Origin of the sequence: Flagellimonas sp., from assembly GCF_965215805.1 — a bacterium.
In the GTDB taxonomy this organism is placed as follows: Bacteria; Bacteroidota; Bacteroidia; order Flavobacteriales; family Flavobacteriaceae; genus Flagellimonas.
The window spans coordinates 2,715,172-2,830,514 of sequence record NZ_OZ244124.1 but is presented as its reverse complement, the minus strand read 5'-3'; the positions used below and the strand labels follow the sequence as shown (position 1 = coordinate 2,830,514).

General features: G+C 42.4%; 93 protein-coding genes, 3 tRNA genes and 1 other RNA gene (2 of these 97 only partly in view). 37 read left to right on the top strand and 60 right to left on the bottom strand.

The genetic code is table 11. The annotated features are described in order from the left end of the window. The 15 genes from ACOOE0_RS12530 to ACOOE0_RS12460 all read right to left on the bottom strand — a co-directional run. On the bottom strand, positions 1-1,136 hold the 5' portion of the coding sequence (locus tag ACOOE0_RS12530) for a M14 family metallopeptidase (RefSeq protein ID WP_420399245.1). It extends 34 nt beyond the left edge of the window; only the first 1,136 of its 1,170 coding nucleotides appear in the window; it begins with the start codon at positions 1,134-1,136; its stop codon lies off the left edge, out of view. Between the two features lie 120 nt (positions 1,137-1,256). After that, on the bottom strand, positions 1,257-2,645 hold the full coding sequence (locus tag ACOOE0_RS12525) for a SusD/RagB family nutrient-binding outer membrane lipoprotein (protein ID WP_420399244.1): 1,389 nt from the start codon (positions 2,643-2,645) through the stop codon (positions 1,257-1,259). Positions 2,646-2,656: 11 nt separating this feature from the next. Next, positions 2,657-6,253 carry a SusC/RagA family TonB-linked outer membrane protein gene (locus ACOOE0_RS12520; RefSeq protein ID WP_420399243.1) on the bottom strand — a complete coding sequence of 1,199 codons (3,597 nt, stop codon included), beginning with the start codon at positions 6,251-6,253 and terminating at the stop codon, positions 2,657-2,659. 81 nt (positions 6,254-6,334) lie between these two features. Further along, complete coding sequence (locus ACOOE0_RS12515) at positions 6,335-7,546, bottom strand: FecR family protein (protein WP_420399242.1); 1,212 nt, start codon at positions 7,544-7,546, stop codon at positions 6,335-6,337. 136 nt (positions 7,547-7,682) lie between these two features. Beyond that, the gene (locus ACOOE0_RS12510; protein WP_420399241.1) at positions 7,683-8,288 is read right to left on the bottom strand and encodes an RNA polymerase sigma factor; all 606 of its coding nucleotides are present in this window, start codon (positions 8,286-8,288) and stop codon (positions 7,683-7,685) included. 326 nt (positions 8,289-8,614) lie between these two features. Continuing rightward, positions 8,615-8,688: transfer RNA gene (locus ACOOE0_RS12505), tRNA-Arg, on the bottom strand. 295 nt (positions 8,689-8,983) lie between these two features. Continuing rightward, positions 8,984-10,249 carry an NRAMP family divalent metal transporter gene (locus ACOOE0_RS12500; protein WP_420399240.1) on the bottom strand — a complete coding sequence of 422 codons (1,266 nt, stop codon included), beginning with the start codon at positions 10,247-10,249 and terminating at the stop codon, positions 8,984-8,986. 107 nt (positions 10,250-10,356) lie between these two features. Continuing rightward, complete coding sequence (locus ACOOE0_RS12495) at positions 10,357-11,112, bottom strand: SDR family NAD(P)-dependent oxidoreductase (RefSeq protein ID WP_420399239.1); 756 nt, start codon at positions 11,110-11,112, stop codon at positions 10,357-10,359. 7 nt (positions 11,113-11,119) lie between these two features. Next, entirely contained in the window at positions 11,120-11,881 is a 762-nt protein-coding gene (locus ACOOE0_RS12490; protein ID WP_420399238.1) for an SDR family NAD(P)-dependent oxidoreductase, read from the bottom strand. A 24-nt stretch (positions 11,882-11,905) separates the two neighbouring features. Further along, entirely contained in the window at positions 11,906-13,183 is a 1,278-nt protein-coding gene (locus ACOOE0_RS12485; protein WP_420399237.1) for an MFS transporter, read from the bottom strand. 219 nt (positions 13,184-13,402) lie between these two features. After that, positions 13,403-14,104: a FadR/GntR family transcriptional regulator gene (locus ACOOE0_RS12480; protein WP_420399236.1), complete on the bottom strand. Its 702-nt coding sequence runs from the start codon at positions 14,102-14,104 to the stop codon at positions 13,403-13,405. 207 nt (positions 14,105-14,311) lie between these two features. Continuing rightward, the gene (locus ACOOE0_RS12475) at positions 14,312-15,652 is read right to left on the bottom strand and encodes a RagB/SusD family nutrient uptake outer membrane protein (RefSeq protein WP_420399235.1); all 1,341 of its coding nucleotides are present in this window, start codon (positions 15,650-15,652) and stop codon (positions 14,312-14,314) included. A 10-nt stretch (positions 15,653-15,662) separates the two neighbouring features. After that, positions 15,663-18,836 (bottom strand): SusC/RagA family TonB-linked outer membrane protein, encoded by a 3,174-nt coding sequence (locus tag ACOOE0_RS12470; protein ID WP_420399234.1) that lies wholly within the window; start codon positions 18,834-18,836, stop codon positions 15,663-15,665. 349 nt (positions 18,837-19,185) lie between these two features. Then, a complete protein-coding gene (locus tag ACOOE0_RS12465) occupies positions 19,186-19,533 on the bottom strand; it encodes a cupin domain-containing protein (protein ID WP_420399233.1) in 348 nt (115 codons plus the stop codon). Between the two features lie 58 nt (positions 19,534-19,591). Next, entirely contained in the window at positions 19,592-21,646 is a 2,055-nt protein-coding gene (locus ACOOE0_RS12460) for a polysaccharide lyase family 7 protein (protein ID WP_420399232.1), read from the bottom strand. A 122-nt stretch (positions 21,647-21,768) separates the two neighbouring features. Here ACOOE0_RS12460 and ACOOE0_RS12455 point away from each other — a divergent pair, with 122 nt between their 5' ends. Continuing rightward, positions 21,769-22,485: a ribonuclease activity regulator RraA gene (locus tag ACOOE0_RS12455; protein WP_420399231.1), complete on the top strand. Its 717-nt coding sequence runs from the start codon at positions 21,769-21,771 to the stop codon at positions 22,483-22,485. Positions 22,486-22,548: 63 nt separating this feature from the next. On the opposite strand, the gene ACOOE0_RS12450 is transcribed toward ACOOE0_RS12455, so the two are convergent. The 7 genes from ACOOE0_RS12450 to ACOOE0_RS12420 form a co-directional block, all read right to left on the bottom strand. Next, positions 22,549-26,553 (bottom strand): hybrid sensor histidine kinase/response regulator transcription factor, encoded by a 4,005-nt coding sequence (locus tag ACOOE0_RS12450; RefSeq protein ID WP_420399230.1) that lies wholly within the window; start codon positions 26,551-26,553, stop codon positions 22,549-22,551. 28 nt (positions 26,554-26,581) lie between these two features. Further along, positions 26,582-28,582: a metallophosphoesterase gene (locus tag ACOOE0_RS12445; RefSeq protein ID WP_420399229.1), complete on the bottom strand. Its 2,001-nt coding sequence runs from the start codon at positions 28,580-28,582 to the stop codon at positions 26,582-26,584. 80 nt (positions 28,583-28,662) lie between these two features. After that, positions 28,663-30,999: a GH92 family glycosyl hydrolase gene (locus tag ACOOE0_RS12440; RefSeq protein ID WP_420399228.1), complete on the bottom strand. Its 2,337-nt coding sequence runs from the start codon at positions 30,997-30,999 to the stop codon at positions 28,663-28,665. Positions 31,000-31,055: 56 nt separating this feature from the next. Then, positions 31,056-32,684 carry a glycoside hydrolase family 28 protein gene (locus ACOOE0_RS12435; RefSeq protein ID WP_420399227.1) on the bottom strand — a complete coding sequence of 543 codons (1,629 nt, stop codon included), beginning with the start codon at positions 32,682-32,684 and terminating at the stop codon, positions 31,056-31,058. A 10-nt stretch (positions 32,685-32,694) separates the two neighbouring features. Then, on the bottom strand, positions 32,695-34,758 hold the full coding sequence (locus tag ACOOE0_RS12430; RefSeq protein ID WP_420399226.1) for a glycoside hydrolase domain-containing protein: 2,064 nt from the start codon (positions 34,756-34,758) through the stop codon (positions 32,695-32,697). 182 nt (positions 34,759-34,940) lie between these two features. Next, on the bottom strand, positions 34,941-36,608 hold the full coding sequence (locus tag ACOOE0_RS12425) for a RagB/SusD family nutrient uptake outer membrane protein (protein ID WP_420399225.1): 1,668 nt from the start codon (positions 36,606-36,608) through the stop codon (positions 34,941-34,943). A gap of 18 nt (positions 36,609-36,626) precedes the next feature. Continuing rightward, positions 36,627-39,689, bottom strand: a complete 3,063-nt coding sequence (locus ACOOE0_RS12420; protein ID WP_420399224.1) for a SusC/RagA family TonB-linked outer membrane protein — start codon at positions 39,687-39,689, stop codon at positions 36,627-36,629. Positions 39,690-40,029: 340 nt separating this feature from the next. On the opposite strand from ACOOE0_RS12420, the gene ACOOE0_RS12415 reads away from it, so the two are divergent. Next, a complete protein-coding gene (locus ACOOE0_RS12415; RefSeq protein WP_420399223.1) occupies positions 40,030-41,802 on the top strand; it encodes an arylsulfatase in 1,773 nt (590 codons plus the stop codon). A gap of 61 nt (positions 41,803-41,863) precedes the next feature. Here ACOOE0_RS12415 and ACOOE0_RS12410 read toward each other — a convergent pair. The 3 genes from ACOOE0_RS12410 to ACOOE0_RS12400 all read right to left on the bottom strand — a co-directional run bounded on the left by ACOOE0_RS12410 (position 41,864) and on the right by ACOOE0_RS12400 (position 44,314). Further along, a tRNA-Pro gene (locus ACOOE0_RS12410) sits at positions 41,864-41,941 on the bottom strand. A 138-nt stretch (positions 41,942-42,079) separates the two neighbouring features. Then, a tRNA-Ser gene (locus tag ACOOE0_RS12405) sits at positions 42,080-42,163 on the bottom strand. Positions 42,164-42,277: 114 nt separating this feature from the next. Beyond that, positions 42,278-44,314: an HD family phosphohydrolase gene (locus ACOOE0_RS12400; RefSeq protein WP_420399222.1), complete on the bottom strand. Its 2,037-nt coding sequence runs from the start codon at positions 44,312-44,314 to the stop codon at positions 42,278-42,280. A gap of 112 nt (positions 44,315-44,426) precedes the next feature. Here ACOOE0_RS12400 and ACOOE0_RS12395 point away from each other — a divergent pair, with 112 nt between their 5' ends. Together ACOOE0_RS12395 and ACOOE0_RS12390 are read left to right on the top strand one after the other, a co-directional pair. After that, positions 44,427-45,602: an acetyl-CoA C-acyltransferase gene (locus ACOOE0_RS12395; protein WP_420399221.1), complete on the top strand. Its 1,176-nt coding sequence runs from the start codon at positions 44,427-44,429 to the stop codon at positions 45,600-45,602. Between the two features lie 21 nt (positions 45,603-45,623). Further along, positions 45,624-46,373 carry an NlpC/P60 family protein gene (locus tag ACOOE0_RS12390; RefSeq protein WP_420399220.1) on the top strand — a complete coding sequence of 250 codons (750 nt, stop codon included), beginning with the start codon at positions 45,624-45,626 and terminating at the stop codon, positions 46,371-46,373. 50 nt (positions 46,374-46,423) lie between these two features. Here ACOOE0_RS12390 and ACOOE0_RS12385 read toward each other — a convergent pair whose 3' ends face one another. Both ACOOE0_RS12385 and gyrA read right to left on the bottom strand, forming a co-directional pair. After that, positions 46,424-47,686: a tetratricopeptide repeat protein gene (locus ACOOE0_RS12385; protein ID WP_420399219.1), complete on the bottom strand. Its 1,263-nt coding sequence runs from the start codon at positions 47,684-47,686 to the stop codon at positions 46,424-46,426. A 26-nt stretch (positions 47,687-47,712) separates the two neighbouring features. Then, the gene (gene gyrA, locus ACOOE0_RS12380; protein ID WP_420399218.1) at positions 47,713-50,244 is read right to left on the bottom strand and encodes a DNA gyrase subunit A; all 2,532 of its coding nucleotides are present in this window, start codon (positions 50,242-50,244) and stop codon (positions 47,713-47,715) included. Between the two features lie 261 nt (positions 50,245-50,505). On the opposite strand from gyrA, the gene ACOOE0_RS12375 reads away from it, so the two are divergent. Then, positions 50,506-53,061: an ATP-dependent Clp protease ATP-binding subunit gene (locus ACOOE0_RS12375; RefSeq protein WP_420399217.1), complete on the top strand. Its 2,556-nt coding sequence runs from the start codon at positions 50,506-50,508 to the stop codon at positions 53,059-53,061. A gap of 155 nt (positions 53,062-53,216) precedes the next feature. After that, complete coding sequence (locus tag ACOOE0_RS12370; protein ID WP_420399216.1) at positions 53,217-53,636, top strand: STAS/SEC14 domain-containing protein; 420 nt, start codon at positions 53,217-53,219, stop codon at positions 53,634-53,636. Here ACOOE0_RS12370 and ACOOE0_RS12365 read toward each other — a convergent pair. Next, positions 53,633-55,168, bottom strand: coding sequence for an NAD(P)H-hydrate dehydratase (locus ACOOE0_RS12365; protein ID WP_420399215.1), 1,536 nt, complete (start codon positions 55,166-55,168; stop codon positions 53,633-53,635). The two genes, ACOOE0_RS12370 and ACOOE0_RS12365, sit on opposite strands and share 4 nt — an antisense overlap. Positions 55,169-55,193: 25 nt before the next feature. On the opposite strand from ACOOE0_RS12365, the gene ACOOE0_RS12360 reads away from it, so the two are divergent. The 8 genes from ACOOE0_RS12360 to ACOOE0_RS12325 all read left to right on the top strand — a co-directional run bounded on the left by ACOOE0_RS12360 (position 55,194) and on the right by ACOOE0_RS12325 (position 63,889). Next, the gene (locus ACOOE0_RS12360) at positions 55,194-55,358 is read left to right on the top strand and encodes a hypothetical protein (RefSeq protein ID WP_420399214.1); all 165 of its coding nucleotides are present in this window, start codon (positions 55,194-55,196) and stop codon (positions 55,356-55,358) included. A 60-nt stretch (positions 55,359-55,418) separates the two neighbouring features. Then, a complete protein-coding gene (gene thrA / locus ACOOE0_RS12355; protein WP_420399213.1) occupies positions 55,419-57,863 on the top strand; it encodes a bifunctional aspartate kinase/homoserine dehydrogenase I in 2,445 nt (814 codons plus the stop codon). A 1-nt stretch (position 57,864) separates the two neighbouring features. Next, on the top strand, positions 57,865-58,785 hold the full coding sequence (locus ACOOE0_RS12350; protein ID WP_420399212.1) for a homoserine kinase: 921 nt from the start codon (positions 57,865-57,867) through the stop codon (positions 58,783-58,785). A 6-nt stretch (positions 58,786-58,791) separates the two neighbouring features. Then, positions 58,792-60,087 (top strand): threonine synthase, encoded by a 1,296-nt coding sequence (gene thrC, locus ACOOE0_RS12345; RefSeq protein ID WP_420399211.1) that lies wholly within the window; start codon positions 58,792-58,794, stop codon positions 60,085-60,087. Between the two features lie 101 nt (positions 60,088-60,188). Continuing rightward, on the top strand, positions 60,189-61,274 hold the full coding sequence (gene gcvT / locus ACOOE0_RS12340; protein ID WP_420399210.1) for a glycine cleavage system aminomethyltransferase GcvT: 1,086 nt from the start codon (positions 60,189-60,191) through the stop codon (positions 61,272-61,274). Then, positions 61,274-62,188 (top strand): glutaminase, encoded by a 915-nt coding sequence (locus ACOOE0_RS12335; protein ID WP_420399209.1) that lies wholly within the window; start codon positions 61,274-61,276, stop codon positions 62,186-62,188. The genes gcvT and ACOOE0_RS12335 overlap by 1 nt, the downstream gene beginning before the upstream one ends. 3 nt (positions 62,189-62,191) lie before the next feature. Further along, the gene (locus ACOOE0_RS12330) at positions 62,192-63,013 is read left to right on the top strand and encodes a sugar nucleotide-binding protein (RefSeq protein ID WP_420399208.1); all 822 of its coding nucleotides are present in this window, start codon (positions 62,192-62,194) and stop codon (positions 63,011-63,013) included. Between the two features lie 438 nt (positions 63,014-63,451). Next, complete coding sequence (locus ACOOE0_RS12325) at positions 63,452-63,889, top strand: hypothetical protein (protein WP_420399207.1); 438 nt, start codon at positions 63,452-63,454, stop codon at positions 63,887-63,889. Between the two features lie 157 nt (positions 63,890-64,046). On the opposite strand, the gene ACOOE0_RS12320 is transcribed toward ACOOE0_RS12325, so the two are convergent. Continuing rightward, entirely contained in the window at positions 64,047-64,481 is a 435-nt protein-coding gene (locus ACOOE0_RS12320; protein WP_420399206.1) for a cupin domain-containing protein, read from the bottom strand. Positions 64,482-64,553: 72 nt separating this feature from the next. Between ACOOE0_RS12320 and ACOOE0_RS12315 the strand changes: the two genes are divergently transcribed. Together ACOOE0_RS12315 and ACOOE0_RS12310 are read left to right on the top strand one after the other, a co-directional pair. Continuing rightward, on the top strand, positions 64,554-65,147 hold the full coding sequence (locus tag ACOOE0_RS12315; protein ID WP_420399205.1) for a TetR/AcrR family transcriptional regulator: 594 nt from the start codon (positions 64,554-64,556) through the stop codon (positions 65,145-65,147). A gap of 30 nt (positions 65,148-65,177) precedes the next feature. After that, a complete protein-coding gene (locus ACOOE0_RS12310; RefSeq protein ID WP_420399204.1) occupies positions 65,178-65,543 on the top strand; it encodes a DUF2200 domain-containing protein in 366 nt (121 codons plus the stop codon). A 19-nt stretch (positions 65,544-65,562) separates the two neighbouring features. Here ACOOE0_RS12310 and ACOOE0_RS12305 read toward each other — a convergent pair whose 3' ends face one another. The 4 genes from ACOOE0_RS12305 to ACOOE0_RS12290 all read right to left on the bottom strand — a co-directional run bounded on the left by ACOOE0_RS12305 (position 65,563) and on the right by ACOOE0_RS12290 (position 71,848). Continuing rightward, the gene (locus ACOOE0_RS12305; protein WP_420399203.1) at positions 65,563-68,526 is read right to left on the bottom strand and encodes a response regulator; all 2,964 of its coding nucleotides are present in this window, start codon (positions 68,524-68,526) and stop codon (positions 65,563-65,565) included. Between the two features lie 63 nt (positions 68,527-68,589). After that, positions 68,590-69,639 carry a hypothetical protein gene (locus ACOOE0_RS12300; protein WP_420399202.1) on the bottom strand — a complete coding sequence of 350 codons (1,050 nt, stop codon included), beginning with the start codon at positions 69,637-69,639 and terminating at the stop codon, positions 68,590-68,592. Positions 69,640-69,648: 9 nt separating this feature from the next. Further along, on the bottom strand, positions 69,649-71,232 hold the full coding sequence (locus ACOOE0_RS12295; RefSeq protein WP_420399201.1) for a hypothetical protein: 1,584 nt from the start codon (positions 71,230-71,232) through the stop codon (positions 69,649-69,651). Between the two features lie 19 nt (positions 71,233-71,251). Next, the gene (locus ACOOE0_RS12290) at positions 71,252-71,848 is read right to left on the bottom strand and encodes a hypothetical protein (protein WP_420399200.1); all 597 of its coding nucleotides are present in this window, start codon (positions 71,846-71,848) and stop codon (positions 71,252-71,254) included. Positions 71,849-72,068: 220 nt separating this feature from the next. Here ACOOE0_RS12290 and ACOOE0_RS12285 point away from each other — a divergent pair, with 220 nt between their 5' ends. The 4 genes from ACOOE0_RS12285 to ACOOE0_RS12270 all read left to right on the top strand — a co-directional run bounded on the left by ACOOE0_RS12285 (position 72,069) and on the right by ACOOE0_RS12270 (position 74,260). After that, entirely contained in the window at positions 72,069-72,356 is a 288-nt protein-coding gene (locus tag ACOOE0_RS12285) for a 4a-hydroxytetrahydrobiopterin dehydratase (RefSeq protein WP_420399199.1), read from the top strand. 61 nt (positions 72,357-72,417) lie between these two features. Next, the gene (locus ACOOE0_RS12280) at positions 72,418-73,128 is read left to right on the top strand and encodes a YebC/PmpR family DNA-binding transcriptional regulator (protein WP_420399198.1); all 711 of its coding nucleotides are present in this window, start codon (positions 72,418-72,420) and stop codon (positions 73,126-73,128) included. A gap of 95 nt (positions 73,129-73,223) precedes the next feature. Next, positions 73,224-73,691 (top strand): hypothetical protein, encoded by a 468-nt coding sequence (locus ACOOE0_RS12275; protein WP_420399197.1) that lies wholly within the window; start codon positions 73,224-73,226, stop codon positions 73,689-73,691. Positions 73,692-73,768: 77 nt separating this feature from the next. Next, entirely contained in the window at positions 73,769-74,260 is a 492-nt protein-coding gene (locus tag ACOOE0_RS12270; protein WP_420399196.1) for a hypothetical protein, read from the top strand. Here the strand turns inward: ACOOE0_RS12270 and ACOOE0_RS12265 are convergent. From ACOOE0_RS12265 to ACOOE0_RS12240, 6 genes are read right to left on the bottom strand one after another with little or no spacing between them, the layout of a single operon-like run. Then, a complete protein-coding gene (locus tag ACOOE0_RS12265; protein WP_420402223.1) occupies positions 74,257-74,796 on the bottom strand; it encodes a 1-acyl-sn-glycerol-3-phosphate acyltransferase in 540 nt (179 codons plus the stop codon). The genes ACOOE0_RS12270 and ACOOE0_RS12265 overlap by 4 nt on opposite strands. Positions 74,797-74,832: 36 nt before the next feature. Next, positions 74,833-75,957, bottom strand: a complete 1,125-nt coding sequence (locus ACOOE0_RS12260; protein WP_420399195.1) for an iron-containing alcohol dehydrogenase family protein — start codon at positions 75,955-75,957, stop codon at positions 74,833-74,835. Further along, a complete protein-coding gene (locus tag ACOOE0_RS12255; protein WP_420399194.1) occupies positions 75,957-76,661 on the bottom strand; it encodes an HAD family hydrolase in 705 nt (234 codons plus the stop codon). The genes ACOOE0_RS12260 and ACOOE0_RS12255 overlap by 1 nt, the downstream gene beginning before the upstream one ends. Then, the gene (gene kdsB, locus ACOOE0_RS12250; RefSeq protein ID WP_420402222.1) at positions 76,652-77,365 is read right to left on the bottom strand and encodes a 3-deoxy-manno-octulosonate cytidylyltransferase; all 714 of its coding nucleotides are present in this window, start codon (positions 77,363-77,365) and stop codon (positions 76,652-76,654) included. The genes ACOOE0_RS12255 and kdsB overlap by 10 nt, the downstream gene beginning before the upstream one ends. A gap of 36 nt (positions 77,366-77,401) precedes the next feature. Next, on the bottom strand, positions 77,402-77,968 hold the full coding sequence (locus tag ACOOE0_RS12245; RefSeq protein ID WP_420399193.1) for a DUF4126 domain-containing protein: 567 nt from the start codon (positions 77,966-77,968) through the stop codon (positions 77,402-77,404). A gap of 30 nt (positions 77,969-77,998) precedes the next feature. Beyond that, positions 77,999-79,432 carry an ATP-dependent DNA helicase gene (locus ACOOE0_RS12240; RefSeq protein ID WP_420399192.1) on the bottom strand — a complete coding sequence of 478 codons (1,434 nt, stop codon included), beginning with the start codon at positions 79,430-79,432 and terminating at the stop codon, positions 77,999-78,001. Between the two features lie 107 nt (positions 79,433-79,539). Here ACOOE0_RS12240 and ACOOE0_RS12235 point away from each other — a divergent pair, with 107 nt between their 5' ends. The 3 genes from ACOOE0_RS12235 to ACOOE0_RS12225 are packed head-to-tail and all read left to right on the top strand — an operon-like array spanning position 79,540 to position 81,636. Further along, positions 79,540-80,274, top strand: a complete 735-nt coding sequence (locus tag ACOOE0_RS12235) for a hypothetical protein (protein ID WP_420399191.1) — start codon at positions 79,540-79,542, stop codon at positions 80,272-80,274. Further along, on the top strand, positions 80,255-81,088 hold the full coding sequence (locus ACOOE0_RS12230) for a DUF3822 family protein (RefSeq protein WP_420399190.1): 834 nt from the start codon (positions 80,255-80,257) through the stop codon (positions 81,086-81,088). Before ACOOE0_RS12235 ends, ACOOE0_RS12230 begins: the two co-directional genes overlap by 20 nt. Further along, entirely contained in the window at positions 81,088-81,636 is a 549-nt protein-coding gene (locus tag ACOOE0_RS12225) for an RsmD family RNA methyltransferase (protein ID WP_420399189.1), read from the top strand. The genes ACOOE0_RS12230 and ACOOE0_RS12225 overlap by 1 nt, the downstream gene beginning before the upstream one ends. Before the next feature lie 27 nt (positions 81,637-81,663). Here the strand turns inward: ACOOE0_RS12225 and rnpB are convergent. After that, positions 81,664-81,961, bottom strand: an RNA gene (gene rnpB / locus ACOOE0_RS12220) — RNase P RNA component class A. A gap of 108 nt (positions 81,962-82,069) precedes the next feature. On the opposite strand from rnpB, the gene ACOOE0_RS12215 reads away from it, so the two are divergent. Both ACOOE0_RS12215 and ACOOE0_RS12210 read left to right on the top strand, forming a co-directional pair. After that, positions 82,070-83,800 (top strand): DNA polymerase III subunit gamma/tau, encoded by a 1,731-nt coding sequence (locus ACOOE0_RS12215; RefSeq protein WP_420399188.1) that lies wholly within the window; start codon positions 82,070-82,072, stop codon positions 83,798-83,800. Positions 83,801-83,857: 57 nt separating this feature from the next. Further along, on the top strand, positions 83,858-84,439 hold the full coding sequence (locus ACOOE0_RS12210; protein ID WP_420399187.1) for a tRNA-(ms[2]io[6]A)-hydroxylase: 582 nt from the start codon (positions 83,858-83,860) through the stop codon (positions 84,437-84,439). Here ACOOE0_RS12210 and ACOOE0_RS12205 read toward each other — a convergent pair. The 10 genes from ACOOE0_RS12205 to rpsA form a co-directional block, all read right to left on the bottom strand. Next, positions 84,436-85,323 carry a Ppx/GppA phosphatase family protein gene (locus ACOOE0_RS12205; RefSeq protein ID WP_420399186.1) on the bottom strand — a complete coding sequence of 296 codons (888 nt, stop codon included), beginning with the start codon at positions 85,321-85,323 and terminating at the stop codon, positions 84,436-84,438. The genes ACOOE0_RS12210 and ACOOE0_RS12205 overlap by 4 nt on opposite strands. 10 nt (positions 85,324-85,333) lie before the next feature. Then, positions 85,334-87,409: a polyphosphate kinase 1 gene (gene ppk1 / locus ACOOE0_RS12200; protein WP_420399185.1), complete on the bottom strand. Its 2,076-nt coding sequence runs from the start codon at positions 87,407-87,409 to the stop codon at positions 85,334-85,336. Positions 87,410-87,412: 3 nt separating this feature from the next. Continuing rightward, entirely contained in the window at positions 87,413-87,898 is a 486-nt protein-coding gene (locus ACOOE0_RS12195) for a SixA phosphatase family protein (RefSeq protein WP_420399184.1), read from the bottom strand. 10 nt (positions 87,899-87,908) lie between these two features. After that, positions 87,909-88,556 (bottom strand): pyridoxamine 5'-phosphate oxidase, encoded by a 648-nt coding sequence (pdxH, locus tag ACOOE0_RS12190; protein WP_420399183.1) that lies wholly within the window; start codon positions 88,554-88,556, stop codon positions 87,909-87,911. A gap of 62 nt (positions 88,557-88,618) precedes the next feature. After that, positions 88,619-89,524, bottom strand: coding sequence for a ribonuclease Z (locus ACOOE0_RS12185; protein ID WP_420399182.1), 906 nt, complete (start codon positions 89,522-89,524; stop codon positions 88,619-88,621). Positions 89,525-89,601: 77 nt separating this feature from the next. Further along, positions 89,602-89,913, bottom strand: a complete 312-nt coding sequence (locus tag ACOOE0_RS12180; RefSeq protein WP_420402221.1) for a four helix bundle protein — start codon at positions 89,911-89,913, stop codon at positions 89,602-89,604. A gap of 83 nt (positions 89,914-89,996) precedes the next feature. Then, entirely contained in the window at positions 89,997-90,329 is a 333-nt protein-coding gene (locus tag ACOOE0_RS12175; RefSeq protein ID WP_420399181.1) for a ribonuclease Z, read from the bottom strand. A gap of 4 nt (positions 90,330-90,333) precedes the next feature. Further along, positions 90,334-91,257 carry an aspartate carbamoyltransferase catalytic subunit gene (locus ACOOE0_RS12170; RefSeq protein WP_420399180.1) on the bottom strand — a complete coding sequence of 308 codons (924 nt, stop codon included), beginning with the start codon at positions 91,255-91,257 and terminating at the stop codon, positions 90,334-90,336. 6 nt (positions 91,258-91,263) lie between these two features. Continuing rightward, on the bottom strand, positions 91,264-91,803 hold the full coding sequence (gene pyrR / locus ACOOE0_RS12165) for a bifunctional pyr operon transcriptional regulator/uracil phosphoribosyltransferase PyrR (protein WP_420399179.1): 540 nt from the start codon (positions 91,801-91,803) through the stop codon (positions 91,264-91,266). A 115-nt stretch (positions 91,804-91,918) separates the two neighbouring features. Beyond that, the gene (gene rpsA, locus ACOOE0_RS12160; RefSeq protein ID WP_420399178.1) at positions 91,919-93,757 is read right to left on the bottom strand and encodes a 30S ribosomal protein S1; all 1,839 of its coding nucleotides are present in this window, start codon (positions 93,755-93,757) and stop codon (positions 91,919-91,921) included. Between the two features lie 267 nt (positions 93,758-94,024). On the opposite strand from rpsA, the gene ACOOE0_RS12155 reads away from it, so the two are divergent. Beyond that, entirely contained in the window at positions 94,025-94,405 is a 381-nt protein-coding gene (locus ACOOE0_RS12155) for a LysM peptidoglycan-binding domain-containing protein (protein ID WP_420399177.1), read from the top strand. Between the two features lie 240 nt (positions 94,406-94,645). Here ACOOE0_RS12155 and cmk read toward each other — a convergent pair whose 3' ends face one another. Together cmk and lon are read right to left on the bottom strand one after the other, a co-directional pair. Further along, a complete protein-coding gene (gene cmk, locus ACOOE0_RS12150) occupies positions 94,646-95,338 on the bottom strand; it encodes a (d)CMP kinase (RefSeq protein WP_420399176.1) in 693 nt (230 codons plus the stop codon). 48 nt (positions 95,339-95,386) lie between these two features. Beyond that, positions 95,387-97,837 carry an endopeptidase La gene (lon, locus tag ACOOE0_RS12145; protein WP_420399175.1) on the bottom strand — a complete coding sequence of 817 codons (2,451 nt, stop codon included), beginning with the start codon at positions 97,835-97,837 and terminating at the stop codon, positions 95,387-95,389. 346 nt (positions 97,838-98,183) lie between these two features. On the opposite strand from lon, the gene ACOOE0_RS12140 reads away from it, so the two are divergent. From ACOOE0_RS12140 to ACOOE0_RS12125, 4 genes are read left to right on the top strand one after another with little or no spacing between them, the layout of a single operon-like run. Then, positions 98,184-98,741, top strand: coding sequence for an RNA polymerase sigma factor (locus ACOOE0_RS12140; RefSeq protein WP_420399174.1), 558 nt, complete (start codon positions 98,184-98,186; stop codon positions 98,739-98,741). Positions 98,742-98,743: 2 nt separating this feature from the next. Further along, on the top strand, positions 98,744-99,304 hold the full coding sequence (locus ACOOE0_RS12135) for a hypothetical protein (protein WP_420399173.1): 561 nt from the start codon (positions 98,744-98,746) through the stop codon (positions 99,302-99,304). Next, on the top strand, positions 99,285-100,376 hold the full coding sequence (locus ACOOE0_RS12130; protein ID WP_420402220.1) for a hypothetical protein: 1,092 nt from the start codon (positions 99,285-99,287) through the stop codon (positions 100,374-100,376). Before ACOOE0_RS12135 ends, ACOOE0_RS12130 begins: the two co-directional genes overlap by 20 nt. A 30-nt stretch (positions 100,377-100,406) precedes the next feature. Then, positions 100,407-101,132 (top strand): head GIN domain-containing protein, encoded by a 726-nt coding sequence (locus ACOOE0_RS12125; protein WP_420399172.1) that lies wholly within the window; start codon positions 100,407-100,409, stop codon positions 101,130-101,132. A gap of 143 nt (positions 101,133-101,275) precedes the next feature. Here ACOOE0_RS12125 and ACOOE0_RS12120 read toward each other — a convergent pair whose 3' ends face one another. The 4 genes from ACOOE0_RS12120 to glgB form a co-directional block, all read right to left on the bottom strand. Beyond that, positions 101,276-102,601 carry an MFS transporter gene (locus tag ACOOE0_RS12120; protein WP_420399171.1) on the bottom strand — a complete coding sequence of 442 codons (1,326 nt, stop codon included), beginning with the start codon at positions 102,599-102,601 and terminating at the stop codon, positions 101,276-101,278. Between the two features lie 96 nt (positions 102,602-102,697). After that, on the bottom strand, positions 102,698-103,507 hold the full coding sequence (locus ACOOE0_RS12115; protein WP_420399170.1) for a M48 family metallopeptidase: 810 nt from the start codon (positions 103,505-103,507) through the stop codon (positions 102,698-102,700). A gap of 39 nt (positions 103,508-103,546) precedes the next feature. Further along, positions 103,547-105,946 (bottom strand): glycoside hydrolase family 31 protein, encoded by a 2,400-nt coding sequence (locus ACOOE0_RS12110; RefSeq protein ID WP_420399169.1) that lies wholly within the window; start codon positions 105,944-105,946, stop codon positions 103,547-103,549. A gap of 98 nt (positions 105,947-106,044) precedes the next feature. After that, positions 106,045-107,940 (bottom strand): 1,4-alpha-glucan branching protein GlgB, encoded by a 1,896-nt coding sequence (gene glgB / locus ACOOE0_RS12105; RefSeq protein ID WP_420399168.1) that lies wholly within the window; start codon positions 107,938-107,940, stop codon positions 106,045-106,047. Positions 107,941-108,098: 158 nt separating this feature from the next. Between glgB and ACOOE0_RS12100 the strand changes: the two genes are divergently transcribed. The 6 genes from ACOOE0_RS12100 to ACOOE0_RS12075 all read left to right on the top strand — a co-directional run bounded on the left by ACOOE0_RS12100 (position 108,099) and on the right by ACOOE0_RS12075 (position 112,138). Beyond that, positions 108,099-108,686, top strand: coding sequence for a collagen-like protein (locus ACOOE0_RS12100; RefSeq protein ID WP_420399167.1), 588 nt, complete (start codon positions 108,099-108,101; stop codon positions 108,684-108,686). Between the two features lie 103 nt (positions 108,687-108,789). Then, positions 108,790-109,281 (top strand): peptide-methionine (R)-S-oxide reductase MsrB, encoded by a 492-nt coding sequence (msrB, locus tag ACOOE0_RS12095; RefSeq protein WP_420399166.1) that lies wholly within the window; start codon positions 108,790-108,792, stop codon positions 109,279-109,281. Positions 109,282-109,394: 113 nt separating this feature from the next. Next, complete coding sequence (gene msrB, locus ACOOE0_RS12090; RefSeq protein WP_420399165.1) at positions 109,395-109,805, top strand: peptide-methionine (R)-S-oxide reductase MsrB; 411 nt, start codon at positions 109,395-109,397, stop codon at positions 109,803-109,805. Then, positions 109,802-110,326 (top strand): DUF1572 family protein, encoded by a 525-nt coding sequence (locus ACOOE0_RS12085; protein WP_420399164.1) that lies wholly within the window; start codon positions 109,802-109,804, stop codon positions 110,324-110,326. The genes msrB (ACOOE0_RS12090) and ACOOE0_RS12085 overlap by 4 nt, the downstream gene beginning before the upstream one ends. Before the next feature lie 136 nt (positions 110,327-110,462). Continuing rightward, positions 110,463-111,854, top strand: a complete 1,392-nt coding sequence (gene lpdA / locus ACOOE0_RS12080; RefSeq protein ID WP_420399163.1) for a dihydrolipoyl dehydrogenase — start codon at positions 110,463-110,465, stop codon at positions 111,852-111,854. Between the two features lie 2 nt (positions 111,855-111,856). Continuing rightward, the gene (locus ACOOE0_RS12075) at positions 111,857-112,138 is read left to right on the top strand and encodes a DUF3817 domain-containing protein (protein ID WP_420399162.1); all 282 of its coding nucleotides are present in this window, start codon (positions 111,857-111,859) and stop codon (positions 112,136-112,138) included. Between the two features lie 56 nt (positions 112,139-112,194). Here ACOOE0_RS12075 and aroQ read toward each other — a convergent pair whose 3' ends face one another. The 3 genes from aroQ to ACOOE0_RS12060 form a co-directional block, all read right to left on the bottom strand. Next, positions 112,195-112,608 (bottom strand): type II 3-dehydroquinate dehydratase, encoded by a 414-nt coding sequence (gene aroQ / locus ACOOE0_RS12070; protein WP_420399161.1) that lies wholly within the window; start codon positions 112,606-112,608, stop codon positions 112,195-112,197. A 76-nt stretch (positions 112,609-112,684) separates the two neighbouring features. After that, positions 112,685-113,149 (bottom strand): hypothetical protein, encoded by a 465-nt coding sequence (locus tag ACOOE0_RS12065; RefSeq protein WP_420399160.1) that lies wholly within the window; start codon positions 113,147-113,149, stop codon positions 112,685-112,687. A gap of 122 nt (positions 113,150-113,271) precedes the next feature. Beyond that, positions 113,272-113,763 carry a hypothetical protein gene (locus ACOOE0_RS12060; protein ID WP_420399159.1) on the bottom strand — a complete coding sequence of 164 codons (492 nt, stop codon included), beginning with the start codon at positions 113,761-113,763 and terminating at the stop codon, positions 113,272-113,274. Between the two features lie 219 nt (positions 113,764-113,982). Here ACOOE0_RS12060 and xerD point away from each other — a divergent pair, with 219 nt between their 5' ends. Continuing rightward, positions 113,983-114,906: a site-specific tyrosine recombinase XerD gene (gene xerD, locus ACOOE0_RS12055; protein WP_420399158.1), complete on the top strand. Its 924-nt coding sequence runs from the start codon at positions 113,983-113,985 to the stop codon at positions 114,904-114,906. Here the strand turns inward: xerD and ACOOE0_RS12050 are convergent. After that, a protein-coding gene (locus ACOOE0_RS12050; protein ID WP_420402219.1) for an NAD(P)/FAD-dependent oxidoreductase crosses the window boundary here: on the bottom strand, positions 114,903-115,343 show its 3' end. Its footprint extends 855 nt past the window's final position; 441 of the gene's 1,296 nt are visible here — the last part of the coding sequence; the start codon falls outside the window, past its right edge; it ends in the stop codon at positions 114,903-114,905. The two genes, xerD and ACOOE0_RS12050, sit on opposite strands and share 4 nt — an antisense overlap.

Sequence of the window (115,343 nt, the reverse complement as noted above, 5' to 3'; positions counted from 1 at the left end):
GTTAAGGTCTGCATGAGTTTTTCTGCATATACCTGACCCCTTTTTCGAATGGTATCCCTGTTGATTTCATCTCCATCTTCATAGGTAACCGACTCAGCTCCAAAGGCATTAAAAAAGTAATTGTAACAATAGGGTAATTCCTGGCTTCTTCTTCTGGCTTCCACCTTAAGGGAAGACGAAGAGTCAATTTTTTTTATCCATTCAGGAATAATCCCTGCCGTTTTTATTTCATTGATGGAATCAAGTACCAAAAGATAGGGGCCGCTATAAGAGGTATGAAAGTCCAGGGCAAAACGGATTTTTTTACCCTGTTTCACCTTATTCTCCACAAAATCCTTGACCATTTGGGTCTCTGGTTGACTAAAATCAATCCAATCCCTGTTTAAATCCACACCATTGGCGTTGTGCCTCCAATTCCCCATATCGGCACCATCTGGGTTTAACAAAGGAAAAGTGTAAATGTTGAAATTCTCCCTAAATTTTTTAGCTGTGTCAGAGCTTGAAAACAGCGTTTCGTAAAAGCTTTTGAATCCTATGGTCCCGCCAGGTATCTCTGGTGGATGCTGACGTGCCACCAGAACAATACAGTCTTCTACATCAGTTCGTTCATGAACCAAGACAAGGTTATCCTTATCCAAAACTGTTCTTCCCGCAACCAGTTGTTCAATTTCGGGATGTTCCCCAACAATTTTGTCTATCCAAGAATAAGTGTCGGCGGAAGTTTCAATTTCCTGGGCAGACACATACAACTTTTTTGAAGAAATCTCAAGGGAAAGAGTTGCAGTATGACTCAGGGTATCCACCACAAATTTGGTAGTATCCAAAGGAGTCCAATGCAATCGGTCCTGGCTTAACTTGGGCACATAGCGATGCTGATACTTCCCATAATCCAAAGTAAGTTGAATGGTCTTGTCTTCTTCCGCCTGAACTGCAAAGGCATACCAAGGGCTTTTGTTAATGGGTTCGGATTCGGGAAGAACCTTGGCAGTATAAGTATTATTGGCGATTTTTTTGATTTCGGCCAAACGAGCACTTGCAAACGAAGTGTCAAAAACCACATCGTCCGTGCTTTGTTGTTTACAGCCTATCGATACAATGACTAAGCACAGCAGTCTTAAGAGATATCTTGTCAACATTTGGATAATTTAAAATAGGCAGCAGATAAGGTTAACAGGCTGCCCATTCTTTAGTGAACAGCCTGTTTCCAGAACAACACTTAATTCAAATACTAAACTTAAACTAACTCAATGCGTTTGTTATTGATTCACTGGAGTTTTAATAAAAATGTCCGTTATATCAGGGACATTGGCTCCATTGGTATTTTCTTCCGAAAACGGATACAGGAATCTTTCCGGATGTTGCGTTCCAGTGTTAAATGGAACTCCAACTTGAATTGCCACTGCATCATTCTTGGTTCTTCGCAGATCGTTGAAACTGACCAACTCAGCAAAGAAAGAAACATAGCGTTCCTGGATGATTTCTCGCAGTAAGGCCTCGTTCCTAGACAGGGAGCCATCTACATTCTCGATACCTCCAGCATCAAAATCCGTGTCTACATAGTCATCATATATTCCTGTGCTAATGGAAAAATGCTCGCCGCTTCTCAAATTCGCCCTATGCTCGTTCAACTTGGCCAATGCGCTCGCAAAGTCATTGGACCGGATAGCCGCTTCTGCCCATGTCAATAGATTCTCTTGAAGGGATATAAGATTCATGGGTTCAGCAACCCCTGCTATTCCATTCAAGTTAATCTGGGTTCCGTCAAAGTAATAAGCAGCCCTGTCCACTTCATCCGTTTTTGCGTTATTGCGGTTAGCTGCTCCCGTCATTAATTCAATCAGATATCCTCCTTCCGTTGTTAAATCATCAGGAAAGCTACCTGTAAAAAACTGATTCAACAGATTCGTATCTCCGGTAAGTACCACAGCGGGTGGATGATATTGCATGGATTCTGATGGCAAGGATACGCCGTTCTGAGCTGCTGCAATGGCGTTGGCGTAATCGCCAACCTCTAGATATAACCGGGCTTTCAGTGTATACGCTGCCTTAATCCAACTACTTGAATCTCCACCAAAGAACAAATCTTCGGCAATTCCTCCTCCAGTGCCTGCGGTCTGCAAATCTGCAATACCCTCGTCCAACAAGGTCTGTACATTACCATATACCTGCAATTGACCATCATATATAGGGGTTGGGATATCGGCGTTTACCGCTTCGGAAAATGGAACGTCGCCAAACATACTGGCCGCTGTACCCAAGGCATGGGCTTCCAAAACCTTAGAAGCACCAAAGAAAAAGTCTTTGTTGGTAACCGGGATACCGCTGCGCAACTCCCTTGCCTGTTGCACTACTCCCACATAAATATTGAACCAAGGGGTATCCGAGTTGGTATTTCCATATTGGTATTCTTGAATGGGAGCAAATCTCCCGCTTCCCACAAAATTTCCGGTCCATACCCCGGCTGCCCAATTCAGATACCCCAACTGTGCCGTTATATCGGCCAATTGCATTCCAGTAAATAAGCTCTGCCCATCCACACTGCTAATGGTGTTTGGGTCATTGTCATTTATATCATCAACTATGTCTTGACAAGCAAGAAAATTGAAAAGAATTACTATAACTGTTGCTATTTTAAATAATCTCATCACGCTTTCTTTTAAAATGTTAAACTCAAGTTGAACAAATAGGACTTGGTGGATGGGTTGGTGTAGTAATCCAATCCTCTTGAGTTCCCTACCCCAGCAAAATTCTTGTCAGGGTCATTACCGATTACATCTGTCCATAGGACAAGATTCCTTCCCGTGAAGCTGAAGCTTACATCAGACAGCTTCAATTTTTCCAGTACTTTCTCCCCTAGGGAATAGGTCAATGTAATTTCCCTAAGCCGTGTCCATGTGGCATCTTGAAGCCAAAGCTCACTAAAGCCACGGTTTCCAGCGCCATTGCCACGATACCAGTTCTGTTCCAAAAGCACGGGTCCCGCACCAAAATCAAATAAATTACCTCTAACCACTTCGCCGGCGGCGTATGTGGCACCTGTAACATCATTAACACCCCCTGTAGGGATGGTTACCTTGTTTCCGGATTCCCTGCTAAATCCTCTTTGGCTATTGATCTGACGGGTCATATCATAAAAATCACCTCCTTGGGAATGCTCAAACAGCACATTCAAGGATACATTTTTGAAGCCTAGATTAAAACCTAATCCTCCCGTCCAATCGGGATTAGGGTCACCGATTACATCATATTCGGGAGTTCCCACTGGGAATCCATTGGCATCCAGTTCTATGCTTCCGTCCGCATTTCTAGGTAATTTCCCACCAAAAATGGCTCCCATTTGATACCCAACAGCCGCAACGGAATCCCCTGTTCCAAATCCAGTAAGTCGCTGTACATCTGCGCCCGCCAAACTTGTAACCTCATTTTTGTTGGTGGCAAAGTTCCCATACGGGGTTAACGTCCAATACTCACTATTTCCAAGCAAGTTTGCACTAAACTCAAATTCAAACCCTCGGTTCTTCATGGAAGCACCATTGGTATAGATGCTGGAGAAACCACTGGAAGGTGATCTATCCAAAGTCAATAGGATGTCCTCAATTTCATTGGTATAATAGGTAAAGCTGGTATTCAGCACATTATCAAAAAACCTGAACTCAAGTCCACCTTCTATTTCTGTCTTTATTTCGGGTTTTAGGTTGGCATTACCCAATCTGTTATCCAATCTAAATCCACCACCATGGTTGGTTGATGATAGGTTACCAAAAATTCCGTTGCTATAGGTGAAATCACCTTCATAGTTGGTAGAACTCCTGTAAATGTCGGGTTGAATACCCACCTTACCCCAGCTTAATCGGGCTTTGGCAAAACTTATAAAGCTATCTTCCGGGAAGAAATCCGCGTTCGAAAATTGCCAAGCTGCGCTTGCTGATGGATAAAAGAACGGATCCTTGATGGTTGAGGCTGCCTCTACCGTACCCGACAAATCGATATAAAGTTGATCGTACAAACCAAAGTTGGCCGTTGCAAAACCTCTATTGGATCTTCGATGGCTGATAAAATTATCTCCTTGGATTATTCTGGAATTGTCCAGGGTATAGATCTCATCGTTTACAATAAAATCGCTCCCCACCGTGGTTTCCCTATTGAACTTCCTATCATTGATATTCCATCCCAAAATAAATGAGGAAGTAATGTCTTCATTTAGGTTGGTATCATATTTTGCAATGGCATCAAAATTTAATTCCGTTGCTCCAATACTCTCAAAAGTTAAATTACCTTCCAACCTAGGAATAAGTCCAGTTCGTGCGGAACCCCGTGGATACAAATATGTACGGTCATCGCTGTAGGTATCTACACCTCCCCTAAGTTTAATATTCAGACCATCCACAGGGAAGACATCAAGTTCTGCTGAGTAAATATGCCTGTTGACGATATTGGGCGCTTTTTGCTCGTTTGTGGTCCATAGCGGGTTGTTATAAAAAGGCCTTTCCGAAGCTCCCACAGGGTTTCTGTACGACCTATGCCGACCACTAAACTCAGCACCTGTATCACTTACGTAGGTACCTGTATAATCTTCAATATTGAAGTCCGAAATGTTCCTATAAAACCCTAGTAACAGACCAGCTGTATTCGAGTTCTGTTGAATTCTGTTGGCGCTGATTCTGGAATATTTCCCTTTCAGTTTTAGATTGATATATTCATTAAATCGGTGAGAGGCACTCAAGTTTACCGTGTGCCGCCTGTAATCATTGTTTCTAATGATACCCTCTTGATCGGTGTTTCCCAAGCTGAAGAAAATATTGCTCTTTTCATCACCACCACTAATACTGACTGATTGTTCCAGCAGCACACCTGTTCTAAAAACATGATCATGGTTTTCATCCAAAAAGGTTTCCCTGGAATTTTTCCCCCCGTGCAAATTATCTGTGGTTCCATCTGGAATGGGATAATAGGTTCTTCCGGTCTGATCGCCGATGAAGAACCCTCCAGAAGTATCAAAACTATCCTCACCTCCTGATCTTGTTGAAATCTCGTCTCCCCATCCATGTAGATAGCCATGTCTAAACCTGCCATCAAGTCCCTGGCCGTAATTGGATTGAAGCGGCGCAATGGCATTGACCTCATCCAAGGAAATCGCAGTTTTTAGGTTAACCCTAAATCCTCTCCTCCCAGATTTGGTGGTGATAATAACAACCCCGTTGGATGCCCTAGATCCCCACAAAGCTGCCGCCGATGCGCCCTTAAGAACTTGAAGTGTCTCAATGTCATTAGGATTAATGTCATTTAAACGGGATTGCTGTGATGTACCGTTTCCGGTTGCACTACTTGCACCTCCCTGCGTACTACTGTTGCTGATCGGTATCCCATCCACAATGATTAAAGGTTGGGTACTTCCAAAAATGGTGTTGGCACCACGAATTCGAATATTGGAACCAGCCCCTGGGTCGCCATTGGAACGGGTAATGTTAACCCCTGCCATTTTACCTTGTATGGCATTGGCAACGGATGTTTCCCCTGAACGTACCAAAGCTTCTGGTTTTACGCTGGAAACAGCGCTACCCAATTTATCAGTACGCACTTCAAAACCCAAAGCGGTCACCACAACTTCGTCCAAAGCTTGGGCATCCTCTTTCAGCACCACATTGACTGTGGTTTGACCATTTACGGGAACTTCTTGTGTGAGATATCCAATATAACTGACTACCAGAATGGCATTCCCATCTGGGACTTCAATGGAATAATTTCCATCAAAATCCGTGGTGGTACCATCAGTTGTTCCCTTGACCACAATACTGGCTCCTGGCAAAGGCCCTACATCATCCGTTACGGTTCCCGAGACAGCCATCTGAGGTGTCTCCTCTTTTGGATTGGATTGTGGTTGCACCACAATTTTTTTCAGCACTACCTGCCGTCCGTTGATATGATAATCTATTTGACTAGGCTTAAAATGCTGTTCCAAAGCATTGTCTATGGTTTGGTTCTTAATTTTAAAATCTCCCTTTTGCTCTTGTAAGGTTGGTATCAAATCCTCCCCATACATAAAAACAAACTCACTTTGGCCTTCAATGCTGTGGATAATATCCAATAAAGTAGCATCCTTTAGGTTGACCTTTAGCTTTGTTTTTTGTGAGTAAGCATCTGTGTAAGAATAAAGTGTGAAGAGCAATAAAAATAGTGTCAGAAACCTCATCACTTTTTTGATTTTGTCCATAAAATTGCCCACGCAATCATATGGAAACCCCTTTTTTTCCATAATTTAGTTAGTTGTTTGTTTAAACAATTCCTGTTTTTACAGGTTACCCGCCAGAGCATGGTGCGAACATGCTCTGGTTTTTTATTTGGTAATCAAATAGCCATTGATTCCATTTTTTTCAAAGTTAGCTGAGGCCGAAACGGCCAAATTTTTCATAGTTTCTTCAATTGAATCATTAAGATCCAATTTTCCCGTGAGCTTAAATTGTTGATCAATATTTTCTCCCAATTCAATGCTGATATTGTAATACGTTTCCAACCGCCTCACCACATCCTGCAAGGGTTCTCCCCTAAAAATAAGAAGTCCATTAATCCAAGAAATATAGATTTCCGTATCCACTTGCATTTGGCGCTGTACCGCTTTAGCCGACACACTCCATTCTGAAAGATCTCCCGGTTTCATTGTAGTCTTTCTACCTTTTCCGAACAACTTGCTTTTAGTCTCATTGGTTAAATAGACTTCTCCCTCGGTCAAGACTGTGGTTACCTTATCATTTTTGCTATAAGAATTCACATTGAACTTGGTTCCCACTGCTGTAACTGAAAAATCGTCGTCCTTCAACACCTTAACCGTAAAAGGTCTGCTTGCATCCGATTCCACTTCAAAGAAAGCTTCTCCATCCAGATACACTTCCCGGGAATCTCCCTTAAAGATTTTTGGAAAAACCAATCTAGATCCAGAATTTACATGAACTATGGAACCATCTGCCAGCGTTATTCTGCTGTGTTTACCATAAGGAACTATAAGTTGGTTCATTTGTAGGTCATCTGTGGTATCGCCATTTTGAATATCCAGCGTATCCTTTTTATTGATTACAAGGTTGTTGCTTCCGGAGTAGTTGATTACCGAGCGTTTTTGATCAATTGCAATCTCTTGATCATTCTCAAGAATCAATCTTGTGTCAACAGCTGAATCGACGGACACCTGAAGCAAAGACTCCATATTGGGCTTTTCCCCTTTGGTTTTACCCGTGCTCAAATAAATTACCGTTCCAATGAGAATCACAAAGACGGCAGCGTATTTTAGAAAATTAAGATATATGGGGCCTCGACGGGAATTTATGAAACCAGCCTTTACGAATAACTGATCTAAAATTTCCTGTTTTTGGTCTTGGGAAAGTTTTTCATTGGATGTTTCCAAGGTTCCGAGATACTCTTTTAAGATTCGGATTTTGGATTCCTCTTCGGGATTTTCTTTAATAAAGTTTGCCCAATATTCATCCTTTTCCGTAGTGGGATGGGCAATCCAGTCTACAAATTTTTCGTCATCAAGATATTTGGTCCAATCCTCCAAGGCTATGCTATTTATCCTATAGGGACAAAAGTTTGCACTTTGTGGACACTTTTTTTAAGATTTTTTTTAGAATTTTTTTGAAGGAAGTATTCCAATCGTTTTAAGAACCTGAATTACAGCACTTTAAAGACGAATGTTAGAACGCCCTCAGCATCGAATAAAATAGGATAATACCCTTGTAATCGTCAAAAGCCCTGCTATTTCTCAACTTTTTTACAGCTCTGTAGACTTGTTTTCTAACGGAAGAATGATCAATTTTTACAATTTCTGAAATCTCATCATAGCTCAGGCCCACGGTAAACCGTAAATACATGATTTCCTTCTGTTTTGCACTAAGCGTATCCAAGGCTTCATTGATCAAACGCTTTTTTTCCTCGTCCAATTCGGATAAAATTCTTCGGTCTTCAAAATTCTGACCCGCACTTACGCTTAGGCCTGGCTGTTCATGGAATTTTGTTTTCTTTCTTTCCTTTTTCCTTTTTTTGAAAATGGAATGCTTTAGCGCTTTGAGGATATAAAACTTGATGTTATGCGGTTCGGCAATGGCATTTCTATGTTCATAAATGTCAATAAATACTTCCTGGATACAATCTTTTACCAGCTCCCTATCCGTATCCAGTTTCAGGCCGTATGCATACATTTCATCAATACATAAGTTATACACGGATTCGAAGGCGGACTTGTCCCCTGCTTTAAATTTTGACCATAAATTTCCCTGATCCATAGATAATCCAGTGCCCATGGGAGCACTCTATTGACACTTTCCCTTAGTTGACTATAAACAAACTTAAAAAATAAAAATTAGCTTGATCTCACCTTTCTTTTGTGGGGAAAAGGTTCATATTGAAATGAGGATATCAAGCGATGGGAAAATTATCACGGCTGAATGGGACTTTGCATAATTCAAAATTAAAGTCCAAAAAATTTTTTCCGGGCTTTGGCAACTGTAGTGTGATCGCGGAAGGATTTGCTATGCACTTCCTTTACCGCTCCGCGCTGAAAACAAAAAAGTTCCATCTACAAATCCAAGCAAGCTTGATTTATACTGGAACTTCTTTCATTTATTCGTGATCGCGGAAGGATTCGAACCTTCGACCGTCTGCTTAGAAGGCAGATGCTCTATCCAGCTGAGCTACGCGACCTTGCTATTTCTTGTCGCGTGGCGAAGCTGCCAGTCCCGATTTATTTATCGGGAAGCTACACGACCTATTTTGCGGGTGCAAATATACAATTAACCACAGTTAATTTCCAATATTTTCCAGCCAAAAACAAAATAGATCTAAAAACCTTTGCTCTCCTTCTTTTCCAAAATCATCAACGAACAGCTTTTAACCAGTACTTTATTCCCCTTGATTCATAATCTCCCCATTATTTCTGAAGAAGTGGGCGTAAACTCGCTTTAACTTTTCCTAGAATAGGCCATGTCTAATGAACCTTTTAGAAATAATCGGTCAATGCCAAAATTCCATTATAAGAAATAATGAGGGAAAAGAACAATGCAGCAATTAGGCTTATATTGATCCACATACTTGTCTTGTTTCCCCGCATCAATTTGGTGTTATTGATCAGTAGCATAATTCCGATAATCACCAGAGGCAGTACAAAAACATTGAAAATTTGGGAAAGAATCTGCATCTCAACCGGGTTTGACCCAAATATGGGAACTATCAGTGCAAATAAACAAGCGAAGGCCGTAATTCGCTTGAACTGTTTGGAACTGGTATCCAATTCGCCCGATTGAAAGTCTGCTATTAAAATGGGGACGATGAGTAAAATGGGGAAAATTGAGGAAAGTCCAGCACTCAGGGTCCCAAAAAAGAACAGTGTCAATGCAAATTTACCGGCAATGGGTTCCAAGGTGTTGACCATATCCAGTACTTTGGTCACCGGTTTTCCATCATAAAAAAGAGCACCTGTTGCAACAGCCATAATAGCGGCACTAATTGCAAATACCAAGATGGCCGCTACAATGGCATCCTTTTTCTGTTCTTTAAGATTATTAACCGTCCAGCCCTTGCCTTTTACAAAGAGTGGGCGCGATAAAAAGGTTGCCGCTGCCATGGTCGTTCCTACAAATGCGGCCACCAACATTTTGCCTCCAGGTACTTCGGGAATGCTGGGAACAAGTCCGCGCACCACATCAACTGGCAATGGATAGACCATACACAGGGAAATCAGAAAAGAGAGCCCCATGATGGTAACAAAAATGACCAGGATCTTTTCAAAGAAAGAGTATTTGCCCACCAAAAGAAGGGCATACAAAATAGATGTTACCGACACAGCGATAACGATAACTACTTCATATTTGTTTTCGGAAATCTGTGGGAAGTAAATTGCGAATATCTCATAGATGATGTTGGCCGAAATACCCATGATTCCCATCAAAGAATTCCACTGACCCAAAGCAATTCCCAAGATGACGAGAATTGCCATGACCCTACCCCATTTAAGGTGTTTTTTAAACGCAAATAGGGCAGTTTCCCCTGTGATCAAGGTAAAATTGCCATACACATGAATTAGAATCCCAGAAAAAAAACAACTGAGCAAGAGCACCCATAAAAGTTGCATCCCATAGGTGCTACCTGCCACAATCATGGAGGTAACACTTCCTGTGCCAATGGTATAGCCAATGGCAAAAATACCAGGGCCGAAAGCCAGCACAAGGGCAATTAATTTCTTTAATAGGGTTTGCTTTTCAGCCATCTCACAATTTGATACTTGCCATTTAATCTGCCATCACTTAAAGTTATTCAAGTGCTTCGAGCTAATCAAAAACTAACCGCTCAATTTTCCAGATTTGCTCTTTTTTCTCAGCTAAATGCCAAGCCGCCGTTAATATCAATGTTGTTCCCCGTTATAAAAGAGGCTTCATCAGAGGCCAGATAAGCTGTTAAATCAGCAACTTCCTGGGCGCTACCTTCCCTCCGTAACGGGGTCCCTGCCGCTACTTTGGACCGAACTTCATCTTTTGTAAAGTCATCGTGGAACTTGGTTCCTATTAAGCCAGGACAAAGGGCGTTTACCCGAATTCCTTTGGGTCCAAGTTCTTTGGCCATAGCCCTGGTGAATGTACTAACCGCTCCTTTGGAAGAACTGTACAAAGCCGAGCCACCACCTCCGCCATCTCTTGCTGCCAAGGATGACAGATTAATGATGGAGCCTCCTTGACCCATTAAGGGCTCAAATGCTTGGGACACGAACACCGTGGATTTAAAATTTACATTCAAAACCAGATTGTAAAAACTTTCGTCAAATTCTTCCAATGTTTTTCTAGCAAAAAGTCCTCCAGCATTGTTCACTAGAATATCAACTTTATCCCCATAAGCTTCGACCACCTTTTTCTTTAGTTTCTCAATGTCCCCAAGATTGGAAACATCTGCTTTTACTGCAATGGATTCCTGTCCCAAAGACCGAATTTCTTCCACGGTTTCCATGGCGGCCGATTCAGAGTTGTAGTAATTCACAACCACTTTTGCGCCTTCTTTGGCAAGTTTTACTGAAATAGCCCGCCCAATATCCCTTGAGCCTCCAGTGACAACCGCTATTTTACCTTCTAATCTCTTCATTTTCAATTTATATTCCTAAACCTTGTCCACCACCAACTTGGATGGTTTCGGCTGTTAAAAATGCCGCGTCATTGCCCACCAAAAAGGAAATAACTGAGGCAACTTCCTCAGGTTCACCCAATCGCCCTAGTAAGATATTGTTTTTCCATGAAGCAAATACCTCAGGTTTGGTCGATTTGATCTGCGTATGAAATGGTGTATCAATGGTCCCTGGAGATACTGCGTTCACACGAATACCGTATTCCGCCAAATCTTTTGCCAATGCTCGTGTAATGGCGTGTACCGCTGCTTTTGATGTGCCATAAATGCCTGCGCCAGGACCTCCTGCATTCCATCCTGCAATGGACGTATAGTTGATTATTGATGGGGTTTCTCCTTTTTTAAGATACGGTATGGCCGCTCGGGAAACAAAAAATGTTGAGTCAAGATTTAATGCCATTACCCCTCTATAGAATTCTGTGGACATCTCTTCAAATCTAGACCTTCCCCCCAGACCCCCGGCATTGTTTATCAGTGCATCGATTTTTCCATATTTCGAACCAATGGCATTGATGTTGGAATTCACCGCTTCTTCGTTCGTTACGTCAAAACCAAAATATTCTGCCGTGATGCCTTCTGCTGCAAGCTCTTCTACGCGCTGTGCTCCTACTTCATCTTCTATTCCATTCAAGATTACGGTGTAACCATCCTTTCCGAGTCTTTTTGCAACTTGAAAGCCAATACCGCCTGTTGCGCCGGTTATAACAGCCACTTTTCCTTTTGATATCATTTGTAAATTTTTATTTAATGTTGGTTATATCGAATCGAGTTCGACAGGTTTTATTTTTCGTATTAAAATGTATATTGATAGTACTGCCAATGGGGCCAATACCGCTATAATTATGAATGCAGGGGTGTATGAAACTGTGGTGATTTTCGGGATAAGCCAGTTCATGATAATTACGGAAATGGCGGCTACGGTACCCGCCAGACCTGCCAATGTTCCCACAGAAGGACCTTTGAGCAAGTCGCTTGAAAGTGTCTGTATATTACCGATTGCAAATTGGAATCCAAACAAGACCAAGGCCACGATATAAATGAACGTCATTGGGTTGTTACCTTTCACAAAGAAGATAATACCCATTAACCCAAGGAAAATTAGAACGCCTCCTATTAGAATCGATATCTTTCTGGAATAATCAACAGAGTGTTTTTCCATCAGTTTACCACAGAACCAACCCCCCAAAATACTTCCTGCCATTCCCCCCAGATAGGAAATCCATATGGTTGAACCAATTTCTTCAATGCTAAAGCCAAATTTTGAGTTTAGGTACAAGGGCATCCATCCTACAAACAGCCACCAAATGGGCTCTATAAAAAATCGGGAAACCAGAACTCCCCAAGATTCTCTATAGCTAAGAATTTTTGCAAGGGAAGACCCTTTTTCTTTTTGGGTTTCCTCAGGTGATTCAATTCTATCCGAAAGAATCATCTTTTTTTCTTCTTCCGTAATCCACGGATGTTGTTCAGGTTTTGCCTTATTGATCAACAACCAAGGGAAAATCCAGACAAAACCAACCAGACCCAAGATGATAAAAGTTGAACGCCATCCAAATTGGGCGTACAAGAAGGCAATCAAAGCTGGCGCTATTACGCTACCCAAAGAAGCCCCTGCATTAAAAATTCCTTGTGCAATTGCACGTTCTTTAACGGGAAACCATTCCCCATTACTTTTCACAGCTCCGGGCCAATTTCCGGCTTCGCCAAGACCCAACATGGCCCTTACCACGGAAAGCGAAACCAAACCTCTGGCAAATGCATGAAGTACGGCAGCGGCAGACCATAGGGCAATGGAAAACACAAAACCAAAACGGGTACCAATCTGATCATAGAGCTTACCCGACAAGAATTTGCCCAATGCGTATGTGATCATAAAAACATTCAGCATAACCGCATAATCCGCTTCATCCATTCCCAAATCCTTGCCCATTTCGGGCCACATTACGCCAAATGCCGTTCGATCTATGTAGTTGATTACGGTAGCAATGCAAATCAAAGCAATCACCCACCAACGTAAGCCTTTTAATTTCATCTTTTAAAGTTTTAAGGAAGTACGACAAGAGTTTTCCCATTAGGCCAAATGATTTCAACCGAAACCAGCCCTATTCGTCCAACACTTTAGAATTTTAAACTGATATGTAATTCCCCAGATAGGTAGGAATAGATATCGTATTCTGTTTAGTTTCTTCCCTCCATATATTTTTTACCGTAAAACAAAAGCGTGCAATTTTGTTTTACCCTTATCATGATTTTAGACGTTATAACAATATTGATACAAGATTCTGAAATGGGTCTTCATTTTCTCCTTGGCCTTTTTGGGATCCTGCTCTTTTATGGCTTCATAAATGTCTTCATGTTCCTGGATCCCCTGAAAGGAAAGGTTGGCATCACATACATGGTACTTTTCAAAATTGGTTATAATCTCAGGGGTAATAATCAACATAAAGGTATTCATGCTGCTATTTTTACTAGCTTGTGCAATAGCCAAGTGAAACAATAAATCTTCCTGGACAGCGTCCTGCCCGTTGAGCACTTTTTTCTTGTACGCATCCAAAGCTTCTCTCATCTTGGCCAAATCCTCATCTGTCCGCCTCAATGCTGCCAAACGCACAGTTTTGAGTTCCAATAGAATTCGAGTTTCTACCAAGGACTTAAAATCGGGATCTTCCAGTCTTAAGATATCGGCCATCATTCCGCTCATGGCTATTTGACCAATATCTGCGATAAAGGTTCCACTCTGTGGCCTGGATTTTAGAATACCAAAAAACTCCAATTTTTGAATCACCTCCCGAACGTTGCTTCTGCTCACCCCAAACTTCTCCGAAAGCATTCTTTCCGAAGGCAACTTGTCGCCCGGTTCCAAGTTTTTATAGCTTATCAAATCACGCAATTTGGAAATGATTTCCTTCTGCACCTCTCTGTTTTCGCTCTTTGTAAGTATATCAACTCTCATAAATTATATCAATTGAAAAATTGGTTAACCAGATTGGTTTGTTAAATTTAATCAATTTGCCCAAATCAGGAAAGCTTATTTCCCGCTTTCAAAACTGATTGATTTTATCGCTTTGTTAAAACTATTGGCCAAATAAATTGGCCAATAGTTACTAAAACCAAACTAACTCAAAAATGTCACTACAAACTTTTAGTATTCAACCATATATTAATATCCCGGGTTCTGGGTAATTACCCCATCGGTTGCCAGAATCTCCGAGATTGGAATAGGAAACACATAATAGTTGGGATTTACCGCTTCTCCCATTTCCGCATCAACGGCGCCTGTCCTCACCAAATCGAACCATCTATGTCCTTCAAATGCCAATTCCAATCTTCTTTCATCCAAAATAGCCTGTCTAACCTCAGCTTGTGAAGTTACCGTTCCCGTTAAACTGGTTAACCCTGCCCTTGTTCTTATATCATCCAACAAAGGAAGTACCGTTGTGGCGGGAGAGCCATTTTCATTCAATGTTTCCGCATATAGCAGTATCACATCGGCCAATCGTATCTCTATCCAGTCATGCTCTGCACCCAATCCCCCATCTTTGGGAAATTTGATGGCAGTTGTGCCCTCTGCACTTAGGGTTACCGCCCTTCTTAAATCCGTTCCTCCCCCGCTGGCATCGCTAGCATCAAAGGCAGCAACCAAATCCGCGTCCACGGGAAAGTCCGATTTTGAATCATCTCCTACGAACCAGTTCCAAAAGTCTGAACCAAAAGTATATTCATCCACCACCGAACTTGATATTTGGGTTGCGAAAATTATCTCGGAATTTCCATCCTCGAATTCCGCACCGAAAATCTCATTAAAATTGGCTTTTAAGCTAATTCCAGCCGCAGCGGCGCCATTGACAACGGCGGCCAAATGAGGTTCTGCATTGGCGTAATCGCCCCTGGTGGCATAAACTTTTCCCAATAGGGCTTGGGCAGCAAATCTAGAAGCCCGTCCATCTTCAATTTGGGTATCCAGGGCTGCTATTGCATCATTTAAATCGGGAATGATCACGTTATTATACACATCCGCAGCGGGTTGTCTTACCAATATAGAGGTATCCGTAAGGCTGGGAGCAGACGATAGGTTTATGGTTACATCCCCAAACACTTGGACCAATTTAAAATAGGATAATGCCCTTAAGAATTTGGCCTCGCCTATTTCTGTTGCGTCGGTAGAATTTTCAATTACGTTGTTCGTACTCAATATGGACTTGTACAAAGCTGTATAGAAAGGCCCGAAAAATTGATCTTCCATGACCGTTAAATCACTATTGTATCTATCGAATGCTGGATAGGGTTCTTCGAACATGAATGCATTATCCGACCTGAACTCACCCATTATGGCCATTGGTGTAACCGTTCCAAGTTGATAGTAGTATGCGGCATTCAAAACTCCTCCAAAATCCGTCAATGAATCCGCACTGGCAATATTTGGTGGAAATTGGTCCAAGTCATTATCGCATGCTGTCAATGCCAACAATGATACCAATACTAATCTATATATAGTTTTCATTTTTTCTGTATTAAAAGTTAACATTTAAACCAAGCGTAAAGCTTCTGACAATCGGGCTTGCGCCTACTTGCACCCCGTAGGTAGTAGGGCCCAAATAACCACTATTCGTAATTTCAACACCTTCTGGGTTATAAGAGGTATAGTCATCGCCCCAGATGTACAACAAATTGGTGGCTGCACCGTACAATCTAATAGAGTTGATTCCCCATTTACCGGTGAGCTCAGGGTCAATGGTATATCCAATGGTTAGGTTTCTCAAGGCTACATAGGAAGCATCTTGAATTGTAGCATCGGTTTGGACTCTGTTTCCAATATAAAACTCGCCATTGTGATCAGCGATGCCGTCGTCGTTGGCATCAAAAGTATCCACTAACCTGCCGCTCCATTGTGACTCATAATAAAGCGGGTCAATATTGTAAACCTCGCCTCCATGGGATCCCTGAAATTGGAAGGACATATCAAAATCCTTGTATCCAAAGGAACTGTTCAACCCCCAATAAAAGTCCGGTGAGTTCTGGCCAATTTTCACCAAATCCCCGCCATCTTCCACCGTTCTGGTAGCGTCAATGACTCCATCTCCATTTTGATCCACAACATAGGATTCCCCAGTGGCATTGTTAGGATGTCTGGTTCCGTCTTCCAAGAACCTCATTTCCACATCCCCAATGGTTTCCAAGCCCCACATTTCACCAATTTCTCCGCCTACGTAGTTTCTAAACACAGGACCTCGACCGCTCTGACCGTAAATGGTTTGCGGCAATTCCGTGAGACCTCCCAAATCGGTGATTTCCGTTTCTACCGTGGCAAAATTGGCTCCAAGGTTCCAAGAAAAATTGTCGTTACTTGCGACCAAGGCACTTAATTCAAATTCAAAACCTGAGCTTCTTACATCACCGGAATTAAGCACTATAGAAGTAGTTCCCAATACTTCAGATACACTTTGATTGATCAAGATGTCTTCAATGTCCGAAGTATAGTAATCCACACCCAATCTTATACGGTTGTTTGCAAATCCTAGGTCTGCTCCGTAGTTCCGTTCTGTATTGGTTTGCCAGGTCAAATCTGGATTTGCCACATTGGAAGGGATTAGAAATCCAGTACCAAAAATAGTAGCCTGAGGTTGCAATAGACTAAGCGCATCATAGGAGCCCAAGAAAGAGGTAGTTCCCAAAGAACCGGTGCTAAATCTTGGTTTGAAAGTGCTTATCACTTCGGAAATTGGTTCCCAAAAGGCTTCATTATGTATATTCCAACCCACCGAAAGCGCTGGGAAGGTTTCATACCTTCTATTTGAGCCAAAACGGGAATCCCCATCCCTTCTCAGAGAGGCCGAGAACAGGAAGCGGTTGTCATACGCATAGTTTATTCTTCCAAAGACACTTTCCCTTACCCTACTTTCGTCTCGTTCCGTAACGGTAATGTCCGCAGGATCAAACAGGTTGAAATTTTGAATTGCCGTATCGGGAACATTTGCACCACTCAAAGCGGTCCCTTGTAGTTGGGTGGTTTGAAATTCGATACCTGCCACCGCCGATATATCATGCTTACCATATACTTGAGCAAAATTCAATGTGGTCTCGCTTAATACCGAGGTAACCTTCAAATCTGTTTGATTCATGTTGGTCTGCGAAGTACGAGCCCTGGAATCAAATCCAAGCAGTCTATGTGTATAGGTTTGGGTGTCTCTAAAATCTCCTCCCAAAACGGTTTTCACATTTAAGCCATCTATGATTTCATATTGTAAATACGAGCTGACGTTACCGAAAAAGGTCTTCTGCCAACTTTCTGTATTGTCAAGTTTTGCAGCTGGACCTGCATCACCAGATCCTCCAATACCATTATTTGCTCTACCATAATGCCAGTCTTGCGCGGCCATTCCAGGTACCAGCTCATAAATGCTACTTGCTTCGTATGTGGAACCTCTAAAGCCGTCATCAAAGGGAGCAAGTCCCAGTGCCTGCGCTTGTTGATCCAATTGTTGTACAAAAGCAATGGATTCTTCTGTGTGATAAACGGGATGGACTCCATAGGCTCTTAAGAGGTCTCTCATGTCATGACCAAGAATGTCCCTATGGGATGTGAATCCGTTGAAACTTAAACCTGTTTTAAACTTTTCGCCCAATGTGGCATCAACGTTCAAACGTGCGTTCAACCTTTCAAATCCTTCTGTTATTATAACACCTTCTGCATTTTGGTACCCCAATGATGCAAAGTAATTAACGTGTTCCGTTCCTCCGCTCACGCTAAAGTCATGGCTCATAATACTACCATTTTGAAAAAGCCAGTCTTCGGGGCTTACCGCGCCAGGCGAATTTTCGTAAGCGTTTAATCTGAATTCAACAAAATCTGGATCAATTTGGGAAAGATCCCAATTGCCTGTCGCTATTTCCCTTCTTGAGATGGCAGCCCATTCTGGACCCGATTTAAGGATGTTGTCGCGATACTTGCTAGAGAAACTGGTGAAGGCATTATAGCTAAAGCTCGCCTTTCCTTCCCTACCTTTTTTGGTTGTGATCAAAATAACCCCGTTGGCTCCCCTGGAACCATAGATTGCAGCGGAAGCAGCATCTTTTAGCACTTCCAAACTTTGAATGTCGTTAGGGTTGACTGTTGCCAAACTTCCTGAAATTGGGTAGCCATCCACAACAATTAATGGGCTTGAGTCGCCAGAAATAGAGGATGCTGCTCTCACCTGAATCTTTGGGTCCGCACCTGGTGATCCATCTTGGTTTTGGATCAGCACACCAGGTAATTTACCCGCAAGGGCGTCATCTACCCGGGTTGCTTGAATGGCTGCAACATCATCACCTCCAATTTTTGCAACCGCACCGGTGAGTTGTGACCTTTTTCTGTTTCCATAACCGACCACAACAACTTCGTCCAATAAACTTGTGTCCTCCTGCAGTACCACATTCACAGTTGTCTGATCTGTAATGGTAATGTTCTGGGTGGCATAACCGATATAGGAAAATTGTAATATCTCGCCAGATGAAACGGCAATACTATAATTGCCATCAAAATCTGTTTGCACACCTCTTGTTGTGTTCAGTACAATAATGTTAGCCCCAGGTACAGGGGTATTGTTTGCATCGGTAACCGTGCCCGTCACCGTCAAATCCTGGGCCAAAAGTTGCATGCTGACCAGCAACAGTGGAATTAGTAATAGTTTTGATTTAAAATTCATTTGTCTAGTTAGTTTCAATAATTCATGTTGATTAGTAAATTCAATCCACCTTGTGAATAGTGATCTTCGTTCTCAAATACTGGTTATCACCACTCACCACCTCATATCAAATGAATTCCGTAGTTTTGTGTTGACAAGTCACAGCAGTGTGTATTTGTTTACGTATTACTTCCCTCCAAAGAAGTGATATCTATAAAAGGATAGGCGTGCACCTATCCTTTTTTTGTTGATTTATGTTTTCATAGTTAGTGTGTTTTTTTATTGGTCTTCCAAACTGGTTAACCAATTTGGTTTACCAAATATATGTTATTTTTTCGTTAAAAAAATTAATTTCCTGATTTTAACACTTTTAGCCCATAAAGTCTTCTCGGATAGGACTAAAAACATCAATTAAGACACCTGCTTCGGTACAGACTGCACCATGCATGGCATGTGGTGGAATGTAAAAAGAGTCACCCCCTTTTAGTGTTTGGGTTTTACCATCTATGGTCACATCAAAGCTGCCACTTTCCACATAGGTTACCTGTGAGTGGTAGTGCTCGTGCATTTGACCTATAGCGCCCACTTCAAAGTGAACTTTGACAAGCATGATTTTATCATCATAGCCCATAATTTTTCTCTTCAGTCCTTCACCAACAACCTCCCAATCAAGGTCGTCTCCTTGAATAAACTCCTTGCTTGCTCCAAATGTTTTCATATAAAATTGCTCTTGATCAGTTAAAAATTTACTTTTCTGTGATGTGCTTTAGCCTCTGTTATTTTGGTGGTATTCCAGGACCAATAGTCGCAGCCCTGAACCACACTTCTGTATAACAACCGTTTTCATATTGCTTGGCTATGTCGCCACCATAGGTTTCCGCCCCAGCACACCAAACCATATTGGTTTCTGGACTTTTCCCGTTGGTTTGGTTATATGCACCTTGCTTAAAATAATTTAGTTCTCCACTGTAAGCATTATGACGCTCCGTTCCGTCTTGTCCAATGGGTACGAATAGTTTCTTGACCTGTTCGGGTAAATCTGCGCTATTCCCATATTCGGATGAGATGAGATTTTTAGTGAATGTTTTGGTCCTATGCCCTTCACTTTTAAAGGTGAGGTACATTATACCTTCATATACATTTACTTCGTAACTAAATTCTTCACCAAGTTCTATTCCGTCGTTCGGTTCAGGCGGAAACTCATCCTTACTAGGTCCTACATCAGACATATCGTTTCCCCAAACCGCCGTTGAAAAATCCCATCTTTTTGAGTTATCGTCACCTGCGGTGTTGATTTCATAATTCCAGAACACAGATCCCTTCTTATGACCTGGAAATTTCTTGTAAAATATTTTAAGCGGCTCATTTTCATGTCCTTCACCACTATGAATCTGTCCAACTACGGTGGAATAGGATGCAGCGACCCGTGCATCGCCAGAAACAGAAACCTGCATAACCTTGCAAGTGCCCGTTAGGTTACCTCCCTGCTCGGGTGTCCATTCCCTTTTTTCCTGTAACTCGGTTCTGGTATTACTGGAATTTTTTGAAGTGACGCCGGAATTGGGTGTTTTATAAACTACCCAACGTCGTGTTCCATCAATTACGGTGTAGAAAAAGTCCTTGTGCCCGTACTTGGTCAAATCATCCACATGCGTTCCATCCCCCGTCAATATTTTGAATTTATCCATAAAAGGAATGACCTCATGAGGGTAAACGGTTTTCTTGCTTAGGCCATCATTGGCTTGAAAATAACCGGCATTGGAAATGGCGTCCCCGCTGACCTCGATGCTAGCCGATTCAAACCAAACTTCTGCATAATTTCCATCTGCATATTGTTTTTCAATGTTCCCGTCATGGGTTTCAGCTCCAGAACACCATACTTTGTTCACCTTGGGATCTTTCCCATTGGTTTGGTTGTAGCAGCCCAATTTAAAAAAGAGTCCTTCCTCTGTGTAGGCATTTTTGCGCTCAACGCCATCCTGACCAATAGGTACAAACAAACGCTCCACCTGTTCTGGAAAGTCTTGTCGGTCTGCATATTCAGATAAGACAAGATTCTTGGTAAATGTTTTTGTTTCGTGTCCCTCGCTTGTGAATTTGAGGTGCATAACACCCTCTTTTATTTTCACTTCGTAACTAAATGCTTCGCCCAAAGCTATCCCATCTTTCGGTTCTGTAGGATAGCTGTTTTTATCGGTTCCGACAACGGAAAAATCATAACCCCAAATGGGATGTGAATAATCCCATCTTTTAGAGTTATCATCACCCGCTGTATTGATTTCGTAATTCCAAAAGACAGAACCCTTGGTATGACCTGGAAATTTTTTATAAAATATCTTGAGGGGCTCATTCTCATGCCCATCTGCACTATGAATTTGGCCTACAACCACCGAATAAGTTGCCGGCACTCGGGCGTCACCAGTAGTTGCCACATTCATCACTTTTAGGGTAGCATTCATCTTGGCGTCGGTCATGGGAGACCACTTTTTCAATTGTGCCAGTTCGGTTCTTGTATTGTTTGAAGTACCATGGGTATTGCCAGCATTTGGGGTTTTAAATACCACCCAATCCTTCTCATCATCTTTGACGGTATAAAAGAAATCCTCATGTTCATAGTTGGTTGCTTGGCCCACATTGGAACCATCACCCAAGATTAAATTCCAGTGTTGGAAAAACGGTATAACTTCATTTGCGCTTGTGCCCATGGCCATCTCTTCCAAATGCTCACTGGATTTTTGCGCTTTGCGCTCAACACAGCCGCTAAGTAGCAATATGACACTTATCACTGATACATTAAGGCAAAAAATTAATCTTGATGTTTTGAAGTTCATATGGGAAGAAATTGTCAGTTCATTTAAATTGGTTAACCAGATTGGTTTACCAAATATATGTATATTTGTCTTATTACCAAAAAATTGCAGAAAAAAATACCAAAACATCAATATTTCATACCATGGTCACGGATAAGTCATCAGCAATAGTCAACAAACTTAGAAAGGTAAGTACAGCCACCATTGCAACCTGTTTGTTTAAAAAAGGACTGAAAAATCAATTCATTCAAGGAGTGCAGCCTCTTAAAAAAGCGAAACCAACGATGGCTGGTACGGCGTATACCCTCAGGTACATTCCAGCACGGGAAGACCTGAATCCCATTGAGGTATTCAAAAGTCCTGAACATCCACAACGGGTTGCAGTTGAGGAGTGCCCCATGGGGTCTGTACTTGTCATTGACAGTCGAAAGGATGCACGTGCTGCTTCCGCAGGCTCCATTTTGGTAACCCGGCTTATGCAAAGAGGTGCGGAAGGCATTGTTACCGACGGAGGGTTTCGGGACTCTGCGGAAATAGCAACCTTGGATTTCCCAGCCTTCCACCAAACTCCTTCTGCGCCCACCAATTTAACACTTCACCAAGCCATTGCCGTCAATGAACCTATTGGTTGTGGAGATGTGGCCGTGTTTCCAGGGGACTTCATTGTTGGGGACGATGATGGTGTCATCGTAATACCTCACAACATTGCAGGTATAGTAGCAGAGGAATGCTTGCGAATGACCCTTTACGAAGAATTTGTAATGGAGAAAGTCAATCAGGGAAGCCCAATCATCGGACTTTATCCCCTTACCGATGAAAATCTAAAGATTGAATACGAGCAGTGGAAAAAAAGGAAATAGTTTAATCAACTCAACAAGTTTGAACAATTATTTTACAATAGCACTCCAAGAACAGCTTACATACTATTTAACCAGTTTACTTGGAGGAAATCCAAATTGCTTTTTGAAACATCTGCTGAAATAAAGTGGGTCATTAAACCCAACAAAATCAGTCACTTCTGAAACGTTGTATTTTTTGGTCTTTAGCAATTGAGCCGATTTTTTTAGTCGAACTGTGCGAATGAACTCATTCGGCGCCAAATCTGTCAACTCTTTTATTTTTCTATACAATTTGGAAGAACTCATCCCAATTTCCCTACATAGATAGGTCGTGGTCAGGTCTGGGTTGTTCAAGTTTTCGTGAACCAGATCAGTAACCTTTTTCATAAATTGCTCATCCACTGGGGAATGGGTCAAAAGGCTCACCTCACTTTCCACTTCTCCAGAAAATTTGGCCTTCAATTCCAATCGGGTTCGGATGATATTTTCTATCCTGGATTTTAGTAGCGAAGGATCAAATGGTTTAACTAGATAACCATCTGCCCCTACATCAAATCCCTTGATCTTGTCCTCACTTTCAGCAAGTGCCGTCAGCAGAATGACTGGGATATGACTTATGAACTCATCGTTTTTGAGTGCCAAGCAAAAAGCATGGCCGTCCATAACTGGCATCATAACATCGGCCACACAAAGCACAGGTTTAAGCTGACGACATAAGCTCAACCCTTTTTGGCCATTTTCCGCACTATACACTTTGTAATAATCAGACAGGTAATCCACAATATAGTTTCGGAGTTCCTCATTGTCCTCAATTACCAAGATCTTTTCTTTCAGATGGGTGCTCTGAATTATTTTTTTTGCAGATTCCACCTGGTGGGACTCTTGTTCTTTGGGCTTGGAAGCATACTCGAAAACCTCCATTTTTTTATAGTACTTGCGCGCAATAGGAAGTTCTAGAGTAAACACACTCCCCTTGGACTGCGCGCTTTCAAGATTTATGGTTCCTTTGTGTAGCTCAGTAAGGGATTTGACCAAAGCCAGCCCTATTCCAGTGCCTGTATTATTTTCTTTGCTGTTTGCAGCTTGATAAAAGCGTCCAAAAATCTTGCGCTGACTTTCTACCGGTATTCCTATTCCGTCGTCACTCACCTCCACAACCAACCAGCCTTTTGGCCCATCTTTTTTGCCAATAAAAACATCTACATGACCATAGTTGGGGGTGAACTTTAGGGCATTGGACAATAGATTGTACAGGATTTTATCGAACTTATCATGGTCTATCCACCCCAATATTTCCTCCTCTTCCGTACTTAGGTTATAATGGATTTTCTTGTTGTTCGCCAGTTGCTGGAAGGAATCGAACACATTTTGTGTGTGAAGAAGAATATTGGTTTGGGCCACCTTTAGCTTTAACTCCCCAGTTTGTGCCTTTCTAAAATCCAGAATTTGATTGACCAATCCCAACAATCGATTTGCATTTTGATGGATCAGGTTAAAACGCTTCAATTGATACTTGTTCCCATTTTCTTCGCCTTCCTCCAAAAGCTGTTTTGAAGGTCCCAAAATGAGGGTCAACGGGGTTCGCAGTTCATGGGAGATATTGGTAAAGAACCGCAGTTTTTCATTGTTCAGTTTTTCATCATGTTCCCGTTTTACCTTGACCATTAGCAGTTCCTGCTTTAAACGCAATCTATTTTTTACTTCCCTGCGGATAAAATAGGTAAGCACCGAGATAAATAAAAGCACCACAAACAAGGCCTGATAGGTTAGCCAAAATGGTGGGGAAATACTAATGTCAAATGAATTTTCTTCGCTCCAATATCCGTTACTATTGCCCGCTCTGACCTTAAAAACGTAATCGTCCGGATACAAATTGGTGTACTGCACGGTCCTTGAAGCGCTGTTGACCGCAATCCAATTTTCATCAAACCCTTCCAGTTTATACTCATATTGATTGGAACGTTCCCGCACATAGGAGGGCATGGCAAACTTGATTGAAAAATTACGGTTGTCGAAATCCAGGGTTATTTTTTTGCCATAATTCAAGTCTTCCGTGAGCAGTTTTTGACCATTGATTACAGTACCTGGCAACACATCCCTATGTGCTATTTTGAATTCGGTTATCAATGGCAAGGGTGCCCAATGGTTTTCGGACAATTCCAAGGGAGAAAAGTAAATGACCCCATTATCCCCACCCAGATAAATACGGGAATCATCATAAAACAAAAAGCCCCTTTTGTTGTATATGTTGGATCGCACCCCGTTGTTCACAAAAAAAGTCCGAAAGTCCCCTGTTTTCAAATTGTATTTGCCAATGCGGTTGTAATTCATATTCAACCACATTTGGCCCAGGGAGTCAATTCCCATATCCGTTACCCAAAGGTCTTTTAGTTCCTTGGGTGTTTCTTTGGCCAGAAATATATCCTTTTGTGGGTCGTAATAGTTGAGGCCTTGTCGGGTTGCCGCCCAAACAAGCCCATCGGGATCTACCAAAATATCTTTTATCTTGTCATTCGTCAACCCGCTGGATGCGCCGTCTTTATAGGCATAATGTTTTACTTTTCCGTGGATTTCATCGTAACGAAAAACCCCATTTTCCGTAGCAATCCAAAGTAACCCATACCTAGATCCCACAATTTTGTTGATTTCTTGGTTGCCAAGGATTTCATGAGCGATTGGGGTGGATGTATTGGTGGAAAGGTTATATTCCCATAAGCCCTCCCCTTTGGTTCCAATCAGTAACTTATTTGGTTCCCGTTGGTAGAATGAGAAAATGGGACCGTTGTCAAAATCAAGTTGCAATTCCCTGATCGTTCGGTTTCTGTGATCATAGCAATATACTTTGCCATCCCACATACCTATGTAGAAGATTTTTTGGTCAAGGGAGTAAATGCTGCCTACGCGTTCCTCTACGTCAAAAATTTTCTTGATTTCTTCCCCTTTGCTTATATAAACCCCATTAAAATGGGTGCCTATTAGGAGTTCTCCATCATAGGTTTTTCCAAAACTGCTCACCACAGGTGGAACCCGGGTAGCAAATGCACTCTCTGAAATGAGCTTGAACTGATTGCCATAAGGGTCATACTTGTCCAAACCGTTTTCTGTACCAATCCATAAAACCCCGGATTGATCAAAGAATATGGAAGAAATGTAGTTGTTGACCAATGAATTGGCATTGAGCATGTCCGGAAGATGGCGCTTGTATTTTCCTAAGGCAATATCCTCCAACGCATCACAGGTGATAATACCATTTTGGGTCCCAATCCAATATTTTTTATCAGGACCTTGTGCTATGCAACGGAAAAAATCCGGGTCTTCTTGGGCCACCAAATCAAAACTATCCCTGGTTTTATCCAACTTGCTCAGTCCTTCCTGGGATCCTGCAAAAATATCTCCCTTATCATCCTCATAAATAAAATAAACCCCAGGGTTGATATTATTGGTCTTGCTTGGATAGGGCAGCTGGTAATTCTTTAGGTTGGATAAGTTGTTGCCCGAATCAATATCAAAAGAATAGAGCCCATGCTTGAATGTTCCAATCCATATTTTCTTATCCTTGGTTTGGGTAATGGCGCGAACATGGTGAACATCCTCAATGTTTATTTTGACAAACTGATTATTGGATTGATCATAAAAACATAGGCCCTTGAACTTGGTCCCAACCCAAACGCGCTCATTATCATCAACAAACACGGCTCTTACCTTGCTTCCGCAAATTCCATTTTGGTTAGTGGAATCCGGTAAAAAAGTTTGAAAAGACCCCGTTCGTAAACAAAATCGGGTAAGCCCTTTGCTGGTGCCTATCCAAAGCTTTTGCTTTTTATCCAGTGCAAGCTTGGTGATGTCATCATCCTGAAGATAGTTGGGATTGTCCTGTTGCCCATGATAGACTTTAAAATCGTGTCCATCAAACCGGTTTACGCCCCCAAATGTCCCCAGCCATAAAAATCCATTTTTATCTTGTAATATGGACCGAACGGAATTATGGGACAGGCCATCCGCATCTCCATAATGTTCAAAGACAATGTCCTGTCCAGAAAGCCACTGGGCAATAAAAATGCTGAATATGAGCGATTTTAGTTTATACACTGTCTAATAAATCTACAATAATGCTGTTCTAATCCAAATTGTCATCAGCTTTGAAAACACCAGGATTATCCTCGTTAAGTTGCAAGACTTGGCCATTTTCCAGGTCCACCATAAAATGGTCCGAGGGTATGCCATTCAACATTTTCTGAAAAATCTGTCCCAATTTGCCCATCCATTTTTGTGGTCCTCTTCCTTCCTTGGCTTGGAATGCGCCCAAAACCATTGCATATTGTTGCAAACGGTCTTCATCAATATCGGCTAGGGCAAGTTCATCCGCATTTCGCACTCTATAAAAATCAAAGACCAAATCGAAAACTTTCCATGATTGCAATTGATCCCATGGCAAGGATTGATTCGTCTCCATGGCTATGGTCAAGACCTGGTCCAATTTATCCAAATCCAAGGTAGCATCAGGCCCAAGAATATTCGGTTTCATTTGCGAAACAGCAAACAACTCTGCTCCATTCATCGACAACAACTCGTTTGTAAATCCTTCCGGCCAGTCTCGGGGCAGAAAACGAAGTCGAACCAATTCCCTCAAATGCCATTGGGTAAAGTCCCCATATGTTTCCGAGGACAGAATATCTGAATTCCAAAGGTCTTGGGTGGAGGACGTTTTTGTCAAATAGGCATGTTCCATCCCATACAGGGGGAAAAGCTCGTCATAATTCTGCACGGAGTCCATTCTTATGGTCTCTACTTCAATTTCATTTTTAGTATTAATGCTAGCAATTTTATACGAAGGGCTATAGGCCGCTAAGGATGGTACCTGTACATTGACCAAAGTATTCCCCGACTTGGTTGTCCTAACTCCTGTATCATTGATATGCATATGTCCCCCAAAATGGATTTTAAGTCCAGCCTCGGCAAAACCCTGCGCCACAGATTCCTGAGGAACCCTATGCAATTGAAATGTATTTTTTCCGAACACTTCGCTTAACTCCGAGCTGGTATCATCATTAAAGTCAATCATGGGATAATGACTAAAAGCAATGACCATTTTACCCTGCGCTTTGGCCATGGCCATAATCTTTCTTATCCATGGAATGAGATGTTTTTTATGGGTAATCACCTGATTATACCCAATGCTTGCACTCCCATAGTGTTTAGGATTTGATGGTTCGTCCCCTGCTTCCTCTTTGGGAATGTAAACATTCCCATCCAGGGCCAATAACCAAAGCCCTTCTACTGGTTCCACCAAATAGCTTGCATCCGGTAGTTTTATCCCTGCGGATATCGTATACATTCGATTTTCCAAGATTGCGGATTCCAGTGCTTCGCTGTACGAATAACTGTCCGGGTTATATCCTGAAAAAGGCGTTTCCCAATAAAGGTCTTCCATCTTAGGGGAAAACCCTTGGTCCCTTAACTCGGCCAGAATCCCTTCATAGCCCATGTTTTGTATCTCTGCCGTTACTATGGGCGCCGGCTGCGCGGAATTATCCTGAGGAGCCAAATCCAATTGACTTACAATAGCTTGTTCCCGGCCTGCCTCGCCCAAAAAATCCAACTTGCCCGCGGGCATGGCAAATGGCCGTACGGGGTCATGATTACCGGTAATGGCAAAAAAACGGATATCGTGTTGTTTGGTATAAAAATCCAGTAGGTTCCTAACTGCCTTAACATTCATTGGCTGGCCATCGTCTGAAAAATCCCCAGGCAATACAACATAGGACACACCTCGCTTGACCGCATCGTCCAATGCAGCTTTAAACGCAAAATAATTCTCATTAAAAAGTCGGGTGGAACGGAGCTGCGCTCCCATGGTTCGTACGGTATTGAATTTTCCCGTAACCGGATTTTTGACCCCGCGATAATCCGTATCACCAAATGTTCCATAGATATCATGAAGATGCACATCGGCCATAAAGGCTATTTTTAATCCATCTGCGCGAAATCCTTCCTTTTTATTGCAAGCATGGATGCAAATAACAATAGACAGTATGCAGGCAAATCCTGTAACCGTAAGCCTATATTTATTTCCCAATATGTTTATATATTCCCTTTTCAAAACTGCTTGAAAACTCATTTATTAGAGACCATCAGGAGTATATACTGAAAACCCTAACCCGTCGTGACCTCAAATAATACAGGTTCCATCTTTCCTTACTAATTGGTCAAGGAAAATGGTCTATCCTCACTTTGGATTCCCCAGGTTGTATTAGGGGCATCCCCCATTTCAAAATCGATTACACCTCCGTTGATCATGTCAAAATGGTTGAAATAATTTTTGGAGGTTGGAATACCATTCACTTTCAATGATTGAATATATTTTTTCCCTTCGGAGGCACCAGGAGCATTAATTATAAGTTCTTTGCCATTTTCCAGGGTGATGGTAAGCTTATCAAAATGTGGCCCGGAAATCACATACTCCGGCACCGACGGCGAAACAGGATAAAACCCCATGGCCGCAAAGACATACCAAGCCGACATTTGACCTGCATCATCGTTGCCACTTAGGCCTCCCACTTCGTTGCTATATTCAGTTTTCATAATATAATCCACAAGCTCCTGGGTCTTCCAGGTCGCTCCCGAAAAGTTATATAAAAATGGAATCTGATGCCCAGGTTCATTGCCGTGCCAATATTGCCCTTTTTGGTGGAAGGAATCCAAATTCCGATTGAACCCCGATTCTCCCCCCATGAGTCCCACAAGCCCTTTCATGTCATGCGGAACGTACCAGGTATATTGATATGGTGTTCCTTCGGTGATATAAGGTTGTCTAATGTATTTATCGAATTCGTCGATAAAATTCCCATTGGCATATCTGCCCCGAACACAAGAGTCTTGAACGCTGTATACATTGTGATAGTTTTTAGCCCGTTTGGCCAAAATTTTGGCGTTCTCCGTGTCTCCCATCTTTTCAGCGGTACGGCTCAGGGCAAAATCATCGTACGCATACTCCAAGGTTCTGGACACCTGTTCGTTGTTGTGAAATGATTCCGAAACCGAGTCTTCCAAAGGCACAAAACCATACTCAAGATAGGATTCCAAAGCTCTCCTACCCTTTCCTTGCTTGTATTCCTCAAAGTCCTGGGGTATTTCAAAGGCATTTTTTAGAAGATATTTATACTGGGATGGAGTTATTTCGATGACATCCTTTACATAAGCATCAGATATCGCTGCGATGACGTGATCCCCAATCATTGCAGAAGTATACTGGTTCCAAAGCGGAAAAATGGGAAGCCACCCCCCCTGCTCCGCCTTATGAAACAAGCTGTTCATCATTTGGGCATTCGTGGAAGGCGTGAGAAGGTTAAAAAGCGGATGGGACGCCCTGTAGGTATCCCACATGGAGAAATCGGCGTAATAATCCGACCCACCTGAATTGAGCATCTCTGTTCCACCGCCAAAACTAGGATAAGAACCATCTACATCATTAAAAATCCTTGGCTGCAGATAGCTATGGTACAGTGCCGTGTAAAAGGTGGTCTTATCCGCTTCCGACTTGCCTTCCACCTTAACCCGATTGAGAAGATTCTCCCAAGTTTCCTTAAGGTTGTTCTTGGCTGTTTCAAAATCGATTTGATGGGTCTCTTCCTCCAGGTTCTTTCTGGCTTGGTCGATACTGGTAAAGGAAGTACCCACAGTCACGCCGATAGTCTCACCTTCCCTTACATCAAAACTAACATAGCCCCCAATGCCTTTGCGATTGGAAATTTCGGATACCTGTTTCGACACTCCATCCTGATCATAAACCCCGTAGTTCCTAAAACTTCTATCAAACTGCACCACAAAATACCCGCTAAAGCCAGCAGGTTCGTCCCACCCTTGATAAATACGATGCACAGGATTGTAGCCAACAATCTCCTTGGTTTCGGGGATTACCTTAACATAGCCCTGACCTTCATCGCTGTTGGGGTTCACAACCACATGGGCCTCCCCAGTTTTACCGTAGGTAAATTGAAATAGACCACTACGTTTTGTGGCGGTCATCTCAGCCTTTATATCATAATCAGTCAAGCTAACCTCATACGTATATGGGGTTGCCTTTTCATTTTTATGTAAAAATTTGGACCCTCTTTCCTCTGGAAGATATTTTAGTTTTCCAGATATGGGCATAAGGGTCATGCTGCCATAATCCTGCACGCAGGAACCACTGAGCCAATGGCTTCCCCGAAATCCTTGTATAATGGAATCTGTATAGTAGTAAGGGGCGTGACACTTGGTTTCTGTCGCCTTGGTCTGGGGCGTCCAGTTGGTCATTCCGAAGGGTACGGTTACATAGGGTGCTACCTGGGCGTTGTTTTCTTTTCCATGACCATGCTTTAAAGCACTTGCTGTTGAGGCGGGCGCGGTACCGATTAATGGGTTAACATAGGAAACAAGTCTTGTTTTCGGAGTCTTTAGCTGCTCTTGACATCCGAGAAGCGTACCGCATAACATAGTGGCCATGGCTATACCCTGACCTACCTTTATTCGTATTCCAAAAAAAATGGTTCCCATAATAAATCCCAGTTGATAAGCATATGTTCCGTATCCAAAAGTACGGTTCTATTCCACTAATCCATACTAAGTACAGTTTTGTTCAAACCAGCGTCTTGTTTTACTAGTTGGGTGTTCTTCAACACAATCTGTTTATGTGTCGCCGATGGTATGGAAACATTGCCCAAATTCAAAGAGTCCACATCATCAAAGATATAGGCAGGACGGTAATCCTTGTCATCCAAAGTCAATAGAACATTTTTAAAGGTAATCCCACTGGCATGTCTTACGTAAAATCCCCAGGCCGGCAGTTCCCCAAACATTGAAAACTCCGGATATTTTTTAATTTGTTCAGGTACTTGGTCCAATCTACCAATGGGAACATATGCCATTCCTTTCGAGGCCCTTCCCGGATAATTTATTTCCACATTTTCAATGGTTACGTCCTCCACCTTATGACCTGGTATTCCCGTTATGGACGAAGGAAATGGGTTATGGAAAAAATCCACTTCCGGCCCCCTTAGATCATAATCAATGTCCGGTCTTCCAAAAGGCACCTCAACCTTTATATCCTTTATATGTACATTCTTAACAATCCCTGGGTTCTCACCACTTCTGTGTCCCAAACGAACAAAAATGGCATTGCCAGTGTTCTTGGCCACAATGTTGGACACCTTGATATTTTCTATCACTCCCCCATCCACACTTTCTATAGCAATAGCCGAGCGAAAGGTATCGAACACCTCTATGTTCTCAATGTTCACATTTTTAAATCCGCCATGGGAAGCTGTGCCAAATTTTAGGGCACTGGCACTGCTTCTTACCGTACAATTTGCTATATATATGTTGTCGTTATAATGGTCGGGGTAGTACGATTTCAAACAAATCCCATCATCGGCGGAATCCACATCGCAATTGGTCACCTCCACATTTTTGCAATCTGTAATGTCCATTCCATCATTGTTCCAATAGGCTCTGTTGACCACTTTGAGGTTGTCCAGTTTAAGGTTTTCGCAAAGTTCAAAGGAAAGTCCCCAACACGAACCGTTGTACAGGCTTAAATCCAGAATATCAACATTCTTACAGCTGGAAAACCGAAACAACTTAGGTCTTGCGGTTTCATTGGGCCGCATTCTGCGATAGTTGTATTTGGGGTCTATGCGCTCGCCCGTATGGTGCAAACTATCAATACTTAAGGCCAATTCCCGACCTTGTCCGTCAATTTTTCCCTGACCGTAAATTTTAAAGTTATTGGCTTTGTAGGCTACCAACAGTGCCATCTGTGAATTATCATCTTTCTTGGGTGATTGCGGCCTTCCTTCCATTACAATTTCTGTGTAATGATACGGATTGGTGCTCCCTAAAAGAGTGGCGCCTTCCATAAGGTAAAGACTAACATTTGATTTCATTTCCAAGCTTCCTGTAAGATAACTTCCTTCCGGAAAAACCAAGGTTCCGCCGCCTTTTTGGGCTGCTTTTTCAATGAGTGCCTGCAAGGCGTCTGTGTTCAAAGTGTTGCCATCACCAACTGCTCCACTTTTGGTGACGTCAAATTCTTGGTCGTTTGTCTTTTTTATATATGCAATGCTTTCAACATGTTCAGAATTGGGGACTTCCGTGGCGGTAGTTTTTTTACAAGAATCGAGAAAAACTACACCTCCAAAAAGGATGATTGCTATTGTTATTGATCGAAATTTACAGCGCATAGTACTAGTTTTAATGCCAGTTGGTTTGGGGAGTATTCCCTAATTCAATTCGTAAGACTCCGCCATTGGCAATTAGGTTAAAATCGATGATGCTGGAAGTTATGGGACTACCATTCCAGCTTACATTTTGAATGAATATATTTTCGTCGGACAGTCCATTGGCCATAATTTGCAAAGGACCTCCCGCTGTTTTGATGGTTATGTTTTCAAATAGTGGTGTGGTTATCGCCAAATCCGTGCTCCCTGGGAAAACAGGATATAGACCCAATGCGGAACATACAAACCAAGCCGACATGGTCCCTGCATCATCATCCATTTCCTTTATATAGCCGTGGGGAGTCGGCATAAATATTTTGCGCGTACTTGGCGTTTCCCATTTTTTATGGGTTCCATACCAATTATTGGTTTCCTTGGTTATCAGTCGATTCACCAATTCCTGCGTTTTCCAAGGTGAATTTGTATAAGCATAGAGATAAGGTACCTGAATATCCGGTTGGTTCCCTATGTTGAATAGCTCGTTTTGGAAAAAATAATCCAGCTGCTCCTCAAACTCTTTTTTACCTCCCATAAGCTTTTGAATGCCCTTGATATCATATGGAACCAGCCAACGGTATTGCCAAAGCGTACCCTCATAAAGTCCATCTCCATGCATAACATCAGAGGATTCATCCATAGTCAAGAACTTTTCCTTCCATGTCTTTTTGTATTGATACGCTTGTTTGCGATACCTCCTAAAATCCCTTGTCTGCCCAATTTCCTTGGCTATTTGCGATAGCGCCCAGAGATCATAGGAGGATTCCAGCATATTATCCGGTGTTTCAAAAGGTAGTTGAGCCGCTTCTTCTTGAAGTTGAACATAAATGGATTTGAGGGAAAAGGGTAGCAGCCCTTTTTTATTGGCTTCTAAAAGTACAATACTGGCATGTTCTGTTCTCACCGTGATAAAAGGTTCCTCTTCTGTGGACCAGTCCGCTTTACCTTGATGGTAGAGCTTTCCTATGGAATTTACGATGTTTTTGTAATGGTCGGGATACAGCAGTGACAATAAGGGCAGTTTGGTTCTGAAGGTATCCCAGATAGACCAGCCATGATACTGGTTTCCCCTATTTGCATTATAGGTTTCCCCATCGCTTCCTTTAAAGGAACCATCGGTATCTTGAACCTGAAATGGTGTCTGTAAAATATGGTACAGATGGGTATAAAACAATGTTTTGTGTGCGTCGTTTTCGCTTTCTACATCAACAACGGATAATAAGTCAGCCCATGCCCTACGTGCTTCTTTTTTAACTTCATCAAATCGTATGTTCTTGGAAAGCTGAAGGTTTTGGAGAGCGTTTTGCGAACTCACCGTGGAAAGGGCACATCGCAGCTCAACCTCTTGATCACTTTGGGTTTTGAAGGAAAGAGAAATTTTTCCTCCCTCTTCCACTATACCGTAGTTTTCAACATTCACAGACAGGGCATAATAAAACGTATATTTTCCTTTATCGCACACGTTTGCCCCAGAAACTTCTCCAGTGATCAGTCCGTCTTCGCGAATTTGATGTTCTTCTCGATAAAATTGGGAAAGTGAACTGGTCAAATCAATGGTCAACCCCACGGTGTCATTTTCCGGAAAGGTATACCTGTGAAAAGCAATTTGACGGGATGCGGTAAGTTCAACTTGAATCCCATTTTCCAGTTGGACACTATAGTATCCTGGCTCTGCCTGCTCCGTATCTTTTTTTATGTGCTGTGGATTGGGATATGGTGAATTTAACCCAATAAAGGGCAATACCCTAAGGTTACCCCCTACTCCCCGACATCCCACTCCAGAAAAACGGGTATTGGAAAAACCGAGAATCTCATGGGCATCATAATCATATCCTGAATGTCCAAGGGGATGAGTATCAGGCGCTGGTTTTACCATGCCAAAGGGAACTGCAGCGGCGGGGTCTGTTTGACCATGATCACTCCCCGTACAAATAAAAGGGTCCACATAATCAACGTTTTGCTTTTCGGCCTCCCTAATTTCTTGCGCAGGAAGAAAGGCGGTACTAACCAATAAATAACACAACGTGATTGTAAGTTTCACCTTAAAGTAATTTATAATTGATTCATGGGTAAAATGGATTCCAAAATGGACACTCCTTACTAGATAATCGGAGCACCATTTAAATAAAGGGCAGGTGCAGTTTTGTACCTGCCCTCTTGCAAACTCAACCTAACTCAAAAAATTAACTAAGCTCAAACAACTAGAATTTTTCAGGTTGAATTCTAATATCCTGGGTTTTGTTCCAAGGATCCGTCAGACAACAATAATTCGTTGGCAGGTATGGGTCTCAACAAGTGAATGCTGCTATCAAACGCACCGTGATCCGCATTCTGGGGATTGTGAAGGTTCAATCTTTCCTGCAATTTACCTGTCCGTTTTAGCACGGCCCATCTGTTTTCCTCACCTGACAATTCCAAGGCACGTTCATCAAGAATGTTATCCAAGGTCAAGTCGGTATAAAAGGTGGTTTCACCAGTAGCCCTTTCCCGAACTACATTAAGATGTTGCAATCCCCCAGAACTGTTACCAGCTGCCAAATGGGCTTCTGCTGCAATTAGGTGGGTTTCAGCAATCCGGAAAACATAGGTGTCCCTTGATCCATTACCGGCCCCATCAATACCCACATCGTCAAACTTCTTGAAAATTGGGAAGTTGATTCGGTTAATATTGGCCGAGTATTGGTAAACTGCGCCAGGAATGTTATCCGGAACGCCAAATAGATATTGGTCAGGCTGATACACCCAGTATCGGTTCAATTTATCCGCCAATTCGGTTGCATCAAGAGCAGTCTTTGGATAATAGATAACCGTGTCACCCACCGCAATGGGATCCTCCGGTTGTCCTTCCCCAGAAGAGAAAGTGACTTCTTCGGCAGCAAACAAGACCCGATGCAAGGTAACGTCATCACGGGTATCATTTGCAGCAAACAATCCATAAAAATAGGGTGTTGGCATTAGCGAAGTACTTCTTGCGCCATAGACGCTATTTCTACCTATACCAGCATAATTTTCAATAGCATTCATCAAAAGACCATGTTTGGAATTGCTTCGGTCATTGTCATTACCACCAGACCCGAATTGCACAGCGAATAGAATCTCGTCGTTGACTTGATTATCATAATCAAATAGTTCAGCGTAACTCTGACTTCTCAAATCATAGGTTCCGATGGCTTGTTCTGCCAGCGAAGCAGCCGTGCTAAAATCAGAGGTGTCTCCAAAGGATTTATAACCCCTAGTCAAGTAAACATCTGCCAACAAGTGCTGTGCAGCCCTTCTGGAGAATCTACCTGTTTCAGGCGCATCCAACAAATTTGGAATTGCGGCCTCCAAGTCGGAAATAATCTGATCAAAAGTTTGCTCTTCGCTTGATCTGGAGTAATCTGAACGAATGGATGTGGTTTCCTCCAACTCCAAAACCAAGCCACCATAATGCTGAACCAGATTGTAGAAGGCCAATGCCCTAAGGGCTTGTGCCTGTGCAATGCCATAATCCCTGGCACCTAAATTGGAATCGCTCCAAGCTATATCGTTTTGGAACCTATTGATCGCAATATTGGCATCTGCAATTAAATTGTAATTCACCCTCCAATAGTCAACGGTGCTACCGTTATCAGAGCTCAATCCAAAATAATCATTGAAGCTATTGAATTCTTCCACTTGGGTCTGAACCGAATAGATATCCGTTCCGGAAAAGTTGATGTCATATTGCTTGTAGATATCTCTCAAATCCTCGTAGATACCCACGATCAGTTGGTCTGCATTGTCCTCCGCAATAAATGTTTCTGCGGTTACATCAGAGAAAAACTCTTCTTCCAGGTAGTCCTCACAAGACACAAAACTTGCTATCCCAACCAAAAGAAATATGTATTTAAAATTCTTAAAAGATTTCATTTCTAATTTTTTTTAGGATTATAATGATACGTTAAGGCCAAACAGAATTGTTTTGGTCATGTAAGCACTGCTATAGGAATTCTGGAATCCTGTTTCTGGATCAGGCCCTTCGTAATCCGTGAAGATGAAAGGGTTTTGAACATCCAAGGAAAGGCTTAGACTGTTTAGGTTCAATTTATCCAGCGTTTCTTTTTGAAAAGTGTAAGTAAGGCCTATGTTGCCAATCTTTACAAAGTCAAATTCCTCGTAATAATATTCACCAGGATGTGCATACGCCAGTGCTGGTCTGCTCGCATTTGGATTGTTTGGAGTCCAGTAATCCAAATCCAACTTGTTAAATTTTGCGGCATCATTCTGGTATGGGGCAAAGTTTTGGTAAAACTCGGAGTGGCCCAAGGTTCCTTGTCTGGTGTTCATCTGAACCCTAAAATCAAGGTTCTTGTAGGAGAAGGTATTGGTCATACCTCCAATCCAATCGGGTGAATTGGAACCAATAACCACCTTATCGTCATTGTTAATTACCCCATCATTGTTCTGGTCTACAAACTTGTATTGACCTGGTCTAGCTCCAAAAGTTTCAGCTTGGGTAGCCTCATTAAGTTGCCAAATGCCTTCATTTTCATAAGAAAAAATAGCATCCACAGCTTCACCAACCTGCAACACCCCGTGTCGTCCCAAGGGTACCATGTCCAAATCACCATCAATACGTAAAATTTCGTTATTGTTTTTGGCGAAATTCAGTTCGGTACGCCATCTAAAGTTATCTGTTGATATGTTCAGGGTATTCAAAACGATTTCAATACCTCGGTTTCTTACCGACCCAAAGTTTCCAACGGCATTGTCAAAGCCTGAGATATCCAACAATTCCCGGTTGAAAATACTTCCGTCCGTCTCCTTATTGTAATAGTCTATGGAAAGTCCAATTCTGTTGGAAAGAATGCCTAGATCAATACCTATGTTGGTCTCATCTGATACTTCCCAAGTCAAATCCTGATTGGACAAACCCCTAACCCGTTGGCTGTTTGCAAGTCCGTCCCCAAATAGGTATGTAGAACCATTCAAGAAGGAGAGGGAACCATAAGGACTTACGGATTCAATGTTACCGGTTCGACCGTAGCTCAATCTCAATTTAAGATTGCTCAACCAATCGGCGTTCTTGGCAAAATTCTCTTCGCTCACCCTCCAGGCAAAGGCTGCAGATGGGAAGAAATCCCATTTATTGCCCTCTGCCAATCTTGAAGCTCCATCGTAACGACCTGTTACGGTAAACAAGTATTTGTCGTGGATGGAATAGTTAAGTCTTCCTGCGAAAGAAGCCAGGTTTTCCTTCACAAAGAAACTGTTGTTGTCCCTGATGTCCAATCCAGCTCCTGTATTGAAAAAGGAAAAGTCATCCGTACTAAAGTTTCTTGTTTGAATATTGCTCCCTTCTGTTTCCCTTTGATACAGTGAGGTAATCAAAGTGGCTTTTAACTCATGACCTTGCAAAGGTTCAAAGTTCATGTCCACAATATTGTCCCATGTATAGGATACATCTGTGAAAGTGTTGTAATAGGAACGTATCCTTCCTGGGTCGTTCCTAGCGGATTTGGTAAGCAAGCCCCTGTACTCCCCAAATCTACTAGAGCTTAAGTTGGGAGAGAACTGGGTTTTTAGGTTCATCCATGGAAGTGGCTTGTACTCCAAAAAGACATTGGCTATAATATCGAATCTTTTGGTATTTACCGTCCATGCCCCTTCGCGTTCGTATAGGGGATTGATAAAACGTTGATCTTGTTCATCAGGAATAAGATCGATCAAGCCATCTTCGTCATAAGGGTTTACGGTAGGTGCCAGACGAAAGGAACTTCTAAAGAGTTCGCGACTACCTTCTTCCCTTTCGGAAAAAGCAAGATAGGTTTTAATCCCCAGGCTAAATTTGTCATTTACCTTCTTGGTCAAGGCACCAGTCAAATTATATCTTTCAAACTCCTCAATCCCTACAACACCTTCATCTTTAAGGTAACCAACGGATGCGTTGTACACCAAACCGTTTTCACCTCCGCTTACGCCAAAAGTGTGGCTGGTCTGGATTCCTGTTTCTTGAAAAAGGTCAATCCAGTCCGTATAGGCACCTTGTGCAACATTATTGCGTTCTTCATCGTCCACAAATTCAGTGGTCAAATCCGGAACAATTGCATTGTAATCATCAACAGTGGGGTTTCCAGGAAACAATTGCCCAAAATCCCTTGCTCGCACCACATCCTCCACAAAAGCTACATATTCGTCACCGTTGTAGAAATCAGGGGCATTTACAGGAGACCTTATACCAAAAGTGGCATCATAAGTAAATCTTGGAGCTCCTTCCAAACCGTTTTTGGTAGTGATAATTACTACCCCGTTGGCACCCCTAGCACCGTAAATTGCCGTTGAGGAGGCATCCTTCAACACATCAATTTGTTGAATATCTGCTGGGTTGAGCGCATTGATATTATCAAAGAAAATACCGTCCACAACATATAAAGGTTGAGACAAATCCCTTCCCGGGTCATCGTTAATACCGTCATTACCCGCATTGTTATTGGTCAAGGCCGTACTACCCCTTACCAATATGGACAAGGGTGCACCTGGTTTTGAGTTCAAGGTTCGCACGTCAACCCCGGCCAATCGACCTTGAATGGCTTGGGCCACATCTGTTTTGCGTTGTTCCACCACATCTTGGCTTCCCAAGGAAACAACAGAACCCGTTAAATCCTTCTTTGTGGTTGTACCATAACCAATAACCACAACCTCATCCAATCCGGTGGTTGATGCCACCAGTTGAATGGAATAATTGGGAGATCCGTCCAACTGAATCTCTTTGGAATCAAATCCGATATAAGAGACCACCAGTACAGCATCGCCGTCCTGAACTGATATGGTAAAGTTCCCGTCAAAATCTGTGACCACTCCATTACTTGTTCCCTTTTCCAAAATGTTCGCACCTGGCAAGGGCACGTTTTGGTCGTCATAAACCACCCCGGAAACGGCCTGTTGCGCCCACGAAATGGTTGCAGTTCCCATAAATAGGAAGAGCAGTAATACGTTTAGTTTTTTCATCATAATATTGCTTAGTTAATACAGTTGATCAAACTTAGAAGCGAAAACGATTTCGGATTATGGATATATTGACCAAAAACATGGACTAATTTTTCAATGTTGGATTTGCTTAGGTGAAGGAAGCCTCGCGTCCAGCTGTAAACCTTATATCCAATAAGTCATAGTTCCCATCTTGGAATTCCGGCTTTACCCATAACCTTTGATCATGAAAATCCAAATCGAAATAGATATTAATGAACCACAAAAGGATAGTGGATCAGCAATCAGACAAACCAAACAAAATTGCATGCAAAAGTTATTTTGGCGCAATACCAAATGAAATTATGTTGCTACCTTGTAACCGATGAATCTTGCAAAACCCTTATCCTTTTTGATTGTGGCGCTCTGCTTGGGCTGCGCGAAAGAAAACAAAGTCAAAAATGAAGTTGAAAAACCCAACATAGTTGTCATTTTAACCGATGATCAAGGTTGGGGGGATTTGAGCATTCATGGCAACACCAATCTTTCCACTCCCCATATAGATTCCCTAGCAATTGAAGGGGCGGTTTTTGATAATTTTTATGTGCAACCTGTCTGTTCCCCAACTCGCGCAGAGCTTTTAACAGGCATGTACTTTCCAAGATTGGGAGTGTACTCTACTTCTGCCGGGGGCGAACGAATGGACACATCTTTCCCCACTTTTGCAGACTTTTTCCGAAAATCTGGATATGCTACTGCCGCCTATGGTAAATGGCATAATGGAATGCAGCCACCTTACCATCCCAATAGCAGGGGCTTTGAGGACTTTTATGGTTTTTGTTCCGGTCATTGGGGAAATTATTTTAGCCCCATGTTGGAACATAATGGGGAGATTGTAAAAGGTGAGGGTTTCCTTGTGGACGATTTTGTGAACCATGGGATAGACTTTATTTCTAAGCATCAAGAACAACCTTTTCTGCTGTATCTCCCGCTGAACACTCCCCATAGTCCAATGCAGGTTCCAGATGTCTTTTGGAACAAATTTGCCAATCGGGAATTGCAAAAGAGATACCAAAATGAAAGCGAGGAAGATCTACAGTTTACCAAAGCCGCTTTGGCCATGGTGGAGAACATTGATTGGAACGTAGGTAGACTTACCTCTTATCTAAAACAAAAAGAATTGGATAAAAACACCATTGTTGTCTTTATGTCTGATAATGGACCCAACGGATGGCGGTGGAATGGTGGGCTGAGAGGCAAAAAGGGTTCCACCGATGAAGGCGGTGTGAAATCCCCTTTCTTTATCAAATGGCCCGCTGCCATAGAATCTGGACAGCATATTGAACAACTAATGGGGTCGGTGGATTTGCTGCCTACCTTGCTTGGGTTGGCCTCCCTTGAATCTCCCATAGACCGAGGCTTTGATGGTCAGGATTTCAGCGGTCTTATTAGAGGACAACGACAGCAGGTAAAGGATAGGGCAATCTTTAACCATTGGAACAATAAAACTAGTGTGCGCACCCAAAGCTATCGCTTGGATTCTGAGAATAGGTTGTACAACATCGTCTCTGATCCAGGGCAGACCACGGATATATCCCTTTCTCAATCCAAACTAAGAGACTCCTTGATAATCTTAAAAAGCAAGTGGATTGAAGAGGTGGCAAGGACGAAAAGGGATAATCAACCCTTTACCTTAGGGCATCCAGGTTTTAAACTGACCCAACTACCCGCAAGGGATGGGGAAGCCCATGGAAACATCCAACGAAGCAATAGATGGCCCAACGATTCCTTCTTTACGAATTGGAAAAGTATTCAGGATTCCATAACCTGGGATATTGAGGTATTAGAGAAAGGCACTTTTGAGGCTATCCTGTATTACACCTGTGAGGAACAAAACATTGGAGCGGAATTGGAATTGGGATTTAAAGACGCTGCTATCAAAAAAAGCGTGGATAAACCAAATTCACCACCTCTGATTGGAGCAGAAAACGACCGTTACCCCAGGATGGAATCGTATGTTAAGGACTTCATCCCCATTTCGCTAGGTGAAATTCATCTGGAACAAGGAAAAGGCACTCTTGTATTAAAGGCCACCGAAATTCCAGGCGAGGAGGTCATAGATTTCAGGTTGCTCCAATTTGTACGACTTGATGAGTAAGAGTGCTGTTTTGAAGTATTTCCAAAAACAACAAAACCCCTAGAAAAACTAGAGGTTTTAGTGGTCGGGGTGGCAGGATTCGAACCTGCGACCTCCTGCTCCCAAAGCAGGCGCGATAACCGGGCTACGCTACACCCCGAAAAATGACACAAATGTCAAAGTCCTAAATTTCAATTTCCAGAATCCAAACAGCCTTTAAAATAGACCGGGGACCAGGCGGAGTTTATACCGTGCTTGACACGGTAATACACCCCGAGGTGTTTATGTAAAAGAAAAGCGGAGAGACCGGGACTCGAACCCGGGCAGCACTTACGCGCTGACAGATTAGCAATCTGCTCCGTTACCACTCCGGCACCTCTCCTAACATTTTATTATGAACATGCACTCTGAAAATGCGGATGCAAATGTACCCTTTCATCCGTAAGATCGCAACTATTTTTTTATTTTTTTAAAGCCAACTTATTAGATTACTATTTTACTCAGGATACTCCACCCGCAGATGATAAATATTGGTCAATTTTTGCTTCAACACTTTCTTCACCATCTCAATCTCCTTAAGGGTGATGTTTGCATTCAAAAACTGGTTGGCTTGCATTTGTCCCCGTACTATTTTCTCCACAAAATCATCAATCATCATAAAAGTGGGGTTCTTTAGACTTTTGGAAGCGGCTTCCACAGCATCCGACATCATCAAAATAGCAGTTTCCTTGGAGAAGGGAATAGGTCCCGGATACCTAAAATTGGCTTCATCCACCTCTTCTTCCAATTCTTGTTGTTTTTTGAAGAAATAGAACACCAATGTGGTTCCATGATGGGTTCTTAGAAAGTCTATCACCCGATCTGGCAATTTATTTTTTCTAGCGATCTCAATGCCTTTGATTACATGGTCAATGATAATTTTTGCGCTCTCTTTTGGTGGTAAATCATCATGTGGGTTAACATTGGTAATCTGATTTTCGGTAAAATAGGTCGGGTTTTCCATTTTGCCAATATCATGGTACAAGGCTCCTACCCTAACCAACATGGCATTGGCCCCAATCTCGTTTGCAGCTGCTTCGGCCAAATTCGCAACCTGTAGCGAATGATGGAAAGTTCCTGGCGCTTTATTTGAAAGTTCCTTAAGTAATTTGGAGTTTGTATCGGAAAGTTCCAAGAGTGAGACATCCGAGATCAATCCAAAAATCTTCTCGTAGATATAAATCAGGGGTTGCGCAAAAAGTGTCAACAATCCGTTCAAGATAAATATCCCAAACAATGTCCATTCGATATTCTCTAAATTACCCTCGTGAATGGTATGGAATGCAAAATACCCAATGATGTAAATCAAGGTTATCTGTCCTACGGAAATAAAAAGATTGGCTCTCTTATAAAGCTCCGATGCGGTAAGAATGGTGACAATACCCGCAATGGTCTGTAAAAAAATGTACTCAAAGCTGTTGGGTACCACAAAACCCAAAATTAGAACCGTAAGTACATGGACAAACAACCCCAATCGTGCATCAAAAAAGTTCTTAAGTACCAAGGGAAGAATACAAAGCGGTACCACGAACACATAGCTTTCATTGTTTTTGACCATCAAGGTTGTAGCCAGCACCATCAACAAGATGTTCACGAAAATGAAGGTAACCTTATTGTTATTCTTAAAAATCTCGACCCTATACCTTTTCAGGAACAGGAAAAGCATTATGAGTACTAGGGCCACCAAAATAGTATACCCCAAGAGAATGAAATAAAAATTGGTACCCCTCCAAAGTTCCGACTCATATTCCGCTTTCAAAGAATCCAGAATTTTGAAGTTTTCAGCCTCAACCACCTCGCCTTTGGCAATGATCAATCTTCCTTCCGAAACCTCCCCTCTGGTAAACGAAATTTTGGAAAGTTCATCCTCCAATGCCCTATCAGTAAGAGCTTCGTCATACGCAACATTGGCTTCCAATGCGTTGTTTATGACCTCCATCAGATTATCGTCTCCTGCCAACTGCAATTGGGAAAGTAGCCTCGATGTCAAATTTCTGGCCTTGGCATTATCCAGATAGTTGTTGCTCATTACTGTACGAGCCTCATTGTTTTTAACCACGCGAACGGTACTGGACACAGGTAATTCTTGGAAAATGCCTAGGTCATAAACGCTGTCAATAACTTGGGAAGCCCAATTCTGGAGTGCGTTTTGCTGTCTAACTGACAAGGTACTTCCATTAAAGGATTCTTGTAGTTGCTGCGCTACTTTTTCCTTGATTCCCTCTGGAATAACAGCATCATAGGTATAATAATCCGTTTTATGGTCTCGAAGGGATTGCTGCTCTTGCGCAATTTCTTCGGTAGTTTTTTTTATTGAAAAATCAATGGGGGCATAGAGGTTTTCGTACTGCCAAGGTTTTCCCTTTTGAAATTCATACTTGAACTTACCTCCCTTAGGAAAGAAAAATACGATCAAGGCCACGGAGACCAGATAAAGAAAGTACTTGTAAGCAAGTGATTGATGCTTGTAAACGTTGTCCAAAGTTTTTCCCATTCTCCTTGCTCTTGCCTCAAAAATAGAAAATAATAATAAGAAGTTGGATCATGCTCTGCGCATGGACCTTTGCATTTAATTTTAGTATTTTCGCATCAATAAAAATACGTTTATGAATAAAGTTGTCATTGTTGCCGCTGCCCGAACACCCATTGGAAGTTTTATGGGAGCACTTTCCACTATTCCAGCCCCTAAATTAGGTGCGGTTGCCATTAAAGGAGCTCTAGATAAAATAGGTCTGAAACCCGAAATGGTCGAGGAAGTTTTGATGGGAAATGTAGTGCAGGCGGGAACGGGACAAGCACCTGCCCGACAAGCCGCTATATACGCTGGCATTCCGGATTCCGTACCCTGTACCACCGTAAATAAAGTATGTGCTTCAGGTATGAAGGCCATTATGCAGGGCGCCCAGTCCATTGCATTGGGTGAAAACTCGATTGTAGTGGCAGGTGGCATGGAAAATATGAGTTTGATTCCACACTACGCCTATATGCGCACAGGCCAAAAATTTGGGCCTGCAAGTTTTGTTGATGGGATGCAAAAGGATGGATTGGTTGATGCGTATGATCAGAATGCCATGGGAGTCTGTGCTGACGCCTGCGCAGTGGAACATGAATTTAGTCGTGAGGACCAGGATGCTTTTGCGATTCAATCTTATGAACGCTCCGCTGCTGCCTGGAAGGCGGGTAAATTTGCTGATGAAGTAGTACCCGTTGAAGTGCCACAACGAAGGGGTGAACCCATTGTGGTGCAAGAGGATGAGGAATACAAGAACGTAAAAATGGAAAAGATTCCTGCCCTTAGACCTGCATTTACCAAGGAAGGTACGGTAACCGCTGCCAATGCATCCACCATAAACGATGGGGCAGCCGCTGTGGTTCTTATGAGTGCTGAGAAGGCTGCAGAATTAAATTTGACGCCTCTTGCTACAATCAAGGCCTATGCTGATGCGGCACAGGAACCCGAATGGTTCACAACTGCTCCCGCAAAGGCGTTGCCCAAAGCTCTTGCCCGTGCTGGTGTAGGCATCGAGGATATTGACTTTTTTGAGGTAAATGAGGCCTTCTCTGTGGTAGGCCTGGCCAATATGAAACTCTTGGGCCTTGACGATTCCAAAGTAAATGTCAATGGGGGTGCGGTTTCGCTTGGTCATCCCTTGGGTTGTTCCGGTGCAAGAATCACCATTACCTTGCTGAACGTCCTGAAACAAAACAATGCCAAGCTTGGAGCAGCGGGTATTTGCAATGGTGGTGGTGGCGCCTCTGCCATTATATTGGAAAGAGCATAACATCCTCAAGAAGGCCTGCACATGCAATATGGAATCTGCCACCTCAGTATTGTTCCCATTAGGGTGAACCCTGAACATAGCACTGAAATGGTGTCCCAACTACTTTATGGGGAGCATTTCAAGGTTGTGGAAAGCAGGAAAAGGTGGAGTAAAATCCGTGTAGCTTACGATAAGTACGAAGGTTGGATTCCCAATAACCAATTCACCTTAATTTCTGAAGAAGATTATAAGGGGTTGGACAATAGTACCCCAAATTTAGCAGCGGATATTGTCTCCCATATATGTACCTCAGAGGGAATGCTGCTGCCCATTGTTATGGGTTCGGTAATTTCCGTTGCAAGTATATTGGGACACACTTTTGAGGGCCATGCCATCGAAAGTCAACAAGCAAAATCTAATCTGGTGGAAACTGGGCTCCTGTATTTGAACACCCCCTATTTATGGGGAGGCAAAACACCCTTTGGAATTGACTGTTCCGGTTTTACCCAAATGGTCTACAAAATCAACGGATATAGTTTAAAACGGGACGCTGAGCAGCAATCCCAACAAGGAGAGGCTCTCAGCTTTATTGAAGAAAGTGAGCCTGGGGATTTGGCCTTTTTTGACAATAATGAAGGTGTTATAGATCATGTGGGGATCATACTCAAGGACAACTACATCATTCACACGCATGGGCATGTGCGGATAGATCGTTTGGATCATACGGGTATTTTTAACACTGATGAAAAAAACTATACCCATAAACTCAGGGTCATAAAGAAGATCATATAAAAAAAGCCCCGACTAGGTCGGGGCTTTTTTTATGGAAGAACTTAATAAAACTACTCTCCCAATAGCTTTTTAACGCGCATAAAGTTTTCGGTGTCACCCAATGCTCCGTAGATGTTTTTCAACTGAGTCAATACACTTTGGTTATCTGGATTGGTCTTTAGGGCATCTTCCAAAATCTGGGCACCTTCCAAGAACAAATCATCCTTTTGCTTCTTAAGCTCATCGTATCTGGCGATGTCGGCTCTTGAGTTTCCTAAGGCATTCATTTCATCGATTAGACCATTACCTTCATTTACATAGGTAGTAGAAAGGTTCAACAGGGCATTGATATATCCTGGATCAACGGCCAAAGCTTTTTGATAGGCAGCTCTTGCGTCTTCCAGATTTCCTTGCTCCATGTTGATAACTCCAATATTATAAAGCAAATCGGCATTGTCAGGGGCCATTGCCGAAGCTTCAGCCATCAATTCCTTAAACTTGTCCTTGTTGCCCATAGCGTAGTATAGATTGGCTTCACCAAGTACGAGGTTCACGTCATTGGCATCAACAGCCCTAGCATCTGAATAAGCGGCCAAAGCTTTGTCATTATCACCCAACTGCTGATAGATAAGTGCAACGTTCTTTACAATTTCCGCCTTTTTGGATTCAGTTCTTTCTTCCTTTGGATCCTTGTGGGTCCCTGCTTTAACGTATAGGTTACGGGTAGTTTCATCCATAGTTTCCACTTCACCTGTCTGTACATTGACAGCGGTGTAGTTAACTCCACTTCCATCATACCCAATTTCCTTTAGTTCATTATAGTAGCTAAGTGCTTTTTCGTAATGCTGTCCGTTCACGGCACTACTCGCCGCATAGTACAGGTAAAGTGTATCGGTAGGGCTCAACTTGTAGCTCATGTACAATTTCTCGGCAGCAGCTTCAAAATTTTTGTTTCCATTATCCTCAACTGCGGCATTTACCAAATCGGCAGTGATTTGGGCCAAGTTCTGTGTAGCAACGGTAGTATATTTTTCCTTACCGCTGGCTTCTTCAACAGAAATTACCTTGTTGAAAGCATCAATTGCAGTTTGGAATGCACTGGCATCGCCTTTGTTGGCCAAATCCAAATATACATTCCCCTTAACTGCATAATATTGGGCCTGCAATCTAGCATCGGCTCCATCAATAGAAGACGAAGCAGTTTCCAAAGCGGCTTTAGCAGCTGGTGTATCTCCGCCTTTTAATGCTTTTTCAGCTGCTTTGATTTCGTTTTTCTGGGAAAAACCTATCGCTGAAACCGCAAGGGCCATTACTATTAAAATTCTAGTTTTCATTTTAATTTAATATTAGTGTTTACTGATTATTCTTTTTGATCCTCCGTATTATTATCAATTGCTGTGCCATCTTCTCCATTTACCTCAATATCAAGGATATCCGTTTCATCCATGGCATCTTCATCCTTCATTACTTTGGCCACAGCGGCAATGGAATCGTTTCCTTTCAGGTTAATGAGTCGGACTCCTTGTGTGGCCCTTCCCATAACCCTTAAATCCTCTACACTCATTCGGATGGCAATACCGGATTTGTTGATAATCATTAAATCATCGGTATCCGACACATTTTTTATGGCAACCAAACCTCCGGTTTTGTCGGTTATGGAAATCGTTTTGACTCCCTTACCTCCTCTATTGGTGGTTCTATAGTCATCTATAGTTGAACGTTTTCCGTATCCATTTTCAGAAACTACCAGAATGTCATCCTCAAAATTGTGCACCGATACCATTCCAATAACCTCATCATCTTCATTAGCCAATCTAATACCTCTCACTCCCGAAGCATTACGCCCCATAGGTCTGGTCTTGCTTTCTTCAAAACGGATGGCCTTACCGGATTTCAATCCAAGGAATATTTGGCTTGTTCCCGTAGTCAGTTTAGCTTCCAGTAGTTCATCCTCATCCCTAATGGTTATAGCATTGATACCATTTTGACGGGGCCTTGAATACTGCTCCAAGGAAGTTTTTTTAACCGTCCCCTTCTTGGTGGCCATAATCACATAATGCGAATTTACATAATCTTCATCCTTTAGATCTTGGGTACAGATAAAGGCCTTCACCTTGTCTTCGGATTCGATATTGATCAAATTCTGAATGGCCCTACCCTTGGATGTCCTACTTCCTTCCGGAATTTCGTAGACCCGCATCCAGAAACATTTTCCTTTTTGCGTAAAGAACAACATATATTGGTGGTTGGTACCCACAAAAAGGTGCTCCAAAAAGTCTTCATTTCGGGTGGAAGATGCTTTTTGTCCCACTCCCCCTCTATTTTGGGTCTTGTACTCCGTTAGCGGAGTCCTTTTGATATATCCCGCGTGGGAAATGGTAATGACCACTTGCTCATCCGGAATCATATCCTCAATGCTTAGGTCACCTCCTGCAAAATTGATTTCGGACCTTCTCTCATCGCCATACTTCTCCTTCACTTCCAGAAGTTCATCTTTGATGATCTGCATTCTTCGCTCTTTCTTGTCCAGAATGTCCTTCAAATCCTCAATGGTCTTCAACAATTCGTCGTATTCTTCACGAAGTTTATCCTGTTCCAGCCCTGTAAGTTGACGCAAACGCATCTCAACAATGGCCTTCGCTTGAACTTCGGTAAGCTTGAAGCGCTCCATCAAACTGCTACGAGCTTCATCCACATTGGATGACCCACGAATAATGGCAATCACCTCATCGATATTGTCAGATGCAATGATCAATCCTTCCAAAATATGGGCCCTATCCTCGGCTTTCTTCAGCTCAAACTTGGTCCTACGGACAACAACTTCATGCCTATGGTCTACAAAATGACCAATGATTTCCTTTAAGTTCAACAATTTTGGCCGTCCTTTGACCAAGGCAATGTTGTTCACACTAAAAGAGGACTGAAGCGCTGTATACTTGTACAGCATATTAAGCACGATATTGGGAATTGCGTCGCGCTTTAAAATGTATACGATACGCATCCCTTTTCTATCGGACTCGTCCCTGATGGCAGAAATCCCTTCAATTTTCTTGTCGTTGACAAGGTCCGCAGTCTTCTTGATCATATCAGCCTTATTGACCTGATATGGAATTTCGGTTACAATAATGCATTCCCGACCTTGAACTTCTTCAAAACTGGCCTTGGCTCGCATTACCACACGTCCGCGTCCTGTGTGGAAGGCTTCTTTTACACCATCATAACCATATATGATTCCTCCTGTTGGAAAATCCGGAGCTTTTATGTGTGTAATCAGTTCATCAATCTCAATATCCTTGTTGTCTATATAGGCAACTGTGCCATCTACCACTTCCGATAGGTTATGTGGTGGCATATTGGTAGCCATACCCACGGCTATACCAGAAGCTCCATTGACCAATAGGTTTGGGATTCGGGCTGGTAATACGGTAGGTTCCTTTAAGGAATCGTCAAAATTTAGTTGGTGGTCAACCGTATCCTTGTCAATATCTGCCAACATATCGTCGGCAATCTTACGCATTCGGGCCTCGGTATAACGCATGGCCGCTGGGCTATCCCCATCTACGGAACCAAAGTTACCCTGCCCATCGATCAACATATATCTCAAACTCCATTCTTGGGCCATCCGCACCATGGTATCGTAAACCGATGTATCTCCATGGGGGTGATATTTACCCAGAACCTCACCCACAATACGGGCCGATTTCTTATGCGCACTTGTAGATCTAACCCCTAGCTCGTGCATTCCAAAAAGTACTCTTCTATGAACAGGCTTAAGTCCGTCCCTGACATCTGGCAGGGCACGTGACACAATGACCGACATTGAGTAATCAATGTAGGCAGATTTCATCTCATCCTCAATGTTGATAGGAATTAACTTTTCTCCTTCCGCCATGCTAAAATCTTGTTGTTTTTTGTGGTTAAAATATCATGCCAATATACGCAAAATCGCACCTTTCAAAACACTTGCGGCTTACTTTATTAAAAAAATTATCAACAGCATATTTATAGACCCCGACAAGATGATAAACCTATGTTAAAGCGTTAAAAAAATGCACTTTATTTCGACTTTTACTACTAGTTTATCGAATATGGGTACGGTATTTGACTACTGTAATGATACTTTTATTAATTTTAATTGCTGAAAAGGAAGTGTATGGATGATAATTTTTCCCCAAGAGTAAAAGACGTTATAGCATATAGCAAAGAGGAAGCCCTTAGATTGGGGCATGATTTTATAGGTACAGAACATTTGATGCTAGGTCTTTTGCGCGATGGAAATGGCAAAGCCATTAACATTTTGGACGCCTTGGATGTTGACTTGGACCACTTGAGAAGAAAAGTGGAGATTCTAAGTCCGGCGAATCCCAATACCGGAACAACCCAAAAGGACAAGAAGAACCTACATTTGACAAGACAGGCAGAAAGAGCGCTTAAGACGACTTTTTTGGAAGCCAAGCTCTTCCAGAGTTCTTCCATCAACACAGCCCACTTGTTGCTGTGTATCCTTCGCAACGAAAATGACCCAACCACCAAATTGCTTCACAAGCTTAAAGTGGATTACGATAATGTCAAGGAACAGTTCAAGTCCATGATCACTAGTGATGATGACTACATGGACACTCCCCAGGCCGAATCCTTTCCAAGCGATCCTGAGGAAACTGGGGATTCCAAGGAAAGTAGCTTTGGTTCCAGTTCTTCCCAAAAGGGGAGCAAGAAATCCAAAACTCCAGTGTTGGATAATTTTGGACGTGACCTTACCCGACTTGCGGAAGAGAATAAACTGGATCCTGTTGTGGGAAGGGAAAAGGAAATTGAACGCGTATCCCAAATATTAAGTCGTAGAAAGAAGAACAATCCGTTGTTGATTGGTGAGCCCGGTGTGGGTAAAAGTGCCATTGCCGAAGGTTTGGCTTTGCGCATTATCAATAAAAAGGTTTCCAGGATACTTTATAACAAAAGGGTGGTTACCCTGGATTTGGCATCCTTGGTGGCTGGCACAAAATACCGCGGACAGTTCGAGGAGCGCATGAAGGCGGTGATGAACGAGCTTGAGAAGAACGACGACATCATCCTGTTTATTGATGAGATTCATACCATCGTAGGTGCTGGTGGTGCCACGGGAAGTTTGGATGCTTCCAACATGTTTAAACCAGCATTGGCTAGGGGCGAAATTCAATGTATTGGAGCGACCACTTTGGACGAATACCGACAGTATATAGAAAAAGATGGAGCCTTGGAACGACGTTTTCAAAAGGTGATGGTAGAACCCACTTCGGTAGAGGAAACCATAGAAATCCTGATGAACATCAAGAGCAAGTACGAGGACCATCACAACGTCAATTATACGGATGATGCCATTGTGGCCTGTGTAAAATTGACCAATAGATATATGACAGACCGCTTTTTACCGGACAAGGCCATTGATGCCCTGGACGAAGCAGGTTCGCGTGTGCATATTGTGAACATGGATGTTCCCAAACAAATTTTGGAGCTGGAAAACCAGCTTGAAGATGTCAGGGAGTTGAAGAACAGCGTGGTCAAAAAACAGAAGTACGAGGAAGCCGCCAAACTTCGTGATGATGAAAAGCGCTTGGAAAAAGAACTGGCTTCTGCCCAAGAGCGCTGGGAAGAAGAAAGCAAATTGCACAGAGAGACGGTTTCTGAGGACAACGTAGCAGATGTGGTTTCCATGATGAGCGGAATCCCTGTCAATAGAATTGCACAGACCGAAAGCAATAAGTTGGCAGAATTACCAGACTTGATCAAAGGTTTTGTTATTGGTCAGGATGAAGCAGTTGCCAAAGTGGCCAAGGCCATTCAACGTAACCGAGCTGGTCTTAAGGACCCCAATAAACCTATTGGTTCATTTATCTTTTTAGGTCAAACCGGGGTTGGTAAGACACAGTTGGCCAAAATTTTGGCCAAGGAACTTTTTGACTCTGAAGATGCCCTCATCCGAATTGATATGAGCGAGTACATGGAAAAATTCGCCATTTCAAGATTGGTGGGAGCACCTCCCGGATATGTAGGTTATGAAGAAGGTGGTCAGTTGACCGAAAAGGTTAGAAGAAAGCCCTACTCCGTTATCTTGTTGGACGAGGTGGAAAAAGCACACCCGGATGTCTTCAACATGTTGCTTCAGGTGCTTGATGACGGCTACTTGACAGATAGCCTTGGACGAAAAATTGACTTTAGGAATACCATCATAATCATGACATCCAATATTGGTGCACGCCAATTGAAGGACTTTGGACAGGGTGTAGGATTTGGTACCGCAGCCAAAAAGGCACAGGCAGATAGTCATCAAAAAAGTGTTATCGAAAATGCGCTCAAAAAGGCTTTTGCACCTGAATTTTTGAACAGAATTGACGACGTGATTGTGTTTAATCCGTTGGAAAGAGAGGATATCCACAAGATTATTGATATTGAATTGGATAAGCTTTTCAACCGAATCAAGGACATAGGGTATGATTTGAAGCTTTCCAAGAAAGCCAAGGACTACATTGCCGAAAAAGGTTTTGATAAGCAATATGGCGCACGTCCATTGAAGCGGGCCATTCAAAAGTATATTGAAGATGCCTTGGCAGAGGAAATTGTGAACTCCAAACTAGAGGAGGGAGACAGCATTTTCATGGATTTGGATGAGAAAAAAGAGGAACTCACCATCAAAATAAAGAAACAGGAAAAATCTCCTGAGGCAGAACAATAAATAGAACAAACCAAAAGAGAAAGAGCTCCGTTGTACGGGGCTCTTTTCATTTCAAATTTACCGTACACACGATATTTACGCTTTTAATCTAAATTTTTTCTAGCCATTGGGTGTTCCCCATACCTTCGTAATGAGAGACACTATAATTTTGGGGAATGAGAATTGCTTCTAATAAGAAGGCTATAATTGTACGGGAATACCAGTTGGATATCGGAACCGTGCAAGTTTTTGACAACTACATGGTCGCCACGTTTGAAGAAGGGGCCACAATGACGCTGGAACGAGCCTATCAAATCATCGGGATTTCGGAAATACACTTTAGGGATAAGGATTTTGGCTATATCAGCCTACGCAAAAACTCTTATGCCGTAGACCCTACCATCTATAATTATTTAAGAGGCATGCAAAACTTGAAGGCTTTCGCCATTGTTTCCAAAAAGGAAATTGACATGCACAATTTTAAGATAGAGAAGCTTTTCTATAAGAAGAACATGGAGTTCTTTATTGAGTATGACAACGCATTGGCCTGGGTGAAGAAAAGACTCAAAAAAAACAAGAAAAAGGATACTGCTTAAGCTCCTTTTTCTGCTTGAGACTCTGGTCTTTTAAAAAGTTCCAAATACGCTTTTCCAATATTTTCAATGATTCCCGTAGCTTTAAGGGCATCGTAACTTACCAAGGAAGCACCAATATCTCCTGCTAACCCATGCAGATAAACCCCTAGTACTGTTGCTGGGAGCGGGTTATACCCCATGGCCACCAAACCGGTTATCATTCCTGTTAGCACATCCCCGCTACCAGCAGTGGCCATTCCAGGATTTCCAGTACTGTTCACATACCCTTTTCCACCATAAAGTGTGATGGTATGTGCTCCTTTGATCACCAATACAATGTCATGCTTGGAGGCAAAAGTCTTGGCTTTATCCAATTTGTCAAAATCATCCTTCCACTCCCCTATCAAACGTTCCAGTTCTTTGGGATGAGGGGTTAAAATGGACTGCTTGGGAACGTCTTTCAACAATTTGGGGTTTTGGGACAAGATGTTCAAACCATCAGCGTCTATTACCAATGGAAAATCAACTTCTTTCAGGAATTTCCCAAAGGCTTGAACAGTCTCTTCCTTGGTTCCCATCCCCATTCCAATGCCTATGGCATTAGGCGTGAATGGGATTTTGATTTCAGAAATGTAATCATCCTCGGCATCTGTAAGTACCATGGCCTCTGGCAGGGCCGTTTGTAAAGAATGATACCCACATTCAGGTACAAAAGCAGTGGCTAAACCAGCTCCAATGCTCAAGCAAGCATTAGCTGCCATCTGAACCGCTCCAATTTTACCATAAGCCCCTCCTACAATCACCGCATGACCATAGGTCCCCTTATGGGAAAATTTAAGTCGTGGTCGGTAAATGGGTTGCACATCAAACTGGGTCATGAACTCATAGTCCACCTCTTCCTTGACCAAAAATTCAGCATCAAGACCTATGTCCAACAGCTCCCATTGATTCTGGTAGATACCGGTTTCCGGTAAAAAGAAAACCAGTTTGGGTACTTGAAAACTGAGTACGTAACTGGCCCGTATCACATGATTGGCATTCCAAGGCATCCTATCACTGGGCAATCCCGAAGGAATATCCACAGAAAGTACAAAAGCCTGGGAGGCATTGATATGCTCAATGAGTTTACCCACCCATTCACTGGGGGGCCTGTTCAAACCAATCCCAAAAATGGCATCAACAATGATATCATTGGGTGATATTTCAGGCATCACGCAATCGTCATTAAGAAATTCAGGCCAAATTTTGCGGTCTTTTAATCGCTCCAGATTCAACAAGAAATCCTTGGAGCGCTTTTCACTGTAATTGACCACATGCACCTGTATATTATAGTCCGCCTCCTTGAGCAGTCTCGCCAAGGCAATTCCATCCCCCCCATTGTTGCCAATACCGCAAAACAATTGAATAGTGACTTCAGCTCCCTGCAATCGGGAATGAATCCACTCAAAAAGTTGGGTAGCAGCCCTTTCCATTAAGGAATCACTGGGAATTTGCTGTTTTTCAATTGTGAATTTGTCAGCCTTATAGATTTGGTTCGCGGTAAAAATTTTCATTCAACAAGAAAAATTAACAATTGCTATGGATTTCGTAAAAATTTTAGAATCATTTGAGGAAGCTACCAAAAGTACTACTTTTGAACCTGATTACTGTACAATGCAATTTAAACAAACGGATATTGAACCCTTCAAGATGAACACTTCTTCATCCATCTTCGCTTTGACTACCATCACCCCTTTGGGGTAGTCTGTATATTATTTCCGTCCGTCCTTAAATTAATTTCAACATTTTACAACCACATTAATCATGAAAGTCCTAAAATTTGGTGGTACCTCAGTCGCCAATCCAGAAAATATAAACAAGGTAAAATCCATTGTCCAAAACAGTTCCAACGAAAAATTAGCGGTGGTGGTCTCCGCACTTGGAGGTATTACCGATGTGTTACTGAGCACACTGCAGCAAGCATCCGAACAGAACGATGCATACAAATCAGGCTTGGAAGAAATTGAACAACGCCATATTGAAGTCATCAAGGCATTGATTCCCGTGCAAAACCAAAGTGCCATCCTCAGTAAGGTTAAAAGTGACCTGAACATTTTGGAAACGCTCTTGGAAGGCTCCTTTCTCATTGGCGAGATAACACCCAAACTATCCGATAAAATCGTGAGCTACGGGGAATTGCTTTCCTCCTATATCATCAGTGAATTTTTTAAGGCCGAAGGCCTTGATGCTACTTTTAAAGATAGTAGGGAGTTGATCATTACCGACAATTCTTACGGAAAAGCCGTGGTCAATTTTGAAAAGACCAATGCCAACTGCAAGGAATACTTCAAAAATGACAAACATCAAATCCATATACTGCCCGGCTTTGTAGCTTCAAGCACTGATGGAAATTCCACAACCTTGGGTCGTGGGGGTTCCGACTACACGGCTGCGATTGTTGCAGCGGCCGTAGATGCTTCCTTTTTGGAGATTTGGACAGATGTCAGCGGCATGTACACGGCCAACCCCAGGTTGGTAAAACAAGCTAAATGTGTGGCCCATATTAGCTATGAAGAGGCCATGGAACTCTCCCATTTTGGAGCCAAAGTGCTTTACCCTCCCACTATACAACCTGTGTTGGGCAAGGAAATCCCTATTGTCATCAAAAATACATTTAGCCCCGACGATGAGGGTACCATGATTACCAAAAACACCAATGGAGGTGGAAAAACCGTTCGTGGTATTAGCCATGTGGGCAACATTAGTTTGTTGTCTTTGGAAGGCCCTGGCATGATTGGAATTCCAGGAATTTCCAAACGCTTTTTTGAGACGCTTTCCCTGGAGAATATCAGTGTGGTTTTGATTACCCAAGCCTCCTCAGAACATAGCATCTGCGTTGGAATAGCTGATGAAGATGTGGAACGTGCTGTGGAAGCAGTCAGTGAGGCCTTCGAATACGAAATGGCCCGAAAAAAAATCAAGCCGGTCATAGTTGAAAAGGACCTGACTATTGTTGCCCTGGTTGGCGACAATATGAAGAGCCATCAAGGATTGAGCGGAAAGATGTTCAGCACCTTGGGAAAAAACAATGTGAACATCCGAGCAATTGCCCAAGGGGCCTCGGAACGAAACATTTCTGCGGTTATCAAGAAAACCGATGTGAAAAAAGCCTTGAACTCCCTACATGAGGAATTCTTTGAAGAGAACATCAAACAGCTGAACCTCTTTGTAATGGGGGTAGGAAATGTTGGGTCCAAATTCTTAAAACAGATCCAGCAGCAACATCAATACCTGAAGGACGAACTGAGATTGAACGTCCGGGTTATCGGAATCAGTAATTCCAGGACCATGGCCTTTGATGAAAACGGGATTAATCTACAAGAATGGGAATCTGTGCTGGCCGATGGCCAAAAGGCGGACAAGGAAAAATTCTTTGACAGGGTTACCGAGCTCAACTTCCGAAATAGTGTATTCGTGGATAACACGGCGAGCGACGAAGTTGCCAACAGCTATCCGAACTATCTAAAAAATAGCATCTCTGTGGTGACCTGTAACAAGATTGCATGTTCTTCGGATTATACTTTATACAAGGAATTGAAGCAACTGGCCAAAAAATACAATGCACCATTTTTATTCGAGACCAATGTTGGGGCCGGACTCCCCATTATAGACACCTTAAAGAACCTGATTGCCTCCGGCGACAAGGTAAACAAGATACAAGCCGTACTTTCTGGGAGTTTGAATTTTGTCTTCAACAATTTCAATGACGAAGTCACTTTCCATGATATCGTAAAGCAGGCCCAAGAGGAAGGCTATACTGAACCCGACCCCACTATAGACCTGAGCGGAATTGATGTAATGCGGAAAATATTGATTTTGGCTCGTGAAAGTGGCAATCAATTGGATATTGAACAAATTGAGAACGAAGCATTTCTACCTCAAGAAAGCCTGGACACGGATTCCAACGATGCCTTTTTTGAGTCATTGAAGAAGCATGAAGATGGGTTCCAGCAGCTTTTCAAGGAAGCCAAAGATGTTGACAGCAAGCTTAAATACGTAGCCCAGTTCGAAGATGGGAAAGCCAAGGTGGGATTGCAAAAGATTCCAAAAGGACACGATTTCTATAATCTAGAGGGAAGTGACAATATTGTGCTGTTCTTTACGGAACGCTATCCCAACCAACCTATGATCATAAAAGGAGCAGGTGCCGGAGCAGATGTCACAGCTTCGGGTATCTTTGCGGATATTATCAGAATTGGAAACTTTTAGGATGGAAGAAATCAAAGTTTTTTGCCCGGCCACTATTGCCAATGTTTCCTGTGGATTTGATGTGTTGGGACTGGCCTTGGATTCCGTTGGGGACGAGATGGTTGTCCGTAAGATTCCTGAAAAAGGTATCAAAATCATCAAAATAGAAGGTCAGGATTTGCCCTTGGAAACGGAAAAGAATGTTTCTGGAGTTGCTGGATTGGCTTTATTGGAACACAGCAACTATGAGGGTGGATTCGAGATAGAGATTGACAAACGAATCAAGCCTGGAAGTGGTATTGGCAGTAGCGCCGCAAGCTCAGCAGGGGCGGTTTGGGCCATGAACGAATTGTTGGGCAAGCCATTTTCCAACTTAGAGTTGACCCAATTTGCCATGCAGGGAGAAAAATTGGCAAGCAGTGTGGCCCATGCGGATAATGTGGCTCCGGCCATTTATGGTGGCTTCACCTTAGTCCGTAGTTATGAACCCTTGGATATCGTTTCCATTCCCACTCCTGATGAGTTGTTTGCCACGGTAATTCATCCGCAAATAGAAATTAAAACATCCGATTCCCGAAAAATCCTAAAGACCAAACTCACCTTGGAAACTGGGATTCGGCAGTGGGGTAATTTAGGTGGATTGGTTGCCGGACTGTTCCAAAGCGATTACGACCTGATTGGTCGTTCCTTGGAAGATCATGTGGTAGAGCCTATTCGTTCCATTTTGATCCCTGGTTTTGATGCCATCCGCTCCAATGCACTGCAAGCAGGTGCCCTGGGTTGTGGAATTTCCGGTTCAGGCCCCTCCATTTTTGCGCTAAGTAAAGGGAAGACCATTGCTGAAAAAGTGGCCGAAACCATGCATAAAACATACAGTTCCATTGGCATCGATTTTGACATTCATGTTTCCAAAGTAAATACCCAAGGGGTAAAACCACTCTAATTTTCCATGAAGTTTTACAGTCTAAACAACCCAGAAAATCAAGCAAGTTTCAAAGAAGCCGTTATTGCTGGAATTGCGCCAGACAAAGGCCTTTATTTTCCAGAGAAGATAGAAGCTTTACCTACTGATTTTTTTGACCAAATAGAGACCTTATCCAACCATGAAATTGCTTTCCAGGCCATTCATCAGTTTGTAAAGGATGATATTGAAAATGAAACCTTACGGGAAATCATTGCCAATGTGCTTGATTTTGATTTTCCAGTGGTGGAAATCGAGGAAAATGTGGCCACTTTGGAACTTTTTCATGGCCCCACCATGGCCTTTAAGGATGTAGGTGCTCGATTTATGGCCAACTGCTTGGGCCATTTCTCCAAAGGAGAAAAAACGGAGGTAACCGTTTTGGTGGCCACTTCCGGGGATACAGGAGGTGCGGTAGCCAACGGTTTTTTGGGAGTGGATGGCGTGAATGTGGTCATCCTGTACCCTAGCGGAAAGGTATCGGACATCCAAGAACGGCAACTGACCACCTTGGGCCAGAACATCGTGGCCATGGAAGTGAACGGGGTGTTTGATGATTGCCAACGTATGGTAAAAACCGCTTTTCTGGATACCGAAATCACTGACCACAAAAAATTAACCTCGGCCAATAGCATTAATATTGCCCGCTGGTTACCTCAGTTGTTCTACTTTTTGTTTGCCTATAAACAGGCCAAATCCCAGGGAAAGGAAATTGTGTTTTCCGTGCCTTCCGGAAATTTTGGGAACATCTGTGCCGGAATGGTTGCCCAAAAACTGGGCATGCCCGTAAAGCATTTTGTAGCAGCTACCAATGCCAATAAAGTGGTCCCAAATTTCTTGAAAAATGGCGTATACGAGCCACTACCTTCTATTGCAACCATTTCCAATGCCATGGATGTGGGAGACCCCAGTAATTTTGTTCGTATAAGACATTTGTATCAAGATGAATTGAGCAGTTTGCGAAATAATCTTTCCTCCTATTCCTTTTCGGATGATACTACTAGAGAGATTATGAAAACCATCCACCAAAATTCGGGATATGTGGCAGACCCACATGGGGCCGTAGGATACTTGGGGCTAAAAGAATATCAAAAAGTCAATCCGGACACCTACGGTATCTTCTTGGAAACCGCCCATCCCGTCAAATTTTTGGATGTAGTAGAGGAAACCTTGGGCTTAACCCCAGCTATTCCTGCCCAAATTCAAAAGGTGATGGACAAGGAGAAAAAATCCATCAAAATAGATAATTACGAAGGCCTGAAATCCTATTTATTGGGCACCTAACCGACCCATCTTCCAGTTAACACCATATTGTTTAAAAGATTCGGAATTTTTAGGTGTTTCTTTCCCGAATTCGAATAAATTTACCCCGTAAACTGGACATAATGAAATCAACTGCATTAACTGAAACCCATATTGCTCTTGGTGCCAAGATGGTTCCCTTTGCAGGGTATAATATGCCCGTTTCCTACGAAGGGGTAAACGTGGAACATGAAACCGTGCGTAAGGCCGTTGGGGTCTTCGATGTTTCGCACATGGGTGAATTTTTGATAGAAGGGCCGAAGGCCTTAGAGCTTATCCAAAAAGTAAGTTCCAATGACGCTACCAAGCTTACCGTGGGCAAGGCGCAGTATAGCTGCATGCCTAACGAGACTGGAGGAGTTGTGGACGATCTGATCATCTATGGGGTAAAGGAGGAAACCTATTTATTGGTGGTCAACGCTTCCAATATTGAAAAAGATTGGAACCACATTTCAAAATATAATGAGTCCATTGGGGCAGCGATGAAAAATATCTCTGACGACTATTCCCTATTGGCCATTCAAGGACCAAAGGCTGTAGAGGCTATGCAATCGCTATCTTCCATTGACCTATCGGAAATTAAATTCTACAACTTTGTGGTAGGGGATTTTGCAGGGATTAACCACGTTATTATTTCCGCTACGGGTTACACAGGTTCAGGTGGGTTCGAAATCTACTGTAAAAACTCCGAAGTGCAACAAGTGTGGGACAAAGTCCTGGAGGCGGGATCCGATTTTGGCATCAAACCTATTGGCTTGGCCGCTAGGGATACGCTCCGATTGGAAATGGGGTATTGCCTTTACGGAAATGATATTGATGACACCACCTCTCCTTTGGAGGCTGGTTTGGGTTGGATTACCAAATTCACAAAGGATTTTGTGAACAGCGAGGCTTTGGCTGCCCAAAAAGAAGCAGGGGTCGCTCGCAAATTGATCGCTTTTGAACTTCAGGAGCGAGGTATTCCTAGACAGGGCTATGCCATTGTGGATGCAGATGGTAACGAGATTGGAAAAGTGACCTCTGGAACCATGTCTCCTTCCCTTTCCAAAGGGATTGGATTGGGATATGTGCCGAAAGAGCATTCCCAAGTGGATACCGAAATCTACATCCAAATCCGAAAGGCACAAGTAAAAGCAAGCATCGTAAAACTTCCATTTTATAAGGGATAATGATAGATTTTCAGCCCATATTAGACCAAATCCATACGAACATTCAACAATGTTCAGATAAGGGTCGGGTGGCTGACTACATCCCCGAACTTTCCAAAGTGGATGCCAATAAATTTGGCATTTCCATTTTGGACAGCAATGCCCAACAATTTTCGGTGGGTGATGCGCAGGAACGATTTTCCATCCAGAGTGTGTCCAAGGTACTTCTACTCTCCATGGCCTTTGCCAAGGTAGGCGATGCACTTTGGAAAAGGGTGGATGTGGAACCTTCGGGAGATCCCTTCAACCATCTGTCGCTTTTGGAAATGGAAAACGGAATCCCCAGAAATCCCTTGATCAATGCGGGAGCCATAGTGATCTGTGATGTATTGTTGTCCCAATTTAAAAATCCGAAGCAAGAATTTATACAATACATCCGCAATATTGCTGGTGATCCTTCCATTGATTATGATTTGGAAGTGGCGGAGTCCGAAAAAAGAACGGGGTTTAGAAATTATGCTGCGGCCAACCTCATTAAATCCTTTGGAAATTTGGAGCATGATGTAGAGGATGTCCTCGATTTCTATTTCCATTCCTGCGCCATTGCCATGAGCTGTGAACAGCTGGTGAAGGTGTTCTATATTTTTATGAATCGGGGCAATTGTCTACAAAACAATAACTATGTCAGTCTATCTCAAGTAAAGCGTATCAATGCAATTATGCTCACTTGCGGCTTTTATGACGAGGCCGGGGAATTTGCCTTTGAAGTGGGTTTACCCGGCAAGAGTGGTGTAGGTGGCGGTATCGTGGCCCTATTGCCCAACCATTTTTGTGTGGCCACCTGGTCGCCTGGACTCAATGAAAAAGGAAATTCCAAGCTGGGGATGCTGGCGTTGGAGCAATTAACAACCGAAACCGGTTTGTCAATTTTTTAGTTTTTGGATAAAAAGAAGATACTCATACTGGGAGCTAGCGGCTTTATTGGCAATGCCATTTATAAAGAGCTCTGCAACTATTTCAACACCTTTGGCACCTATTGCCACACCACCATCTATAGCGATAATGGGCAATTTCTCCGATACGATATGCGCGAGGACGATATTGTGCAACTACTGGAACACGTACAACCGGATTTTATCATATCCGCCCTTCGAGGCGAGTTTGCTGCTCAGGTACAGGCTCATGAACATATGATGGAATACCTCATCAAAAACAAGACGAAGCTCTATTTTATTTCCTCGGCCAATGTGTTTGATGCCTACAGCAAATTCCCATCCTATGAGTACGACAAAACCTTGTCTGAAAGTGTATACGGTCGGTTAAAAATCAAGATTGAGAATATGATGATGCGGTTACCCAAGGAAAAGACGGCTATCCTCAGGGTACCCATGGTCTTTGGAAACACCTCTCCACGAGTTAAGGAAATCAAAATGCATTTGGAGGCTCATGAACCCATCGAAGTATTTCCCAACCTCATTGTCAACGTCACCAACGATGACCGGCTGACCCAGCAAATCCACTACCTCATCAACAGGGACAAAACGGGCATTTTTCATTTGGGAAGCAAGGATTTGATTCAGCATGAAGAGTTTATCAAAGAAATCATTAAGAAAATGGGGAACTTCCACCCTATTTTGAAGCGGGTGTTCACGACCAACGAAGACCGATATCTGGCCGCCCTACCAAAGCATAACAAACTCCCTAAAAACCTTCGGGTCAAATACCAAGAAATCATAGACCATCATATTCCCGTTGACTAATCCTAAATTTTAAATGCTAAGTTTTAAATTGAAACCGATTCAACATTTAGAACTTAGAACTCAACATTGAAAATCAGAAATCAGACTTCAGTTATCAGACCCCTTCACCCTTCACCCTTCTCCCTTCTCCCTTAACCCAAGACCCAAGACCCAAGACCCAAGACCCAAGACCCAAGACCCAAGACTCTTAACCTAAAAAAGTTCAAGTTTAAACCCAAGTTCAATTTTCCATTTTCAATTCAACATTTAACTCTTAGAACTCAACGTCGAAAATCAGAAATCAGACTTCAGTTGTCAGACCCTTCACCCTTAACCAAAGACCAAAGTCCAAAGACCCAAGACTAAAGACTAAAGACTAAGTTTCAACTTTCCATTTCCCATTTTCAATTATCTTATCTTTAGACAGTTCCGTTTTAACCAGATAACCACCTTTGACCAATGAACACCAGAAAAATCGTTGCAATCATATTTATCGGTATTTCCCTAATCTTGGGAGTGCTTTATTATTTAGGCATTCAGATTCCAGATAGTGTTGAAGGGTATTTTGAAAAGGAATACTACAACCAGTTCGGGCCTTTGGCTATAGCGGTGGAGCTTTTGGTGGCGGGGGTCTACCTGTTCAAAAAACATCCCAAGGCCAATTTTGCGCTGGCTCTCTTCGGATTTACAGCTGTTTTGGATCCCATTTTTAATCTTGCAGGACTGTTTACCAGTATGGTGCCCATTTACGCCATGGTCCTCTTTACACTCTGCGCCGTGATTGCCCTTTGGCTATCCTTTACCAATACTTTTGAGCTGGGAAAAATTTCTTTTTTTGGTGCGTTATGGGGATTTGTTTTGGGAAATGCCGTTGAGCTTTTCTTCAATTACTGGTAATGATTTTAAATGTTGAGTTTTAAATTAAAATCCATTTAACACTTAAAATTCAAGCACAAGTTCAATTTTCCATTTTCAACTTTCAATCAAGTATTCAGCATTAAAAATTTAGAATTCAAAATTTGGAATAGGCATCCTAATAATGGAAAAAAATAATCTAAGCCTTAATCACCATATCAAAGTCCGCTGCAGTAGCAATGACTTTCCCGATGATTTCTGGAGCAACGGAGTTTTCTTGGGACTTTTCCTGTTGGGCAGGTAAGCCCATTTGCTCAAAAAACTCTCGAAATCCTTTAGGACTGTGAATGTTGATCCATTTGCATGGCGCATCGCTTTTGTTCCCGAAGGTATGTAAGGTTTTGGGGGGAATATCTACAGATTCCCCAGCCTTTACATTCCTTATTTCCCCATTGACCATGAACTCCATTTCCCCTTCCAAAATCAAAAAAGACTCTTTATACGAATTGTGTAAATGCGGCGGCGGCCCAGGTACATGAGGTGGTGTTTCGGCATACATTAGATCATAGTCCCCAGTGGTATCATGAACGGTTACCTTATGTCCCAACACCCATTTAGTGTTCGAATTTTCCATTTTATAAGACGTTTGTCTCACAAACATAGAAGATCTTTTTGGTTTTTCAAAAACTTATAAGATATTTGTCTCATGAACAAGGAATATATCCAAACGGGGCGCACCAATCAAAAACTTGAAACCAGGGATAAAATCTTGAAGAGTGCCCATTACTTCTTAAAAAAGGGAAAGAGTTTTAATCTAGAGAATGTCGCTCAAAAGTCAGGGGTATCACGGGCAACGATTTATAGGTATTATTCCAATGTGGAAATCCTTACCACAGAGGCCAGTTTGGATATCAATACCCTCGATTCTGAAGCTATTTTGGAGAATTACCAAGACAAAAGTCTTGAAGAAAAGGTCTTGGGCATCCAAGATTATTTTAATAGACTTTCCCTGGACAATGAACCCTTATTCCGTAGGTATTTAAGTGCAGTGATCGTTCCCTCCACTTCCAAATCTGTTCGTGGCGCTCGACGCATCAAGGCCCTGCATTTGGCTTTGGAAAAAGAAAACCTGCCCCTCCAAGAAAAAAAGGATTTGGCCAACCTGCTTACCCTTTTTATGGGTATAGAGCCCTTAATCGTAACCAAGGATGTGGCCGGATTGAACAACAATGAATCCCAAAGAATGCTGAAAAGGGGCATGCAATTAATTCTTAAGGGTTATCTTTCAGAGAACAAATAGATTTCCAACCCTTTAAAGGTCAACGTGAAAATGGCAACAACACCAGAACATGATCAGCGAATGGCCAACATGACCTTTACCTCCGTATACCCGCATTATTTATCCAAGGTGGAAAAGAAAGGCCGTTCCAAGGAAGAATTGCATCAGGTGATTACCTGGTTAACGGGTTATGATGAAGTTACCCTGCGGAAACACATATCGGAAAAGATCACATTTAAAGAGTTCTTTGCTCAGGCAAGCTTGAACCCCAACGCCCATTTGATCAAAGGGGTCATTTGTGGATACCGTATTGAAGATATCACCACACCCCTTACCCAACAAGTTCGCTTTTTGGACAAGTTAGTGGATGAACTTGCCAAAGGGCGTAAAATGGAGAAGATTTTGAGAGTCCCGTAGATGGTTTTATGCAACCTTCTCAATTACTTTCGACATAATCCGAAGGCGAGTGTCCAAACTCCTGCTTGAAGACCGTGGAAAAATAGGCAGGTTGGTTAAATCCTGTGGCATAGGCCACCTCTGCAATGCTACTATGTCCTTCTTCCAACAATTGAGCTGCAAGCTTTAAGCGTTGGCTTCTAATAAATTCCGTTGTGGAAAGTCCGGTTAGCGCCTTTAACTTGCGATGCAGGTGCATACGACTCAGGCCAACCTGTTCCGCAAAAGTTTGGGCATTAAACTCTGGATTGGTCAGCTCCGTATCCAATATGCGCTGAATTCGGTTCAAAAGCTCTGTGTCCACACTGGTAAGCTCAATATTCTTGGCTTTAAAAAACGGTTGGTTGCCAAATTTTTCCTGAATGGCTGTTCTGGTGGCAATCAACTTGTCGATAACCACTCTTAATTTCTCTTCCTTAAACGGCTTTACCATATAGGCGTCCGCACCTGTTTTAAGTCCTTCCAGCTCGTTTTCCTCCCCAGATTTTGCAGTCAACAATATAATTGGGATATGTGAGGTCCTTTCATCGGTCTTAAGGGTATTGCTTAATTCGATTCCATTCTTTATCGGCATCATCACATCGGAAATAATCAAGTCAGGGATAGTTTCCAATGCAATGTTCTCGCCTGCCTCGCCATTTTCCGCCTCCAATATGTTATACTCCTTTTTAAACAGAGTTTTGATAAAAAGCCTAATTTCTGAATTGTCATCCACAACCAGAAGTACAGGTAGGGAGTTTGCTTCAACATATTCGTGGTCCGTATCTGGCTCGATGCCCAAATCAGTATTGTCTCTTTTCAGACTTGACAGCACCTCTTCCTCTGCCACTATCTCTCCTTTGGAAAAGGCATTTTTTGAAACTGGCAATGTTACCTCAAATGCCACAGTTGCGTCATTGGGTTTGTATGCGCGTACCGTTCCCTTTGCAAGATTTGCCAATTCCTGAACCAACGAGAGGCCTATACCGAAACCTTGATTCATCGTATTGGTTTGGTAAAAACGGTCAAACAAGAGCGGTAGTTCTTTTTCTGACAGATCATGATTTTGGTTGATCGTGGTAATACTCAATTGCTCCCCGTGCTCAACAGCCTTAAATTCGATTTGACCTTGGTGTTGATTGTACTTAATGGCATTGGACAGGAGATTCGCAACAATTTTTTCCACCACATCCCTATCAAACCATACCTTGCCAGGGACATTAATCTGACTAATGAAAACCACATCGGTTTGTTGGGCTCTATACTGAAAAGGTTCTATCAAATGCGTCATAAAAAGTTCCATATTCCCCTTGGAGACGCGAAGCTTTCTGTTACCTGCTTCAATTTTGGACAGATCCAATATTTGATTTACAAGTTTAAGTAAACGGTCAGCATTGCGTTGGATCAATCCTAAATCTGTTTTATCATCCACAGAAAGTCCCTTTTTGGACAATTGATGTGCAACAGGGCCTGAAATCAAGGTCAAGGGTGTTCTGAATTCATGGGAAATGTTGGCAAAAAACTTGGATTTGGCCGCTTCCAGTTCCTTTAGCCTTTGATTGGTTTTTTGTTTGTTTCGAAAAAGAAAAAACAAGGTGATAAATGCCAATCCCAAAACTGAAATACTGCCAACGAACAAATTCCGTTGATTTTTGGATTTTTCTTCGGCCAGTTCCGATTGGGATGTCAGCAGTTCTATTTCTTGCTGTTGTTTGTCTGTCTGATATTTTTTGTTGAGTTCCTCAACTTCTAACTCGTTTTGGGATTCTTGTACAATGGCTTCCAATTCCATTTGGTTTTCAAGCGCCATCAAAGCATTCTTGTAATCCTTACTGTCTTTGTAAGCACCATATAGTCCTCGATAGACGTTGAGAAGCTGCATGCGCATGGACTCCTCATTACCATCCGCTTCAATGAGTTCCAAAGCTTCCTTGAAATGGGCAATGGCTTTTTGATACTGCTTTTTATGCCAATATAAATCTCCTAGGTTAATCTGGTCAGTAGCCTTACGCACTCCTGACCCAGAACTTTCTGGAATTCCAGAAGCTTTTAAAAGGTATTTTTCAGCATTTGCAAAATCATTAAATTCCAAGTAGGTTTCACCCAATCTTCCATAAATACTTCCCAGGATTCTAAAATCTCCGTAAGATTCATAATACTTCTCAGCATTAAGTAAGTGTTCAATGGCCTTTTCATTCTCCTGTATTAGGTCGTAATATGTGCCTAGGGCCAATTCACCATAGTGAACACCCTCTTCCAATCCCAATGTTTCATAGATTTCAATACTTTTTTCAATATAGGGTACTGCTTCCGGATTTCTTAGTTCAGAATAGATCATACCTATATTGGTATAGGCGGCGGCCAATGATTTGTCCATTTCATTCCGGGATGTATAAATAGAATCCAGTTTTAAATAATACGTAAGAGCTTCTGGGTATTCCGTAAGCTCAAAGTGCTGGTTTCCCAACAAGATGTATATGGAAGACAGGGTTCTCCAATCGTCAGTTTGTTTCGCATTGAACAAGGCCAACTGCGCATACTTTTTGGATAAGGAGTCGTTTCGTCGGATGTTATAAATCACTCCTATCTTCTTATAGCAGTCCGCCAAATAGGATTTATTTTGAAGCTTTTCAGCTATTTTGGAGGCCTTTTCAATATGGTAAAAAGCACTATCAATGTCGGATTTGGCAAATTGATAACGCCCACTTAGGGATTGATAGAGATACTCGCCATTCGCATAGTTGTTTTTCGCGGAAATCTCTCGAATGTTTTTTCGATAGCGGTCTGCGGAATCGGGGGAAGCATAAAGGTAGGCCACAAAAAGCTGCTCATTAATTTCTACTGATTCCTCAACATTGGTATTTCCCTTGAGCAATTGTTTCAAGGAATCAATTTCCTTTTCGGTTTGACCCCACGATATGGAAAAACCAAGGAATAGGAGGGTTATGGAAACTACATGCTTCATTTTAAGGTTGAATCATAAAAAGGTACAAAAACCATATGAATGGAAGTTTGTTGAATTTCGAGCTTATCGATAATAGATCATATATCCAGAAGAGGGAAATTCAGAAGGACAAGTACCCGAAGTTTCCCTGACAACCCGCAAAGTTCCATCCGTCTGTAACTGAAAGTAGAAGTATCCGCCTGATTCCACTTCATAGCAGTGTTCCGTATTCACTTCTTCGGGATCGGCATGGGTAGCAGCTCCCAAAAGGGTTCTGTAAACATTGGATTCCGTACCTCGCACAATCTTGACCGTTCCCTTTAATGTGGTAGCTACCAGCAGTGGTGAAAATTCGGTTTGCCCATGATAAGGTGTTGAAAAAACTTCTTCCGTATCGAACCATGGCCCGGCAATAGTACCCGCCCTCCCACGTGGCCCCCTACAACTTAAAGGCTGTGCAAGGGGCTTGGGGCCAAAAAGGTCGTACATCTGATTTCGCAAATCAGCGGTAAAGTAATCATACGGACAAGTGGCATGCCTAAAAGTCTCAACAGGATGGAAACGGGAATTGTTCAGAAACGTTAGGGAGCGCTCCGAGTGATACACGCCAAAATCGAAGCTCTTCGCTTGAACGGTGCCAGATGTGGTTCCTATTTGTTCTCCCGCTGAAAAACTAGCCAAGGTTGGAGACTGGGCATCAAACAAAGGTATACCTTGGGTCACCACTGCATCCCGAATTGCAGAAACTGGATTGGTAATATGCCCAAATCGTAATACCACCTCACAACTGGCCCGAAACATGGGTTGATAGTCCGTACCATTAAAAGTGACATGTACCAAATCCATGTCAACTGGAGCATAAACGAGTACTTCTGTCACTTCGGGCTTGATAAAAACATAAGTATGTGCCGAAAAGTTATGGAACGCCTGCACCTCTCCCAGAGGTTCAATATGCGCTATATCATCAAGATCGGTAAATGAATTCGTAAAGGTTACGCTGGTGTTGGAACCTGTTGCACAACCCGAAGAAATTGGTGGCTCACTACCTTCATCACTTCCACAGGAAAGAAATAAAACGCCAACTAACACATTTACCGTATTCTTGACCCAAGATGTAACCCAACTGCTTTTCATGGTGTACTACTATCTTTTGGCCACAAATGAGTTGTTTTTGTCTGTAAAGCGATGCAATCGGGTATCATTGGAACCCCTTTCGTAATAGTTGGTGTCTTTGCTAGACCCCTTATAGGCTTCAATCTTCAGAGAATTCATATTCCAGTTATCGCCCCCAACTCCACCCCTAAAGGTAGTCTGCAAAACCACTCTGGAAATGTCCGATGTGGCATAAATCTTTTTGTTCAGAGTTACGTCCACAGAAGTCAATCCATGATCTTTCCAGCGGGTGCCCTTGTTTACGTTTCTAACCGTTTGGGTTCCTCCACTTCTATAGTACACAATAATATTTAGATTGTCGTTTCCTCCCCTGAGATCATCATCCCCCGTTCTAATCCAGAACCGTAACCTATCAATGGGTTTTCTTGATGGTACAGTCCTAGCCTTGGTTGGGCCTGAGGTGGATGTCCTAGTAGCCGTTCTTACCTGGGGTGGTTTGTTATGGATCATGGCCAAAAAAGTTTTGTCTTGACCGGTAAAGCGTTTGAGTGGGGCGCCCCGCCTTTCATAGACTTTCCTGTTTTTATTAAATCCCTTGACATAAATGCGCAGCAAATCCAGATTGAAATTGTCGTTTCCTGAAATGGTGTTCAATTGTACCGATTTTATCGTAGTTACAGGAACAGGAGTGCGCAATGGCACCGTGATATGTTGCGAATAATCATCTATCCATTTGTTCCCCTTGTTTACATTGTACACCCTTTGCGGGGCTGCGTTATGATATAAAATCGTCAGGTTTAAATTGTCGTTTCCTCCCCTTAGGTCGTCCTTGCCCACTCCAAATTCGAAAACCAATTCGTGTATTTTTCCATCGTTTGGATAATCCCTCAACGAAGTTCTCAAGGGTGTTTTTTTTCGGTAATTCTTGTCCACAAAATAGGTTCTCCACCGCATATGTGGTTCTTCCTCGTAATAAAAAACCTCATCTTTGAAATTGGGTCGGAGGGTCATAATCCTATTGGGGTAGTTGGGATCATAGGTGTAGATTTTCATTTTGTGTTTGTATGTTCCATTTGCCAGATTTTGGGCAGTTCCAAAATCATAGCCAATAGCTACCACCTGATGATTACCTGGGTCGGAATCTTTCTCGCCAACGCTTTGAAGGCCCAGAGGCACGGGTTGCCCCCTGTTAATAAAAGGACGAAGTTCATTGATCCGGCTTCCCGGTTTGTTTTCCACCCCCCAATTAAAAAATTCTCCATTACGAGCTCCCAGTGGATTGAGCCCAATTTCGGCCCATTTATCCACGTTGGAGGTTATGGAAGTTACCTGACGGTCATAAAGGTATTTCTGCAAAGGACTTCCTTCCGTGGGGCGAAGCGCAGTTTTAGGCGTGGAAATGCTTCTAGCGTGATAATAATCCAAAGAGGCATAGGACATACCCCCACAAAGTCCTCCCGTTCTCCAGTCAATGGCATCTATAAAGATGTTCTTAAAACTATTGTTGAATTTAAACCCATGCTGAACTGGGTTAAAGCGTGTCATTTTTTTGGTCTGGCCCCAAATAGGGTTTACCAAAGTGCAAAAAAGAATGAATCCTATTATTTTTTTCATTGTTACTGATTTAAAAAGTTTAATCTGGAAGGTTGTAAAAAGCTCTTACCGCCTCATAGTTGGAATAGTCCAATTTGCCCGATTGGGCACTTTCAGGAATCAACACATACCGAAACCTGTTTCCTCTAGAGCCTGAGTACTGAAATTCAGTTAAATCAACCCCGTTGGTACTTACAAGCGTTACGGTTATGCCGTTTAAGGTTATCCCATTATTTCCAAACGTATAGGAGTACAATGTGTTTGACCAACGGCCAGCGTTGGGCATGGGATAAATACTTGACGTTCCCCATTGTTGTAGATATACAAACACCAAGGTTTTATTCCTAAGCTCAATATTGTCTATCTCTGTAATCAATATGTTCATTGACTTTGCCCTGGGGTCGTCTTGCACATTCCAATCCGCATCAAGCCAATTGGAAAAAATAACATTGGCATTGCCATCTTGCCCGTCAATTCCGTCCTGACCATCTGTTCCATCTAGCCCATCCTGTCCGTCAATTCCGGGAATTCCTTGTGGTCCCTGAGGTCCTGTCTCGCCATCTTCCGCGGAACAAGCAACCAAAACTGTACATGCCATTGCAACAATGGCCAAAAAAATGAAATGTACTTTTTTCATGATTTTAGATTTAATGTTAACCTTGTTTTTAGGGGGAAGTTTTCTTAGATATTCCCATCCATTACGACATGGAGATCATCGTTGTTCCAAAATTAGAAGCGACTTCTATTAGGACATTCTCCATATGTAACATATGCTTTTGGAAATGTAACAAGGGACCCAAAAAGTGAATGGGAAAGCGGGCTGGGATTGTATTTATTCACTATATTAAATCAAAAAAATGGACAAACTGACTACGGCCGAGATAGAAGCCCGCTTAAAAAACCTGGATGGATGGACATATGAAGGCGAAAGCATCTGCAAGTCTTTTGTTTTTAAGGACTTTAAGGAGGCATTTTCAACAATGACCCATATTGCTTTTGTAGCCGAACAGCAGAACCATCACCCCAATTGGGAAAACGTTTACAATCAACTTACCATAAAGTTGAATACCCATGATGTTGGCGGCATAACCCAAAATGATTTTGGCCTGGCCAGCGCTATTGAACTAATCGTGGCCAAAGGGTAGAACTTCAACTTGACAAGGAGGCATTTTTTGCTAAATTTGTCGCTGTCCAAAATCAAGATTTATGGGAAGAGCATTTGAATTTAGAAAGGCACGGAAGATGAAGCGTTGGGCGGCCATGTCCAAGGCATTTACCCGTATTGGCAAGGATATCGTTATAGCGGTAAAGGAAGGTGGTCCTGATCCGGACTCCAATGCCAGATTGCGTGCAGTGATTCAAAATGCCAAGGCAGTAAACATGCCCAAGGACAACATTGAAAGAGCTATTAAACGGGCGTCGGACAAAAGTCAAGGTGATTTCAAAGAAGTTCTTTTTGAAGGTTACGCGCCCCATGGTATTGCCATTTTAATTGAGACCGCTACGGACAACAATACCCGAACCGTGGCAAACATCCGTAGTTATTTCAACAAGTGCAATGGCAGCTTGGGCACCTCTGGGTCCGTAGAGTTTATGTTTGACCACACCTGTAATTTCGCAATCAATGGGGAAGGATTAGACCCCGAAGAGTTGGAATTGGAATTCATTGATTTTGGTGCCGAAGAGGTATTCGTGGATGAAGATGGCATTCATATCTATGCATCCTTTGAAAGTTTTGGCGCTATCCAAAAAGAATTGGAATCCCGTAACATAGAAATCATCTCCTCTGGTTTTGAGCGAATACCCCAAGTGACCAAGGAACTTTCTGAAGAGCAAGTGGCGGACGTGGAAAAGCTCTTGGAAAAGATTGAGGAAGACGATGACGTTCAAAATGTGTACCACACAATGAAGGAATAATCGTCCAGCTATAAGGTCGATAAATTTAACTTTAAGATTTATCTTACTAATGATATAGTTCGTAACTTATTACTCATCAACGAATTATATCAATCATGAAAGTAATCACCAGATTTTTTGGATGTGCCTTGCTTCTCATTTGCCTATATGCATGTGGAGAAGATGAAGGACTTGACCTTGACGGATCGGAAATTTCCATCAGTGATATTGCAGGAAGTTGGAATGCTACCCGAGCTGAATTTGATATTGCAGGAAGCGGAGCTTCAGTGGCCATTGATGTGGTGGAACAGGGGGGCACGGTAACCCTTGTTATCCAATCCAACGGAAGATTTACATTGACCATTACTGAAATGGGGGAGGATCCCGATATTAGCACTGGGCAAATGTCATTTGATGAAGACCTATTGGTGGTTGAATTTGACGACTCTCCAGGAGATGATGAGTTCTTTAGCATACAAAGCACAGCCAATACGCTTTCCATCAGTGGTCCTGCGGAATTTGATTTGGATGGGGATGGTACGGATGATCCTGCAAGGGCAGAGCTGGATTTTGAACGAACCTAGATTATTTCTCCTCTTGTTTTCGGAATTACAACGTAAAGAAGTCGAAATTTAATCGACGTAATTGAAAATCGGATATTATGAAGCAGGTCTTAACGCTTTTTATTTTGTTGCTTCCCATTTTTGGGATGTCCCAAGAAATGACCCCTACCAAACTCTATGAAATTATTGAAAAAGAGGCCGATACTGTCAAAGTAAATGGGAATCAATACCAGTTTTTGTTTAATGAGGCCATGTTGATCTGTGTTTTTGATGAAAATGCGAATCGCATGCGGATTATTTCACCCATTGTGGAACGGGACAAGCTTGGTGAAGAAGAATTATTGAATGCCCTTGTCGCCAACTTTCATTCTGCTTTGGATGTAAAATACGCCCTGAGCGATGAGATTATTTGGTCCGTGTATACCCATCCATTGAAGGAACTTTCAGAACATCAAGTGGTGGATGCCATTCAACAAGTATATGCCGCAGCATTGACCTTTGGCAGCAGCTATTCAAGCACCAACTTGGTATTTCCGGGAAACAAGAAAAAAGTGGAGAAACCCAAGGCCAAACCGCTTAAAAAAACCTAGTAGCTATATTCGGGAATTCGCCCTTGGACTCCCTTGAAAAAGGCGCGGATTTTTTTGAAATCCTGTTGAATGTCCTCAGTAGGCAGAAATGGCTCCGCTACCTTTACCTGTTTATTTCCAAAGTCAAACGCGACCATAACGATGGGAACTTGGGCTTTTTTGGCAATGTGATAGAACCCTGTTTTCAGTGCGGTTACTTTTTTTCGGGTTCCTTCAGGTGCCAACGCAAAACGAAATGTTTTCCTTTCCTTAAAAATATCCGCTACGCTGTCCACTGTATTGGAGCTTTTGCTCCGATCAATGGGAGCACCGCCCGTCCATCTAAAAAACCAGCCAAAGGGAGGTTTGAAAAGGCTCTTTTTTCCAATATAATTCATCTCCTTGTTGATCACCTTTCGCACCAAAAGTCCTAAAAAGAAATCCAGCCAATGGGTATGGGGGACTACAATTATCACGCATTTATCCAAATCGGGAAAGGCACCTACCAGCTTCCAACGCAAAACCTTGAAGTATAAAAATTTGGCGAAGCGGTGCATCATATCAATTCAATTTTAAGCAAAAGGAAAGGCTTCCTAGATTCGGGAGTAGAGCTCTTGAAGTCGCTTAGGGGTCATAATGCTTTTCCAATCCTTCCCCAGTGCATTTTCCCACAATGCACACATTCCCAGTGACACCTCTACCATGGTATCAAAATCACTTTGTGAAAGGTTGGAACAGATACCTTTGGGCATTTGAATATTATGTTTTGAAAGCATCCGGTTAAAGAGCTTCACTCCCTCTGGATAGAACTCCTCCAAATGTTGAAATACCAAACAGTTTCCAATACCATGCTTGATTCCCAAAAGATAGGACAGACCATAACTCATGGCGTGTGCTATCCCCACCTGGGAATACGCAATGCTCATCCCCCCATGCCAAGAGGCCATCATAAGCATATCCCTTGCGGCCTCCTCTGGATGATCCTCCAAGAAAACTTCCTTGCACAAATCCAACGCCTTTTCGCCATAGCTTTGGCTAAAAGCGTTCAAATAGGTTCCTTCCAAAGATTCTATACAATGGATAAAACAGTCCATTCCCGTGTAGAACCACTGCTCCTTGGGTACCGTTTGTGTCAAATCTGGGTCTAGGATTACCTGGTCAAAGGTGGTATGGTCCGAGTTGATACCCAGTTTTTTCTCAGGCCCCAACAGTACCGTGGTGCGCGAGACTTCTGCTCCTGTTCCGCTTATTGTTGGAATTCCAACGTGATATATGGCGGGACGCTGAACCAAATCCCACCCTTGGTAATCCTGCGCCAAGCCATCATTGTTCAAAAGTATGGATACCGCTTTGGCCAAATCCAGTAGGGTTCCCCCTCCTATTCCAACAATTCCTGAAGGAAGTTCATCAAAATTCTCCCGAATCCTTGCAACCAAGGCATCCACCTGTGCGGTTTTTGGTTCTTCATCTGCCGAAATAAAGATCAGCTCATCGTTGAACATCAAAGGGATTTCATTGGCCAAACTCCTGTTTTCAAAAAAGTCATCCAATAAAAAGATAAAGGGAGCGTCAGCATTTCGTCTTTGGGGCAATAGTATTTCACCCAATTGGGAAAAACTTCCTTTTCCAAAAATGACCCTGGGAACCATGGGGAAGTTCCGGTACGAGGTATTTTTTGATATGGTCTCCTTGCTTTCCAAGTTATAGTTCGTCTTCATTAATTTTCCAAGTACTTTAGAACATCCTTGAGATTGTTCAATTTTAGATGATTGTTTATCTGTTCATCTTCAGCAACCATTTCATGCGCCCAAGTGGTATGAAAGGGTACATGAATGGCTTTGGCCCCGATATTCAAAATGGGTAGGACATCCGATTTAAGGGAGTTGCCAATCATCAGGAACTCCGCTACATCTATCTCCAAATGCTCCAATAGATTGCGGTAATTGTTCTCTTTTTTATCACTTAATACTTCTACGTGATGAAAATATTTAGAAATTCCGGACTTCTGCAACTTTCGTTCCTGATCCAACAAATCGCCTTTGGTAAGCACAATAAGCCTGTACTTATGCTCCAATTTGGACAATACTTCCTCTACCCCATCCAATAGTTCCACAGGATGGGATATCATTTTTTTGCCCAATTCCAAAATCTCGGTTAAGGTTTGCTGGGAAATCCTGTTGTTGGATAAATCCAATGCGGTTTCAATCATGGACAGCACAAATCCCTTTACTCCATATCCATAGAGTTCCAGGTTTTGCATTTCAACCTTGAAAAGTTCCTGGTCAATCTTGTTTTTGGTTTCATATCCTTCCAACAACTCTGCGAAGCGTTCCTCGGTCTCCCTAAAATAGGTTTCGTTTACCCAGAGTGTGTCGTCGGCATCAAAACCAATGACCTTTATTTCTTTAAAATCTATATCCATGCTTTTTTGGCTCGTTCTAGGTCTTCGGGGGTGTCAATTTCTATGCCGGTCACGTGAGTTTCCACCATTTTTATTTTTTTTCCATATTCTAAAAATCGGATGGCCTCAATTTTTTCCTTGGCCTCCAAAGAGCGCATGGGCAGTCTTTGAAAATCCATTAAGGCCCTTTTTCTAAAGGCGTATATGCCTTTATGTTTGTAATAGATGGCCTCTACTTCTTTATCTCTTGGATAAGGTATCGGTGACCTTGAAAAATACAGGGCGAAATCCTCCTTGTCCACAATAACTTTTACCGTGTTGGGATTCGCAATTTCATCCCAATCCGTAATCGGGGTCATCAAAGAAGCCAAGTCAATCTCTTCGGTGTCATCATTTCTGAACACCTCAATTACCTTTGTTAGACTTTCCTTGTCTATAAAGGGTTCATCGCCTTGCACATTGATCACGATGTCCACATCCATGCTTTCCACGGCCTCTGCAATTCTATCACTTCCACTTTCATGTTCGTGCTTACTGCGAAGTGCCTTTCCTCCTATGGAAGTGATTACGTCATATATAACATCATTGTCTGTTACCACAAACACTTCGTCAAACAAACCTGTTTGGACGGCTGCCTCATAGGTACGAACAATAACCGGTTTGCCTTTTAAATCCTGCATCAGTTTAGCCGGAAATCTAGAGGCCTGGTACCTTGCCGGTATCATGGAAATAATCTTCACCTGACTTGCTTAAAGGTTTATCTAACTACTTTTTGGCCGCAATTTGCGATAAATTCTAAAAATGACGACCAAAATAATGATTACTAGAATAGCGGCAATGGGTGGCACCAAAATAGAGGCTGTGGATACGACCACGGCCGTACCTGTCTCTACGGTAGATACCACGGGGTTCGCCACACCGCCGGTAGTTGCTGTCGAGGTTAGTCTTCCTGCTGCGTTGGCCCCTTTTATGGCGGTTGCCGTACCACCTCCTGCAATAATGGCAAGAGACCAGGTTACCACTGGATCAAGGTTGGCTACTGTGGATACGACCACCGCTGTTCCCGCAATAGCTGCCAAGGGAACGGCCAAACTGTCCAGGGCATTGTCTACCCACGGGATGAAATAAGCGAATATTTCAACCAAGGTGGCGACACCCAAGGTAATCAAGGCGGCCAAACTGCCAATCCATTCCCAATTTTCATTAAGATCCCAAACTCCAAGATACGCGGCCAAACTCAGTGCAAACAGGGGCAGAAAAACCCTAAATCCAACTGAGGCGGCCAGGCCAATGCCCAAAAAAATGCTTATTATGGTATCTGGTGTCATGCCCATGGCTTTGTCTAAAATAGAATATTCCTAGTCAAGAAAAAAATCATCCTTGAATCCAATCAAAAATAGTTTTTCCTTGGCTCGGGTAACCGCAGTATACAACCATCTCAGATAATCTTTGTCCACCCCATTGGGCAAATAGGGTTGTTCCACAAAGACATTGTTCCATTGCCCACCCTGTGACTTATGGCAGGTTATGGCATATGAAAACTTCACCTGCAGGGCGTTAAAGAATTTATTGTTCTTCACTCCCAAAAACTTTTTGTACTTGGATTTTTCATGGTCGTAATCCTTCATCACCTCTTGATACAGCCTATTGCCATCCTCATAGGAAAGTGAAGGGGTCTCAGCCTTGATCGTATCCAGCAACAGCACCGTTTCAAAGGGTCTTTGATTAGGGTAATCCACCATTTTAACCTTGACCTCCGCAAATGAAAACCCATATAATTCCTTGATAGCAAAGAGCTCCAGGATTTCCAAAATATCTCCGTTGGCAATAAAACCAGCTTCAGAATTGGGCCGAAGCCAGAAATAATTGTTCTTGACTACCATCATATAATCCCCAACAGCAATTTCGTTGTCCAGAAAAAGAATGCGCTCCCTAATGTTTTGATTGTACAAGTTTGCCCTTTTATTGGATCGCACCACGATTGCCGTTTCCTCCTTACCATCATTTGCATAAGAGGAATCAATGGCCTCTTGGATTTCGGTTCCATCCACCAATCGAACGACATCCTTAAAGGATCCCAATTCAAATTGAAAGGCATCATAGAATTGAGTCTGCAACTGTTCCCTTAAGTGTGTTGCATTATAAAGGATACCCGAATCATGGGTTTGCCGCATTACTTCATCCAGCTCCAGACTCTCCACCTCCTTGTTGTAATTCAGTGCTATCCTGTCCTCTTCCAAAGCGGGACTTAAATCCAGTTTAACAGGGGGCAGCTGTGCGGTATCACCAATCAGTAACAATTTGCAGTTATGGCCCGAATACACATAATACATGAGATCATCCAGGAGCGATCCATTTTCAAATAATTTGGAATCTGCAGGGGTATCCGGGATCATGGAGGCCTCATCCACAATGAATAGGGTATTGCGATGCTTGTTGGGTGCCAATACAAACTGAATACCTCCTCCAGATTGTTTTTTGGGAAAGTATATCTTTTTATGAATGGTGAACGCTTTTGTTCCGGAATAGACAGACATGACCTTAGCGGCCCTTCCTGTGGGGGCCAATAAAACGGAACCCATTCTTATTTTCCACAAGCTATTGACCACCGTTCCCACCAAGGTTGTTTTACCCGTTCCCGCGAACCCTTTTAAAAGGAAAACCCGCTCTTCCTTCTTGGCAAAAACAAAGTTGGAAAGCTTCTCTAAAGCAATGTTCTGTTTAAGGGTGGGCTCGTGAGGAAATTTCTGGTATAGAATCTCTAAAAATCCTGAAGGTGTAGGGTCTGTCATAGGCTGGTTTGGATGGTATGGATTTTTAAAGCAAAAAGTTTCGTGATTAAAAAAAAATTGTAGATTTGTCAGTAACCGCTAAATTAACTAAGAAAGACAATATTCGCATGTTAAACTTAATTCTTATTGTTGTTGTTATTTGCCTTGTGACCATAGGCCTTGTATTCCTAATTGACAGATTTTTGCCTCAAAAAATCAAGCCTGTTTTGGTAATTGCCTTTGGCCTTTTGAGCATTTTTCTTGGCTACAAAATCTATCAATCCATCAATGCCCCCATTGAGTTCAAAAAGGTAAGAAAAGAAAGGTTTTCCCGTGTTATCGCCAAGCTAAAGGATATCAGGGATTCCCAAGAAGCTTATAAAACAGTAAACGGACGATTTGCCAATAATTTCAATAGCTTGGTTCAGTTTGTAGATACTGGAAGTTATACCATTACCAGCCAGAAGGATTCTTCCTTTATGCGTTATGATAAGGTATACCAAATTGATTTGCAAGTTGATACTGTGATCATAGATACCTTAGGGTTTATTAAAGTGAAGGATTCCCTTTTCAAAAATGATGATCGCTATAAGACCATGATGGACATTCCTTATGCGCAGGGTGGAGAAAAATTTGAAATGAAAGCTGATATCATTGACAAGCAAGGCTATAAAGCTCCAGTTTTTGAAGCCAAAGCAAAAAAGGATTTGGTATTATACGACCAACCTACGGATCTATTGGCTAGAGAAAATGCCCATCAAAGTGTGGAAGAGGTAAATGGAACAGAAATTAAGGTTGGTTCGCTTACCGATGTGAGTACCAATGGAAACTGGCCTCCAATCTATGACAGAAAAGACCAATAATATCTCGGAGCAAAATTCCGAAAACACTTTTAAGAAATTGTCCATTCAAGTTGGTTTGAATGGACTTTCTTTTTGTGTGCTGGATACCATTTCCAATGAGATACTGGCATTTGAAAAGGTAAGCTTCAAAACGGCTTCCACCCCCTATTTGCTTCTTAAGGAGCTCAAAGCTGTTCTCAACAAGAATAGCACGGTGGGCACCAACTTTTCAGAAGTCGTGGTTATTCATAAAAATGGCCTTTTTAGTCTTGTGCCCAAAGCTTTGTTCAAAAAAGAGGAGCTTGCCAACTATTTAAAATTCAATGCCAAAATCATGGCCAATGATCATATTGCCCATGATGAAATTGCCAACCACGACCTTGTCAATGTTTATGTTCCGTTTGCCAATGTGAACAATCATATTTTTGATCTTTTCGGAGCCTTCGAATTTAAACATACCGGAACCGTCTTAATTTCCACATTATTGAACCAGACGCGGGCTACATCCCAACCTGTGTGTTATGTTCATGTGGCGGAAAAAGAAATGGAAATTGTGGTCATATCAGATAAAAAGCTGCTCTTTTACAACCATTTTGAATACAAGACTAAAGAGGATTTTCTGTATTTCTTGCTCTTTAGTTTGGAACAACTACAGATTGATTTGGAGCAAGTGCAACTCAAGTTGTTTGGACTTGTGGAGGAAGGGGATGCCATTTTTGAGCTTTGCTATTCGTATATCCAATCGGTTTCTGTTTTCGTTCCCGTTGATTCCAACTATCCCCTAGATCAATTGGAAAGTCAAGCCATTGATTTTACTTCTTTAAGCAAGTTGTAATGCGCATTATTTCCGGCAAGTACAAGGGCAAAAGGCTTACCGCTCCAAAAAAACTTCCCGTCAGACCTACGACGGACATGGCCAAAGAAGGACTTTTCAACATTCTGAACAATCGATATTACTTGGATGATGTCAAGGTTATGGATTTGTTTGCAGGTACAGGTAACATCAGCTTTGAATTCGGTTCCAGGGGAAGCAAGGAAATTATCGCTGTTGATAGTTTTTCCGGTTGCGCCCAGTTTATTTCCAAAACAGCAAGGGAACTGGATTTTCCCATTGTCGCCGTTAAATCGGATGTGTTCCGCTTTTTGGAGCGTACCAAGGAACAAGCCAACATCGTCTTTGCAGACCCTCCTTATAATTTTGATACCGATCAATTTCTTAAAATTGTAGACCTGGTCTTTGAAAATAACCTATTACTGGATGAGGGAATCCTGATTGTGGAACACGCCGCCCAGACCAATCTCTCCCAACATGATCATTTTTCTGAACAAAGAAAGTATGGGGGAAGTGTTTTCAGCTTTTTTGAAGTGGGATTATCCGAGTAACGGAGTCCAAATGCATAAACAGCTATTTAGAAAAGCAGGCCATAAGCCGGATTCTGTATGTCCCTATCATTTATCTAGGCAATTGGTTGCCCAAAAGCTCTAACCGCCTACCCTCCAATTTGGGCGTGCAGCCCTCAAACACTGGTATACGTGGCGTTTCACCGCATAGAGTTTACCTGATTTCACTACAGCCTAACTGTACTTGCTTTCTGTTGCACTGGTCCTCGTTTTTCAACGGACGGGCGTTACCCGCTATGCCGCACTATGGTGTCCGGACTTTCCTCCCCAATCCCAAAGGAATTGCGGCGATAAGGTGGCCTGCTGGCGGCAAAGGTAAACCAATTGTTAATAAAAAAAAGCGATGAAGTTCCTCCCCCTATTTCTTTGCCGCTTCCTATTTTTATATTTGTAGTAAAGCAAAACCTTACCCCTTTTGGAACCGTTTATTGTATCGGCACGGAAATACAGACCCCAAACCTTCAAAGATGTTGTGGGGCAAGGTGCTATTACCAATACTTTGGACAATGCCATTGAAAACAATCATTTGGCCCAAGCCTTGCTTTTCTGCGGCCCTCGTGGGGTAGGTAAAACCACCTGTGCACGAATCTTGGCCAAAAAAATCAATCAGGACGGTACGGAACGGGAAGATGAGGATTTTGCCTTCAATATTTTTGAACTTGATGCGGCATCCAACAACTCTGTAGATGACATTCGAAGTCTTATTGACCAAGTACGCATACCCCCACAGGTAGGTAAATATAAAGTCTATATTATAGACGAGGTACATATGCTCTCCCAGTCTGCTTTCAATGCGTTTTTGAAGACCTTGGAAGAGCCACCCAAGCATGCCATTTTTATTCTGGCCACCACCGAAAAACACAAGATTATCCCAACCATTCTATCCCGCTGTCAGATTTTCGATTTCAAGCGGATTACGGTGAAGGATGCGGCGGATTACCTAAAATATATAGCAGAAGAACAAGGGATTAAAGCTGAGGAAAGTGCGCTTCATATCATTGCCCAGAAAGCAGATGGTGCCATGAGGGATGCCTTGTCGATTTTTGATAGGGTAGTAAGTTTCTCGGGGAAAGAGTTGACTCGAAAGGCAGTAACCGAAAATCTGAATGTGCTGGATTACGATACCTACTTTTCCACTACCGATTTAATCTTGGACAACAACATCCCCGATTTATTAATTCTGCTCAATAAAACGTTGTCTCTAGGATTCGATGGGCATCATTTCATCACAGGCCTGGCCTCCCATTTTAGGGATTTAATGGTTTGCCAACATCAAGATACCCATGCCCTATTGGAAGTTGGTGAGGATGTAAAACAGCAGTATAAAGACCAAGCGAAGAAGGTAGATCAGCAGTTTTTGTTGAAAGCTTTGGAAATTGCCAATGATTGCGACCTCAAGTACAAAACCAGTAAAAACCAACGCCTTTTGGTTGAACTTACCTTGATGAAATTGGCCTCCATAACGTTTAATGGAGAAAAAAAAAACCTTGATTTCATAGTTCCCGCCTCTTTCTTTAAGACCACAGAGGAAAGAATAGACGCCCCAGCTCCAAAACAAGAATCCGAAGCAAAGGAAGTAGACATATCTGAATCTGTGGCCGTTCCAGCGGAGGCACCAGAGGTTGAAGCCAAGGTTGAGATTACACCTCCAACCCCTACTCCAAAAATCCATATAAAGTCTCCTGAAAGAAGAGTATCCGGCTTATCACTGCGCAGTATTAAAACCAAGAAAGCGCATGAAAATGTCAAGGCACCTACCATAAATCAGGAAGATTTACCCAAAGAGAAGTTCAGTGAAGCGGATATGCAATCCCATTGGAACGATTTTGTACAACATCTGGAAGATAAGGGTCGTAAAATCTTGGCTAGTAACCTTCAAACCGATGTTCCCAAGCTAAAGGACGAACGAACCATTTGGATTGAACTTCCCAACAGCACCATGAAAAAGGAAGTAGAGCGGGAACAAAGCCTTATGATGGATTACCTGAAGCAAAAACTGAACAACCATTCCATCAGTTTGTACATCACAGTAAATGAGGAGGTAGCCAAGAAATTTGCGTTTACCCCTGAGGAGAAATATGAAAAGCTCCGGGAAAAGAATCCGGCCATTGACATGCTTCGCCAAGAGTTTGACCTCGACTTTTAAGCCCTCCCCATTGGCGGAATACGCTTATCTTTACCCCCTAAAACAAAATCAAGAACAATGCTGGGATTAAAACTGCCAACAGACCCAAGATGGGTGAATATTGTGGAGAAGAACATTGAAGAAATTCTTACCGATCATGCGTATTGCGAGCAAAAGGCAGCCAGTATGGCCATCTCCCTGATTATAGGGTTTCCTGAAAAGTCTGATTTGGTCAAGGAAATGACCGCTTTGGCAAGAGAGGAAATGGGGCATTTTAATATGGTCCATGACAAAATATTAAAAAGAGGCTGGGTACTTGGAAGGGAACGCAAGGATGAGTATGTGATTGAACTTATGAAGTTCTTCCCAAAGGGAGGTAGCAGGGAAACCCATCTTATACACAAGTTACTATATGCCGCTATGATCGAAGCCAGAAGTTGTGAGCGGTTTAGATTGCTTTCCGAAGAAATCAATGATGCGGAACTATCTGAGTTCTATAGAAGTCTGATGGCCAGCGAAGCCAATCATTATACCATGTTCTTAAAATTTGCACGTAAATATGGGAATCGTGAGGAAGTGGATGAAAAATGGCAGCAATTATTGGAATATGAGGCCCAACTCATGAAAAATCTGGGGAAAAGGGAAACCATGCACGGTTAATCCTCCTGGTAGTACAATGTCTTGATCATCCCATCTGCCAAACCAATCTTGGGTACATGAATTTTTTTGGCACCGCTCCATTTGGCCGCGGAGAGAAAAATTTTGGCTGCGGGAATGATTACATCTGCCCTATCCTGATTTAATCCCAGCTCAGAAATCCTGTCTTCATAATCCATGCTGTTCAAGAAATGATATTGGGCATTGAGCCAAATATAAGACAAAGGCTGGCCCATTTTCCTTCCGGACATCTTGTGTAATTTGTTGATGTTTCCTCCAGAACCGATAATCTCAACTTTGGTCTCCCCTTTCAAATTTGTTTGAATCCAATCTTGGACAACATCCCACAGTCCGTCATCTACCAAGCCTTTTAGAATTCTAACCGTACCGATCTTAAAGGATTTTGAAACCTTGAGCTCTCCCCTACTAAATATGGTGAACTCTGTACTTCCCCCACCCACATCCACATAGAGATAGGCCCTGTCTTTTTTAATCAGTTCTTTCAAGTCGGTCGAGGCAATGATTGCCGCTTCTTTTTTTCCATCAATAATCTCTATCCCAATCCCAGATTCCTGGAGTACCTTGGCAACCACCTCGTTGCCGTTTCGGGCTTCCCTTAATGCAGAAGTCGCAGTGGCCATATATTTTTCCACGCCATAGATTTCCATCAGCAAATCGAAGGATTTCATGGTTTTGATCAAGCGTTGCAAGCTGTGTTCCGAAATTTCCCCTTTGGTAAAGGAATCTTCCCCCAATCTGACGGGTACACGGATAAGGGCACTTTTTTTAAAAGAGGGAAGTTTATCCTCATGCTCAATAACATTGTGCACCAACAACCTAACGGCATTGGAACCAATATCAATTGCTGCCAACTTGCGAATAATCAATTTGGAAGAATTAGGATTCTAATTTTAGTTTGTAATAATCATACAGGGCAAACTGGGACCTCGTTTCGGTGTCTTCCTCTGTTTTTTCACGATAAGCATTGTCCTGATTGGCGGAAAAAATCCTAGCTTTTTGGTTGTCCTTCCATGAAATATCGAAAGTATCCAATAGTTCCTGTTTGATATCCGGATCATAAATAGGACAGCCCACTTCAACCCTGAAATCTAGATTTCGTGTCATCCAGTCTGCGGAAGAAATATAGATCTTGGGATCACCTTCATTACCAAAAATGAAGAGTCTTGGATGTTCCAAAAACTTGTCCACCACACTAATTGCCTCAATATTTTCACTCATGCCTGCAACCCCGGGAATCAAGCAGCATACACCCCTAATAATAAGCTGCACCTTTACTCCTGCCCTACTTGCCTCGTAGAGTTTGTCCACCATCTTGTAAGAGGTAAGGCTGTTCATCTTAATCCTGATAAAGGCTTCCTTGCCCACCAATGCATTGGCAATCTCATTGTCTATGAGTTTCATAAAGGTGGACTTGGTATAATGCGGAGAAACTACCAGATGTTTGTATTTATGGATCTTGTAGTTGGTTTCAAAAAAGTCAAATACCCTGGCCATTTCCTTGAGGATTCCCTCATGGGAGGTAAATAAGGTATAATCCGTATAGATTTTGGCTGTGGATTCATTGAAATTGCCGGTGCTTACGAATCCATATCTTTTGATGCCTTCGGATTCTTCCCGCTCCACCAAACAAATCTTGCTATGCACTTTTAGCCCAGGAACACCAAATATCAGTCGGATGCCCTCAGCTTGGAGCTGGTTGGCATATTTGATATTAGCTTGTTCATCAAATCTGGCCTGTAGTTCAATCTGCACTGTGACCTGCTTTCCATTTTTGACCGCATTGACCAGTGCCGATGCTATTTGGCTATCATTGGCGAGTCTGTAAATAGTGATTTTGATAGCCCTAACCTTGGGGTCCAACGCTGCCTCCCTTAAAAATTTGGTGACATAGGAAAAGGTATGATAAGGCGTATAGATCATGTAGTCCTTTTGGGCAATCAACTCCAGTAAACTACCGTTCATACTAAATCCCTTTACAGGCAGGGGCTCAATTTTTTCGTACATGAGATCATGGCGTCCCAAACTGGGGAATCCCATATAGTCACGACGGTTGTGATAACGTCCACCAGGGATAACACTGTCAGTGTCCACAATGTTCATCTTCTCTTTCAGGAACTGGAGTGTGTCCTTGTCTATACTTTTGTCATAAACAAAACGTACGGGATCACTGATCTTTCTATGCTCCACACTGGAAGAGATCTTTTGGATAAAACTCTTGGTCAAATCATTGTCAATATCCAGCTCCGCATCTCGAGTAATCTTAATCATATGAGCAGAAATGGACTCAAATTCGAACATGGTAAACACGCTGTCCAAACAAAAGCGAATGAGGTCATCCAGAACAATAATATAGTTTTTATCCCCTTCCTTTGGCAGCACAATAAAGCGGTCTATCCCTTTCGGGATCTCAATCAATGCATATCTATTGTTATTGGGGGTGCCATTTTCATTTTTCATGACCATTTTCACCGCCAAATAAGCAGCCGTATCCTTTAATAAGGGGAATTCAGTCAGGTCATTAAGGATAATGGTCATCAACTCCTGGTTCACCTTCTTGAAAAAGTATTCCCGAATGAACTCAGCCTGGTTTTCATTGATCTCATCCTCGTTGATGATAAAAATGTTCTCCTCCTTAAGCTCTTCCTCTATGCTTTCTAGAATTTCTTGGCTACGTGCTTGTTGTTCAATAACGATCTTGGTGATTTCCTCCAACAAATCCTTGGCCTTTTCACCCCCTAAAACACTCTTTCCTTTTTTTCCAGCATCCACGATGCGTTTAACGGTTGCATACCGTACTTTGAAAAACTCATCCAGATTATTGCTGAATATTCCCAAGAACCTTAACCGGTCTATCAGCGGAACTTTTTTATCCACACTTTCCTGAAGTACCCTTGCATTAAAATGCAACCAACTGATTTCCCTGTTTACGTATTCGTTCTTTACTTTAATCATGAATTATTTAAGGTGTTTTGGAAAAATTACCGTTTCTGAAGTTCCTTTTGCCACTTTATCCCAACGATCCACGTTGAATTTGATGCGAACCAGTCCCGACGTGGGAACGTTATCAATATACTGATCTCCCCAAGTATTTGCAAGCGTTGTGAAGGCATAATTATGTCCAAATATCATAACGGTTTGGTGACTGTTATCCAGGCTGTGAACAAAGTTTGCAACGCTATTACCAGAAAAGTCATAAAGTGCTTCCTTGACCTGAAAATTGTCCAGATCAAAACCGATATTCCTAAGAACGATCATACTGGTGTGGAGTGCCCTGTTGGCAGGACTTGAAAAAGCAAAATCAATCGGCAGCTTATTTTCAGCAAATTTTTTGGACACCAAGCCGGCATCCCTTATCCCCCGTTCTTTTAGTGGTCTGTCTTTGTCCGAAACATCGTATTCCCAGGACGATTTCCCATGTCTGACCAGAATTATTTGTTTCATTGTAATCGCTTTATGGTGCCAATCGTTCTATCTTCCAATTCAAATCCTCCTGAAGTTCATATCTAATTCTGTCATGAAGCCTGTTGGGTCTTCCCTGCCAAAATTCAATGGATACCGGCCGAACCAAATAACCGCCCCAATGCTTGGGTCTTTCAATTTCTTTTCCCTCCAGTTCTTTCTCAAGTTCTGCAAGCTTCTTTTCCAATACCTCGCGTGAACCAATAACTTCACTCTGATCCGACACAACAGCACCCAGCTGACTGCCCACAGGTCTTGATTCGAAATAGCCATCGGACAGGTTCTCAGCAATTTTTTCAGCCTTTCCCTTTATGATTACCTGGCGCTCCAAATTGGGCCAAAAAAAGGAAAGACACACCGCAGGATTTGCCAAAATGGCCCGACCCTTTTCGCTATTGTAATTGGTATAAAAAATAAACCCCTCGTGTGTGTACTTTTTCATGAGCACCACACGGTTTTTCGGATAGCCATCCAAACCCATGGTGGAAATGGTCATGGCGTTGGGTTCATCAGGTCCACCAGTAGCCTCAACCTCATAAAACCACTTTTGAAACTGCTCCAGCGGATTTTCCTTGATGGAACCTTCCACCAAGCTACTTTTTTCGTATGATTTTCGATAACTGCTTAAGTCTTCTTGCATATTCCCAAATAGGTTCTACACAAATTTCAACAAAAGAAGGCAGAATAGAAAGGTAGAAAGGGCTAGATATCAAAAGATTTTCCGTCATCGGCCAAGGCCACCCTGGGAAACACTTCCAAGGCTTCCTCTTTGAATAGGTCGATGGATTTATACCTCGTGGAATAATGTCCCAAAATCAAGCTCCCCACATTTGCCTTTTGCGCAATCTGGGCAGCTTGTTTGGCCGTTGCATGCTTTGTTTTTTGACACAATCGGGACTCAGCCTCCAAAAAAGTGGATTCGTGGTACAGCACATCCACATTTTCAATTAAGGGTAAGATGGTTTCGTTATATGCCGTATCACTGCAAAAGGCATAACTTCTGGGATTTGGCGGGTCCAAAGTTAGTTTTTGATTGGCAACTTCAACTCCGTTGGCTGTTTTCCCATTGGCCCCATTTTTTATGTTGTTGAATTGGCTGCGGTCAATTTCATGTTCAGCAACCGCATTTACATCCAGCTTTCTTGGTGCTGGCTTTTCTTTAAAAAGGAAGCCATTGGTGTACACTCTATGATCAAGGGGGATGGTCTGCACGCTTACAGCATCATCTTCAAACAACAATTCCGTTTCCCTGGATTCAAGTTCGTGAAAAATCAATGGATAGTTGGTCCAAGAATCTCCCAATTTTAAGAAAAGGGTTACCGCTTCCTTTATCCCCTTTGGACCATAGATATGTAGTTCAGATTCCCTTCCCAATAGTCTAAACGTAGAGATAAGTCCTGGAAGGCCAAAAAAATGATCGCCATGCAAATGGGAAATAAAAATATGTTTGATTCGGGAAAACTTAACCTTGTATTTTCTTAACTGTACTTGGGTACCTTCTCCACAGTCAATCAAAAAAATATGATTTCTAACCTCCAGGACTTGGGAGGTGGGATTGGTAAACGTTCGCGGGGTGGCTGAATAGCAGCCAAGAATAGTGAGTTTCATTTAGTTGAAAATGGAAAGTGGAAAACTAACAATGGAAAGTGGGTAATTAAAAATGGAAAATTGATATTCTCTAAACATCAGGAGTTCAATTTGGAGGTTTTTACAATAGCTGCCAATAATTTTATGAGCTGCGTTAGTTCGTCGTTTAACTTCTCAAATTCCTTTTTTTCCATATAATCGGAATTCATTAACAAATCCAACCAATATCTTGTTTCATTAGCTTCTTTTAAGGAAATCGTCATTTTGTGAATAAAGTCTTTTTTACTTTCTGCATGTTCAGCTTCCCTCACTAAAGCCCCGATAGAGGTTCCCGATCTAAGAATTTGTTTTGACAAGACAAATTCCTTTTTTTCATTTACAAGTTTTTTAGCTAAACCTATTACTCCCAAAGCAAATCGAAAACTCTTCTCCTCAATAACATTCTTCCTCCTCGATTCCAATCACTTCCAATTTTTCATTTTTAATTTTCCATTCAAATCCCGAGGTCACGCTCAATTTCTTCCATTTCTATGAGGTCTTTCGCCTCTTGAATGGTTGGCACCACATTTATTTCATCAGGAATTTCATCGTAGGAAACCTTACTGGTCACTAGAATGAATGATTTGTTGGTGCTTCTATGTGTCGTTGAGATATCCAAAAATTCCAGTACATCACCAGCTGATAATTTACTGAATGAGAACAAGTTCACAATAATGTTATCGTGCTTGATTTTGGGATACCCTTTTCTCAAGTTATCCAGGAAGGTTTTAAGGGAGGTTTTTTCCTGGAAAACAATGGTTGTTGTTCCCTCCTTATCAAAAATCATGAATTTATTTTTTAGCCGCCAGCAAGTAAATTACCGCCATGCGGATAGCTACTCCATTTTCAACTTGCTCTAAGATAATGGATTGATTTGAATCTGCCACATCACTGGTGATTTCTACCCCGCGATTGATAGGGCCAGGGTGCATGATCACAATCTGTTTGTCCAAGCTATTAAGCAATGCTTTGTTCACCCCAAATTGTTGGGTATATTCCCTAGTGGATGGGAAATAACTAATGTCCATTCGCTCATTTTGAACGCGAAGCATATTGGCAACATCGCACCATTCCAGCGCTTTTCTAAGGTTGGTCTCTACCTTCACCCCCAAAGATTCAATATGCTTTGGAATCAGTGTCTTTGGGCCACATACCTTTACATTGGCTCCTTGTAACTTTAGTGCAAAAATGTTGGAGAGTGCCACTCGGGAGTGCAAGATATCCCCGACAATCACTACATTTTTTCCTCCCACATCTCCCAATTTCTCTCGAATGGAATAGGAATCCAGCAAAGCTTGCGTAGGATGTTCATGGGCACCATCCCCAGCATTAATGATGGATGCATCCACATGCTTTGATAAAAAGATTCCCGCTCCCGGATTTGGATGGCGCATGACCACCATATCCACTTTCATGGAGAGAATATTATTTACAGTATCAATTAAGGTCTCCCCCTTTTTTACGGAAGACTGGGAAGCTGAGAAGTTGATTACGTCTGCGGACAGCCGTTTTTCGGCCAATTCAAAAGAAAGCTTGGTGCGGGTGCTGTTTTCAAAGAAAATGTTGGCAATGGTAGTATCCCTAAGCGTGGGTACCTTTCTAATGGAACGATTTATAACTTCCTTAAAATGGTCGGCGGTTTCAAAAATGAGCTCTATATCCTTCTTGTTCAGATACTTAATCCCTAATAAGTGGTCTACACTTAGTTCGCTCATTTCCAATTATTTATTTACTAAATACACAACATCCTTCCCATCGTTCTCCTCCCACATTACCTTGACCTTTTCCTCATTGATGGCATCTACCTGTCGACCTCTATAATTGGGTTGGATGGGCAAGTGCCTACTAAATCTTCTGTCAATAAGGGTCAAAAGTTCAATATCTGAAGGTCTCCCAAAAGATTGGATTGCGGTTAGGGCTGCTCTGATACTTCTTCCGGTATAGAGTACATCATCAATAAAAACCACATTTTTGTCTTCTACCAAAAAATCAATCTTGGTAGTGTTGGCTTTCAACGTCTTATCGCCACGCCCAAAATCGTCCCTATAAAAAGTGATGTCCAAAAACCCCAGTTCAATGTCCTTCACCTTGTACTCTTCCCTTAAGATCTTGGTCAATCGCTCTGCTAAAAAGACGCCTCTGGGTTGTATACCAATCAAGGCCGTGTTTGAAAAATCGAGATGGTTTTCTAAAAGTTGACAGGCCAAACGGTGCAGTATGATGTTTATCTCTTTGGAGGTAAGAAGTACTTTTTGACTCATTTGCTAGGCTACCAACTGGGTTGCATGCAAAAGTAAACATTTCTGTCAAAGATAGCGGTACAAAAAAAGCCCCAACTGTTACCAGCGGGGCTTTTGTTTTGGTAATAAAACCGGATTACTTTTTCTTGGAATCCGCTTCCATTTTATCCTTCAAAGCCTGTAATTGTGCATTGGCATCACCAAAAGTAGTTTTGGTCTCCTCTGCAGATGCTGCAGCCTTTCTTCTGGCAGCACTGATATTGCGTTCTTCTTGCTCTCTAAAGATGGCTGTATGACTTGCCACAACTCTCTTGAAGTCCTTGTTGAATTCAATGATCTTGAAATCAACCTCTTCTCCCTTACCAAGTTTTTTACCATCTTCTTTCTCCATGTGTCTTGAAGGAACAAATCCTACAATATCCTCATTGAAATTGATGGTAGCACCTTTATCAACAACCTCTGCGATAGCTGCCTTGTGAACGGTTCCTTCAGCAAACTCATCAGCATATTTGTCCCATGGATTTTCGGTAGTCTGCTTGTGACCCAAGCTCAACTTACGTCCTTCCACGTCCAATTCCAATACTTCCACTTCCAAAGTGTCACCAACGGTAACAAACTCAGATGGGTGCTTGATTTTCTTGGTCCAAGATAGATCGGAGATATAGATCAATCCATCAATACCCTCTTCCATTTCTACAAAGACACCAAAATTGGTAAAGTTTCTAACAATTCCTTTGTGTCTTGACCCCACAGGGTATTTGGAAGTGATATCGGTCCATGGGTCTGGCGTCAATTGCTTGATACCCAAGGACATTTTTCTGTCTTCACGATCCAAGGTCAATACAACCGCTTCAACCTCGTCCCCTACTTTTACGAAATCCTGTGCAGATCTCAAGTGGGTAGACCAAGACATTTCTGAAACGTGGATCAATCCTTCAACACCTTCAGCAACTTCAATAAAGGCACCGTAGTCTGCAATAACAACAACCTTACCTTTTACTTTGTCTCCAATTTTGATCTCATCGCCCAAGGCATCCCATGGGTGTTTCTCCAATTGCTTAAGACCTAGCTGGATTCTGGATTTGTTGTCATCAAAATCAAGGATTACAACATTCAACTTCTGATCCAACTCAACAACCTCGTTCGGGTGGTTGATACGGCTCCAGGAAAGATCGGTAATGTGGATCAATCCGTCTACACCACCAAGGTCGATGAATACCCCGTAAGATGTAACGTTTTTGACCACACCTTCCAATACTTGACCTTTTTCAAGCTGACCGATAATTTCCTTCTTCTGCTCTTCAATATCAGCCTCGATAAGTGCTTTATGGGAAACCACAACGTTCTTGAACTCGTGGTTGATCTTCACCACCTTGAATTCCATGGTCTTTCCTACATACTGATCGTAATCGCGGATCGGCTTCACATCAATTTGAGATCCAGGCAAGAACGCCTCAATTCCAAATACGTCCACGATCATACCACCTTTGGTTCTGCATTTTACAAAACCGGTAACGATCTCCTCTTTGTCATGGGCCGCATTTACGCGATCCCATGCCATGATGGTTCTGGCTTTTCTGTGGGACAATACCAATTGACCGGTTTTGTCTTCACGTATATCAATAAGAACCTCAACTTTGTCCCCTACCTTAAGATCTGGGTTGTAACGAAATTCATTGAGGGAGATAACTCCTTCGGATTTTGCGTTGATGTCGATGATAGCCTCACGGTCCGTCATGTGCACCACTTTTCCTTCAACTACCTCCTCATCGGCGGTATCCACAAAATTCTCCTCTACGAGCTTTTCAAACTCGCTCAATTTACTGTCTTCGACCTTTTCAATACCCTCTTCGTACTTGTCCCAGTCGAAGTTTTCCAAAAATTCCTGGGGATCTTGTTGGGTTTGTACTTCTTCCTTAACTTCTACAGCTGCGGCAGTTTCCTCTACCTCAACTTTTGCTTTTTCTTCAGCCATGTGCTGACTTAAATTTGTATTCCACAGTTTTCAAGAGCATGGCGATGCTGTGGAAGCGATTAATATTATTAATTTTTTTACTGTTCCCTTTTTTTCTCTTGCCAATCGCCAAAAAAGGAGTGCAAAAATACAATTAATTCCTTGTTTTACAAACCCTTATTGACACTATTTCAAATCCATGGATTATTAATGATAAATTAAGCCAAAATGTGACTTTTATTGATATCTTGTTTCTTAATATTAACCATTAAAACATTAAAGAACATTATGAGTGTAAAAGCGAAATATCAAGCAGTTTTGGATTTGGGCCAAGAATTGGCAATAAAAGGCGGTGACGTATCAGAAGAAGGTGGAGTTTTGAAAATCAAAGGTGAGGCCGCTACCCCTTATGAAAAGAACATTCTTTGGGATAAAATCAAGGAAATAGGAGGTCAAAGTCCTTCAGATATTAAAGCCAACATTACTGTGGGAGATGATTCTGTATATCACAGACATACGGTAAAAAGTGGGGAATCCCTTAGTTTAATTGCCAAACACTACTATGGTGACGCCATGAAGTACAAACAAATTTTTGAGGCCAATACCAATATCTTGAAGAATCCAGATTTAATTCATCCTGATCAAGAATTGGTAATTCCGAATCTGTAATAAACAGTTTTCGGCACAATGCAAAGCGGTCAAGTAGTGTTCTTGGCCGTTTTTTTGTGTCCAATGGTTTGACACAAATTACACTAATTTTCACTAATAGCAAACTACGATTTCCAAGGTCTCCTGGCGAGATGTCTGTAGATCCATAAACCACATCCGCCCATCCAAAGAGCATATCCATCTCAGTCTAATCTTTAAGATAAACTGAAGAAATTTGGCGCTTTTGTCAAAGCGCCTTTTTTATGTTTGATTTTCTATGACTTGTTGGGCACTCGCATAAACCCGCTCAAACTGTTCCTCCAAGCCCATATCACTGTTATCAAATTCAATGGCATCATCAGCCTTCCGTAGCGGGGAGACCTCACGGGTAGAATCTATAAAATCCCTTTTCTGAACGTTTTCCAGTACCTCTTCATAGGAGACTATTTCCCCGCGATCTAAAAGTTCCTTGTAACGCCGCGTGGCCCTGGCTTTTGGGGAGGCAGTCATGTAGATTTTCAGTTCCGCATCTGGAAATACAACCGTTCCAATGTCCCTGCCATCCATAACCAAGCCTTTTTCCTTGCCCATTTGTTGTTGCATCTCCACCAGTTTATGCCGTACTTCGGGAATGGTAGCTACCTTACTCACATGCCGCGAAACCTCCATTGCCCTAATCTCTTTTTCCACATTGTTTCCGTTCAGAAACATTTCTGACATTCCCAATTTTGGATTGGGCACAAACTTTAAATCAATGTTGGGTAAATCGGCAATCAAGGACGGAAGGTCTTCTTCACTGCCCACGTAGCTCTTGTTCAATGCATGTAGCGTAACCGCCCTATACATGGCACCGGTATCCACGTAAATGTAGTTGAGGGCATTGGCCAATTTTTTTGCGATGGTACTCTTTCCGGTAGAAGAATAGCCATCTATGGCTATGGTAATTTTTCCCATATCCCAAAAATAGATAGAATTGGAGGAAGTTCCTGTCGTTAAACTGAATTAAAGTGTTTTTGCGTTTTTTACTTTTCGGTTGGTGACGGCAATTTCAATTACTTCACTCATATCCGAAACATAGTGGAATGTTAGCCCTTTAAGGTAATCTTGTTTAATTTCCTCGATGTCCTTCCTATTGTCCTCACAAAGAATAATTTCTTTGATTCTGGCTCTTTTTGCAGCTAGGATTTTTTCTTTGATTCCTCCTACGGGGAGTACTTTGCCCCTCAAGGTTATCTCACCTGTCATGGCCAAACTTTTCTTCACTTTTCGTTGGGTGAATAAGGAAACCAAGGAAGTCAACATGGTAATTCCCGCACTGGGCCCATCTTTTGGCGTAGCACCCTCAGGCACGTGGATGTGTACGTTGTACTTATCAAATACATCAGGGTTAATTCCAAACAAATCAGAATTGGATTTGATGTACTCCATGGCAATCGTCGCGGATTCCCTCATTACTTTGCCCAAGTTTCCGGTAATGTTCAATGTTCCCTTTCCTTTGGAAAGAATGGACTCGATAAACAGAATATCGCCACCAACACTGGTCCAGGCCAATCCGGTCACCACACCCGCAACATCGTTGTTTTCATATTTATCCCGTTCCAAACGCGCAGGACCCAATACTTTTTCCACATCCTCATGGGTTATCTTGATATTGTATTCCTCTTCAATCGCGATGGATTTGGCTGCATAGCGCACCATTTTAGCCAATTGCTTCTCCAGGTTTCTAACTCCGGATTCCCTGGTGTAACCTTCAACAATTTTTTCCAATTGGGGTTTCCCAATTTTTAAATCTTTGGTAGAAAGCCCGTGTTCCTTTAGTTGCTTGGGAAGCAAATGTTTTTTGGCAATCTCCACCTTCTCCTCAATGGTATATCCGGTAACGTTGATAATTTCCATTCTATCGCGTAGCGCAGGCTGAATGGTTCCCAGATTATTGGCGGTTGCAATGAACATCACTTTGGATAAATCATAGCCCATCTCCAAGAAATTATCGTAGAATTCACTGTTCTGTTCAGGATCCAAAACCTCCAGCATAGCAGATGAAGGGTCTCCCTGGTGGCTGTTGGATAGCTTGTCTATCTCATCCAGGATAAACACCGGATTGGAAGTGCCTGCCTTTTTCAAACTTTGCACAATTCGTCCAGGCATAGCTCCTATATAAGTTTTACGGTGTCCTCGGATTTCGGCCTCATCCCTGAGTCCACCCAAAGACATACGCACATATTCCCTACCCAAGGCTTCTGCCACGGACTTCCCTAAGGATGTTTTACCCACACCAGGAGGGCCGTATAGGCACAGAATGGGCGACTTCATATCGTTGCGCAGCTTTAATACAGCCAAATACTCTATGATTCTTCGCTTAACGTCCTCCAGACCATAATGATCTCTATCCAGAATTTGTTGAGCTCTTTTTAAATCAAACTTATCTTTTGAAAACTCGTTCCAAGGAAGATCCAAAAACAGGTCCAGGTAGTTCCTTTGAATGGAATATTCAGCTACCTGGGGATTCATGCGTTGCATTTTGGACAATTCTTTTTCAAAATGCTCTTTTACTTTCTTGTCCCACTTTTTCTTTTTGGCCTTGACGCGCATCTCATCAACTTCCTCCTCATAGGAAATGCCCCCCAACTCTTCCTGAATGGTTTTCATCTGTTGGTGAAGGAAATATTCGCGCTGCTGCTGATCCATATCGTTGCGCACCTTAGACTGGATATCATTCTTTAACTCCAGTTTTTGAAGTTCCATGTTCATGTACTTCAATGTGGTCAAAGCCCGATCTTGCAGATTGGGGATTTCCAACAAGTTTTGTTTCTCAGCAACCGTCAAATTAAGGTTGGAAGAGACAAAATTGATCAGAAAGGAATTGCTCTGAATGTTCTTGATCGCGAAAGTAGCTTCGCTGGGTATGTTGGGGTTGTCCTTTATAATTTTAAAGGCCAGCTCTTTTATGGAATCAATGATAGCCCCAAATTCCTCGCTGGATTCATCAGGACGTTCTTCCAAAGCTTCTTTCACCGTTGCGGTAAAATAGGGTTTCTCCGTGATTACTTCGGCAATTTCGAACCGCTTCTTTCCTTGAATGATTACGGTGGTATTTCCATCGGGCATTTGCAACACCCTTAAAATTCGGGCAACCGTACCCAAAGTATTTATGTCCTTAACTCCTGGATTTTCGGTTTCCTCATCTTTTTGGGATACAACCCCGATGGTCTTGGAGCCGTTATTGGCATCCTTTATCAAATTAATGGACTTGTCCCTACCCGCCGTAATGGGTATAACAACTCCAGGAAAAAGAACGGTATTGCGTAAAGGAAGCACTGGAAGGGTTTCAGGCAGCATCTCCCGGTTCATCTCCTCCTCATCTTCGGGGGTTAACAGGGGTATTAATTCGGCATCTTCGTCTATTCCCTGCATGGATATATTGTCAAAACTTGAAATTTTTATCTCTCCCATATCTAATTTTCGGTCATTTTGTCACCAATGACATGAATCTTCTGTCCATTTTATGTCTTCCAACCTACCAATCCTTCCAAAAGTCAGTGATATCAAGGTGTTTAAATCCATATTCTATCCTATAAAGGCAATTCCTGTGCCAAGGTGGTTATAGGTTTTTGGTTCATGGTTTTGGTGAAATGAGATTATACTGATTACTCATTGGCCATTAGTAATTAGTGATTAGTCATTAGTCATTCCCCTAAACTCTTCATTTGCCAGCGATTCCACATTTATTACAAACAATTTCGTCCAAAACTGTAACAATCAATAAATTCATCCCTCTATAAGACAAACCATTCATTTTTTGAGCCACCAAAATGAACATATAGATGCACTGCTTCAATCGTGCTTAAAAGGCAAATCTAGTGCACAGATGGAGGTTTACAACCGCTATTACAAGGCCATGTACAACACAGCCTTTAGGATTGTAAAAGACTCCGCCGAAGCCGAGGATGTGATGCAGGAATCGTTTTTGAATGCGTTTACGAAACTGAACACTTTTAAAGGAGACGTCACTTTTGGAGCTTGGTTGAAACGTATTGTGATAAACAATAGCATCTATCATTACAAAAAACAGCAAAAAACAAGAGCTGTTGATTTGGATGATGTAATGTACAAGGTCGAAGATAATGACGGAGTTGATCTTGATCACAATGGTTATACAGAACTGAAGGCTCAAAAAGTGATGGAGACCATGAAAAGTTTGAAAGACAATTACAGAGTTTCTTTGACCTTACATTTAATTGAAGGGTACGATTATGAAGAAATCAGTGACATCATGAACATTAGCTATGCTAATTGCAGAACCACAATTTCCAGGGCAAAAGAAAGCCTAAGAAAAAAATTGACTATAAACGTTTGATTATGGAAAAGGATAATCTAGAAGAGTTGTTCGGAAGACTTCAAGGAAAATTGGACCTTGAGGAACCCCAAATGGGCCACCAAGATCGGTTTTTTGAGAAATTGAATCAATCCAAAGGTGTAACCCAATTGAATTCCAAGAAGTCCAATTGGTGGAAACCGCTTTCCATTGCGGCCTCCATAGCATTTCTCTGCTTACTGGGTATTCAAGTAATCAATACCAAGCCCAGTATTAAAGAACAGGTAGTAGAAATTGCCCCAGAGGTATCCCAGACCGAATTTTACTTTGTAAATGTCATCGAAGAACAAATACAGCAGTTGAAGAATGAAAAATCTCCAGAGACTGCAAAACTTGTAGACGATACCCTAATACAGTTGGAAAAGCTGGAAAAGAATTACGAAACCCTTGAACAAGAGTTGGTAAACGGAGGCAACAGTAAAATTATTCTGAATGCCATGATAACCAACTTCCAAACGCGGATAGATCTGTTGAAAGAAGTACTGTCCAATATTGAAAACATAAAGAATATAAAATCCCATTATGATGAAAACATTACGATATAAATATGTCTTTTTGACATTGGCGCTACTTCCGCTAATGCTGGTAGCCAATAATGGTAAACTAAAAGGTAGATACACCAAGGAAAAAACCATTAAAAAGGAGTTCAATGTCAATTCCGATGCCCTTTTCAAAGTGCGCAACAGCTATGGGAATCTGAACATTACTTCCTGGAACGAAGACAGGGTTGTGGTGGAAGTGCATATCAAGACCAACGGCAACAACGAGGAAAAGGTCCAGGACAGATTGGATGAAATTGATGTGGATTTTGAAAACAGTAATAGCCTTGTATCGGCCAGGACCATGTTTGGTGACCGCGGTAAAAGTTGGGGCTGGAAATGGGGCAGACGAAACAACGTGAGCGTCCAGGTGAACTATACGGTAAAAATTCCCATAAAAAATAGTGTGAGCCTCAGCAACGATTACGGAAACATTTATTTGGATCGGGTTGACGGACATGCCAAAATAAGCTGTGATTACGGCAAAATTGACATTGGGGAATTACGTGGGAGAAACAACGAACTTAGATTCGATTATACTTCACGATCCAACTTTGAATATATCAATAGCGCAGAGATCATAGCGGATTACTCTGGATTTACCGTAGAAAAAGCAGGTAACCTAATTATTAAGGCCGACTATACCAACAGTGTGGTACGAGAAATGGAAAACCTTGAATATGCCAGTGATTATGGTTCCTTGGAGGTGAACGAAGTGAACAATGTATCAGGAAATGGGGATTATGTCGGGGTAAAATTGGGTACTGTTCATGGCGATGTAAGCATTACTTCAGACTACGGTTCCCTAAAAATTGACCAAATGGCACCTGATGCAGGAGATATCAACATTAAAACAGATTACACGGGAATGAAGATTGGCTACCATCCCGACTATCACTTTGATTTTGAGATCTCAGCTGAATATGCAGGAGTTAGTGGTAAGGAGCCTTTCGAAATAAATATTAGCAAGGAGAAATCCAGTGAAAAATACTATAAGGGCTATTATGGTTCCGAAAACTCTGGAAACACCGTACTTATCACAACCGATTACGGGGGTATTACTTTTTATCAAAACTGAAAATCAAAAAACAAAAATCAAAACACAATCATGAAAAAACTAATCACATTAACACTTGCACTATCCATGGTGGCGGTGACCAATGCCCAATGGGGTAAGCGAGTAAGAGGAAACGGCAATGTAGTTACCATAGACCGTTCTGTAGGCGAATATGATGCCGTTGCTTTGGCAGGCTGGTTCGATTTGGAGTTGGTTGCCGGACAAGAGGGAGAAATTACCTTAAAAGGGGAATCCAATCTTTTGGAATACATTAAGACTGAGGTCAAAAATGGCAAATTGATCGTAAAACAAGAACGTGGGGTCAATCTTAGACCATCCAATTGGAATTCGGGCATTACCGTAACGGTTCCTATTGAGGACATAAACTCGGTTTCTTTATCAGGTTCTGGAGATGTGGTAAGTCGTACCACTATCAAGGCTGATGACTTTCATGCGGGCATGTCAGGTTCCGGGGATGTTTCCCTTACCATCGAGGCAGAAAGTGTAAACGCATCCTTGTCAGGTTCAGGAGATATCAATTTAGAAGGAAAAACTACCGACCTAAGCGTTCAGGTTTCGGGTTCTGGAGATGTAAGGGCGTATGAATTGGAAGCTGAATTTGTGACGGCCCAGGTTTCAGGTTCTGCTGACATTAAGGTTACGGCCAACCAATCCTTGGATGCTCGCGTATCTGGATCAGGGGACATCAGTTACCGAGGAAATCCTAAAAAAATCAATAGCAAATCATCAGGCTCAGGAGATATTTCCAAAGGATAAATGGGTGTCACTTCGAGCGCCGTATCTGCTGAAAGACAGGTAGGGGAAATGTAACTTAAGTTCTCGACTGCGCTCGAACTGACATTAGGAGTTTATTACCAATCAAAAAACTTAAACCGGACCGATGTCCGGTTTTTTTATTTTCATTCCTTTTCCTTATTCACCCGTAACAAAAGGAAAACACCTATCAAAAAGAAAAGCCCCAAAAAGATGGTGCTGTTCCGCATACTTCCCGTAAGTTGGGCTACGGCACCGTACAAAAACGTACCAATAACGATTCCTATTTTCTCCGCTACATCGTAAAAACTGAAGAAGGAAGTGGTGTCTGTGGTCTCTGGCAGAAATTTTGAGTAAGTAGAACGGGATAACGCCTGGATTCCACCCATTACAACCCCTACTAGCCCTGCGGCTATGTAAAAATCCATGGGGGTTTGAAGAAAATAGGCATACACACAAAGGAGTATCCAAATAACATTGATGACGATCAAGGTTCTCACATTCCCATACAGCTTGGATGCATAGGCCGTAAGCGTAGCACCCGCAATAGCCACAATTTGAATCACCAGTATGCTAATAATCAATCCGGTGGTTCGTTCGGAATCCGTTCCCCATGCAATCTCTTCTTCACCAAAATAAGTAGCAATCAGCATAATGGTCTGAACCGCCATACTGTAGACGAAGAAAGCGCCCAAATAGCGTTTCAATCGGGTTTCGCTACCCAATTGTTTCCAAACGCTCTTCAATTCCCTAAAACCATTGAGGACAATATTGGTTCTTTCCCCTTCCCTTTTGTATCCCTTGGGCAAGTGATAAAAGGTATATTGACTAAATAAAATCCACCAAACACCCACTGAAATAAAGGAGTACTTCATCGCTTTGATTTCGGCCACTTCACCTCCACTATCGGTAATCCCAAAAACAGCAGGCTGCATTACCATGGCCAAATTAAAAACGAGCAGAATCACACTTCCCACATATCCTAGGGAAAAACCTTTAGCACTTACGCCATCTTGTTGCTCTGGAAATGCGATATCAGGTAAATAGGAATTGTTGATGGCGAAACTCACCCAAAAACCTACCAATCCAAAGAAATAGCAGACCAGGCCGAAATAGATATTCTCAAGAGAAAACCAATACAGCCCTATACAAGAAGCGGCTCCCAAATAGCAGAAAAACTTCAGGAATATCCGTTTGTTGCCCAAATAATCAGCTATTCCAGAGACCAAGGGAGTCACTATGGCAATAAACACAAATGCCAAGGATGTCACATAACTGATCAAGGGAGCTCTGGCTATTTCGCCACCAAAAATGGTCACTTTTTCTATCTCAGCCACTCTAAACAAAGCCCCGTAAAAAATGGGAAATATGGCGGAGGAAATAACAAGGCTATACACCGAATTTGCCCAGTCATAAAAGGCCCAAGCGTTCAACAATTTCTTGCTTCCTTTAAGTGCGAATGCTCGTGCCATAACTTTTAAAATAAAAATGCCATTTATAGCAGCAGATGAAGACTTTTACATCTTCGTTGCACTATAAATGACATTAAATGTTGGTTTATCAATTGGTTATTTAAATGTTGTTACCCCAAACTTGGCCGCTTCCTGTTTTGCAATGGGTGCCCAAGCCGTAAGATTGTTGATTCTTGTATCGTTGGATGGATGCGTACTCAAAAACTCAGGCGGGGCTTGACCACCAGCCTTGGCTTTCATTCGCTTCCACAATTCTGCTGCCTCATCAGGATTGTAACCCGCAATGGCCATAATCTGGAGACCGATTCTATCTGCTTCCGTTTCATGACCTCTGCTAAAAGGTAGCATAACCCCAACAGTGGAGCCCAATCCATACGCTTGGTTGAACGTGTTACGTTTCTGCGGATCCTTAATCGCCACATTCCCTGCCACAGCTCCAATTTGTTGCAGCATACCCGCACTCATACGTTGTGCGCCATGATCGGCCAGAGCGTGGGCCACCTCATGCCCCATGACAACGGCAACTCCTGTTTCAGTCTGCGTTATGGGCAATATACCTGTATAGAAAACGATTTTACCTCCTGGCATGCACCAAGCATTTACCGTTTCATCGTTGACCAAATTATATTCCCATTTATAATCTTTTAAATATCCAGGATACCCATTGGCATCCAACCAGCGTTCTGCAGCGGTTGCTATTCGCTGCCCTACCTTGGTAATCATTTGGGCATCTGAAGTACCCGTTATTACCTTGTTATCGTTCAGAAATTGATCATACTGGGCAAATGCCATGGGGAAAATCTGGCTATTGGGGTAAAAATTGAGCGTACTTTTCCCTGTGAACGGATTCACCTTACAGGCCGTAATTGCCAAAAAAACCGCTACGGTTAGAATAAACTTTTTCATATGTGTTAATAGTGTTTAGTAAAGGAAAATTACAAAAAATTATTTTCCAACCAGATGCAGTTCCGTAAAATCCTTACTGACCTCAATACTATTATTTCCGTTCAATTTAATGTCCTTGGGATCCACTTGTTCATTATCCAATTCCACTACTCCAATTTGGAAGGGGAGCCCGTGAAAAGTGAGTTTGATTTTCTCATAAGGGGTAATGAAATTTCCGTCCTTAAACTGTTGAATGATCAGTTCATTTTCCTTGCCCCGTAACCTAAACCGTCTTAGGCTGTATCTTCCTTTTTTGTAGTCGTAACCGTCCTGTTGATCCTCATATACCTCGGAAATTTCTATTCCTTCCTTGTAATACACGTCAATGGCCAATTCCGTAATTTCCTTTTCCCCAACATATTGCTGAACCGGATACTTCGGAATCATGGCGCCTTCCTTTATAAACATGGGAATTTTCTGAATATCCGCAGCAACCCATTTCTCAACTCCACCTTCTACAACTTCCTCAGTCCAATAATTATACCATTTCCCTCTGGGAACATACATTCGTCTACCCTGTGCATTGGGTTCTTGAACAGGACAAACCAATATCTGTTCCCCAAAAAGAAACTCATCTGTCCTAAAATGCGTCTGGGTATCCTCCTGATCATAAAACACCAAAGATTGCAGCATGGGCATACCGCTTTTGATATACTTATAGAACATGGTATACAAATAAGGCAAAAGTTGATAGCGCAACTCGATGTAATTCCTTGTAATGTCCGTTATCTCATCGCCAAATGACCAAGGCTCCTGATCCCCATGATCTCCACTGGAGTGGACTCTACAGAACGGATGAAAGACCGCCAACTGTATCCATCGGGCAAAAAGTTCCCCGTTGGGTTGCTCTGCAAAGCCTCCAATATCAGAGCCAACAAAGGAATAACCGCTCATACACATGCGTTGCATCTGTACATTGGCAATCCACAAATGCTCCCAGGTAGCAACGTTATCCCCAGTCCAAGTGGCACAATATCTCTGCGTTCCTGCGTATGCGGCCCTTGTCAATACAAAAGGTCTTTTTGGGAACATGAACTTTTTGACCCCATTATAGGTGGAACGCACCATTTGCATCCCGTACACATTATGTGCCTTTCGGTGACTGCAAGGATGGCCGTCATAATCATGTCGAACATCCAAATTGGCCGTTTTTGTAGGAACTTCCATAACAGCCGGTTCGTTCATATCATTCCAAACTCCATGGACGCCCAAATCGGCAATCATTTCTTTATAGAGTCCTGCCCACCATTCTCTTACCTCTGGGTGAGTAAAATCCGGGAATTTGCACTCCCCTGGCCATACTTTGCCTTTAAAGTGGGGGCCATCAGCTCTTCTGCAGAAAAAACCATTGTCCATGGCCTGTTGATATACCCAATAATCCGGGTCAATCTTGATTCCTGGATCAATCATGGTAATGGTCTTAAAACCATCCTCTTCAAGCTCCTCAATCATCTTTTTGGGATTGGGAAAACGCTTGTTGTCCCAGGTGAAGCAGCGGAACCCCTCCATATAATCGATATCCAAGTAAATAGCATCACAGGGAATCTTCATTTTTCTGAAGGTAGATGCTATGTTTTTCACCTTTTTCTCCGGAAAATAACTCCATTTGGACTGGTGAAAACCTAGTGCCCAAAGCGGTGGAAGCTCTGGCACACCTGTTAAATCGGTATAGGCCTCTACCACCTGGCTCATTTTAGGTCCGTAGAAGAAATAGTAGTTCATCTCTCCCCCATCGGCCCAAAAACTGGTCACATTTCGCTTCTCATGGGCAAAATCAAAATAGGTGCTGAACGAATTGTCGAAGAAAATTCCGTAAGCAATGCTCTCTTTTAATCCTACGTAAAAAGGAATGGACTTATACAAAGGTTCCTGGTCCTTGCCATAGGCATAGGAATCCGTGACCCAATTGTTTACCCGTTTTCCCTTTAAATTAGTATGGGAGGCCTTATCGCCCATTCCGTAATAGCTTTCCCCGGAATGGCTAACCTTGCCCATTTTAACTATGTTTCCGCCGTAATCGTAGTTTTCTTCCCAATGGAATCCAAGCTCATCCTCCAAAATCACAGTTCCTTCCAAATCCTCAATTTGGACTTTTAAATCCGCCTTGCGTATATAAACTTTCACTTTGGAAGTATTAATCACATACTCTGGAATTTCATCTTTTACCTCCAATTCATTGTATCCCAAACTCACATCGTCACTTAGGGCGTATGAAAAGTCGGGCTCAAAAACATGTTCTGTGGCAAATCTGAACCGGATGGCACTATCCCGTAAAATGGTCAACTCTAGGATAACCCCATTATGGGTGGTGAAATAAAGTTTATCGTTCTCCTGCTTAAAATCAACTATATGGTTGGGAAATTGATTTCCCCTTTTTTCTATTTCGGTGTTGGTAATCATCGATGATGGGTTATGTAACCCACAAAAGAAAGACTTTAGGGCGAGAAATTAAAAAGATGTTGTGAACACCGGTGAACTACAACGTTTGCGTCCTGTATCTATTTGTAAACAAGCACTCCAAGAGGCGGTAAGCTCATGGTTACCGATTGTTTACGCCCGTTCCATTCCTTTGCGGCGGGTTTAAGCGTTTTCTTGGCCACTCCACTACCCGAATATTTTTTGTCATCGCTATTAAAAAGGAGCTTCAACTGACTGGATTTAGGAACGCCAACTCGGTAATTTTCCCTTGGAACGGGTGTAAAATTGCAGGCTATGATCAAATCATCTTTGGGCTTCTTCCCTTTTCGAATATAGGTCAAAACCGTGTTTTCCTGATCATTGTGCTCTATCCATTCAAAACCTTCCGGGCTGAATTGTTTATCATACAGTGCTGGATTGCTTTTGTACAATTTGTTCAAATCCTTGATAACCTCTTGGATTCCTGAATGGTAATCATATTGTGTCAGATGCCAGTCCAAGCTTTCTTGGAAATTCCATTCCGAAGATTGTCCAAACTCTCCTCCCATAAACAGTAAATTACCTCCTGGGTGTGTAAACATATAACCATACAATAGCCTCAAATTGGCAAATCTTTGCCATTCATCGCCAGGCATGCGGTAGAGCAGGGAATTTTTCCCGTATACTACCTCATCATGCGAAAAAGGCAGCATAAAATTCTCCGTAAACGCATAGGTCATGCTAAAGGTGATCTTATTTAGATCATAGGATCGATGTATGGGCTCCTTTTTGAAAAATTCCAAGGTGTCGTGCATCCAACCCATCATCCATTTCATTCCAAAGCCCAAGCCGCCTAAATCCACAGGTTTGGAAACCCCGTTAAAGGCTGTGGATTCCTCCGCTATGGTCTGTACCCCTTTAAAACTGGCATAGATCTCAGTGTTCATTTCACGTAGAAATGACATGGCCTCAAGATTTTCGTTGTTTCCGTACATGTTGGGTTCCCATTCCCCATCTTCCCGGGAATAATCCAAGTATAGCATGGAGGCTACGGCATCCACACGGAGGCCATCCACATGAAACTGGTCAAGCCAAAACACAGCATTACTGATCAAAAATGCCCGAACTTCGTTTCTCCCATAATTAAAAATCAAACTCTTCCAATCTGGGTGATATCCACGTCTTCTGTCTGGATGTTCGTAGAGGTGCGATCCATCAAAAAATCCAAGTCCATGGGCATCTTCAGGAAAATGGGAAGGCACCCAGTCCAAGATTACCCCAATGCCTTTCTCGTGGAATTTGTCCACCAGTATTTTGAATTCTTCCGGGGTTCCAAATCTGGAAGTAGGTGCAAAATATCCTGTTAGTTGATAGCCCCAACTGGGATCAAACGGATATTCCATTACCGGCATAAACTCCACATGGGTAAAACCCATATCACTCACATAGTTGACCAGTTCATCGGCCAACTCAGCATAGGTTAAAAACTCCCAGCCGTTTTTTTTCTTCCAAGAACCCAAATGTACCTCGTAAACGGAGTATGGTTTGTCCAAAGCATTGTGTTGTTCCCGGGTTTCCATCCATTTCTTGTCCTTCCATGTATAGGGAGCATCCCATACCACAGAGGCGGTTTTTGGAGGTTGTTCGCAATAACGGGCAAAAGGATCGGCCTTTTCTGTCCAAATATCATTGTTGTGGGAATGAATCTTGTACTTATACTTCACTCCCTTTTCCACACCAGGGATGAATCCTTCCCAGATACCACTTGCATCCCAACGAACATTAAGTTGGTGCTCCTTTCCGTCCCAAAAATTGAAGTCCCCGATTACGGCAACCGATTGGGCTGAGGGAGCCCAAACGGCAAAATAGGTGCCTTTTACCCCATCAACTTCCGTGAGATGGGAGCCCAATTTATCGTAGAGCCTAAAATGCTTTCCCGATTTAAAAAGATTGATGTCAAACTCAGTAAAAAAACTATGGGCTACTACTTTGGACATAGGTGGTGGTTTAGTAATTACAATATTACACATCTTTGGTAAAGTATCCGATTTTAAGGCCTTCACATCACAAAATAGTCTAGATTTTAAAAAATGGAATGCTTTTTGATTTTCATCCCCCAAGAAGATAAATGAACACAAATCTAAAATCAAAAATCATGACAAAATTCAATACAATACTTGGAGTATTTCTTATCCTACTAATATCCGCTTGTGAAGGCCCAGCAGGCCCTCCCGGATTTGACGGACTTGATGGAAGGGATGGTCTTGACGGACTTGACGGTCAAGATGGAATACAAGGGCAAGTCGTTGAAGTTGATGGAGTTAATTTCGCCTATGACGTTGACGGAAACATCTATAACACCATCATTACTTTTAGTGATGTTACCGATTTCGAGGTCTTTGAATCGGATGCTGTTTTAATATACAGGTTTGATGGCACCATTGACCTTGACGATGGGAGTACCGCAGATGCTTGGAGCCAGATTCCCCAGAGCTTTTTCCTTCCAGAAGGAACCATTCAATATGTTGCGGCCCACACTTTTGTGGATGTAGAACTTTTTATTGACGGAAATTTTGACCTTTCTGCCTTGGATACCAGTTTTACAGACAATCAATCCTTTAGGATTGTTTTTGTGCCAAGCGTATTTGCCAATTCCTCCAAAATGGACACTTCCAAACTCTCCAATGTGATGTCTGCCTTGGGAATCCAGGAAGATGGTGTAAAGAAAATAGAGCTACAATAGTCCTTCAAAAATGCTAACTTAAGGTCCCGTTGTATCCAGCGGGACTTTTTTTATTTTAGGATTGAAAGGATTTTAACAAATGCACGTCTACCTATAAAAAGAAATGGGAAAAAAGTTGTTTTTAGCGATGTTTTTGGTTCTTGTAGGATGCAAGGGCGTATCCCAGGAAGAACCAAAAAACAAGGAAAAAGAAAAGGTATATAAGGTCACCAAGACTGATGAAGAATGGCGTGCGGAGCTAACGGAAATGGAATATTACGTGCTCCGCAAAGCTGCTACCGAAAGTCCATTTACGAGCGAGCTATTGGAAAATAAGGAAAAGGGCACCTATGTTTGTGCAGGTTGTGCCACTCCTTTGTTCCGAAGTGAACATAAATACCGATCTGGAACCGGATGGCCAAGCTTTGATCGGGAAATCGAGGGCAATGTGGCCTATGACGTTGATTACAAAATAGGGTATAAGCGTACTGAGGAGCATTGTGCAACCTGTGGTGGACATTTAGGCCATGTTTTCAATGATGGACCAAGAAGAACTACAGGCGAGAGACATTGCATCAACGGTGCGGCGCTGGATTTCATCCCGGATTCCAAGTAATTCCATTTTATAAATTCTTAGGAATGCGCTTAAATGTAAGGCGGTTTCTTTTTATGTCCTTTAGGGCAAATACACTCTTTTTACATTATTAATTGATAATTGTAAATTGTCATATGAAAAACAAATTCACTTTAAACAAGTCGGAGGAAGAGTGGAAAAAAGAACTCACCCCTGAAGAATATTATGTACTTCGCCAAAAAGGCACCGAAAGACCATTTACCGGGAAATACAATTTGCATTTTGAAAATGGGGATTATCACTGCAAAGCGTGCAATGCTAAATTGTTCAAGAGTGATAACAAGTTTGAAAGCGGCTGTGGCTGGCCCTCCTTTGACCAGGCGGTTGAAGGAGCTATCGAGTACATTCGGGATACTTCACATGGAATGATCAGAACGGAAACGGTCTGTGCCAACTGCGGGAGCCATTTGGGGCATGTCTTCAACGACGGACCCCAAGAAACCACAGGACAACGTTATTGCATCAACTCGATAAGTATCGGTTTTAATCCTGAAGAAGAAAAATGAGTTTCCAAGAGAACTATTTAAAAAGTGTCCGCTCCGAATTTCTTCGTTACAAATCCCTTGGGGAAAAAACCTTTGACCAATTATCGGAGGAGGAAATCCATTGGAAATATGCAGATTCTGATAATTCCATTGCCATCATCGTAAAGCATATTGTGGGAAATATGCTGAGTCGCTGGACCAATTTCCTCACCGAGGATGGCGAGAAAGCATGGCGAAATCGCGATACGGAATTTGAGGGGCCATACGCCTCCAAATCAGATATGCTGGAGGCCTGGGAGAAGGGATGGGACTGTCTTTTTGCTGCATTGGATAGCATTGATGATTCCAACTTTGATTCCAAGGTCAAAATAAGAAATGAGGATCACTCCATAATCGAGGCCATAAACCGTCAATTGGCCCACTATCCCAGTCATGTGGGGCAGATTTTGTTCTTGGGAAAAATGATAAAGCAACAGGATTGGGTGTCCCTATCCATTCCCAAAGGGCAATCCGAAGCATTCAATAAAAAAATGTTTGGGTAGACATCCCATTACCATTTCACATTTATAACAATTCTGCAAAACCAAAGCTTGGTATTTGGCACCCGAATTGCGTATTTTTGCACCTGCCTTTCAAAAGGCGGGTTTCTAATTTTTATTCAACTAAAATCAAAATCTGATGAGCAACTTCGATGTAATTGTTTTGGGTAGTGGTCCTGGCGGATATGTAACGGCGATACGAGCGTCACAACTAGGATTCAAAACAGCCATTGTGGAAAAGGAAAGTTTGGGCGGTGTATGTCTTAATTGGGGCTGTATCCCAACCAAGGCCTTGTTGAAGTCCGCTCAAGTTTTTGAGTACCTAAAACATGCGGAAGACTACGGATTGAATGCCAAAAAGGTAGAGCACGACTTTGGTGCAGTGGTAGGAAGAAGTAGGGGTGTTGCCGATAGCATGAGCAAGGGTGTTCAGTTTTTGATGAAAAAAAATAAAATTGAGGTACTCAATGGTTTTGGAAAGGTTCAGCCTGGAAAAAAGGTCTTGGTAAAAGGAGAGCATGGAGATACTGCTGAGTACAGCGCGGATCATATCATTATCGCCACTGGAGCCCGAAGTAGGGAATTGCCAAGTTTGCCTCAAGATGGTAAAAAAGTAATCGGTTACCGCGAGGCTATGTCCTTGGAGACCCAACCCAAGAAGATGATTGTGGTGGGAAGTGGGGCCATTGGAGTGGAGTTTGCCTATTTCTATAACTCCATGGGAACCGAGGTAACCATTGTGGAATATCTTCCCAATATCGTGCCCGTTGAGGACCAGGATGTGTCCAAGCAATTGGAGCGCACGTTCAAGAAAAATGGAATCAAAATAAAGACCTCTGCAGAAGTAACCCAAGTGGACACCTCTGGTGATGGCGTTAAAGCTACCGTAAAGACAGCCAAAGGAGAGGAAGTCCTGGAAGCAGATGTGGTACTTTCCGCAGTCGGAATTAAAACCAACATTGAAAACATTGGCTTGGAAGATGTGGGAATCGCAGTGGATCGAGATAAAATTTTGGTCAACGATTACTACCAGACCAATATTCCAGGATACTATGCCATAGGGGATGTAACCCCAGGGCAAGCATTGGCACACGTAGCCTCTGCAGAAGGTATTCTCTGTGTGGAAAAAATAGCAGGAATGCATGTAGAAGCCTTGGATTATGGGAATATTCCAGGATGTACTTACTGTATTCCGGAGGTAGCGTCTGTTGGTATGACCGAGCAACAAGCTAAAGAACAAGGATACAACCTTAAGATTGGAAAATTTCCTTTCTCTGCCAGTGGAAAAGCCAAAGCATCAGGAACCCCGGATGGTTTTGTTAAGGTGATTTTTGATGCAAAATACGGCGAGTGGCTGGGCTGCCATATGATTGGGGTTGGAGTGACCGACATGATCGCTGAGGCCGTTGTGGCCCGTAAATTGGAAACCACGGGCCATGAGGTACTAAAAGCCGTACACCCGCACCCAACCATGAGTGAAGCTGTTATGGAAGCTGTTGCAGATGCTTATGATGAAGTAATTCATTTATAAGGATGCTCAAGGCTTTTCGGCTTACCGCAATTCTAGAAGGTATATCTTATCTCCTCTTGTTTGGCATTACCATGCCATTGAAGCACTGGGCCCAAATATTGGAACCCAATTTGATTGTGGGTTATGCCCATGGTGGATTGTTTATCCTATACGTAGTATTGGCGGTGGTTCTTAGTTGGGAACGCAAATGGGGCTTTAAACGGTTTGTGATTTTGTTTATAGCCTCCCTACTACCCTTTGGGACATTTTATGTGGATAAAAAATACCTCAAAGTAGCGGATTAATCTATCTCTGGATAACACCTGTTTTGTTAGGCCCATGTAAACAGGGATGTTCCTGCTTATAGGAAGCTTTGAATCGCAAGGTCATAGCTTTGCAGCCCGAATCCCAAAATCACTCCTTTGGCACCTGAGGATATATAGGAGACATGTCTAAAATCCTCCCGCTTGTGCGTGTTGGAAATATGAACTTCGACCACGGGGGCAGAAACCGCCTTAACGGCATCGCCGATACCAACAGATGTATGCGTGTATGAAGCTGCATTTAGTACAATTCCATCGTAGGTAAATCCAACTTCCTGTATTTTGTCAATGAGTTCCCCTTCAATATTGGATTGGTAATAGTCCAATTTCACATCGGGAAATTTATCCTGCAGTTGGCTAAAATAGGTTTCAAAAGTTGTGCTCCCATAGACTTCGGGCTCTCTTTTGCCAAGGAGGTTCAGGTTGGGGCCGTTGATGATCATTAGTTTCATGCTGGTAAAAGTACAATATCTGTTAAAAAGAAAAAGCAGGCAATAGCCTGCTTTTATATCAATTTGATCTTATAAGTTATTTTATGGCAAACTGAAGCCCAAAACCGAAGGCGGCCGCTTCACTATCCCCCGTCTCGCTTAAAACCAAGGCTGGTCTCCAATCAAAATTCACCACAAAGGGCACGCCTTTGGGTTTAAAATCCAGCCCCAAATGAGGCCGTAGTGAAAAAATATTGTCAAAATCATCAACCAAGATGATACTTGGACCTACCCCAGCATACCAACGGAGTTGATTTCTGGACCCAACAATCGCTTTGTGGTAGGAATACAAAACTGTAATTATGGTTCCACCATCCTCAAAACCCAGATCGGCTTGTCCCACATGATGGTCTGAAAAGAAATATTTTCCGGTAGCTCCAAAGAAGGTAGCTTCATCATAGGCATCTACACCTAGACCCAGAGCGGCCCTGTAACTGGTCTGCGCGCTGCCTAAGGTTGTGAATAAAATGGTTAAGGTGAAAACAATACATACTTTTTTCATTTTTAGTGTATTTACGGTTATTATTTATGGTTTAATGGCTTTTGAACAATCCAAAAGCCAGATTTGGGGGTTTCATATCCCCGTACCATAAACCGTTTTCACCCTAGGTTGAAGTTTCCTTTTTAAAAAAGGAACAAAATTCCAACGGTTGCGATGGCAAAAGTTCCGTCGTTTTCCACTGCAGTATATGAGACGTTCAATTCGGTATTGCCCGTTATGTTGTAACCTACGACTGGCCTGTAAAACAGCCCCCCGTCATTACCTTCATTGACTCCTACGGCATAGCCACCGTCCACACCAAACTTAAAATGGTAGGTAGGGTAGATTCTTACGGAGCCGGCAACCGGTAAAAACTGGATGTCTTCAAACTCGGTTTGATTGGGTAATGTATCACCAAAAGCATTGATAAAACCTATGGCCGCACCAAGGTCAATCAATTCGGAAATACCCCAGTGATAGTTCACGTCCAAGCCAATACTAAAACTTGATATATTCTCAGCGTCACCAACTGGGATCCCGCCGCTAAATCCAGCTTTAAAATTGCTCCTATCCTGGGCTGACATAGAAAAAACAAAAGCAAATAGTGCAATTGCAACTAGGTAAGTTCTTCTCATAATTGTTAAAACTTTGTGAATACCTAGAACGCACTCTTAACAAATCTAGTATGGAACCTCACTAAAATTCCACAAGAATTTGCCTACTTTACTTCCGACAGAACTTGGTTCGAAAATACCGTCATATACCAACTTTTAATGCCCTGAATTGATCAATGGCCCTTTTGAATTGACCAATGGGGTAAGTGGTCTAATATGAATTGTGATTATCTTTAAAACATGAACTGGAAACAAGGCCTGCAGGACTACCACCATTATATGAAAATTGAACGTGGCTTATCTGACAATAGCATCTTTGCCTATACGCGGGACCTGCAAAAACTGGTGGATTACCTAGATCAGTACGAGATTAAGGTCTCTCCCTTGGATATTGGTCAAGAGACTATTCAGCAGTTCATTTATGAACTGGCCAAAGTCATCAATCCTCGTTCCCAAGCCCGTATCATATCGGGATTAAAAGGTTTTTTTACCTACCTCATTTTTGAAGACTACCGAACCGATAACCCAATGGATCTCATAGAATCACCAAAAATTGGTCGGAAGTTACCGGACACCCTCTCCTCTTCAGAAATTGACGAGTTAATTGGCAATATAGACCTGAGCAAAGCTGAGGGCGAACGAAATAGGGCCATGCTGGAAACGCTGTATGGCTGTGGACTTCGCGTTTCGGAGTTAATCAATCTAAAATTGTCCGATCTTTATTTTGAGGAGGACTTTATTAAAGTGACCGGAAAAGGTGACAAGCAGCGTTTTGTACCCATTGGCCAAATAGCCAAAAAATATGTCAACCTCTATAGAAATGAGGTTAGAAACCATTTGAAAATCCAGAATGGGCATGAGGACTACCTCTTCCTTAACCGAAGGGGAAAACAACTGACCCGAGCCATGATTTTTACCATTATTAAACGCTTGGCAGAAAAAATGGGACTACAAAAGAACATTAGTCCCCACACTTTTCGTCACTCTTTTGCCACACATCTGCTTGAAGGTGGGGCTGACCTGAGGGCCATTCAACAAATGTTGGGTCATGAGAGCATTACCACCACAGAAGTCTATATGCATGTAAACCGGAAACACTTGCATGAGGTGCTTTTAGGACATCATCCCAGAAACAAAGAGCTGGATGAAAGTACCCAAATCTAAGTTGGCTGGGAATCCCGATATCTTTTTTTGAATGGTCTTATGATCAAACGGGCCTCACGGTCAAAACGAATGTAGTTGTACACCCAATTGATGAAAACTACAACCCTGTTTCGGAAACCTATCAAGAAAAACAGGTGTACAAACATCCAGACAAACCAGGCAAACACCCCTTGAAACTTGAATCGCTTTAAATCGGCAACTGCCTTGTTTCTCCCTACTGTGGCCATGCTACCTTTATCCTTGTAGGTAAAAGGTTTCATAGGCTTGTTTTCCAGTAATCGAATTAAATTGACCCCAAGATTTTGTCCTTGTTGTATTGCGGGCTGAGCCATCATGGGATGTCCATTGGGAAAAGCTTCGGTTTCCATATGGGCCACATCGCCAATGGCGAAAATTTCATTGTGTCCAAGCACTTGGTTAAATTCATTCACCACTAA

Excerpts from the sequence above, each read along its gene's own strand:
- ACOOE0_RS12525 (WP_420399244.1), bottom strand. The coding sequence starts at position 2,645 with ATGAGATTATTTAAAATAGCAACAGTTATAGTAATTCTTTTCAATTTT.
- ACOOE0_RS12520 (WP_420399243.1), bottom strand. The coding sequence starts at position 6,253 with ATGGAAAAAAAGGGGTTTCCATATGATTGCGTGGGCAATTTTATGGAC.
- ACOOE0_RS12510 (WP_420399241.1), bottom strand. The coding sequence starts at position 8,288 with ATGGGCACTGGATTATCTATGGATCAGGGAAATTTATGGTCAAAATTT.
- ACOOE0_RS12500 (WP_420399240.1), bottom strand. The coding sequence starts at position 10,249 with ATGGCTGAAAAGCAAACCCTATTAAAGAAATTAATTGCCCTTGTGCTG.
- ACOOE0_RS12495 (WP_420399239.1), bottom strand. The coding sequence starts at position 11,112 with ATGAAGAGATTAGAAGGTAAAATAGCGGTTGTCACTGGAGGCTCAAGG.
- ACOOE0_RS12490 (WP_420399238.1), bottom strand. The coding sequence starts at position 11,881 with ATGATATCAAAAGGAAAAGTGGCTGTTATAACCGGCGCAACAGGCGGT.
- ACOOE0_RS12485 (WP_420399237.1), bottom strand. The coding sequence starts at position 13,183 with ATGAAATTAAAAGGCTTACGTTGGTGGGTGATTGCTTTGATTTGCATT.
- ACOOE0_RS12480 (WP_420399236.1), bottom strand. The coding sequence starts at position 14,104 with ATGAGAGTTGATATACTTACAAAGAGCGAAAACAGAGAGGTGCAGAAG.
- ACOOE0_RS12475 (WP_420399235.1), bottom strand. The coding sequence starts at position 15,652 with ATGAAAACTATATATAGATTAGTATTGGTATCATTGTTGGCATTGACA.
- ACOOE0_RS12470 (WP_420399234.1), bottom strand. The coding sequence starts at position 18,836 with ATGAATTTTAAATCAAAACTATTACTAATTCCACTGTTGCTGGTCAGC.
- ACOOE0_RS12465 (WP_420399233.1), bottom strand. The coding sequence starts at position 19,533 with ATGAAAACATTTGGAGCAAGCAAGGAGTTTATTCAAGGAGACGACCTT.
- ACOOE0_RS12460 (WP_420399232.1), bottom strand. The coding sequence starts at position 21,646 with ATGAACTTCAAAACATCAAGATTAATTTTTTGCCTTAATGTATCAGTG.
- ACOOE0_RS12455 (WP_420399231.1), top strand. The coding sequence starts at position 21,769 with ATGGTCACGGATAAGTCATCAGCAATAGTCAACAAACTTAGAAAGGTA.
- ACOOE0_RS12445 (WP_420399229.1), bottom strand. The coding sequence starts at position 28,582 with ATGAGTTTTCAAGCAGTTTTGAAAAGGGAATATATAAACATATTGGGA.
- ACOOE0_RS12440 (WP_420399228.1), bottom strand. The coding sequence starts at position 30,999 with ATGGGAACCATTTTTTTTGGAATACGAATAAAGGTAGGTCAGGGTATA.
- ACOOE0_RS12435 (WP_420399227.1), bottom strand. The coding sequence starts at position 32,684 with ATGCGCTGTAAATTTCGATCAATAACAATAGCAATCATCCTTTTTGGA.
- ACOOE0_RS12425 (WP_420399225.1), bottom strand. The coding sequence starts at position 36,608 with ATGAAATCTTTTAAGAATTTTAAATACATATTTCTTTTGGTTGGGATA.
- ACOOE0_RS12420 (WP_420399224.1), bottom strand. The coding sequence starts at position 39,689 with ATGATGAAAAAACTAAACGTATTACTGCTCTTCCTATTTATGGGAACT.
- ACOOE0_RS12415 (WP_420399223.1), top strand. The coding sequence starts at position 40,030 with ATGAATCTTGCAAAACCCTTATCCTTTTTGATTGTGGCGCTCTGCTTG.
- ACOOE0_RS12400 (WP_420399222.1), bottom strand. The coding sequence starts at position 44,314 with ATGGGAAAAACTTTGGACAACGTTTACAAGCATCAATCACTTGCTTAC.
- ACOOE0_RS12395 (WP_420399221.1), top strand. The coding sequence starts at position 44,427 with ATGAATAAAGTTGTCATTGTTGCCGCTGCCCGAACACCCATTGGAAGT.
- ACOOE0_RS12390 (WP_420399220.1), top strand. The coding sequence starts at position 45,624 with ATGCAATATGGAATCTGCCACCTCAGTATTGTTCCCATTAGGGTGAAC.
- ACOOE0_RS12385 (WP_420399219.1), bottom strand. The coding sequence starts at position 47,686 with ATGAAAACTAGAATTTTAATAGTAATGGCCCTTGCGGTTTCAGCGATA.
- gyrA (WP_420399218.1), bottom strand. The coding sequence starts at position 50,244 with ATGGCGGAAGGAGAAAAGTTAATTCCTATCAACATTGAGGATGAGATG.
- ACOOE0_RS12375 (WP_420399217.1), top strand. The coding sequence starts at position 50,506 with ATGGATGATAATTTTTCCCCAAGAGTAAAAGACGTTATAGCATATAGC.
- ACOOE0_RS12370 (WP_420399216.1), top strand. The coding sequence starts at position 53,217 with ATGAGAATTGCTTCTAATAAGAAGGCTATAATTGTACGGGAATACCAG.
- ACOOE0_RS12365 (WP_420399215.1), bottom strand. The coding sequence starts at position 55,168 with ATGAAAATTTTTACCGCGAACCAAATCTATAAGGCTGACAAATTCACA.
- ACOOE0_RS12360 (WP_420399214.1), top strand. The coding sequence starts at position 55,194 with ATGGATTTCGTAAAAATTTTAGAATCATTTGAGGAAGCTACCAAAAGT.
- thrA (WP_420399213.1), top strand. The coding sequence starts at position 55,419 with ATGAAAGTCCTAAAATTTGGTGGTACCTCAGTCGCCAATCCAGAAAAT.
- ACOOE0_RS12350 (WP_420399212.1), top strand. The coding sequence starts at position 57,865 with ATGGAAGAAATCAAAGTTTTTTGCCCGGCCACTATTGCCAATGTTTCC.
- thrC (WP_420399211.1), top strand. The coding sequence starts at position 58,792 with ATGAAGTTTTACAGTCTAAACAACCCAGAAAATCAAGCAAGTTTCAAA.
- gcvT (WP_420399210.1), top strand. The coding sequence starts at position 60,189 with ATGAAATCAACTGCATTAACTGAAACCCATATTGCTCTTGGTGCCAAG.
- ACOOE0_RS12335 (WP_420399209.1), top strand. The coding sequence starts at position 61,274 with ATGATAGATTTTCAGCCCATATTAGACCAAATCCATACGAACATTCAA.
- ACOOE0_RS12325 (WP_420399207.1), top strand. The coding sequence starts at position 63,452 with ATGAACACCAGAAAAATCGTTGCAATCATATTTATCGGTATTTCCCTA.
- ACOOE0_RS12320 (WP_420399206.1), bottom strand. The coding sequence starts at position 64,481 with ATGGAAAATTCGAACACTAAATGGGTGTTGGGACATAAGGTAACCGTT.
- ACOOE0_RS12315 (WP_420399205.1), top strand. The coding sequence starts at position 64,554 with ATGAACAAGGAATATATCCAAACGGGGCGCACCAATCAAAAACTTGAA.
- ACOOE0_RS12310 (WP_420399204.1), top strand. The coding sequence starts at position 65,178 with ATGGCAACAACACCAGAACATGATCAGCGAATGGCCAACATGACCTTT.
- ACOOE0_RS12305 (WP_420399203.1), bottom strand. The coding sequence starts at position 68,526 with ATGAAGCATGTAGTTTCCATAACCCTCCTATTCCTTGGTTTTTCCATA.
- ACOOE0_RS12300 (WP_420399202.1), bottom strand. The coding sequence starts at position 69,639 with ATGAAAAGCAGTTGGGTTACATCTTGGGTCAAGAATACGGTAAATGTG.
- ACOOE0_RS12295 (WP_420399201.1), bottom strand. The coding sequence starts at position 71,232 with ATGAAAAAAATAATAGGATTCATTCTTTTTTGCACTTTGGTAAACCCT.
- ACOOE0_RS12290 (WP_420399200.1), bottom strand. The coding sequence starts at position 71,848 with ATGAAAAAAGTACATTTCATTTTTTTGGCCATTGTTGCAATGGCATGT.
- ACOOE0_RS12285 (WP_420399199.1), top strand. The coding sequence starts at position 72,069 with ATGGACAAACTGACTACGGCCGAGATAGAAGCCCGCTTAAAAAACCTG.
- ACOOE0_RS12280 (WP_420399198.1), top strand. The coding sequence starts at position 72,418 with ATGGGAAGAGCATTTGAATTTAGAAAGGCACGGAAGATGAAGCGTTGG.
- ACOOE0_RS12275 (WP_420399197.1), top strand. The coding sequence starts at position 73,224 with ATGAAAGTAATCACCAGATTTTTTGGATGTGCCTTGCTTCTCATTTGC.
- ACOOE0_RS12270 (WP_420399196.1), top strand. The coding sequence starts at position 73,769 with ATGAAGCAGGTCTTAACGCTTTTTATTTTGTTGCTTCCCATTTTTGGG.
- ACOOE0_RS12265 (WP_420402223.1), bottom strand. The coding sequence starts at position 74,796 with ATGCACCGCTTCGCCAAATTTTTATACTTCAAGGTTTTGCGTTGGAAG.
- ACOOE0_RS12260 (WP_420399195.1), bottom strand. The coding sequence starts at position 75,957 with ATGAAGACGAACTATAACTTGGAAAGCAAGGAGACCATATCAAAAAAT.
- ACOOE0_RS12255 (WP_420399194.1), bottom strand. The coding sequence starts at position 76,661 with ATGGATATAGATTTTAAAGAAATAAAGGTCATTGGTTTTGATGCCGAC.
- kdsB (WP_420402222.1), bottom strand. The coding sequence starts at position 77,365 with ATGATACCGGCAAGGTACCAGGCCTCTAGATTTCCGGCTAAACTGATG.
- ACOOE0_RS12245 (WP_420399193.1), bottom strand. The coding sequence starts at position 77,968 with ATGACACCAGATACCATAATAAGCATTTTTTTGGGCATTGGCCTGGCC.
- ACOOE0_RS12240 (WP_420399192.1), bottom strand. The coding sequence starts at position 79,432 with ATGACAGACCCTACACCTTCAGGATTTTTAGAGATTCTATACCAGAAA.
- ACOOE0_RS12235 (WP_420399191.1), top strand. The coding sequence starts at position 79,540 with ATGTTAAACTTAATTCTTATTGTTGTTGTTATTTGCCTTGTGACCATA.
- ACOOE0_RS12230 (WP_420399190.1), top strand. The coding sequence starts at position 80,255 with ATGACAGAAAAGACCAATAATATCTCGGAGCAAAATTCCGAAAACACT.
- ACOOE0_RS12225 (WP_420399189.1), top strand. The coding sequence starts at position 81,088 with ATGCGCATTATTTCCGGCAAGTACAAGGGCAAAAGGCTTACCGCTCCA.
- ACOOE0_RS12210 (WP_420399187.1), top strand. The coding sequence starts at position 83,858 with ATGCTGGGATTAAAACTGCCAACAGACCCAAGATGGGTGAATATTGTG.
- ppk1 (WP_420399185.1), bottom strand. The coding sequence starts at position 87,409 with ATGATTAAAGTAAAGAACGAATACGTAAACAGGGAAATCAGTTGGTTG.
- ACOOE0_RS12195 (WP_420399184.1), bottom strand. The coding sequence starts at position 87,898 with ATGAAACAAATAATTCTGGTCAGACATGGGAAATCGTCCTGGGAATAC.
- pdxH (WP_420399183.1), bottom strand. The coding sequence starts at position 88,556 with ATGCAAGAAGACTTAAGCAGTTATCGAAAATCATACGAAAAAAGTAGC.
- ACOOE0_RS12185 (WP_420399182.1), bottom strand. The coding sequence starts at position 89,524 with ATGAAACTCACTATTCTTGGCTGCTATTCAGCCACCCCGCGAACGTTT.
- ACOOE0_RS12175 (WP_420399181.1), bottom strand. The coding sequence starts at position 90,329 with ATGATTTTTGATAAGGAGGGAACAACAACCATTGTTTTCCAGGAAAAA.
- ACOOE0_RS12170 (WP_420399180.1), bottom strand. The coding sequence starts at position 91,257 with ATGAGCGAACTAAGTGTAGACCACTTATTAGGGATTAAGTATCTGAAC.
- pyrR (WP_420399179.1), bottom strand. The coding sequence starts at position 91,803 with ATGAGTCAAAAAGTACTTCTTACCTCCAAAGAGATAAACATCATACTG.
- rpsA (WP_420399178.1), bottom strand. The coding sequence starts at position 93,757 with ATGGCTGAAGAAAAAGCAAAAGTTGAGGTAGAGGAAACTGCCGCAGCT.
- ACOOE0_RS12155 (WP_420399177.1), top strand. The coding sequence starts at position 94,025 with ATGAGTGTAAAAGCGAAATATCAAGCAGTTTTGGATTTGGGCCAAGAA.
- cmk (WP_420399176.1), bottom strand. The coding sequence starts at position 95,338 with ATGGGAAAAATTACCATAGCCATAGATGGCTATTCTTCTACCGGAAAG.
- lon (WP_420399175.1), bottom strand. The coding sequence starts at position 97,837 with ATGGGAGAGATAAAAATTTCAAGTTTTGACAATATATCCATGCAGGGA.
- ACOOE0_RS12135 (WP_420399173.1), top strand. The coding sequence starts at position 98,744 with ATGGAAAAGGATAATCTAGAAGAGTTGTTCGGAAGACTTCAAGGAAAA.
- ACOOE0_RS12130 (WP_420402220.1), top strand. The coding sequence starts at position 99,285 with ATGAAAACATTACGATATAAATATGTCTTTTTGACATTGGCGCTACTT.
- ACOOE0_RS12125 (WP_420399172.1), top strand. The coding sequence starts at position 100,407 with ATGAAAAAACTAATCACATTAACACTTGCACTATCCATGGTGGCGGTG.
- ACOOE0_RS12120 (WP_420399171.1), bottom strand. The coding sequence starts at position 102,601 with ATGGCACGAGCATTCGCACTTAAAGGAAGCAAGAAATTGTTGAACGCT.
- ACOOE0_RS12115 (WP_420399170.1), bottom strand. The coding sequence starts at position 103,507 with ATGAAAAAGTTTATTCTAACCGTAGCGGTTTTTTTGGCAATTACGGCC.
- ACOOE0_RS12110 (WP_420399169.1), bottom strand. The coding sequence starts at position 105,946 with ATGATTACCAACACCGAAATAGAAAAAAGGGGAAATCAATTTCCCAAC.
- glgB (WP_420399168.1), bottom strand. The coding sequence starts at position 107,940 with ATGTCCAAAGTAGTAGCCCATAGTTTTTTTACTGAGTTTGACATCAAT.
- ACOOE0_RS12100 (WP_420399167.1), top strand. The coding sequence starts at position 108,099 with ATGACAAAATTCAATACAATACTTGGAGTATTTCTTATCCTACTAATA.
- msrB (WP_420399166.1), top strand. The coding sequence starts at position 108,790 with ATGGGAAAAAAGTTGTTTTTAGCGATGTTTTTGGTTCTTGTAGGATGC.
- msrB (WP_420399165.1), top strand. The coding sequence starts at position 109,395 with ATGAAAAACAAATTCACTTTAAACAAGTCGGAGGAAGAGTGGAAAAAA.
- ACOOE0_RS12085 (WP_420399164.1), top strand. The coding sequence starts at position 109,802 with ATGAGTTTCCAAGAGAACTATTTAAAAAGTGTCCGCTCCGAATTTCTT.
- lpdA (WP_420399163.1), top strand. The coding sequence starts at position 110,463 with ATGAGCAACTTCGATGTAATTGTTTTGGGTAGTGGTCCTGGCGGATAT.
- ACOOE0_RS12075 (WP_420399162.1), top strand. The coding sequence starts at position 111,857 with ATGCTCAAGGCTTTTCGGCTTACCGCAATTCTAGAAGGTATATCTTAT.
- aroQ (WP_420399161.1), bottom strand. The coding sequence starts at position 112,608 with ATGAAACTAATGATCATCAACGGCCCCAACCTGAACCTCCTTGGCAAA.
- ACOOE0_RS12065 (WP_420399160.1), bottom strand. The coding sequence starts at position 113,149 with ATGAAAAAAGTATGTATTGTTTTCACCTTAACCATTTTATTCACAACC.
- ACOOE0_RS12060 (WP_420399159.1), bottom strand. The coding sequence starts at position 113,763 with ATGAGAAGAACTTACCTAGTTGCAATTGCACTATTTGCTTTTGTTTTT.
- xerD (WP_420399158.1), top strand. The coding sequence starts at position 113,983 with ATGAACTGGAAACAAGGCCTGCAGGACTACCACCATTATATGAAAATT.